This is a genomic window from Shewanella sp. SM74 (assembly GCF_025653725.1).
GTDB classification, from domain to species: Bacteria; Pseudomonadota; Gammaproteobacteria; order Enterobacterales; family Shewanellaceae; genus Shewanella; species Shewanella oncorhynchi.
Genome location: NZ_JAKKRZ010000014.1, coordinates 1 through 115,343 on the forward strand (window position 1 = coordinate 1; position 115,343 = coordinate 115,343).

At 46.6% G+C, this 115,343-nt stretch carries 98 protein-coding genes and 1 pseudogene (1 of these 99 running past the window's edge); 39 read left to right on the top strand and 60 right to left on the bottom strand.

Annotated elements, in window-relative coordinates:
* Positions 1–219, top strand: a pseudogene (locus tag L5M49_RS14835) (ISAs1 family transposase); the annotation flags it as partial.
* A gap of 245 nt (positions 220–464) precedes the next feature.
* Here L5M49_RS14835 and L5M49_RS14840 read toward each other — a convergent pair.
* From L5M49_RS14840 to L5M49_RS14920, 17 genes are all read right to left on the bottom strand, one after another.
* Positions 465–791 carry a DUF3325 domain-containing protein gene (locus L5M49_RS14840; protein ID WP_212599464.1) on the bottom strand — a complete coding sequence of 109 codons (327 nt, stop codon included), beginning with the start codon at positions 789–791 and terminating at the stop codon, positions 465–467.
* Positions 788–2,377 (bottom strand): PepSY-associated TM helix domain-containing protein, encoded by a 1,590-nt coding sequence (locus L5M49_RS14845; RefSeq protein WP_263208512.1) that lies wholly within the window; start codon positions 2,375–2,377, stop codon positions 788–790. Before L5M49_RS14845 ends, L5M49_RS14840 begins: the two co-directional genes overlap by 4 nt.
* Positions 2,374–2,742: a hypothetical protein gene (locus L5M49_RS14850; RefSeq protein ID WP_263208509.1), complete on the bottom strand. Its 369-nt coding sequence runs from the start codon at positions 2,740–2,742 to the stop codon at positions 2,374–2,376. The genes L5M49_RS14845 and L5M49_RS14850 overlap by 4 nt, the downstream gene beginning before the upstream one ends.
* Positions 2,735–5,902 carry an efflux RND transporter permease subunit gene (locus tag L5M49_RS14855; protein ID WP_263208507.1) on the bottom strand — a complete coding sequence of 1,056 codons (3,168 nt, stop codon included), beginning with the start codon at positions 5,900–5,902 and terminating at the stop codon, positions 2,735–2,737. The genes L5M49_RS14850 and L5M49_RS14855 overlap by 8 nt, the downstream gene beginning before the upstream one ends.
* 4 nt (positions 5,903–5,906) lie before the next feature.
* Positions 5,907–6,956: an efflux RND transporter periplasmic adaptor subunit gene (locus L5M49_RS14860; protein WP_263266351.1), complete on the bottom strand. Its 1,050-nt coding sequence runs from the start codon at positions 6,954–6,956 to the stop codon at positions 5,907–5,909.
* A gap of 27 nt (positions 6,957–6,983) precedes the next feature.
* Positions 6,984–7,625 carry a DUF4198 domain-containing protein gene (locus tag L5M49_RS14865; RefSeq protein ID WP_263208503.1) on the bottom strand — a complete coding sequence of 214 codons (642 nt, stop codon included), beginning with the start codon at positions 7,623–7,625 and terminating at the stop codon, positions 6,984–6,986.
* A gap of 39 nt (positions 7,626–7,664) precedes the next feature.
* The gene (locus L5M49_RS14870; protein WP_263208501.1) at positions 7,665–9,851 is read right to left on the bottom strand and encodes a TonB-dependent siderophore receptor; all 2,187 of its coding nucleotides are present in this window, start codon (positions 9,849–9,851) and stop codon (positions 7,665–7,667) included.
* A gap of 402 nt (positions 9,852–10,253) precedes the next feature.
* Positions 10,254–11,501 (bottom strand): glutamate-5-semialdehyde dehydrogenase, encoded by a 1,248-nt coding sequence (locus tag L5M49_RS14875; protein ID WP_263208498.1) that lies wholly within the window; start codon positions 11,499–11,501, stop codon positions 10,254–10,256.
* 48 nt (positions 11,502–11,549) lie between these two features.
* Positions 11,550–12,650 (bottom strand): glutamate 5-kinase, encoded by a 1,101-nt coding sequence (gene proB, locus L5M49_RS14880; RefSeq protein WP_105250714.1) that lies wholly within the window; start codon positions 12,648–12,650, stop codon positions 11,550–11,552.
* An 11-nt stretch (positions 12,651–12,661) separates the two neighbouring features.
* Positions 12,662–14,158, bottom strand: a complete 1,497-nt coding sequence (gene putP, locus L5M49_RS14885; protein ID WP_219251434.1) for a sodium/proline symporter PutP — start codon at positions 14,156–14,158, stop codon at positions 12,662–12,664.
* A 3-nt stretch (positions 14,159–14,161) separates the two neighbouring features.
* On the bottom strand, positions 14,162–14,338 hold the full coding sequence (locus L5M49_RS14890; RefSeq protein ID WP_168826181.1) for a hypothetical protein: 177 nt from the start codon (positions 14,336–14,338) through the stop codon (positions 14,162–14,164).
* A gap of 163 nt (positions 14,339–14,501) precedes the next feature.
* Positions 14,502–16,574, bottom strand: coding sequence for an FUSC family protein (locus L5M49_RS14895; protein ID WP_263212402.1), 2,073 nt, complete (start codon positions 16,572–16,574; stop codon positions 14,502–14,504).
* A gap of 5 nt (positions 16,575–16,579) precedes the next feature.
* Positions 16,580–17,443, bottom strand: coding sequence for an HlyD family secretion protein (locus tag L5M49_RS14900; RefSeq protein WP_263208493.1), 864 nt, complete (start codon positions 17,441–17,443; stop codon positions 16,580–16,582).
* A gap of 6 nt (positions 17,444–17,449) precedes the next feature.
* On the bottom strand, positions 17,450–17,650 hold the full coding sequence (locus tag L5M49_RS14905) for a DUF1656 domain-containing protein (protein ID WP_263208491.1): 201 nt from the start codon (positions 17,648–17,650) through the stop codon (positions 17,450–17,452).
* Positions 17,651–17,831: 181 nt separating this feature from the next.
* Positions 17,832–19,187, bottom strand: a complete 1,356-nt coding sequence (gene gorA / locus L5M49_RS14910) for a glutathione-disulfide reductase (RefSeq protein WP_113940197.1) — start codon at positions 19,185–19,187, stop codon at positions 17,832–17,834.
* Positions 19,188–19,333: 146 nt separating this feature from the next.
* Positions 19,334–19,900, bottom strand: coding sequence for a hypothetical protein (locus tag L5M49_RS14915; RefSeq protein ID WP_263208489.1), 567 nt, complete (start codon positions 19,898–19,900; stop codon positions 19,334–19,336).
* Positions 19,901–20,052: 152 nt separating this feature from the next.
* A complete protein-coding gene (locus L5M49_RS14920; RefSeq protein WP_263266352.1) occupies positions 20,053–20,844 on the bottom strand; it encodes a hypothetical protein in 792 nt (263 codons plus the stop codon).
* Positions 20,845–21,113: 269 nt separating this feature from the next.
* On the opposite strand from L5M49_RS14920, the gene prlC reads away from it, so the two are divergent.
* Together prlC and L5M49_RS14930 are read left to right on the top strand one after the other, a co-directional pair.
* On the top strand, positions 21,114–23,153 hold the full coding sequence (gene prlC, locus L5M49_RS14925; protein WP_263266353.1) for an oligopeptidase A: 2,040 nt from the start codon (positions 21,114–21,116) through the stop codon (positions 23,151–23,153).
* A gap of 175 nt (positions 23,154–23,328) precedes the next feature.
* Entirely contained in the window at positions 23,329–23,859 is a 531-nt protein-coding gene (locus L5M49_RS14930; protein WP_011791203.1) for a thioesterase family protein, read from the top strand.
* A gap of 24 nt (positions 23,860–23,883) precedes the next feature.
* Here the strand turns inward: L5M49_RS14930 and L5M49_RS14935 are convergent, their stop codons facing one another.
* On the bottom strand, positions 23,884–24,531 hold the full coding sequence (locus L5M49_RS14935; RefSeq protein ID WP_263162550.1) for a glutathione S-transferase family protein: 648 nt from the start codon (positions 24,529–24,531) through the stop codon (positions 23,884–23,886).
* A gap of 206 nt (positions 24,532–24,737) precedes the next feature.
* On the opposite strand from L5M49_RS14935, the gene L5M49_RS14940 reads away from it, so the two are divergent.
* The 5 genes from L5M49_RS14940 (at position 24,738) to L5M49_RS14960 (ending at position 31,305) form a co-directional block, all read left to right on the top strand.
* Positions 24,738–25,427 (top strand): DNA-3-methyladenine glycosylase I, encoded by a 690-nt coding sequence (locus L5M49_RS14940; RefSeq protein WP_173497830.1) that lies wholly within the window; start codon positions 24,738–24,740, stop codon positions 25,425–25,427.
* 814 nt (positions 25,428–26,241) lie between these two features.
* Positions 26,242–27,387 carry an efflux RND transporter periplasmic adaptor subunit gene (locus L5M49_RS14945; protein ID WP_105250703.1) on the top strand — a complete coding sequence of 382 codons (1,146 nt, stop codon included), beginning with the start codon at positions 26,242–26,244 and terminating at the stop codon, positions 27,385–27,387.
* A gap of 9 nt (positions 27,388–27,396) precedes the next feature.
* A complete protein-coding gene (locus L5M49_RS14950) occupies positions 27,397–30,531 on the top strand; it encodes an efflux RND transporter permease subunit (RefSeq protein WP_263266354.1) in 3,135 nt (1,044 codons plus the stop codon).
* Between the two features lie 149 nt (positions 30,532–30,680).
* Positions 30,681–30,944, top strand: coding sequence for a hypothetical protein (locus L5M49_RS14955; protein ID WP_198572451.1), 264 nt, complete (start codon positions 30,681–30,683; stop codon positions 30,942–30,944).
* Between the two features lie 37 nt (positions 30,945–30,981).
* Positions 30,982–31,305, top strand: a complete 324-nt coding sequence (locus L5M49_RS14960; RefSeq protein WP_113940205.1) for a hypothetical protein — start codon at positions 30,982–30,984, stop codon at positions 31,303–31,305.
* Between the two features lie 56 nt (positions 31,306–31,361).
* Here the strand turns inward: L5M49_RS14960 and L5M49_RS14965 are convergent, their stop codons facing one another.
* Positions 31,362–32,984 carry an AbgT family transporter gene (locus L5M49_RS14965; protein ID WP_263208480.1) on the bottom strand — a complete coding sequence of 541 codons (1,623 nt, stop codon included), beginning with the start codon at positions 32,982–32,984 and terminating at the stop codon, positions 31,362–31,364.
* A 559-nt stretch (positions 32,985–33,543) separates the two neighbouring features.
* On the opposite strand from L5M49_RS14965, the gene L5M49_RS14970 reads away from it, so the two are divergent.
* Genes L5M49_RS14970 through L5M49_RS14980 form a run of 3 tightly spaced genes read left to right on the top strand, consistent with a single transcriptional unit; the run spans position 33,544 to position 35,952 of the window.
* Complete coding sequence (locus L5M49_RS14970; RefSeq protein WP_173248363.1) at positions 33,544–34,110, top strand: LemA family protein; 567 nt, start codon at positions 33,544–33,546, stop codon at positions 34,108–34,110.
* Between the two features lie 49 nt (positions 34,111–34,159).
* Positions 34,160–35,197 carry a DUF3137 domain-containing protein gene (locus L5M49_RS14975; RefSeq protein WP_263208478.1) on the top strand — a complete coding sequence of 346 codons (1,038 nt, stop codon included), beginning with the start codon at positions 34,160–34,162 and terminating at the stop codon, positions 35,195–35,197.
* A complete protein-coding gene (locus L5M49_RS14980; protein ID WP_168826208.1) occupies positions 35,197–35,952 on the top strand; it encodes a lytic transglycosylase domain-containing protein in 756 nt (251 codons plus the stop codon). The genes L5M49_RS14975 and L5M49_RS14980 overlap by 1 nt, the downstream gene beginning before the upstream one ends.
* Positions 35,953–36,021: 69 nt before the next feature.
* Here the strand turns inward: L5M49_RS14980 and L5M49_RS14985 are convergent, their stop codons facing one another.
* On the bottom strand, positions 36,022–36,867 hold the full coding sequence (locus L5M49_RS14985; protein ID WP_105250694.1) for a 23S rRNA (adenine(2030)-N(6))-methyltransferase RlmJ: 846 nt from the start codon (positions 36,865–36,867) through the stop codon (positions 36,022–36,024).
* 92 nt (positions 36,868–36,959) lie between these two features.
* Positions 36,960–39,224, bottom strand: a complete 2,265-nt coding sequence (locus L5M49_RS14990) for a GGDEF domain-containing phosphodiesterase (RefSeq protein WP_263208475.1) — start codon at positions 39,222–39,224, stop codon at positions 36,960–36,962.
* A gap of 266 nt (positions 39,225–39,490) precedes the next feature.
* On the opposite strand from L5M49_RS14990, the gene L5M49_RS14995 reads away from it, so the two are divergent.
* Together L5M49_RS14995 and L5M49_RS15000 are read left to right on the top strand one after the other, a co-directional pair.
* Complete coding sequence (locus tag L5M49_RS14995; protein WP_107949945.1) at positions 39,491–40,237, top strand: class I SAM-dependent methyltransferase; 747 nt, start codon at positions 39,491–39,493, stop codon at positions 40,235–40,237.
* 228 nt (positions 40,238–40,465) lie between these two features.
* On the top strand, positions 40,466–41,113 hold the full coding sequence (locus L5M49_RS15000; protein WP_263209047.1) for a CatB-related O-acetyltransferase: 648 nt from the start codon (positions 40,466–40,468) through the stop codon (positions 41,111–41,113).
* A gap of 46 nt (positions 41,114–41,159) precedes the next feature.
* Here the strand turns inward: L5M49_RS15000 and L5M49_RS15005 are convergent, their stop codons facing one another.
* On the bottom strand, positions 41,160–42,080 hold the full coding sequence (locus L5M49_RS15005) for a LysR family transcriptional regulator (RefSeq protein WP_105253022.1): 921 nt from the start codon (positions 42,078–42,080) through the stop codon (positions 41,160–41,162).
* Between the two features lie 185 nt (positions 42,081–42,265).
* Between L5M49_RS15005 and L5M49_RS15010 the strand changes: the two genes are divergently transcribed.
* The 5 genes from L5M49_RS15010 (at position 42,266) to L5M49_RS15030 (ending at position 47,928) form a co-directional block, all read left to right on the top strand.
* Positions 42,266–43,015 carry a 3-oxoacyl-ACP reductase family protein gene (locus L5M49_RS15010; protein ID WP_263209045.1) on the top strand — a complete coding sequence of 250 codons (750 nt, stop codon included), beginning with the start codon at positions 42,266–42,268 and terminating at the stop codon, positions 43,013–43,015.
* Between the two features lie 403 nt (positions 43,016–43,418).
* Positions 43,419–43,847: a hypothetical protein gene (locus tag L5M49_RS15015; protein WP_105250689.1), complete on the top strand. Its 429-nt coding sequence runs from the start codon at positions 43,419–43,421 to the stop codon at positions 43,845–43,847.
* A gap of 399 nt (positions 43,848–44,246) precedes the next feature.
* Positions 44,247–46,358, top strand: a complete 2,112-nt coding sequence (locus tag L5M49_RS15020; protein ID WP_263266355.1) for a protein-disulfide reductase DsbD family protein — start codon at positions 44,247–44,249, stop codon at positions 46,356–46,358.
* A 135-nt stretch (positions 46,359–46,493) separates the two neighbouring features.
* Positions 46,494–47,378, top strand: coding sequence for a DsbA family protein (locus tag L5M49_RS15025; RefSeq protein WP_263266357.1), 885 nt, complete (start codon positions 46,494–46,496; stop codon positions 47,376–47,378).
* 25 nt (positions 47,379–47,403) lie between these two features.
* Positions 47,404–47,928 (top strand): protein disulfide oxidoreductase, encoded by a 525-nt coding sequence (locus L5M49_RS15030; RefSeq protein WP_263266369.1) that lies wholly within the window; start codon positions 47,404–47,406, stop codon positions 47,926–47,928.
* A 110-nt stretch (positions 47,929–48,038) separates the two neighbouring features.
* On the opposite strand, the gene cyoE (L5M49_RS15035) is transcribed toward L5M49_RS15030, so the two are convergent.
* The 6 genes from cyoE (L5M49_RS15035) to L5M49_RS15060 form a co-directional block, all read right to left on the bottom strand.
* Entirely contained in the window at positions 48,039–48,971 is a 933-nt protein-coding gene (cyoE, locus tag L5M49_RS15035) for a heme o synthase (RefSeq protein WP_263266358.1), read from the bottom strand.
* Between the two features lie 13 nt (positions 48,972–48,984).
* Complete coding sequence (cyoD, locus tag L5M49_RS15040) at positions 48,985–49,326, bottom strand: cytochrome o ubiquinol oxidase subunit IV (protein WP_259559978.1); 342 nt, start codon at positions 49,324–49,326, stop codon at positions 48,985–48,987.
* A complete protein-coding gene (gene cyoC / locus L5M49_RS15045; protein ID WP_006079490.1) occupies positions 49,326–49,946 on the bottom strand; it encodes a cytochrome o ubiquinol oxidase subunit III in 621 nt (206 codons plus the stop codon). Before cyoC ends, cyoD begins: the two co-directional genes overlap by 1 nt.
* Before the next feature lies 1 nt (position 49,947).
* Positions 49,948–51,927: a cytochrome o ubiquinol oxidase subunit I gene (gene cyoB, locus L5M49_RS15050; RefSeq protein WP_263266359.1), complete on the bottom strand. Its 1,980-nt coding sequence runs from the start codon at positions 51,925–51,927 to the stop codon at positions 49,948–49,950.
* Between the two features lie 2 nt (positions 51,928–51,929).
* Entirely contained in the window at positions 51,930–52,973 is a 1,044-nt protein-coding gene (gene cyoA, locus L5M49_RS15055) for a ubiquinol oxidase subunit II (RefSeq protein ID WP_263266360.1), read from the bottom strand.
* Between the two features lie 187 nt (positions 52,974–53,160).
* Complete coding sequence (locus L5M49_RS15060; RefSeq protein ID WP_006079495.1) at positions 53,161–53,550, bottom strand: hypothetical protein; 390 nt, start codon at positions 53,548–53,550, stop codon at positions 53,161–53,163.
* 624 nt (positions 53,551–54,174) lie between these two features.
* On the opposite strand from L5M49_RS15060, the gene L5M49_RS15065 reads away from it, so the two are divergent.
* Together L5M49_RS15065 and L5M49_RS15070 are read left to right on the top strand one after the other, a co-directional pair.
* Positions 54,175–57,798 (top strand): EAL domain-containing protein, encoded by a 3,624-nt coding sequence (locus tag L5M49_RS15065; RefSeq protein WP_263266370.1) that lies wholly within the window; start codon positions 54,175–54,177, stop codon positions 57,796–57,798.
* A 97-nt stretch (positions 57,799–57,895) separates the two neighbouring features.
* Positions 57,896–58,372, top strand: coding sequence for a cytoplasmic protein (locus L5M49_RS15070; RefSeq protein ID WP_113940220.1), 477 nt, complete (start codon positions 57,896–57,898; stop codon positions 58,370–58,372).
* A gap of 78 nt (positions 58,373–58,450) precedes the next feature.
* Here L5M49_RS15070 and L5M49_RS15075 read toward each other — a convergent pair whose 3' ends face one another.
* The 4 genes from L5M49_RS15075 to L5M49_RS15090 all read right to left on the bottom strand — a co-directional run bounded on the left by L5M49_RS15075 (position 58,451) and on the right by L5M49_RS15090 (position 62,455).
* The gene (locus L5M49_RS15075) at positions 58,451–59,953 is read right to left on the bottom strand and encodes a DUF3300 domain-containing protein (RefSeq protein WP_263209032.1); all 1,503 of its coding nucleotides are present in this window, start codon (positions 59,951–59,953) and stop codon (positions 58,451–58,453) included.
* Between the two features lie 144 nt (positions 59,954–60,097).
* The gene (locus L5M49_RS15080; RefSeq protein WP_263209030.1) at positions 60,098–61,462 is read right to left on the bottom strand and encodes an ATP-binding protein; all 1,365 of its coding nucleotides are present in this window, start codon (positions 61,460–61,462) and stop codon (positions 60,098–60,100) included.
* The gene (locus L5M49_RS15085) at positions 61,455–62,150 is read right to left on the bottom strand and encodes a response regulator transcription factor (protein WP_263209028.1); all 696 of its coding nucleotides are present in this window, start codon (positions 62,148–62,150) and stop codon (positions 61,455–61,457) included. The genes L5M49_RS15080 and L5M49_RS15085 overlap by 8 nt, the downstream gene beginning before the upstream one ends.
* A gap of 2 nt (positions 62,151–62,152) precedes the next feature.
* Positions 62,153–62,455, bottom strand: coding sequence for a PepSY domain-containing protein (locus L5M49_RS15090; RefSeq protein ID WP_263209026.1), 303 nt, complete (start codon positions 62,453–62,455; stop codon positions 62,153–62,155).
* Positions 62,456–62,822: 367 nt separating this feature from the next.
* Here L5M49_RS15090 and L5M49_RS15095 point away from each other — a divergent pair, with 367 nt between their 5' ends.
* Together L5M49_RS15095 and L5M49_RS15100 are read left to right on the top strand one after the other, a co-directional pair.
* Entirely contained in the window at positions 62,823–63,770 is a 948-nt protein-coding gene (locus tag L5M49_RS15095; RefSeq protein WP_263212407.1) for a choice-of-anchor H family protein, read from the top strand.
* A gap of 80 nt (positions 63,771–63,850) precedes the next feature.
* Positions 63,851–64,324 (top strand): peroxiredoxin, encoded by a 474-nt coding sequence (locus L5M49_RS15100; protein WP_113940228.1) that lies wholly within the window; start codon positions 63,851–63,853, stop codon positions 64,322–64,324.
* Positions 64,325–64,395: 71 nt separating this feature from the next.
* Here L5M49_RS15100 and L5M49_RS15105 read toward each other — a convergent pair whose 3' ends face one another.
* The 3 genes from L5M49_RS15105 to L5M49_RS15115 form a co-directional block, all read right to left on the bottom strand.
* Positions 64,396–64,785 carry a YgiW/YdeI family stress tolerance OB fold protein gene (locus L5M49_RS15105; protein WP_263209021.1) on the bottom strand — a complete coding sequence of 130 codons (390 nt, stop codon included), beginning with the start codon at positions 64,783–64,785 and terminating at the stop codon, positions 64,396–64,398.
* Between the two features lie 154 nt (positions 64,786–64,939).
* On the bottom strand, positions 64,940–66,205 hold the full coding sequence (locus L5M49_RS15110) for a sensor histidine kinase (protein ID WP_263266361.1): 1,266 nt from the start codon (positions 66,203–66,205) through the stop codon (positions 64,940–64,942).
* Entirely contained in the window at positions 66,177–66,845 is a 669-nt protein-coding gene (locus tag L5M49_RS15115; RefSeq protein ID WP_131525518.1) for a response regulator transcription factor, read from the bottom strand. Before L5M49_RS15115 ends, L5M49_RS15110 begins: the two co-directional genes overlap by 29 nt.
* An 86-nt stretch (positions 66,846–66,931) precedes the next feature.
* Between L5M49_RS15115 and L5M49_RS15120 the strand changes: the two genes are divergently transcribed.
* Positions 66,932–68,224: a DUF5666 domain-containing protein gene (locus tag L5M49_RS15120; protein WP_263209017.1), complete on the top strand. Its 1,293-nt coding sequence runs from the start codon at positions 66,932–66,934 to the stop codon at positions 68,222–68,224.
* 37 nt (positions 68,225–68,261) lie between these two features.
* On the opposite strand, the gene L5M49_RS15125 is transcribed toward L5M49_RS15120, so the two are convergent.
* The 3 genes from L5M49_RS15125 to ompR all read right to left on the bottom strand — a co-directional run bounded on the left by L5M49_RS15125 (position 68,262) and on the right by ompR (position 72,445).
* The gene (locus L5M49_RS15125) at positions 68,262–70,232 is read right to left on the bottom strand and encodes a methyl-accepting chemotaxis protein (protein ID WP_263209015.1); all 1,971 of its coding nucleotides are present in this window, start codon (positions 70,230–70,232) and stop codon (positions 68,262–68,264) included.
* Positions 70,233–70,360: 128 nt separating this feature from the next.
* The gene (gene envZ, locus L5M49_RS15130) at positions 70,361–71,677 is read right to left on the bottom strand and encodes a two-component system sensor histidine kinase EnvZ (protein ID WP_131525521.1); all 1,317 of its coding nucleotides are present in this window, start codon (positions 71,675–71,677) and stop codon (positions 70,361–70,363) included.
* 42 nt (positions 71,678–71,719) lie between these two features.
* Entirely contained in the window at positions 71,720–72,445 is a 726-nt protein-coding gene (ompR, locus tag L5M49_RS15135; protein WP_006079507.1) for a two-component system response regulator OmpR, read from the bottom strand.
* A 394-nt stretch (positions 72,446–72,839) separates the two neighbouring features.
* On the opposite strand from ompR, the gene greB reads away from it, so the two are divergent.
* From greB to L5M49_RS15150, 3 genes are all read left to right on the top strand, one after another.
* Positions 72,840–73,343 (top strand): transcription elongation factor GreB, encoded by a 504-nt coding sequence (greB, locus tag L5M49_RS15140; protein WP_263266362.1) that lies wholly within the window; start codon positions 72,840–72,842, stop codon positions 73,341–73,343.
* A gap of 162 nt (positions 73,344–73,505) precedes the next feature.
* On the top strand, positions 73,506–75,869 hold the full coding sequence (locus tag L5M49_RS15145) for a Tex family protein (protein WP_263208704.1): 2,364 nt from the start codon (positions 73,506–73,508) through the stop codon (positions 75,867–75,869).
* Positions 75,870–76,088: 219 nt separating this feature from the next.
* Positions 76,089–78,053: an LTA synthase family protein gene (locus L5M49_RS15150; protein ID WP_263208705.1), complete on the top strand. Its 1,965-nt coding sequence runs from the start codon at positions 76,089–76,091 to the stop codon at positions 78,051–78,053.
* Positions 78,054–78,152: 99 nt separating this feature from the next.
* Here L5M49_RS15150 and L5M49_RS15155 read toward each other — a convergent pair whose 3' ends face one another.
* Both L5M49_RS15155 and bioH read right to left on the bottom strand, forming a co-directional pair.
* Positions 78,153–78,710, bottom strand: a complete 558-nt coding sequence (locus L5M49_RS15155; RefSeq protein ID WP_263208706.1) for a hypothetical protein — start codon at positions 78,708–78,710, stop codon at positions 78,153–78,155.
* A gap of 61 nt (positions 78,711–78,771) precedes the next feature.
* Positions 78,772–79,566, bottom strand: a complete 795-nt coding sequence (gene bioH, locus L5M49_RS15160) for a pimeloyl-ACP methyl ester esterase BioH (RefSeq protein WP_263208707.1) — start codon at positions 79,564–79,566, stop codon at positions 78,772–78,774.
* Positions 79,567–79,598: 32 nt separating this feature from the next.
* On the opposite strand from bioH, the gene L5M49_RS15165 reads away from it, so the two are divergent.
* The 7 genes from L5M49_RS15165 to nfuA all read left to right on the top strand — a co-directional run bounded on the left by L5M49_RS15165 (position 79,599) and on the right by nfuA (position 86,814).
* Positions 79,599–80,381, top strand: a complete 783-nt coding sequence (locus L5M49_RS15165) for a ComF family protein (RefSeq protein ID WP_263208708.1) — start codon at positions 79,599–79,601, stop codon at positions 80,379–80,381.
* 177 nt (positions 80,382–80,558) lie between these two features.
* Positions 80,559–81,305, top strand: a complete 747-nt coding sequence (locus L5M49_RS15170; protein ID WP_263208709.1) for a helix-turn-helix transcriptional regulator — start codon at positions 80,559–80,561, stop codon at positions 81,303–81,305.
* Between the two features lie 2 nt (positions 81,306–81,307).
* A complete protein-coding gene (locus tag L5M49_RS15175; RefSeq protein WP_113940244.1) occupies positions 81,308–81,985 on the top strand; it encodes a response regulator transcription factor in 678 nt (225 codons plus the stop codon).
* Entirely contained in the window at positions 81,972–83,216 is a 1,245-nt protein-coding gene (locus L5M49_RS15180; protein WP_263204134.1) for a sensor histidine kinase, read from the top strand. Before L5M49_RS15175 ends, L5M49_RS15180 begins: the two co-directional genes overlap by 14 nt.
* Before the next feature lie 174 nt (positions 83,217–83,390).
* The gene (locus L5M49_RS15185) at positions 83,391–84,155 is read left to right on the top strand and encodes an outer membrane protein OmpK (protein ID WP_263204135.1); all 765 of its coding nucleotides are present in this window, start codon (positions 83,391–83,393) and stop codon (positions 84,153–84,155) included.
* Between the two features lie 92 nt (positions 84,156–84,247).
* Positions 84,248–85,996 (top strand): urocanate reductase, encoded by a 1,749-nt coding sequence (gene urdA / locus L5M49_RS15190; protein WP_263208710.1) that lies wholly within the window; start codon positions 84,248–84,250, stop codon positions 85,994–85,996.
* A gap of 239 nt (positions 85,997–86,235) precedes the next feature.
* The gene (gene nfuA / locus L5M49_RS15195; RefSeq protein WP_006079591.1) at positions 86,236–86,814 is read left to right on the top strand and encodes a Fe-S biogenesis protein NfuA; all 579 of its coding nucleotides are present in this window, start codon (positions 86,236–86,238) and stop codon (positions 86,812–86,814) included.
* 83 nt (positions 86,815–86,897) lie between these two features.
* Here nfuA and L5M49_RS15200 read toward each other — a convergent pair whose 3' ends face one another.
* Positions 86,898–88,835, bottom strand: coding sequence for an alpha/beta hydrolase family protein (locus tag L5M49_RS15200; protein ID WP_263266363.1), 1,938 nt, complete (start codon positions 88,833–88,835; stop codon positions 86,898–86,900).
* 80 nt (positions 88,836–88,915) lie between these two features.
* Positions 88,916–90,283: an MATE family efflux transporter gene (locus tag L5M49_RS15205; RefSeq protein ID WP_263208712.1), complete on the bottom strand. Its 1,368-nt coding sequence runs from the start codon at positions 90,281–90,283 to the stop codon at positions 88,916–88,918.
* A gap of 22 nt (positions 90,284–90,305) precedes the next feature.
* Between L5M49_RS15205 and L5M49_RS15210 the strand changes: the two genes are divergently transcribed.
* Positions 90,306–91,352, top strand: coding sequence for a polysaccharide deacetylase family protein (locus L5M49_RS15210; RefSeq protein WP_263208713.1), 1,047 nt, complete (start codon positions 90,306–90,308; stop codon positions 91,350–91,352).
* On the opposite strand, the gene L5M49_RS15215 is transcribed toward L5M49_RS15210, so the two are convergent.
* The 5 genes from L5M49_RS15215 to L5M49_RS15235 all read right to left on the bottom strand — a co-directional run bounded on the left by L5M49_RS15215 (position 91,353) and on the right by L5M49_RS15235 (position 95,330).
* The gene (locus L5M49_RS15215; protein ID WP_263196373.1) at positions 91,353–91,985 is read right to left on the bottom strand and encodes an SCO family protein; all 633 of its coding nucleotides are present in this window, start codon (positions 91,983–91,985) and stop codon (positions 91,353–91,355) included.
* Between the two features lie 47 nt (positions 91,986–92,032).
* Positions 92,033–92,938 (bottom strand): heme o synthase, encoded by a 906-nt coding sequence (gene cyoE, locus L5M49_RS15220; RefSeq protein WP_173248226.1) that lies wholly within the window; start codon positions 92,936–92,938, stop codon positions 92,033–92,035.
* Positions 92,939–92,952: 14 nt separating this feature from the next.
* Complete coding sequence (locus L5M49_RS15225; protein ID WP_263208714.1) at positions 92,953–93,930, bottom strand: COX15/CtaA family protein; 978 nt, start codon at positions 93,928–93,930, stop codon at positions 92,953–92,955.
* On the bottom strand, positions 93,930–94,475 hold the full coding sequence (locus tag L5M49_RS15230) for a hypothetical protein (RefSeq protein ID WP_263208716.1): 546 nt from the start codon (positions 94,473–94,475) through the stop codon (positions 93,930–93,932). Before L5M49_RS15230 ends, L5M49_RS15225 begins: the two co-directional genes overlap by 1 nt.
* Positions 94,476–94,565: 90 nt before the next feature.
* Entirely contained in the window at positions 94,566–95,330 is a 765-nt protein-coding gene (locus tag L5M49_RS15235) for an SURF1 family protein (RefSeq protein ID WP_263208776.1), read from the bottom strand.
* Here L5M49_RS15235 and L5M49_RS15240 point away from each other — a divergent pair.
* Positions 95,329–95,547: a DUF2909 family protein gene (locus tag L5M49_RS15240; RefSeq protein ID WP_105250645.1), complete on the top strand. Its 219-nt coding sequence runs from the start codon at positions 95,329–95,331 to the stop codon at positions 95,545–95,547. The genes L5M49_RS15235 and L5M49_RS15240 overlap by 2 nt on opposite strands.
* A 4-nt stretch (positions 95,548–95,551) precedes the next feature.
* Here the strand turns inward: L5M49_RS15240 and L5M49_RS15245 are convergent, their stop codons facing one another.
* The 6 genes from L5M49_RS15245 to lexA all read right to left on the bottom strand — a co-directional run bounded on the left by L5M49_RS15245 (position 95,552) and on the right by lexA (position 101,677).
* On the bottom strand, positions 95,552–96,427 hold the full coding sequence (locus L5M49_RS15245) for a cytochrome c oxidase subunit 3 (protein ID WP_105250644.1): 876 nt from the start codon (positions 96,425–96,427) through the stop codon (positions 95,552–95,554).
* Positions 96,424–97,005: a cytochrome c oxidase assembly protein gene (locus L5M49_RS15250; RefSeq protein ID WP_105250643.1), complete on the bottom strand. Its 582-nt coding sequence runs from the start codon at positions 97,003–97,005 to the stop codon at positions 96,424–96,426. Before L5M49_RS15250 ends, L5M49_RS15245 begins: the two co-directional genes overlap by 4 nt.
* 1 nt (position 97,006) lies before the next feature.
* Positions 97,007–98,599 (bottom strand): cytochrome c oxidase subunit I, encoded by a 1,593-nt coding sequence (ctaD, locus tag L5M49_RS15255; protein ID WP_105250642.1) that lies wholly within the window; start codon positions 98,597–98,599, stop codon positions 97,007–97,009.
* Positions 98,600–98,608: 9 nt separating this feature from the next.
* On the bottom strand, positions 98,609–100,144 hold the full coding sequence (gene coxB / locus L5M49_RS15260) for a cytochrome c oxidase subunit II (RefSeq protein WP_263208718.1): 1,536 nt from the start codon (positions 100,142–100,144) through the stop codon (positions 98,609–98,611).
* Between the two features lie 403 nt (positions 100,145–100,547).
* On the bottom strand, positions 100,548–101,060 hold the full coding sequence (locus L5M49_RS15265; RefSeq protein ID WP_131524817.1) for a cell division inhibitor SulA: 513 nt from the start codon (positions 101,058–101,060) through the stop codon (positions 100,548–100,550).
* Positions 101,057–101,677, bottom strand: coding sequence for a transcriptional repressor LexA (lexA, locus tag L5M49_RS15270; protein ID WP_105250639.1), 621 nt, complete (start codon positions 101,675–101,677; stop codon positions 101,057–101,059). Before lexA ends, L5M49_RS15265 begins: the two co-directional genes overlap by 4 nt.
* Before the next feature lie 160 nt (positions 101,678–101,837).
* Here lexA and plsB point away from each other — a divergent pair, with 160 nt between their 5' ends.
* The 3 genes from plsB (at position 101,838) to L5M49_RS15285 (ending at position 106,439) form a co-directional block, all read left to right on the top strand.
* Complete coding sequence (plsB, locus tag L5M49_RS15275) at positions 101,838–104,261, top strand: glycerol-3-phosphate 1-O-acyltransferase PlsB (protein ID WP_263208720.1); 2,424 nt, start codon at positions 101,838–101,840, stop codon at positions 104,259–104,261.
* Positions 104,261–105,517, top strand: coding sequence for a tryptophan permease (gene mtr / locus L5M49_RS15280; RefSeq protein ID WP_173497974.1), 1,257 nt, complete (start codon positions 104,261–104,263; stop codon positions 105,515–105,517). The genes plsB and mtr overlap by 1 nt, the downstream gene beginning before the upstream one ends.
* Before the next feature lie 148 nt (positions 105,518–105,665).
* A complete protein-coding gene (locus tag L5M49_RS15285; protein WP_219251875.1) occupies positions 105,666–106,439 on the top strand; it encodes a VOC family protein in 774 nt (257 codons plus the stop codon).
* Positions 106,440–106,515: 76 nt separating this feature from the next.
* Here L5M49_RS15285 and L5M49_RS15290 read toward each other — a convergent pair whose 3' ends face one another.
* From L5M49_RS15290 to L5M49_RS15320, 7 genes are all read right to left on the bottom strand, one after another.
* Entirely contained in the window at positions 106,516–107,682 is a 1,167-nt protein-coding gene (locus L5M49_RS15290; protein ID WP_263208723.1) for a ribonuclease T2, read from the bottom strand.
* A gap of 218 nt (positions 107,683–107,900) precedes the next feature.
* Complete coding sequence (locus L5M49_RS15295; RefSeq protein ID WP_113940262.1) at positions 107,901–111,041, bottom strand: efflux RND transporter permease subunit; 3,141 nt, start codon at positions 111,039–111,041, stop codon at positions 107,901–107,903.
* A gap of 9 nt (positions 111,042–111,050) precedes the next feature.
* Positions 111,051–112,592: an efflux RND transporter periplasmic adaptor subunit gene (locus tag L5M49_RS15300; RefSeq protein WP_263208725.1), complete on the bottom strand. Its 1,542-nt coding sequence runs from the start codon at positions 112,590–112,592 to the stop codon at positions 111,051–111,053.
* Between the two features lie 21 nt (positions 112,593–112,613).
* Complete coding sequence (locus tag L5M49_RS15305) at positions 112,614–112,874, bottom strand: heavy metal-binding domain-containing protein (RefSeq protein ID WP_198572393.1); 261 nt, start codon at positions 112,872–112,874, stop codon at positions 112,614–112,616.
* 278 nt (positions 112,875–113,152) lie between these two features.
* Positions 113,153–113,590, bottom strand: coding sequence for a hypothetical protein (locus L5M49_RS15310; RefSeq protein ID WP_263168558.1), 438 nt, complete (start codon positions 113,588–113,590; stop codon positions 113,153–113,155).
* A gap of 109 nt (positions 113,591–113,699) precedes the next feature.
* Positions 113,700–114,155 carry a DUF2057 family protein gene (locus L5M49_RS15315; RefSeq protein WP_198572391.1) on the bottom strand — a complete coding sequence of 152 codons (456 nt, stop codon included), beginning with the start codon at positions 114,153–114,155 and terminating at the stop codon, positions 113,700–113,702.
* 100 nt (positions 114,156–114,255) lie between these two features.
* Positions 114,256–114,618, bottom strand: a complete 363-nt coding sequence (locus L5M49_RS15320; protein ID WP_198572390.1) for a hypothetical protein — start codon at positions 114,616–114,618, stop codon at positions 114,256–114,258.
* 434 nt (positions 114,619–115,052) lie between these two features.
* Here L5M49_RS15320 and L5M49_RS15325 point away from each other — a divergent pair, with 434 nt between their 5' ends.
* On the top strand, positions 115,053–115,343 hold the 5' portion of the coding sequence (locus L5M49_RS15325) for a NapC/NirT family cytochrome c (RefSeq protein WP_105250630.1). Its footprint extends 273 nt past the window's final position; the window shows 291 of its 564 coding nt (coding positions 1–291); it begins with the start codon at positions 115,053–115,055; its stop codon lies off the right edge, out of view.

Genomic DNA, 115,343 nt, shown 5'->3' on the forward strand with positions numbered 1-115,343 from the left:
CATTGGCACATCGAGAACCTGCAACACTGGGTGCTTGACGTCACTTTTAGGGAAGACTGTTCAAGGATTGGTGACCGTGAAAACGCGAAGAAGATGGCGCTATTTCGTCGTATCGTGCTGAACCTTTTAGAGCAGCATCCGCTAAAAGCCAGCAAACCAACCAAGATAAGAAAAGCTGCATGGAATGGCGATTTTAGGAGCGATATTTTCTTTGGTTAAGAGATTTAACAAAGCTTAATCCCGCCCTGGCGTGTAAGTGACCGTTGGCGGCATGGATGCCGCCGTCGAGCCTATAGGGATATATTCACGGCGAGTCACTGGAATGAGAGTGCTTAATCATTAGTTATGTCGTCACTCATGTGTTTATCGCTTTAAGAAGAACTCATCTCACAATCCCTACTCTATGATTTTTTATCAATCAGCCTCGCTCATGGTTGACGTAATTTTGTTTTTAAAATCATTGGTTAATACAACAATCCGAGCAAACACACTACGGTGCTGGCGGGCAATATGGGCTGTAACCAGCGTGGTTTGTAACTGAGTAAAATCACTAGAATTATCGAACTTAAACACACCCAGCCGAGCAGTAATACGCTGGCGTACGCTGGGCCGTAATGACGACTGGCAAGCCAATAACACAGGACGAGCGTTGCAGTACCAGCGGTGCGAAATCCGCGTGCTTGTACATCGGTTAACGGGCGGTTACGCACGGCGCGGTGGTGGCTAAAATAAGATAAGGCCAACAGTCCCATGGCGATAAAACAGGTTAACAATTCGCCTGTGGCTGTCATGATTCAACTCCTAATTCTGCCGTCGCTTTGGTTACCCGTGTAGCCAGCACTTTTTTAGGGCTACGCAAGCGTTTGGCTGCCATGTAAAACAGCGCTGCAAGTGCGAGCATCATGAGATCAAATCCTGCGAGAACATAGGCTTGGCGCTGTAGATTGCTTATCAGCTGATACTGCGAAGTCATGGCATTGAGCAGGGGTAGCAGGCCATAAAGCAAGGATGTGAGTAAAAAAAGTCGTTGCCATGTTTGTTTATTTCGTTTGAAACAAGCGAGCAGTGCGACTAACGCCCAACTGATAAAGAAACAATGGATTTCCCAGTTTTCTCTATCTGCAAAGGTGACGGGTAAGAGTCGATTGGCATAAAAATAACAGGCTAGCGCAATGGGCAGGCCACCAAAGGTGGCGAGATTCAACATGTTCACTAGCGTGAGCCCGCTATGATTCTTATCTTTTTTAAGCTGCTTTTGTGCCAGTTTATCGGCCCACATAATCGCGCCGCTGGCGATCATCACGCAGCCTGTTAATCCCGCCAGTAAATACAGTAAACGTAGGCCTTGGCCTGCAAAGCGACCACTGTGCAGGGCTATCATGGCACTTTGGGTTTGATTCGCTCCCGAAGTCACAGCCGACTGCGCCAACACTGCACCTGTCACAGTAGACAAGTGATACCAAGGCGCTTGCTGATTTAAGCTGTGCTCAGGGGCGATTTTGACTGTTACGCTGGCATTGCTGTCGTTGAGATTATCAAACTGTAAGCCTTCAAGTGGCGACTCACCGACGACATTGTAAATCGCACTGAGCAAACTCTGACTATCGAGCATAGTGGCTGGCGTGCCAGTGGCGGCGGGAGTTTGGTAAATGGGTTTCCATTGCGAATAAAAGGCTTGAGTTTCATCACCATATTGTGTGTTAAGTCCCCATGGCATATACATAAACATCAAAGTCACTAGGCCGGTATAAGTGATCATTAGATGAAAGGGCAATGCGAGAACTGAGCTGGCGACATGGGCATCTAACCAAGAGCGCGGGCCTTTTCCGGGGCGAAAACTAAAAAAATCCTTAAAAATACGTTTGTGGATCACTATCCCGCTGATGATGGCGACCAGCATGAACATAGTGCAAAAACCGACGATCCAACGCGCCGTGAGTACACTCATGTAGTACAAGTCGAAATGCAGTCGATAGAGGAAATCGCCCCCTCGGCTTTCCCGTGCTTTAGGTAAGGCTTCACCTGTCGCAGGGTTAATAAAGCCTTGATGATAATCACCAAATCGCTGGCCTTCAGCGGCGGGATCGCTCCATGCATAGGTCAGTAATGGCACCCGTTGTGTGGGTAAGTAAATCCACCATGACTCAGCGTCAGGCGCTTGTTGTGCCAAGGACGTGAGGCCCTTGAGTATCAATTGTTGATTATCCGCATTGGCATCATATTGGCTGCCGTGGTTTTCGGGTTGCATCCACAGGTTGATTTCAGCACGGTAATAGGCCGCTGTTCCGGCGAAAAAAACCAGAAACAACACCCAGCAGGTGAGCAATCCAACCCAAGTGTGTAGCCAAGTCATTGAACGAAAAAAGGAGTCTTTCATAATCCACTCCCTTGAGCACTTGTAGCATCAAACGCTTTAGCGGCGAGGTAAGCTAAATACAGCAGACCGCTAAGCGCGAATAAATCCAGCCAGTATCGCCATGTTGATTTAACGCTGAACACCCAAATCACGGCGCAGGTGTACACAGTAAATGACAGCATCATGGCGGTTAACACCCGATCAACCTGAGATAACGGCAGGATTTGCGCGAGCAAAATAGTCGCGACTGCACTTAACAAATAGCCACCAAAGGTTGCTGCGAGACAGCGATTACCTATGTGCAGGCTATCGCTCCAGATGGCTGACGTTTTCCAGCGCATCAGTCTTTGTGTTAACGGCGGAGTCGTGTTGGTTTTTTCAGTCATGATGGTGTGCCACTTCTGCTGAATTTGTCTTGTGGGTGCGGGATAGCACAGAGATTAACAGGGCGGGTAAAAAGGTTAAGCTGAGTAGCGTTGCCACGATAAGGCCAGCCAACACCACTATGCCAACGCCGCGGTAGAGTTCGCTGCCAGCACCGGGGAATAACACCAACGGCAATAAGCCAAACAAGGTCGTCGCGGTAGACATTAGAATCGGTCGTAACCGACTGGCGACGGCAGATTTTACGGCATCAACGACACCAAACTGACCCGATTGCAGGTTTTTACGGCTCTGTTCCACGATCAAAATCGGGTTGTTAACGACTGTGCCTAATAGGATTAGAAATCCAAGCATAGTAATCATATCAAAGGGTTGGTGCCAACCTTGGCCGCCAAGATACGCAAATAAGCTGCCAATAGAATTAAGCGCTTGTAAGCCGACTAAACCGCCAGCGAGTCCGAGCGGGATAGTGATCAGCACAAATAACGGATAACCCCAGTGATTAAAAATCGCAACTAATAATAAGTAGATGATCAACACGGCGACCAGAAAATTGCTGGAGAGTGCCGCTTTCGTCGCTTCGAGCTGATCAGCTGCGCCCGAAATATCCAAACTGACATCTTTGCCGACCGCACCCTGTTGATAGAGGATGGGGACTAATTCTTCCCGCACCTTAGCCACCGCGGTTTCTAACGCAATGGAACGCGGCGGAATAATGTAAAGGGTCACGGTTCTGCGGCCATCGACGCGGCGTAAACTGTCGCTATCCATTTGCTCGCTAATGTCGGCCAAGGCTTGCAGTGGCAGTACATTGCCCTTAGGCGTCACTATTGGTGCGAGTGCCAATTGCGACAGACTCTGTTGATTGCCTGCCAGACTAAATAGAAAGATATCCACCTTGTTATCATTGAGGAAAAACTCGTCGACATAGGCGCCATCGCTCAGTGCCGAAACCGCATAGCCAAACTCGCTGCCGCTAAAATCTTGTTCTACAAGACGTTGCCAGCGAGGGGAAATCTGCCAAAGTGGTTGGTCTAGCGACAAGGTCGATGGGTCAGAATACAGCTGAGGTTCGGCAAATACTTTTTCCGCCGCTTGATACGCCGCTTCTGCAGCACGATAGAGGCTGGCTTGATTCGGGCCAGAAATATCCAAGGCGACAGCGCGGGTGCCACCATCGTTGCTGGAAATAATGGAACCCCGCGATGAATAGGCGCGCATGCCAGGATATTGCTCAAACAAGGCGGTGAGTGAGCTCATCATGGCATCCATATCTTGGCTGCGAACGGGTTCGCTCATCACCCAAATACTGCCGACACCTACACTGAGGGTATAGTATTTTAGCGGCGGGATTTTTTGCTTACCACGTTCAAAGGATGCCGCCTCGGCATTGACTCTCGCGGATAGCTGAGTCGTTAATTCTTCAGCAATTTTAGCCATTTCCGATAGGTTGTAACCCGGCGGTGCGACCATAGAAGTAAAGGTTTTTGGTTCTTCGCCTTCGGGTAAATATTCGGCCGGAGGCATAAGCCAAGCCGCAAGCCCAATCGTCGAGACGAGTGACAGCACAATCACAAAGGTGCGGCGTCTTGCCGACAGTACAAGTTGGCTGACTAAGCTCAATATGCGTGATGCTTTGGGGGGCTCACTTTGGTTTGTCTGCGCCGAGTGCATCTTACCGAAACCAAAACGGGCAATAGCGGCGGGTACGATGAACACCGCGACCAGCATAGAAGCGATAATGGATGAAGCGATGGCAATCGCGATATCCGAGTACAGTTGCCCCGCTTCTTGTTTGATAAATAGAATGGGTACAAACACTAGCACTGTGGTGAGCGTCGAGGCTAATACTGCGGGCCAGACATCGTAGATACCACTTATGGCTGCTTCGAGACGCTCTAATCCGCGTCTGCGCGCTTGTTCAATACTTTCGAGCACCACAATGCTGTTATCGACCGTCATGCCGATGGCAAAGGCAACACCCGCCAGTGAAATGACATTAATGGTGCGATTAAACACCAGCAGCCCGACGAAGGCGGCTAAGGTACACAGCGGAATACCGATAACACCAATCAGGGTGGCTCGATTCGAGCGTAAAAAGAGATACATGACCAAGGTTGCCAGTAAGGCACCTAGACCTAAATTGACCCACACATTTGCAACCGAATCTTGCACATAGCGCACATCATCACTGAATAACTCTAACTGCATGGCGTGCTGGGCGAGTTGATTTTGATTGATCTGCGCTATCACGGGCATCATGGCATCTTTGATGGCGATAACGTTAGAACCGACATCCCGTTTGACCGCTAAGCTGAGGGTGCGTTCTTGTTCGGCAAAGGATAGTTCTCGGAGCTCAGCGTGGTCGAGTTTTATCTCGGCAACGTCTTGCAGCAGAATATTCGTATTACCTTGGCGTTTTAAAATCAGTTGCTTAAGTTGATTTAAATCCTCAAAACGGCCAATTACCCGCAGTAAATAACGTTTTTTACCACTGTCGATATCGCCCGCAGAAGTGTCTTTGTTGCGATCTCGAATGGCTTGGCGCACGTCCATAATGCTGATGCCGCGTTGGGCGAGTTTGGCGGGATCGAGCCGTATTTGAATTTGCCGTTCAGCGCCGCCTTGAATAGTGACGGAGGAAACGCCTTTGACGCGCTCCATTTGTGGGCGAATGAAATCGTTAGCAAAATCGCGCATCATGTCTATATCTAGATTCAGCGGGTTCCCCGCGACAGGCACGAGGCGGAAATACATGAAAGCGTTGTCTGAATATGAACTGCTGTAAAGCCGTGGTTGATCGACGTTTTCAGGGTAGGACGATACTTGGCTGAGCGCATTGCTAACACGAATAAGCGCGTCGCTGATCTCAGTGCTCTGGGGGAATTCGAGTTCTATCCATGCCGAACCCGTATCAGCCCAAGATGTCATGCGTTGTAAGTTGGGCAGGGTGCGCAGGTAGCGTTCCTGTTCAAGCAGAATTTCTTTCTCGACGTCTTGCGGCGTTGCCCCCGGCCAACCTGTGGCCACGCTGATGGTGCGCACATCTAAGTCGGGGATCATTTGGATTGGGATACGCAGTGCGGCAGCCGTGCCCAATACGCAAAATATCAAGACGATGACCGACAGTAAGGTGCCATGTTTAATTCCAAACTTCAGCATCCCACTAACCTCCTACTGCAGAGTTGAGTACAGAGACTGGCTGTTGGTCTTGTAGGCTCTCGTTACCGCGGATCACCACGGGCGCGTCTTTGGGTAATGGACTAAGGATTTCAATCCCGATGGCGCTCGTATGGCCCACTTGAACGGTATGCCGTTGGGCTATGTTGTTTTGCACGGTAAAGACACTGAACTGGCCGTCGGGGTGACGGACTAGCGCATCTTGCGGCACGACAACACTGTGTTGTGCCCGCTGTAAGTGGAAGGTCGCAGTGGCCGATGTGCCGGGCATCAAAAGTCCACTCGCATCAGGAATGGTTAAGCGCACCAAGAAGCTGCGAGCATTGTGGTCGCTCACGGGGACGAGTGCATTCACATGGCCGATAAACTGCTGTTCAGGCAGCATATCTGCGGCAATATCGACTTGAGTTGCAGTGGCTATGTTTTGAAACATTTCCTGTGGGACTTGAATATCGAGCCAGAGCTGTTCTTGGGATACTAAGGTGAAGATTTCAGTGCCGACATTGACCCATTCACCGGTTTCAGTTTGTTTGCTTGAAATCACTCCCGCAAAAGGCGCGATCAGTTGGTGGCGGGCGACCACCTCTTTTTGGTGTGCTAATGCTGCCGTTAAACTCTGCAGATTAGCTTCGGCTTCGGTTAACGCCGCTTGACGAATCGCGCGCTCAGTTTCGGGGAATAATTGCTGAGAACTGAGCGTTTGCGCCTCGGTGAGGAGCCGCTGTTTTTCTAGCAGCATGGTCTTAGCGGCCATTAAATCGGCCTGACGCTGTGCTAATTGGTGTACGGCTAAGGTGTCATCGAGTGCGAGTAGAGGCTGGCCAGCGCGGACTTGCGAGCCCGCATCGACCAACACTTTGGCGACTAGGCCATCGGTGCGAGCCGATAAGCGGGCCACCCGTGCGGATTTAATGGAGCCACTGAGTGGCAAAAGTTCATTGGTATTGCCTGTTTGGGGCAAGGCAACTGTTACTGGTACTGCGTTTGCGTGGACTGCAAAACACAGTAGGTATAAACCTATCATTAAATACCGCACGTTAACTCCATCTCACTATTAAGATCATTACTGAGTGATAAAACTCGTGGTGGTGATGTGTAAAACACTATCAACTTCGTTGCCAGCCAGTGTTTGTTTGCCTTCTGTGGTGTGGTTACTGACGAGCAAGTAGCGGCCTGCATCTGGGGTATCGAGGGCGAACTTACCTTGGGCATCGGTAGTGAAAGACTTGCTCCAAAAACCGGGGCGATAAACTTGTACTGGATGATTCACCAGTGGTGCGCCTTTATAGCTAAGCACAAACTCGGGAGCGCCTGATTTTACTGGCGTAAATTCAAAATCTTGCAGCGCTTTGGTGTGTTCTTGTCCCGTGCGGGCATAGAGTATTGCGGCTTGTAGTCCTGTCTCAGTTTTCCATGGCTGCCACGCGGTATCGGCATAGAAGCTGACATCACTCTTGCCATCTTGGGTTTTAACCAACAAATGATCGGCTTTCGCTGTGGCGGTCAGCGGCGCTTTGGCATTGGCGTCGAAAATTCGTGCTGCGCTTAACGACGCTAACTCTTCGGCTGTGGCGTACTCTGAACCCGGTTCACCAAATTGCACTTTGACCGAACCATCGCTGCTGCGCTCAAGCCATACTTCATGTGCTTGAGCCGAAAAGGTGATACCGCCGAGTAAAGTGAGTAGTACAAGTGCTTGTTTCATTTGATCATCCTTAATGTTATTTCTGGTTAGGGCTATGTTTTAGAGCGTCCAACGTAGTGACAGTGTGGCATTACGTGGCTCGCCAAAGTCGGCGTAACCCCAGAGTGAACGGTTGTAGTTCTTGTCGAAAATATTGTTAATGTTCAATTGCATAGAAATAGATGGTGTGATTTGGTAGCCAAACATTAAGTCAACGAGTGAGTAGGCGGATTGTGTTTGGCGGTAAGCCACATTCGGCGCGCCATCGACACCCCAAATAGTGCCTTGATAGAAGGTGCTGCTCTGCCAGCGCCAGCTCGCACCTGCAGTAATGCCCGGCAGAATATCTTCAAAGTTATATTTTGTGGTGAGTTTGAAGATATCTTCGGGCAGATAAGTTTGACGACGTAGGCCATCTTTATCTTCTGCATTGTTGTGGGTATAACCACCGCTGATATCCCATAAGTCGGTAAGACGTCCGGCAATTTCTAACTCATAGCCCTTGGTGGTAATCCCATCCACACTTTCGTAGATAGAGTCACCGGAAGGTAGCTGACCTTTCCCTGCATATTCGGGTTCGTTGTCTTTATTGGTTTCGTAGATGGCGGCTGACATGTTTAGCGTGTCATCGAACAGCGCGACCTTGACGCCGCCTTCGACGTTGGTGCCTTCTGCAGGTTCGAGCAGTTGGCCATCCTCACCAAAATAGGTGCCAGGTTTGAAGATTTCAGTACGGCTAGCGTAGACAGCGATCTGCTCGGTCACATCGTAGACTAGGCCGTAGTAGGGGATGAAAATACCGGTTTTTTCCATGGTCGCATCTGTGCTGTTACCCACGAGATCATGCTTTTCATAGGACCAGTTACTTACGCGTCCACCGACCATTAATTTCAGTGAATCCAATACATTGACACGGACAGTGCCGTAAACACCCGATTGGCTTTGCTCATTGGTTTGGCCATTGGTGGGTGAATTAGGAATATTAGGCTTGGGGTAATTGCCCTGATCCGCGACGTTATAGCGACGTTGGCGTCCAGATTCAGTGTTGATGTTATCGAACTCGTTGTCACCGTAGTTAAAACCGATCACAGCGCTATGTTCACGGCCGAGTAAGTCGAAGTTACCCGTTGCATACAGGTTGAAACTGTTGGTATCTGATTCTCTATCATGCTGGGCGGCATAGGTATCACCCCAAGGGCCGACAAACTCGCCGGTTGATTTCACTATGTTGTCGCCAGGGTAAAAGGCCAATGCATCTATGGTGGCGTTAGCAATACGATAGGCACTGACGAGTGACCAGTCGTTATCGAATCTATGTTTAAATTCGGCCATGAGACTCTTTTGGGTCACGTCCCAATGGGTCCAGTCCTGTGAGCTAGAGTAGTTGCGGCCAAAATCGACAGCTGTGCCATCGGTATAAAATGCGGGATTAGAGTTCCAGTTATACACACCGTCGGTTTGTGATTTTTGATAGTCCGCAAATAGCGACAAGCTAGTATCTGTGCCGAGACTCGTTTCAACTACGCCATAGAGCACTGTGGTATCGCGCTGATAGCGATCGATAAAAGAGTCGCCTTTCTTCACCGCACTCACGAATCGACCTTTCACATTGCCCGAATCCGTTAGCCAGCCAGAAACATCGGCCTCAAGTCTATAGGTATTCCATGAGCCATAACTTGCACTTGCCGTGGCACGGGTGTCATCCGTTGGACGTTTACGAATAAAATTAACCGTGGCAGAAGGTTCACCTAAACCACTTAAAATCCCTGCCGCACCTTTTAATACTTCAACCCGTTCGGCAATCACAGGGTCTAAACCTTGATCAATTGAGCCGCTGTAAACATGGGATGAAGAGGTTGTGATTAAGCCGTCAATTTGAACACCGCTGTCTAGTGCATAACCGCGCACGAATATCTGACTATTTTCAGAGGCATCGCCCACCATAGTCACGCCAGGAGTGTGATTTAACACTGACTCCATAGTGACCAAACCTTTGTCGCTAATCATCTCTTCGGTAATCAAAGTGACGCTTTGTGGGGTTTCTTTGAGTGACATAGACAAACCCGTGGCGCTATTCATTGCCGCGCGGGTGTATGTTCCTACCACGTTCAATCTTTCTATCTGTTCTGTATCTTTTTTCTCATCTTGCTTAGGGTCAGTATTGGCTTGAACCGTCAGAGTAAGTGTGCTGAGAAGTACAGGGATCAATGGCGAGCGCCAAGACGTTAAAACAGATAGGGGAGGCATGGTATTTCAATCCTTTCAGGCGATTTCAGATTAAATAATGATTGGTGATCCTGAGTGCAAATAAAGCACATAGTTGCAAATGAGAATCGATCGCATGATAGGTTTGTTGAAAATAAATGCAATATGCCCAATGTGTAAATTGTTGAAGCGGGGTTGTAACTTATTGGCGAATAGTTTGTCAGCGAGCTGTGATAAGCGGTCGCGGTGAGTGCTGCACTTTTAGCGCATGCCTTACTATAACTCGGTTTCGAGGCATCGACTTTGAACAAAAGCTATTGTGGCTCGAGTCAATTTAGCCAACAAAAAGGCCACAGTCGTTACCGACTGTGGCCTTTAATCTTTACAATCGAATCGAAATCCAACGGACTTGTTAAGCCTAAAAGTGTGATTTACACCTTAGGTTTACGCCCGCACTTGGCCTGTGCCTGAGACTAAATACTTCTCAGCGGTCAAGGATTCGAGTCCCATTGGGCCATAGGCATGAAGCTTAGATGTCGCGATGCCGATTTCTGCTCCAAGGCCGAGTTCGCTGCCGTCGGAGAAGCGCGAAGAGGCATTGACCATTACCACAGAAGCATCGACCGCACGTTGGAAGTGTGCGGCAGTGACTTCGTTTTCGGTGCAAATCACTTCGGTGTGCTGGCTACCAAAACGGGCAATATGTTGGATAGCATGGTCAAAGTGATCGACTTGGCGAATGGCAATTTCGAGATCTAAATACTCTTGGCCGAAATCGTCTTCTTCCATGTAAGTACAGTTTTCAAAATAACCACCGGCTTGAGTACAAGCATTGATTTTAACCTTATGCTCGGCCAGCGCTTTGGCTACTTTAGGCAGGAATTGCGAGGCAATTTCTTGGTGTACTAATAGGGCTTCGAGGGCATTACATACGCCAGTGCGCTGGGTTTTACCATTGAGCAGTAAGTCCATAGCAATATCCAGATCGGCATCTTTATCGACGTATAAATGACACACGCCTTTAAAATGTTGGATCACTGGGATTTTACTGTTGTCAGTCACAAAGTTTATCAAGCCTTCGCCGCCGCGGGGAATGATCACATCGATATAATCTCGTTGCTGCAGCAGTTCTAGCATGAGGGCGCGATCTGGGTCTGGCACCACTGTGATTAACGCCTCGGGCAAGCCGTATTGTTTCAATACGCTTTGCAAAATAGTGGCGATAATTTTACTGCTGTGCAGCGCCTCTTTACCACCGCGCAGGATCACGGCATTGCCGGATTTAAAGCACAGGGCACCCGCATCGGCGGTGACATTGGGGCGCGCTTCATAAATCATACAAACCACGCCCAATGGAACGCGCATCTTACTGATGGATAAACCAGTAGGTCGTTGACCAATATAGCGTTCGTTGCCAATGGGATCGGGTAAGGCGGCGATGGTTTCAATGCCTACCGCCATAGCTTCTATACGCTCTGGCGTTAGCGTTAATCGGTCGAGCATGGCTGGGCCGACGTTATCGGCTGTTGCTCTGTGTAGGTCAATTAAGTTAGCGCTTTGGATTTCATAGGACTTTTCGCGTAATGAGCGTGCCATATCGAGGAGTACAGTATTTTTAAGCTGTTCGTCAACTTGGGCGAGGATCAGAGCCGCTTTGGCAGCTTCTTGAGATAAGTTTTTGATTAAATTCATATTTACTCCGCTTAGATGTTTACTCGCTTAGTTTTATTCGGCTGATGCTTATTCGAGAATGGCGATGTTTTTCTCGGAAATAATCGGTCCAGTCTTTTGCTGAAATTCACTGGCAAACTCGCGATCGTCTTGGTCCGTAATAAAGCTAAGCAAACAACTGCTGTAATTGGATTTGGCCTTGGCCAATTTAGTGCCATCGTCTTTGCGTACTAAAATGGTGTCACCGACAGAAAAGTCCCCATTGATGGCAACGACATCGTCACTGGTCAATTGCTCGCTATGGATATCAAGGGCGATATTAAAGTCATTTTCAACAATGACTTCGCCTTGAGCCTGCGAGGTATGTGTCATCCAGTGCAAGTGATCCTGCATTGGCTTCTCATCGGGGGTAAATAAGGTTCCTGGGTTTTGGCCCTTCAACAATTGGTTGAATGAGTCGGCATCAAAACCATTGATAATAAAGGTTTCGATCCCGTGGGAAATCGCCTTCTTGGCGGCTTGTATCTTAGTCCGCATTCCCCCTGTACCGACGGCACTGCTGGCGCCGCCCGCCATGGCGTAGATCTCGGCATTAATCTCGGTCACCTGCTTGATAAGCTGTGCATCGGGATATTCATGGGGGTTTTGCGTGTAAAGCCCATTCACATCCGAACAGATAATCAGCGTATCGGCATCGGCCGCAGCGGCGACCATGGCCGAGAGATTATCGTTATCGCCAACTTTGAGCTTGTCGGCGGTAACGGCATCGTTCTCGTTGATGATAGGCAATAGCCCATGTTCGAGTAGGCTGAAAATCGTGTCTTTAATACTGATGTAACGATCTCGATTGCGTAAATCACCGTGGGTTAACAGTAGCTGTGCGGTTGGGAAATCAAATAACTTGTTCCATGTGGCCATCATATCGGCCTGACCTGCTGCTGCCATGGCTTTCTTCACTGTGACGCTCGGTTTATCAACCTCGCCAAAGTGATGCCATCCTGCGGCGACTGAGCCCGAAGAGACCAAGACAACTTGGATCCCTTGGGCACGACAATAAGTAATAAATTGGGCAATGCCGAGTAAGTAGTGGCTGCTGCAACCTTGTTTGTGGGGTGCAATCAGGGCACTACCTACCTTAACGACAATGCGTTTCCAGGGTAAGTCAGTCATACCTGCGCGCCTCATCTGTCTTCGGCTAAAACACGGCCAGCCTTATGGAATAATTTAGTGGTTTTGGCACAGGGATCAGTATCGAGTAACGAGACTATCCAAATCACCACACTGCTCATGGCAAAGCCGGGGATCATCTCATACACCACTGTGGTTAAAGCTTTACCGTCAGCAAGTACTGGTGCATAAATCCAAAACAGCACTGTAGCTGCGCCTGACACTATGCCGGCAATCGCGGCTTTGTGGGTTAGGTTAGCTTTATACAAGCTAAACAAGACTAACGGACCGAAGGCGGCACCGAATCCTGCCCATGCATTACTCACCAGTGACAGCACACTGCTAGAGCGGTCAAGCGCCAGTAGACTTGCGACAATTGCCACGCCTGCTACGCCAAAACGTCCCATTTTCACCATGTCTTTTTCGCTAGATTCTTTCTTCGACATCACGCGATAGATATCTTCCGTTAGCGAGCTTGATGACACTAATAGTTGCGATGAAATGGTGCTCATGATCGCGGCCAGAATTGCGGCTAATAAGAAGCCACTAATGATCGGATGGAACAACAACTCAGAAAACACGATAAAGATGGTTTCAGGATCGGTCAGCTTCATGCCAAATTTATTGGCGTAAGCGATACCGACAAGACCTGTTGCCAGTGCACCCACAATGGTCACTGTCATCCAGCCCATACCTATGTGTCTGGCGGTTTTAATGTCAGCGACTGAACGAATTGCCATAAAGCGCACAATAATATGCGGTTGGCCAAAGTAACCGAGTCCCCAAGATAAGCTTGAGATAAGCCCTAACATAGTGACGTTTTGCATGGCATCGGTGAAGTGTGGAATCGATTGATACGCAAAGTTCAGCATAGTGTCAGCGCTGGTAAACTCTTGATATGCCACCACAGGCACTAAGATTAAAGCGACAAACATGATACAGCCTTGGACAAAGTCAGTGAGGCTCACTGCTAAGAATCCGCCCAACAAGGTATAAGAAACCACTACGCCGAGGGTGACGACTAAACCTATGTCGTAGTTCAGGCCGAATGCTGACTCAAATAACTTACCGCCAGCCACTAAACCCGCTGAGGTATACAAGGTAAAGAAGATCACAATGATCACGGCCGAGATAATTCGGATACTGCTGTTGGCATTGCCGAAGCGTTTAGCAAAAAACTCCGGGATAGTGAGGGCGTTATCCGCGACTTCGGTATAGACCCTTAATTTGGGTGCAACGACCAAGTAATTAATTAGAGCACCAATTAATAGTCCAAGTGCGATGTAAATGGTTTCGAAACCAACCAAAAACATTGCGCCGGGAAGACCCATTAGCATCCAGCCACTCATGTCAGATGCACCCGCTGAGAGTGCGGTGACCTGTGGGCTCACCTTGCGGCCGCCCAAAATATAGCCGGATACATCGCTGGTGGATTTTTTATAGGCGAATAAGCCAATAGCAAGCATGGCGATAAAGTAAATCGCTAAGGAAACGTAAGCCAGGTAATTCATGGGTTATTTGTCTCCTAACGCTTTGTTATTTTGAATAATACTCGGTTTCAAAATGACAAAGAGATAGGTGCTTAATATTGCGCATAAACACATAAACTGCATGGTTTCCTTGGCGTGTAATCGGGTAAAGCTTGCTACTTGCGAGATAAGATTTTCCTCTGGTGGGTTCTCCGTAGACATAATTGCTCCTTGGTTGATAATTGAATTTATATCACCAATATAGTTAGTGATCTAATTATATTAAGGCATTTTATCGGCCAAATATCAAGCTTCTATTGGATTTAAATGGTTGTGGCGGCGGTACGAGAGTAGCTTTTGGGGCGGAAAATAGTTTGAGAACTGACTATTTTGCTGAGGTGTTTTTCTGCTCGGCGATACTGTGGGCAGTGCGTTCGAAGGTTAATGTGATGCGTTCAAACATCCCAGTAATCAGAGTGAATTGTTCGTGGGGTAACGGGCATTGCGCCATCGCTTGTAATAAGGCTTCGCTGCTGGTGTTAAACTCTTTTGCGACTTGGCCGTGGGCGCAGGCGATAAATGCCTGACCTAAATTGTGTTGCCAGAGGTTGAGTGCATTTTCTAAGCCTAAGTCTGAGTGCGTATCTGAAATCCCCTGCAACATGCGCCGCATTCGAATCGACACATGGCCTAGATTCAGTGCAGTGAACACCAGATCGGTAAATACCCTCGAACTCTTGCCCGAGCCTTTTTCGTAACTGGCTATCCGCAGCAGTCGATCGCCCATGCGGGCGTTAAACCAAGGCTCAGGATCGTCATGCTGCGCGATATGCACCAGATCTTTTTGGATAGATTGCAGCAGACGATATTGCATCAGCCGCTGGCTAGGTTCGGTGATCAATTTAAATAGCCAATACAGCACAGTAACGCCAACAAAAATTGCTAAGGCATTGCTGACGGTGTTTTCTATCGCAAATGAAATGGTATTACTGGGCTGTACTAATACCGCAAACGGCACGCAAATCCCGAGACCATAGGGCAAGGTCGGTCGATTCGCTAAGGCGAGTAGCCCAATAAAAAAGGGGCCTGCGAGCACTAAAATGAGTATTTCGAAATCGCCGCTACTCTCTGCCAGCAAAGGTAAAGCGTAAAACACTGTGAGGGGCACTGCGATAGTGATGCCGACAAGAATACGGCGCAAAATCGTGGTTAGCATTGGCAGTGGCTGGCGCGCCATCATGATGGAAAAGACCACTGGCATCAGGATCATCATGAGTACCGCACTCGACCCTGTGCCGATCCACAGCGAAGCCCCAATGACAAATACCGCCATGCTGCGTAGACCGGTCGTAAACCCTATCAGTGGATCTCGGTGAAATTCCATTGGCGGCGCGTTGAGTTGTACCGCAGAATTGCTTGTCAGTACGTTATAACTCTTGAGCACCATGATCAGATCGGCGCTTAACTCCATCGCAACTTTGAGTAAGCGAGTCTCTAATGGGGTTCGGTCGCGGTATTGCATCAGGTTTTGTTGGAGTTGATACCTTAAAGTACGCGCCATTTTGTAGCATTCTTGGTCATCAGTGGATTGCGCCATCAGGGTAAAACTGCTGCGCATATTGGCTAAGGTTTTCGCGAGCGGTTCGCTGACCAGATGGGAATGATTACGTTGTAGTCGGCCAAATATTTGGATTGCCGCCAACAGCGAAAGGGTTTTATTGCAGAGAAAGTTCGCCGCATGGCTCTGCCCGCGTCCTTCGGGGCCTTCATAAATCACTGCGCTGGAGTCGTCACTCAGCGCCGATACTGATTCCATAATAGTGTCGATATGTTCATGGCGACTCGCATGTTCCCCCTGTAAATCGAGTTCTAATGCAAGATAGTTAAGTGTTTGATTAATTGTGTTTTTAGCATGCAGTTGCAGACCATGTTTTACCTTAGTCGGCCACAGTAGCGAACTGACCAAGACGGCACAAATTGCGCCGACGATAATTTCGCTGATCCTCGACTGTGCCACATCGAATATTTTTGCACTATCGGCCGTGCTTGGGCTCGCCATCACAATGAGCACTATCAAGCAGGCTGTCATGCCCGCCATGGCAAAGGCATAGACAAAGTTTTGCTGGCGAACCATGGCCGACAACCCAGAATTTAGCCCTATCCAGCAGGCGAGTAATCCTAAGGCGAGTTCGGGATAGGGCGTAAACCCGTTGAGTATGGCAATCCCCGCGAGCGCGCCGACTAAGGTGCCGCCGATTTGGCATAAGCCCTTTTCGATCACGAGCCCGCTTTCGGGGCGGATTTGCAGAAATACCGCCGACACCAGCGCCCAATATGGCCGTTCTAAATTTAAGAACATGGCCACATATAAGGCGAGCGCCATCGAGATCACGCCTTTAATCGCGAAGATGATGGTTCGTCGGTCAGGAAAAAATAAACTCTTAAGTAACAGCGTCATAATGACTATTTGTCAGTCTGTAGCTGGATGGAAACTGTCATGCCGACGCTCAGCTCTATGTCCTTAGGAATGCTGTCTAGCTGGATATCGACCGGAATACGTTGTGACAATCTCACCCAATTAAAGGTTTGGCCGATTTGCGGCAATAACTGCCCATTAGTGGTGACATTGGTATTGGCAATCGCCTTACCTATGCTGACCACTTTGCCGTGCAAGAAATGGCCGCCACTCATTAGGCTGACATCGGCGTTTTGACCTATGTGAACCAAGGGGATTTTGGTTTCTTCAAAATAGCCTGTGATATAGAGAGAGTCTTGTTTGACCAGCGAAAATACTGAGTTGCCTTTGCTGACATAGTTGCCATTACGCAGGCTTAAATTGATCAGGGTGCCATTTTCGGGAGCGTGAATTTGCGTCCGCGCTAAGTCAATTTTGGCGGTATTTAATTGTGCCTGTGCGAGTTCATAACTGGTTCTTGCCAGTTCGGTATTGATAAAGGCTTCGTCGAAGGTTTCTTTGCTGACTAAGTTGGCGTTGGTCAAACCGATACGGCGTTTGTATTTATGTTTTGCCAGTTCCCATGCCAATTTTTGGCTTTCTGCTTTGGCATTCAATTCGGCAATGGTGGCTTTGTAGCGGGTATCGTCCACTGTGAACAATACATCACCTTTATTAACGACTTGATTGTCTTTTACATTCAGTTGGTTTACCCAACCTGATACATCTGGCGCTATGGTAATGATTTCGGCGCGAACTCGGCCGTCGCGGGTCCAAGGAGAATAAAGGTAGTGCGACCATATCCAATGTCCGGCGATACCTGCAACCGCGACCACAATGAGGGTGAGGCTGATACGAAAGATTTTTCCCATGAACAATCAACTCCCAAGCAAGTAAATGACCAAAGCCAGATAGCAGATAAACAGCCCAACTTCGAACCAAGCTGCGCGCCACAGCTTGTGATAGAGCCCAGTTTGATAGAGTACCAAGCGAGTGATGCAGGAAAGCAGAAAAGCTAAGGGGATAAAGATAATTAATGGACTAAATAACAAACCATCGAACGCGAGTTCTTTAAGCATTACGCTATTCATCCCGATGACAGTAGCGCAGCGATAACCGCGCTAGGTGTTTAAAATGCAAAGTACTCAGTCGAGATTATAGGAAAGTCGCGTGAGAGTTAATGGTTTTATGTTATCTGTGATCAATTAGGGCCAGCATTAGCTGGCCCTAAATATGATGAAATCAAAGCGAAAATCGCTTCTACCTCATAGTAACAAACTCTTCCGCGCCCGTTGGGTGGATAGCCACCACAGCATCGAAATCGGCCTTAGTCGCGCCCATTTTCATGGCGACGCCGAAACCTTGAAGGATTTCGTCCATACCAAAACCAATACCATGAATACCGACGACTTTTTCGTCCTTGCCAGCGCAGACTAACTTCATCTTACAGGCTTGGCGATGGGCCGTAACGGCTGTGTACATGGAGGTAAACGTCGAGGTATACACTTTGACGTTATCGTCGCCGTATTGAGTACGGGCTTCTGGTTCGGTCAAGCCCATAGTGCCGATAGGTGGATGGCTGAATACAACGGTTGGGATCAGGTTGTAATCCATTTTGGCATCTGTCATACCGTTAAATAAACGCTCGGACAACAAACGGCCCGCTTTAACCGCAACAGGAGTGAGCTCTACGCCCCCCGCCATAATGTCGCCGACACAGTAAATCCCTTTGTGAGTCGTATTTTGCTGCTCATCAGTGATGACATAGCCTTTGCTATCTAATTGCACTTCGGTATTTTCTAGGCCGATATTGCCTGTTGCAGGTGAGCGGCCAATTGCCCAAATCAAGCAATCGACTGTAATGCTTTCACCGTTTTCTAAGTTTAATGTCAGGCTGTCATCGGCATTTTTAACCACGGCTTTTGGCACGCTATGGGTGTGCAATGTTGGGCCTTCGGTTGCCATCGCATCGACGAGAGCATCGACTAATATAGGGTCAAAGTTACGCAGCGGCGCATGTTTACGCACTAATAAGTGAGTTTCACTGCCCAGAGCGTGTAACACGCCAGCGACTTCAACAGCGATATAACCCGCGCCAACAACGGCAACGCGCTTAGGTTGCTCGCGTAGGGCGAAGAAACCATCGGAGTCGATACCGTATTGCGCGCCAGGAATGTTCGGAATCGTCGGTGCGCCGCCAGTGGCGATAAGGATATGATCGGCGGTGTAATGTTCGCCGTCCACTTCGATGGTGTTGCCATCCACAAAACGGCCGTAGCCATTTAACAGCGTCACTTTGTTGTTGGCAAAACCACGGCCATAGGCATCGTGAATACGACCAATGTAGGCTTCGCGGTTTTCGACCAAAGTGTTCCAATCGAATTTATTAACAGTGACGTCGAAACCATAATCTTTGGCGTAAAGGTTCATCGCTTCGGCAACATGGGCGCCATACCACATGACTTTTTTGGGCACACAACCTACGTTTACACAGGTGCCACCCACGTGTTTGGCTTCGATGAGTAGAACCTTAGCACCACGCATTGCCGCTCGGTTTGCTGAGGCGATACCGCCGCTGCCTGCGCCTAGGCAGATATAGTCAAAATGTTGAGCCATGAGTTTCTCCGTCTTACTTCAAGGATGAGATGCTTTACAGCAGAATGTCATTGTAGGGGGCTTTGCGGTAACAGACCAGCCTATTGCATCATTAACGTATAAGGCATTGCTTTTAATGAAAATACTCCTAAAGTTGCTTTCAGTTGTTATCGCGTGGCTGTTTCGCGGCGATATTGGCATTTAGAGTGATCGTTATGAGCTGGGCCTTCTGCACCACATTTCAAACATTGCCACTCCTTTTGGCGGGCGCTGAGTTCATCGGCTTGATGCTTAGCTGCGTTATCTTGTTTGTCGCCGAGTAGGGACTCTAGCTGATCCATACGTTTATCGAGCCAACGGCAGTTAGGATCATTGGCGACATGTGCACGACTGGCGAGCTGTTGCTTGCGACTGAGTTTTTTACTCTTAGCGGCTTTGTTCGATTGAGTGGCTTTAGTTGATTTAGTGGTTTTGGATGGCTCTGCGGGTGTGACAGTGGGGGGCGAATACTCGAATGCACTTTGCACTTGGTTAGGCACATTAATCGGCTTGCCCTCATTGTCGAGCAAAGTGCCTAGGGGCAAAGGCGCCGTTTGTGCCGGTTGAGCTAAGGATTCTAGACTCGGTTCAGGCTCAGATACCTGCTGCGCATTAGTCGAGCTTGTCACTGGGATAAAAAGCAGGAGCAAGGTAATGACAGCGGTTCGGATAAGATAGAAATGATGCGTTAACATTCCCTGTTCCTCGGCAAAATCGATGTGAATAGTGAGTCGCTCCGTCGACATTTTGAGTTTAGTTAGTGAGCTTTGTTTTTGCCAAATGTCGCGGGATAAATTGACAGAGGAAGGTTGCAATACGGCGCTAGAAACACAGAGCTAAAACGACGTTAAAACGTTATCGCAAAGTGAATGCCGGCATAGGTTTGATCCTGTGAACTCATATCGCCATTGGCTGAGGCTTCTTGCTCAATATCACTCTGGGCAATGCTGTGGCTAATGTGTCCGCTAATACTCATGCTTGGGGTCAGTTGATAATTCGCTTCGAGGCCAAACTGCAGGTTATTACTGCCATCGTGTTCTTCTGTGCGGTATTTAAAATCAAACCCTTGAGTGATATAGGGCGTGAGGCTGAACTGGTCTGTGATATTCCAATAACTGTGCAAACTCACTTCAACAAAGTAGCCTGCCGCCTCTGTGGAATAGACATAACTCACCGATGGTACCAACCAAGCTGTGGCGTTGTAGGCGAGTTCTGCAAATAGCTCGTTATCTTGGCAGCGGCTATTGCTATAGCCTTCAATGCGCTGATATCCCAGATTAGCCTCTAGGTTTTCGGCTAAGTTGAACCCATATTCAAGGCTGATATTCCACTCTGTATAGGCTTGGTTATCACCGCGTCCGACTAAGGCATAAGTGGTTAAGTTGCCGTGTTGAACGGCCGCATTGAGCCAATAAATACCCCCATTTTGCAAGTTATTGCGACCCTGTGAGACATATTTGCTGTCCCAACCTAAATCCAGCGTCACCGCCAAAGGTTCTGTCATCTGGCGGGGTAATATGGTGTTTGAAATACTATCGACTTGTTCTAGGCCCTCATTAGCAACTGCGTTGTGACTAAGGCAGTTGATCCCTAATGTGCAGAGGACGCTGGCGATAAGTTTCACTGAGTGTGTTGCCATATTTTTGCTGATTTTGGTCGAGGTACGTTAGTTATGCAGATAATACCTTGCCCACATACAAACATTAATGCGAATTGATTCGATTTGCGATCGAGATTGCAACAATGTGTAGGTAAATAAAACGTAAATCCTAAATGCGAACTAGTTCACTTTTTTTCAGGGGAAATAGGGTTAAGTAAGGCGTTCGAAGGGGACAATCGGTTTTCTCGCCTTGATAAATAGGCCATTAGCCCTTATTTATAACAGATACAGATTGTTGAGGAGTCAATATGAGCAACCCTTTGCTTAGCGGCGCAAAATTACCGCTTTTTTCACAGATTAAACCGGAACATATTCAAGTCGCCGTTGAGCATGCCATTGCTCAGTGCCGCACTAAGATTGATGAAGTGCTGCAGAACCAAGGTCCTTTTACGTGGGACAACTTGGTCGCGCCATTAGAACAGGTTGACGATGAGCTAAGCCAAATTTGGTCGCCCGTTTCTCATATGAATTCAGTGACTAGCACAGATGAGTGGCGTGCCGCCCATGATGCTTGTTTACCTCTTTTATCGGAATACGGTACTTACGTTGGCCAACACCAAGGTTTGTATCAAGCCTATAAAGCGCTGCGAGCATCCAATGAATTTGCACAATTGAGCCAAGCCCAGCAGATGGTGATAGAGCACAGCCTGCGCGACTTTGAACTATCGGGTATTGGTTTAGATGACGCGCAAAAAGTGCGTTATGGCGAGATTGTAAAACGTCTTTCTGAACTCACCAGTGGTTTTTCGAATCAATTACTGGATGCGACGCAAGCTTGGACTAAGTTGATCACTGATGAAGCTGAGCTTGCTGGTTTGCCCGAGTCTGCCAAAGCCGCCGCTAAAGCGATGGCGCAGTCGCGTGAGCTAGAAGGTTGGTTATTTACCTTAGATTTCCCCTCTTATCTACCCGTCATGACCTACAGCGAAAACCGCAGTCTTCGGGAAGAATGCTACCGTGCGTTTGTCACTCGCGCTTCAGATCAAGGTCCCAATGCCGGAGAGTTTGATAACAGCCCGCTGATGGACGAAATTCTTGCTTTGCGCCACGAACTCGCATTGTTACTCGGTTTTGACAGTTTTGCTGACAAATCTCTGGCGACGAAAATGGCTGAAACGCCGGCGCAGGTGATGGCATTTTTAAATGAGTTAGCGCTGCGCTCAAAGGATCAAGCTAAGGCAGAACTGGCTGAGCTGAGAGCGTTTGCCGAGGCCGAATATGGCGTGACTGAAATGGCCTCTTGGGACTTAAGTTTCTATGCTGAGAAGTTGCAGCAGCATAAGTATGAGATTTCACAGGAAATCCTGCGTCCGTATTTCCCCGAAGATAAAGTGCTCTCGGGGTTGTTCTACACAGTATCACGTTTGTTCGGCCTTAAAATCCTTGAGCAAAAGGATTTTGACCGATGGCATAAGGACGTACGTTTCTTCGATATTTTCGACGAAACTGACGAACACAGAGGTAGTTTCTACCTCGATTTATATGCCCGCACAGGTAAACGTGGTGGTGCTTGGATGGATGACTGCCGTGTGCGCCGTCAAACCGCCAATGGATTACAAAAGCCAGTGGCTTATTTGACCTGTAACTTTAATGGTCCGGTCGATGGCAAACCTGCGCTGTTTACCCATGATGAAGTGACAACCTTGTTCCACGAATTTGGCCATGGTATCCACCACATGCTGACCAAAATCGATGTTGCAGGCGTGTCGGGTATCAATGGCGTGCCTTGGGATGCGGTCGAGTTACCAAGTCAATTTATGGAAAATTGGTGCTGGCAGGAAGAAGCCTTAGCCGAAATTTCTGGCCATTTCGAAACCGGCGAACCATTACCTAAAGCCTTGTTAGATAAAATGTTGGCGGCGAAAAACTTCCAGTCTGGCATGATGATGCTGCGCCAACTCGAGTTCTCATTGTTCGATTTTAGAATGCACCACGAATACGACCCAGCTAAAGGCGCGCGCATTCAAGAAACCTTAGACGAAGTGCGTCGTCAGGTGGCCGTATTAACGCCGCCGGATTTTAACCGTTTCCAACATGGATTTGCCCATATTTTTGCGGGCGGTTATGCCGCAGGTTATTACAGCTATAAATGGGCTGAAGTGCTCTCGGCGGATGCGTTTTCCCGCTTCGAAGAGGAAGGTATTTTCACCCCTGAAACGGGTCGTCGTTTCCTGCACAATATCCTCGAAATGGGTGGTTCAGCCGAGCCGATGGACTTGTTCAAACAGTTTATGGGACGCGAGCCGAATATCGATGCCCTGTTAAGACATTCAGGCATTGCTGCATAAGCAATTGTGCGTTTTGATAAATCAGCCCCTTTTAATGGACTGATTATCTGAGGGTATTTAGCTTAATCGAACGATAAAAAGACGCCTTAGGGCGTCTTTTTTGTGAGCTATATCCCGCTTGCCCTGTGGTATGACCTCTGTTAGCCTGTGGCTCTTATTTCAAGGGCGGCGCGTTATGAATCTGTATTTTCGTTTGTTTTGGTTGTTATTCTGGCGCACGCGCCATTGTCGTAAGATCGATTTTCTAGGGACAAGCCGTATCACTTATCGTGCTTTACCGAGCGATTGCGACATCAATTTCCATCTCACTAATTCTCGCTATCCCGCGTTTATGGATCTGGCGCGGACTTATATGTTGGCTGAGATGGGTCTACTGAAACGTTTCTTAAAGTTGAAGTGGATGCCGATAGTTAACGCCGCCGAATTTACCTATATTCGCGATATTAAGCCGCTGAAAACTTTTGAGATTGAAACCAAAGTCGTCGGTTGGGATGAAAAATATTTCTATATTGAACAACGCTTTGTGAGCGAACGTGGCCTACATTGTATCGTGCATGTGCGCGGTGTGTTTGTGTGCAAAGGTAAGCAAGTGCCGCTAGATGTCCTCGTGAAAGAAGCGGGTTATACCGATCCTGCACCTGAGTTGCCGCCAGAAGTCGTGAAGTGGAAAGCGTTTTTGCAGTTGAAGAAAGAACGTAATATGTGATTGTGTTGAGGCATGACTTACTCGCTAAGGTATGCCTCTTATTCCCGTCGTTTCCTCCATCTCAGCCAGTAACACCTCTTCTTGTACTAACATCCAAGCGCCACGCAGTTGTGCCTGTTGCCAATAGCGCACGATTTCATCTAAATCCAACAGGTTTAGATGTTGGAAGCTATAGCTTAAACAAGGGATTAGTGCACAGTCGGCTAAGGTAAAACTGTCGCCACAGACCCAATGATGTTGTGTGAGTTGCGCGTCTAAGCGTTGAAACTGTGTCAGTAGTTGCTTCTCTAATTGTTTGATTTCGAATTCATTGCTGTTTTCTATATGCTTTAACTTTTCTAATTGAAATAATGGGTTGTTAATATCATTGTCTATGATGCGATCGAACAAACGTACCTGTAAGTTGCGTTGTGGTTCTTGTGGCAGCAGCTGGGTACTGTTTTCAAAATGCCTATCTAAGTACTCGATAATAATGCTGGATTCGGGTATCAGCTGTTCATTTTGGGCTTTAAGCAGAGGGATTCGCGCTTGCGGATAACGTTGGTGAAATTCCTTGCGGGACAAAGGGTCGCGTAGATCTATGATTCTGGGGTAGAAGTTGGCCTGCTTTTCATAAAGTGCGATGAGCACTTTCTGTGAATAGCGTGATAACGGGTGATAAAAAAGCTCCATAGGCACTCACTCCAAACCCAGTCTTTTACGGACTTTACGTTTTAACTTTAGTCGTAATTGAAGCGCTTGCTGTAAGAGTTTTCTTAAAAAATGCTGGAATAAACACAATTTTTCTTGGCAAAGCCAAGTGATCCATCAGGGATAAAAATCGGTATTATGAGTCCATATAGGAAGTGTCGGGATTTAATCATTTTAAAGGTAATAATATGAGCCAGTTAGAGCGTTTTTCATCTATTTATGCCAGAGCCAGTGAGCGCAAAGGCGGACCTGCTGGACTCGAAGCCTTATTGTCTGGTTGCCTGTCTGATGATGAAATTCGCCAATATCGGGATGCTGAATTATTGTCGGCGATGAGCCGTCAGGTGTTTCAAAGTGGTTTTGTATGGCGGGTGGTTGTGAACAAATGGCCCGAGTATGAGAAGTCTTTCTTTGGGTTCGAACCGCATAAAGTATTAATGTTATCGCCTGAGCAAATTCAAGCGCGGGCAAGTGATGCGACCTTGATTCGCCATCTTAAAAAGACTCAAGCCATTTATGATAATGCTCTGATGATCCACGATGTTGCTCGCGAACATGGCAGCTTGGCGCAGCTGATCGCCGCTTGGCCGACGCAGGATATTATCGGGTTGTGGGCATTTTTAAAGAAACGAGGTACTCGATTGGGCGGGAATACGGGTCCCTATTTTCTGCGCGGTATTGGCAAAGATACTTTTTTGTTAACCGATGATGTACAAGGTTATTTTAAAGCACATAAGTTAGTCGATGCGGGCTTTTCATCACAAACGGCGCTTAAGCAAGTGCAAGCCGTATTTAATCAGTGGCAACAGGAGTCGGGTCGTTGTTTGGCTGATATCAGCCGTATTTTGGCTTGCAGCGTGGGCGATAATCGAATTTAGTCCTGTTAAGTTGTGATTGAAGATGAACAAATTAGTTTTAATAGACAAATATTGCTTTGCTAGCAATATTTGTCATTACAGAAGCATTATTTGTGGGAGTCTGAGTTTCATTTAATGGGGTATTAATCTGAATTTCGGGTTTGCTCCGTTTTGGGGTAACCACTAAAATAGCCCGCTAGCTATTATTTGTGACTGTTTAATTGTGTGGCGTTACCTCATAACGCTGGCGCTGCCTTTTAGCCGTGCACAAATAGTAGATGTAATAAACTGCACAGCAATCCGCTATCGGATGTATTCATGTTTTTACGCACAAGCAGTCTGAAGCCAGCTCTTTGCTTACTCTCTTTCGGTATTGTCAGTCTTGATAGGGTCGTTTTTAACGACTTGATGCTGAGAGTGGCCTGAGTAAAAACAAGCGCGCTGCGTTTTCGTCTCTATGTACAAATTATTGCAACAAGTGACGGTTAAGCTAACGTCATTGAGCTGTGGGCCTTGGCCTGCCGCAAGTCTAGAATATGAACAGATTTGCAACATATTCAATATGGAGTAGGCTTATTGGGTGTTTTACGGCATATCTCCCTAACAATGCCACTCAAAGTTAACCGATTTTTTAAATCGAATAACAATTCGATGAATATAGTAATGCTAAATGAGTGAAAATTTTCATTAGTTTACAATTTAGTTTCGTTATCTTCCTTGTTGATTCATATAGGCTATGAGATAAATAACGGATTTGATTTTAGTTACAATTACGGCTCGTGTCAGCGCAATAAGTGTACTGGTATGTGGGCAGTTAATATTTGAAGGAGTTCTCATGCGGCAGACAATTAAACTTGCCTCAGTTATAAGCGTGGCGTTATGGATGGCAGCTTGCAGCCCTCAAGAAGAGAGCGCTCAGGCGGGTGCTGGTCCACGTAGTATGGAAGTGGGAATCCTTAATGTTGTTGCCCAGCCACAAGTGATTCAGGTGGAATTACCAGGACGCAGTAAAGCTTTCCTCGAGGCTGAAGTTCGTCCACAGGTTAACGGTATTATCACTAAGCGTAGTTTTGTTGAAGGTGGCAATGTGAAACAGGGTGAATCCTTGTATCAGATTGACTCTTCAACTTATAAAGCTGCTTTAGTGAGTGCCAATGCTGATTTAGCCAGAGCGAATGCGGGCTTAGCCTCAGCAAAAGCTAAGGCGGCACGTTATCAGCAATTGGTAAAAACCAACGCCATCAGTAAGCAAGAGTTCGATGAAGCTGAAGCGGCTTATAAAGAAGCATTGGCAAATGTTACCGTGGCTGAAGCTGCGATTAACACCGCTAAAATCAACCTGCAATATACTGAAGTATTAGCACCTATCTCTGGTCGTATCGGTAAATCGAGTGTGACTGCGGGTGCGTTAGTCACTGCCAACCAGAGCCAAACGCTGGCGACGATTCAACAACTTGATCCTATCAATGTGGATATCGCGCAATCGAGTGCTCAGTTGTTACGTCTTAAAGCTAAGTTGCAGCAAGGTAAACTACAAGCTTCAGAAAATGCAGACGTGAAATTATTGCTTGAAGATGGTACTCAATATAGTCATCCGGGTAAGTTGCAGTTCGCTGAAGTGAGCGTGGATCCAAACACTGGCTCCGTTATTCTGCGCGCAGAATTCCCTAACCCTGAAGGTATCTTGTTACCTGGCATGTATGTTCGCGCTATGTTAAATGCGGGCACTGATCCACAGGCTATCTTGGTTCCACAAAAAGCGATTACGCGTAACTCTAAGGGTGAAGCTGTGGCTATGGTGGTGAATGACCAAGGTTTAGTCGAAGCGAAAACAGTGACGACCGCAGAAGTGATTAACAACCAATGGCGAGTCACTTCTGGTTTAACTGTGGGCGACAAGTTGATTGTGGAAGGATTACAGAAAGTTCGTCCCGGCGCTCCAGTAACCACCAAAGTTATTTCTGAAACGCAAGCACAATAGGGCATAGCTATGGCACGTTTTTTTATTGATCGCCCCATCTTTGCGTGGGTGATCTCCTTGATTATTATGCTGGCGGGGATCCTCTCGATCCGCTCGCTGCCAGTGTCCCAATATCCTAACATTGCACCACCGACCGTGGTGATCAGTGCTAACTATCCTGGCGCTTCCGCTAAGATTGTTGAAGATTCTGTGACTCAGGTGATTGAGCAACGTATGACGGGTATCGATCACCTCCGTTATATCGCCTCAGCCAGTGACAGTTTTGGTAATGCTGAGATCACTTTAACCTTTAACGCTGAAGCCGATCCGGATATTGCACAGGTTCAAGTACAGAACAAGTTACAGGGCGCTATGACCCTGTTACCGCAAGAGGTGCAGGCACAAGGGGTTAACGTTAACAAGTCGAGTTCAGGCTTCTTAATGGTATTAGGCTTCGTATCGACCGATGGTTCGTTAGATAAAGGCGATATCGCCGACTATGTTGGTGCGAACATTCAAGATCCTATGAGTCGCGTACCTGGCGTAGGTGAAATTCAGTTGTTTGGTGCCCAATATGCGATGCGTATATGGCTAGAACCGTTGAAATTGACTCAATACAACTTGACCAGTTTAGACGTTATCGCAGCGATTCGTTCTCAAAACGCTCAAGTTTCAGCTGGACAGTTAGGTGGCGCGCCCTCTGTGGCAGGCCAAGAGTTGAACGCAACGGTATCGGCTCAAAGCCGCTTACAAACGGCAGAAGAGTTCCGTAAAATTATCCTTAAATCGGATATTTCAGGCGCAAACGTCTTCCTAAGCGATGTGGCACGGGTTGAATTAGGTTCTGAAAGTTATGCTGTGGTGTCACTGTATAACGGTCAACCTGCGACAGGGTTAGCGATTAAGCTGGCAACGGGTGCTAACGCGCTTGATACTGCTGAAGCTGTTCGTGAAAAAATTGCTGAGATGAAACCTTTCTTCCCGCAAGGGCTAGAAGTTGTTTATCCATACGATACAACGCCTTTCGTTGAAAAATCGATAGAAGGTGTAGTGCATACCCTGCTTGAAGCTATTGTACTAGTGTTCATCATCATGTACCTCTTCTTGCAAAATTTCCGTGCAACTTTGATCCCGACTATTGCGGTACCAGTGGTATTGCTGGGAACCTTTGCGATTCTGTCGTTAGCGGGTTTCTCGATTAACACTTTAACCATGTTTGCTATGGTGCTCGCCATTGGTTTGCTGGTGGACGATGCGATTGTGGTGGTGGAAAACGTCGAGCGGGTAATGGCCGAGGAGGGCTTAAGTCCACTGGAAGCGACGCGTAAGTCGATGGATCAAATTACCGGTGCTTTAGTCGGTATCGGTCTGACCCTCTCTGCAGTGTTTGTCCCTATGGCATTTATGTCAGGTTCAACGGGGGTTATTTATCGTCAGTTCTCTATCACTATCGTATCTGCGATGGCGTTGTCTGTTCTAGTTGCTTTGATTTTAACACCTGCACTTTGTGCGACTATGCTCAAACCGATTAAGAAGGGCCATGCTCATATCGAAACTGGCTTCTTTGGTTGGTTTAACCGTAGTTTCGATAAACTGACTAATCGTTATGAGTCGAGCGTTGCTGGGATCATCAAGCGCGGCTTTAGAGTGATGGCGATTTACGTTGTGCTGGTTATTGCAGTGGGTTGGATCTTTATCCGTATGCCTACGGCGTTCTTACCAGATGAAGACCAAGGTATTTTGTTCACGCAAGCCATTTTGCCGACTAACTCAACTCAAGAAAGTACCTTAAAAGTATTGGAGAAAGTGTCTGATCACTTTATGGCTGAGGAGGGCGTGAGGTCGGTGTTTAGCGTGGCGGGCTTCAGTTTTGCGGGTCAAGGGCAAAACATGGGTATCGCCTTCGTTGGTTTGAAGGATTGGTCTGAACGTGAAGCGCCTGGTATGGATGTGAAGTCTATTGCTGGTCGCGCTATGGGTGTGTTCGGTCAGATGAAAGATGCCTTAGTATTCGCCTTCGTACCGCCTGCGGTAATCGAGTTGGGGACGGCGAACGGTTTCGACATGTACCTGCAGGATAAGAACGGCCAAGGCCACGAGAAGTTAGTGGCGGCACGTAATCAACTGCTTGGTATGGCGGCACAGAATCCAAATCTGGTGGGTGTGCGTCCAAACGGTCAAGAAGATGCGCCAATTTATCAATTACATGTAGATCACGCTAAGTTGAGCGCGTTAGGCATTGAAATCACTAATGTAAACAATGTGCTTGCAACGGCTTGGGGTGGTTCTTATGTGAATGACTTTATTGACCGCGGCCGCGTGAAGAAAGTATATGTGCAAGGTGATGCCCAGTATCGTATGCAACCGGGAGATTTAGATTCTTGGTACGTGCGCAATAACAAGGGTGACATGGTGCCATTCTCTGCGTTTGCCACTGGTGCATGGGAATACGGTTCTCCACGTTTAGAACGCTTTAACGGCTTACCATCGATGAACATTCAGGGTGCCACGGCTCCTGGTTTCAGTACCGGTGCAGCTATGACAATTATGGAAGACTTAGCCAAGCAGCTTCCTCCTGGTTTTGGTGTCGCGTGGAACGGTCTATCGTATGAAGAACGTTTATCGGGTAACCAAGCGCCAGCGCTGTATGCTCTGTCGATCTTAGTGGTCTTCTTAGTATTGGCAGCACTCTATGAAAGCTGGTCGGTACCCTTTGCAGTTGTGCTCGTGGTTCCGCTCGGGATCATCGGTGCTTTGATTGCAATGAATGGTCGCGGCTTGCCAAACGACGTGTTCTTCCAAGTGGGGCTGTTAACCACAGTAGGGTTAGCGACTAAGAACGCCATCTTGATTGTGGAATTCGCCAAAGAGTTCTATGAGAAAGGTTCAGGCTTAGTCGAGGCGACCTTGCATGCGGTGCGTGTGCGTCTTCGCCCCATCTTAATGACGTCTCTAGCCTTTGGTCTGGGTGTTGTGCCGTTAGCTATCAGTACCGGTGTCGGCTCTGGTAGTCAAAACGCCATTGGTACAGGTGTACTCGGCGGTATGATGAGCTCGACTTTCCTAGGGATCTTCTTCGTACCATTATTCTTCGTGATAGTGGAGCGTCTCTTCAGTAAGCGCGAGAAGAAAGGTAAAGAACAGAAGCCAAACTCAGCTGAATAAGCTCGATCGTTTCTAAACTTCTAAACTTCTAAACTAAAGCCCTGCAATTGCAGGGCTTTTTGTTATTTTAATGCTGTTAGTTATAAAGATGGATAGGCACTGTGCGCGAGTTCTGGCATATTGCGCTGAGGCAGTTAAGAGGACGAAACATGGATGATGCTGCGTTGGAATTGCAAAAACTAGATGCACTCATTGCTAAAGGTAAGATGTACGTCATTTTGGTCTTTGGCGTATTTTTCTGGGGTATGCTGACGTCCCTCGTGGTCGCCTTAATACATTATTTTATCTCGGGCGATCCATTCTGGGCGGAACTGCAAAGAGCGCTCTATATTTATCCCATTGGCGGTATTTTATTTGGTTGGTTTGTGTGGGTGCAGATTAATCGTAAGCGAGATAAACTTCGCTCCCAATAGTATCAATAGTTCTGGTTAAGCTGAGTGTAGGAGTGACATGGTGTTTTCGTGGGGTAATCTTGCCACTAAGCAACTTATCGTGGGAATGATATGCCATGGCATAGCGCTGGCATTTTTGGCCTATGGCGTTTATGCATTTTACTTGCAGGAGCTTGTACTACCAGAGTTAACTCGCTGTGTCGGTGCTGCTGTGTTATTTGTGGGCATGGGGCTAGCCCCTCAATTATTTTTTATGTCAGTGAGCCAGATAGTATCGCAAGCTGAGGACTCGACATTAAAATCTACCCTACAGACCTATGTGTTTAATCTAGGTATTTTTTTGATGATCTGCAGTCTGTTAATGGAATGGCTATACGACTAAAGCTATTGAATAAAGAAAGGGCGTCGACTTCATCATCGACGCCCTTTTTATTGCGGTTAAGGCGTGTAGTAAGTCGCGGCTCCCGGCCCAACGGGCAGACCAAAGCCAAATACCCACAGGAAGAAGAACGCTGTCCAACCCACGAAAAACACGAGCGAGTACGGCAGCATAGTGGCGATCAGCGTACCTATCCCTAGGTTTTTCTGGTAACGACAGGCAACCGCTAAAATCAAACCAAAGTAGCTCATCATAGGTGTGATTAAGTTAGTCACCGAATCCCCAATACGGTACGCCGCTTGAATCGTTTCGGGCGCATAACCAACCAGCATCAGCATAGGCACAAAAATAGGAGCGGTAATGGCCCACTGGGCCGAGGCACTGCCAAGCATCAAGTTGATAATGCCGCAGAGCATAATAAAGAACAAAAATACGATCGGGCCCGTCAAGCCAATGGATTGCAGAGCATCGGCACCTAACACCGCCAATACTGCACCTAAATTACTCCAGTTGAAGAAGGCGACAAACTGCGCGGCGAAAAAGACGAGGACGATATACATGCCCATAGTGCTCATGCTGTGGGACATGGCATTGATGACATCTTTATCATTTTTGATGCTGCCCACGACTTTGCCGTAAATAAAGCCAGGTATGGCAAAACAGATAAAGATAAAGGCGACTATGCCCTTGAGGAATGGCGAACCTGAGATGAGACCGGTTTCAGTATGGCGCAGCGGTGCGCCTTCTGGTACGACTGAAATCGCTAAAATAACCGCGAGCACTAACATAGATAACCCAGCCCATTTTAAGCCGCGTTTCTCAATAGCACTGATGCTCTCCATTGATTGCAGTACGGTTTCGTCTGCATCATCATCTTGGTATTGACCTAACTTAGGTTCGACGATTTTTTCGGTGACAAAGGCGCCAAGGAAAGTGATCACAAAGGTGGAGACAAACATGAAGTACCAGTTTACTTCTGGGCCGACGTTGTATTGAGGATCTATCATGCGCGCCGCAGCTTCGGTAATGCCCGATAGCAAGGGATCGACAGTACCAAGCAATAAGTTAGCGCTATAACCTCCTGAAACCCCGGCAAAAGCGGCAGCTAAACCTGCAAGTGGATGGCGGCCAAGGGAGTGGAAAATCATCGCCGCCATAGGGATAAGTACCACATAGCCAAGCTCGGCAGCGGTGTTGGACATTATGCCGGCAAATACTATGGTCACAGTGACTAATCGTTTAGAGGCACCCATGACTAAGGCGCGCATAGCCGCAGATAATAAGCCAGAGCGTTCGGCAATCCCGACGCCGAGTAGCGCCACGAGCACAGTGCCGAGCGGTGTAAAGCCAGTAAAGTTGGTCACCAGATGCGAGACTATCATCCGCAAACCTTCGGCGTTCATTAGGCTCACCACATGGATTAAACCGTCTGCACTGCGGCCGTGTGAGCCAATAGGTCTAGGATCGACCACGGTTAACCCAAAGTAGCCCGCAATACCTGAAATAATGACCACGGCAACACAGAACAGTGCGAATAAGGTGATTGGATGGGGCAGCAGATTGCCTAAGCGTTCAACAATATTGAGAAAACGTACAAACCAACCACTAGAGCTGATATCGCCCTGTTGTGGATTGGGTTCAGAAGCTTTTTTTGGGGGAATATCGCCGGAATTAAAACTCATCGTCCTTCCTTTATGTCGACCTTTACGCAGCGCAATATTTGGATCCTATAACAGACTCGAGACATTGCCGACGGCCGATTGTGGATGACGTGGCTGAGGGGATAACCCTAGGTGCCAGACTCGGAGTGAAAGCTAAGGTAAAAGTTAAAAAATTAGCGGCAAAGTATGATTGTTAAGTTTTAATTGAAACTTAAATGTTGCTATTGACTGCGTTGAGGCGAGGAGGGCTAAAATTAGGATAAAAAAATGGACTCTCGAGGAGTCCAGTATTCACGAGCAAAATTGGATGCTCTAATGTTGTGCCATATCACTATAGACCTTGTTTGCTGTATCGGAGCTGAATATCGATAAATTTATAGGTTAAATACTGTTTTTTATGCAGATGATCACTTTTCATCGCTGAATATGGCCAGTTTCGTTGATGATTGCTCGTTAGATGACATCGCCAGCTCTGACCAGCGAGTAATTTCATTGTCTTAATCAGCCCGCAGGTGAAATTTTCACTCATTTATGGTTAGCTGTATCCTATTAACAAGAATAAGAAACCTAAGGATGGAAGATGGAAAAATTGTTATTGGGATTAACGCTGATTTTTATCGTGACCTATCTTTGGTACGTCAGCCTAGTCAAAAAGCGCAATACCGCGCTCGAAGCCTTGTCGGGTATCGATGTACAGCTGACCAAGCGTGCCGACCTTGTGCCTAATATTCTAAAAATTGCTAAACGATTTATGGAGCATGAAAAGTCACTGCTCACTGAAATCACCGAATTACGCACTCAGCTCAGCCATAATTACAACAAGGCCGATCCGAGTGCCGTTAAAGAGCATTTAGTTCAGGCCGAGCGGTTGAACGACAAAATGAGCACCTTGATGGTGAATGTGGAGAACTATCCCGAGCTCAAATCTGACAACACTATGTTGCAGGCGATGCAGACCTATAACGAGGTCGAAGCGCATATCTCAGCTGCGAGGCGTTTTTATAACTCGGCAGTTTCCGAGCTTAATACTGCGGTAGAAATCTTCCCCGGCTCGATTATCGCTTCTATGGCGAGTATTAAAGTGATGCCATTCTATGAGGTAAGCGAAGCGGCAAAAGCGCCCGTAGATGCGGCCGAATACTTGTAAGCTTAGCTGTGCAGGGTGAGTTATCACCCTGCAATACTATGACATCAATATGAATATCATCACTTTTATTTTAGGTAGCCCGATTCGGACTTATCGGGGGCCTGTTGGTTTGTCTGCGGATTTTGACGAACTACCTCAACTCGAAGCGTATTACGAAGAACATATCGCGCCCATCAGTCGCAAATATGAAACTAAGCGTGTGGCTTGCCTTAAGGCGGCGCGTAAACGTTTGTATTTGAGTTTGATGATAGTGCTTGGGCTGAGCTTGCTCACCGTTATTGGCTACTACAGCGGTGGCGCTTATTTCCCGCCTTTGCCATTGCTTGCTTTAGTCGGATTAAGCTGGTGGAGCTTTGCTCCGACTCGTGAGTTTAAGCATTTGGTTCAAAATGATATTTATCCGCTGATGTTTAAATATTTCGGCGATGATTTTATTTATAGCCGCGAAATGCGCCTCGACATGAATCGACTCGTTGCGGCTAAAGTATTACCGCGATACGACAAAGTCAGCTTCGGTGACTATATACAAGGCTGCTATAAGGGCGTTGAGTTGGCGGTCAATGAGCTTACCCTGACCAAGAATGTGCAAGTCGAAGAGCTGGATGTCAGTACCAGCAGGCGCAGAACTGTGACCCGCACGGAAACCCAGTTTCGTGGCTTAGTGGTTGAGCTGAGTAGCCATAAAGCTTTTATGGGTCATACTGTTGTGCTGAGGGATCGCGGTGGTTTAGCGAATTTCCTGTCCGACAGCCATGCGGGACTGGTACGAGTCAAACTTGAAGATCCGCAATTTGAAAAAGAGTTCGACGTGTTTTCAACGGATCAAATCGAGTCACGTTATTTGCTCAATACGGCATTTATGGAGCGCTTACAGGAGCTTGCCAAACATTTTGATGGCAATATTCAATGTGCATTTTTCCGCAATAAATTGACTTTGTTCCTGCCGAATCGCAGAACGCATTTTCAAATGCAGTCCATTTTTTATGGCGCAACCTTTTCAGTAGAATTTAGTCAGATAAACCGAGAAATGAAGCAACTCTTTGCTATTATTGAAGTACTTAAACTTAATCAGTACACGGGACTTTGATGTTGCTTACTCGCTTAGCGCTTGCTCGTACACTGACTTTTGCAGCCTTTTCATTGCCCTGCAGATTTGAGGCGCTAGGCCTGTGCTTATTATTGATATCGAGTTTGATGATAAATGCAAATGCTGAGGAGGCGCGCGAAAAAGCTAAGCCGCGTATTGTGGCGCGGTACTCACAGAGCGGCATAGTGAGTAGTGAAGGTCTAGAAAAGCTCAAAATTTATCAATACCAACAAGCTAATGGTGTCACCGTATTTACCGACAAAGCCCCCGCAAATAACCAGTATCAAATTTTGTTATATGACTGTTTTGCCTGTCGTCCCGATTCGACCATAGACTGGAATGGTATTCGGTTATTTACCGCTAATTATGATGCCTTGATCTCCCATGCAGCCCATAAGCATCAACTTGATCCCGCCTTAATCCGCGCTGTGATCCACGCGGAATCAGCCTTTAATGCGCGTGCACTTTCGCGAACTGGCGCCATGGGATTAATGCAATTGATGCCAGAAACAGCAAAAGAAATGGGTGTGGCAAATGCATTTTTACCCGAAGAGAATATCTTAGGTGGCAGTAAGTATTTGGCACAAATGCTAAAACAGTTCAATGGTGATATCGCATTGGCCTGCGCGGCTTACAATGCGGGGCCGACGACCGTGGTTCAGTACAATGGCATTCCGCCCTATCCTGAAACCCAAGCCTATGTTGAGCGTGTGAAAATTTTATTGAAGCGTTACCGCGAGCAGAAGGACGTTTAGTTGCCGCATTGATAAGCTAAAATGAAGTGGCGAAAATCCGGAGATCATCGCCGCCATTTGAATCGAAGGTTACTCGCCGACTTCCCATTTTACGGTAATGTCACCGTCCACTTGTCCAAGTGTTTTACCCAAGTAATCCATTAATTCAGTTGCGATTTCGTCTAACTGCCAAGGTGGATTGATGATCCATAATCCTGCCGCTGTCATGCCAAATTCATCTGAATCGGGCTTAATGGCTTGTTCAATTCTCAGCTGACGTTTAATGCCACTGCTGGCTAGGCGCGATAACATACCTTCGGTCTGAGCACGATTTACGACTGGATACCACAGGATAAACACACCCGTAGCAAAACGCTTGTGCGCTTTTATCAGGGTTTCGGCCACATCTTGGTAGTCGGTTTTCATCTCGTAGCTAGGATCGACTAGCACCAGAGCACGACGCTCTAATGGTGGTACTGCGGCGATAAGGCCTTTTAAGCCATCACCTTTGATCACTTTAACTTGTCTGTCTTCGCAGAAATAATCATCCAATAACACATAATCAGTGCTGTGCAGCTCGTGCAAGACCATGCGATCTTTAGGCCCTAGCTCCATGTCGATAATGGCGGGTGAACCTGGGTAGAAGTTGAGTTCGTCTGGATTTTCTTCATTAAAATGGCGCACGGCGGCGACATAGTCCTGCAGCGACTGCGGCAGATCAGTTTTATCCCAAAGCTTAGCTACACCTTCGAGGTATTCACCTGTTTTCTGTGCAAATTCATCGCTTAAAGCATAACCACCCGCACCTGCGTGGGTATCGATATACACGAGTGGTTTGTCTTTTTTGTGCATCAGCTGCAAGGTTTGTAGCAAGATGGCGTGTTTCAACACATCGGCATAATTGCCAGCGTGATAACCATGGCGGTAACTTAACATGGGGGATCCTAGTAATTTGCAAACATAGCAAAGAGAGGCAAATGCCAGTCGGCAATTATACCTGCGATGCTTCTAGGCGTAAATTTAATGCCTCAGTTGGCGCTCTTTTTATTGGCAAACCAATGTGTGGGGGTTTGCATTTGAAAGGTTTTCAGCCAGAGATTCGCTGGTGCGGGTTTACCGAATAAATAACCTTGAAATTGTTCGCATCCTAGCGCAGTGAGTTGCAATAACTGGGCTTCGGTTTCGATACCTTCGGCAATGACGTTGAGTTTTAAGCTCTTGGCTAACAGGATGGCGGCGTTAACAATTTGGGTATGGCGTTCACTAATGCCCATTTGACTGACAAAGTAACGGTCGATTTTAATTGTGTCGGCACTGATATCAATGAGCTGGCTTAATGAGGCATGGCCAGTACCAAAATCGTCAATGGCGATAGACACTCCCATACGAGCCAAGGTGTTTAAGCGTCGGCCTGTTTCTTTATGGGTTGAAAATACAGAGGTTTCAGTAATTTCAATTTCCAACAATGGGATGAGTTCAGGATGATTCATATAGGTTTGGATTAACACTTTAAAGAAGCGATCCGACAGAATATCTTGCCCAGATAAATTAAAGGCAATCCTGACCAGAGGTACATTTTTAGGCCAAGAACGGATCAGTTGTAGTAATTGCCTGAAGACTTTTATCGCAAAAATCGCCTGCAATTGAGATGACTCTATAATGGGGATAAAAGTGTTCGGCATGATCATAGTGCCGTCTTCGTCAAACATTCTGGCTAGCGCTTCAAAGCTAGTAATGTGGCCATTGGCCATCACTTTAGGTTGCAGCCACATTTCAAGGCGGTTGTGTTTCAGCGCGTCACGGATTCTGGCTTTTTGCGATGAAGCTTCGAGCAGATTGTTAATCAAACCAATGTAATACACCATCACTGGGCTAGCTTGGGTGGTTTGTTTTATGGCAATTAAACATTGCTCCGCGGCTTGCTGCGGTGAGGCTTTATTACCTGAGCTGCAACCGACTCTGCACTCGAGATGATATTCAGTCTGTTGTTCTTGCTTAAGTTGTAGGTTTGTTGGAATACGCTCGCGCAATTGTAGCGCTAGGTTTTCAGGGGAGATAAGCGGCAGGCTAGTAAACTCGAGTGCAAACGATGCTCCTCTAAATCGGTATATTTTTGTGATATGACCAAAGCGATTTTTGAGTTCAATAGCAAAGGCTTTTAGGATGGCATCTCCGACGCTGATACCGAAAGCAGCATTAATTTGGCTAAGATTATCAATTTTGATTAAGGCTACGGTCATTTCCTGATGGATCAAGCTTGGCGCTGGGTTATACCAGTGATTTTCGTTGGGTAATCCTGTCACTAAATCATAGAAATGTGTGCTGATGTGGTGTTTTTTAAGGCGACTCAGCTCAATCGCATGGTTTGCCTGTTCTGTGACATCGTGGCAGTGAAATAACAAAGTATCATGGTGCTGTAATGAGGCTTTTTGCAGCAGATATTTAGTGCTGTTATTGTTTTTTAAATGGGTTGGAAACGAGGCCGCCAGTAAATTTGTGCTGGTATCTTCGGTAAGTTCAAAAATGCCACATAGGCGAGTGCTGTTTAGTGTGACTTTTCCAGCGATTTCCCTCGCGGCATTATTCAGGTTGAGAATGACTCCATCCTCATTGCAGAAGAAAGAGGCTGTACCATTATTTTCAAAGATTTCAGCATATTGATCTAATGTATGTTGCAGTGCATTTTGATGCTGGATCATTTGCTGCGCATGGATTTTCTGGGTTTTTAGCAGGCGCATTGCCGACAACGGGATACAGATATTAAAAAACATAAACAGCAAACCGTTTAGATAAGCGTGGGTCGCAGGTAGGCTGATATCAATATCGATAATGGGAGGCAGGTTTTGGTTACGCAGTAGCAGTAAAAAAGGCAATACGTTGAAACACATCATAATAAAAGCGACTTTTCTGCCAAACAGGAAAAGCGCCATCAAGGGCAAGGTATATAAGAAAGTAATACCTACCTGCGATAAGTTGAAGTCAGGGATAAACAACAGCATAGATAAACAGGCTGCAATAACCATCGCCAGCAGGCTGATAGAGCTGACGAGTAAATATTTGCGCGTAAACCATAAAGACAGGAATAGTACGGTTAAAAAACTGACCGTAATGCTGATAATGAAAGTGAGGTTTAACTCATACGCAATTAAAGAGCTATGCAGCACTATGCTAGTGGTCAAGATGGCGCCACTAAGCAGAATAATCCGCAATAAGCTGGTTTTTAATATCGTTTTGTCAGGATTTAAAAAATCTTGCTCCCTGATAAACAAAAAACCTTTTAGCCATTGAAGCAAAAAAAGTCCTTATCCCGTACGGAAGTCACGCAGGTTGGCTGGGGACATAACATATAACATAAATCACTAAACTGTTATACAAATAGATTGCTGCCTTTATAAATCAGTATATTACAGTGTGATGCTTGTTTGAATTTTTAAGGGCGTACTGAGACAAATTGGCTAAGACAGTGATGAGCTTGGTGATGTGTTTTGCTTACTAGCATGTTCATAAACGAGATTTTTAGGCATAATGGCCATCATTTTCGTTGGTTAGAAGACAGCCTGTGACCCCGATTTTTTTCAATCAGCAATACCCAACACTTGTGGATATTTGTGCACGTTGGCAACTCGTCTACGATGCGAATGCGACCTTCGAATTGCGTTTTGAATCAGATACTTTATCACTGCATAAACGCGATGAGCCTAAGCTCGATGGCATAGTGGTGGATTTTGTGACTGGCGCCGTCGCCCATAGACGTAAGTTCGGTGGCGGTCGTGGTCAATCTATCGCTAAAGCGGTGGGATTAAAGCAAGGGGTAACACCGAGTGTTGTCGATGGCACTGCGGGTTTAGGGCGCGATGCATTTGTGCTCGCAAGCCTTGGTTGTACAGTAACTATGGTTGAACGTCATCCTGTGGTTGCCGCATTGCTTGAAGACGGCCTGCGCCGCGCCTATCAAGATGCTGAAATCGGCGATTGGATGCGTGAGCGGATGCGCCTATTTCATGGTTCTAGCCTAGAAGCATTATCGAAATTGGCACAAGAGGTGGATGTGGTTTACCTCGATCCTATGTACCCCCACCGTGATAAATCGGCCCTTGTTAAAAAAGAAATGCGTGTATTCCAATCCTTAGTCGGTGCCGATTTAGATGCCGATGGCTTACTCGCCCCAGCTTTAGCTTTAGCAACTAAACGTGTCGTCGTTAAGCGCCCAGACTATGCCGAAGATTTGGATGGGGTTAAGCCTAATACGGTTATTGAAACCAAGAAAAACCGTTTCGATGTCTATGTAAAAGCCGCGATGAAATAGGGAATATTTTTCTCATCGCGAACATAGTATGCTTTCAGTGACAACGGCTTAGCTCATGTCGATTTTTCAGTTTTATGGGCTATTTTCTTTTTTATACCCACTTGTGATTTTTTATATGAAACTCATTCCTCTGCTAAAACAGCCGCGTATTCACTGACTATTCTAATGTAAAACTTCTCATAACATTATGTTTCGTATTAACAATTTTGTTTATAAAGAGGATTTGCAATGCAGAAAAAGCATTGGTCAAAAGTTCAGTTATTGCACGAGGTGGTCACCAATCCCAATATCATAGTCAAAGGCCAACATAGCTATTACAGTGATTGCTGGGATGCAGGCTTTGAGGGATCTGTGGTGAGATATCTTCATGGCGATGAAGTGAGCCGTGAGTGGGAGCCTAAGTGGCCTATCGATAAACTTTATATCGGTAACTATGTGTGTATCGCTGCCGAAGTTGTGATCTTAATGGGCGGAAATCATACGCATAGAGCAGATTGGTTTTGTTTATACCCCTTTATGGATTTCATCGAGGATGCCTATGTAGGCAAAGGTGATACTCATATTGGTGATGGGGCTTGGTTAGGCATGAGATGTATGTTGATGCCAGGGGTGACGATAGGTGAAGGTGCGGTTGTTGCCGCAAATAGTGTTGTCACCCAAAATATCGAACCCTACAGTATTGTGGCGGGATCACCCGCGAAATTAATCAAGTATCGGTTCGATAAAGACGTTATTTCTGAGTTACTGGCGTTAAAAATCTACGATTGGCCTGCCGAAAAGTTTGAAAGCTTAAAGCGGTATTTGTGTTCGGCGGATTTTGACGCGCTCAGCAAAGCGATCACTCTCTATGACCAATCCGTACATCAAAGCAAGTAACCGTTAGTCCCAAAGTGAAAGGTCGCGCTCAGTCGAGGCCTTTCACTTATTCTGCCTTAAATCTGCTTTTTGGCGTTTTGGCTAGTTCCACCAGTTCTTCGATGATCACCCGTAGCTTGGGTTGGAGGTAAGGGGTTTTAAGCCAAATCAGGTGGATAGGTGTGTCGTCACTGGCGAGTTCGTCTAGTACCGAGATAAGTTCACCAGTTTTAAGATAGTCCTCAACTAACCATATCGGCACTTGCGCTAAACCCACTCCCGCCAGTGTGGCCGCTAAAATGGCTTCGCAATCAGCGATTTCGTGGCGTACTGGAATGTCATAGGCCTCAGTGACCCCATCCTCATTTTTAAGTAACCAGCGATGTTGCTGCCCAAGCGGCCAGCCGACAATGCATTGGTGCTGGCTGAGATCTTCTTTGCCTTGTGGCGTGCCAAGTCGAGCGAAATAGGCGGGAGATGCGCAGATCACTCGGCGTTGTTCTCCTAATCTACGGGCGACTAAATCCACAGTGTCGCCGAGTTGTCCGACACGCACCGCCAAATCAATGCCGTCACTGAACAAGTCGGTCACTCTATCGTTAAAGGTAATAGATAACTCGAGCTTGGGATATTTTTGCGACAGTGATAATAGGGTTGGCAGTATATATCGCCGCCCAAACGTCACAGGTAAATCCACTCGCACTCGACCTGAGGGAATTTGCTGTTCGCTGCCGAGTCGGCTCTGTGCATTGTCTAGGATTGCCATGGCATTTTGGCAATCTGTGAGATACGAATCGCCATCATTGGTTAAGCTCACACGCCTTGTGGTGCGGTGCAGCAGCTTAGTGCCTAAGCGGGTTTCTAATCGCACTATGCTTTTACTGAGCGCCGAACCAGTCATGCCTAACGCCTGCGCCGCTAAGGTAAAACTGCCTAGCTGGGCAACTGTGACGAAATGGCGTATCTCAACAAATTGATTATTTATCACGGCAATTAATTCCTTATAGGACTTAGTGAAGGTCATTTTAGTGACCTAATCATGGCAAGTGAATCGCGTAAGCTACTACCACAGTATGAAAATGAGCGTTAACGTACAAGCGAACGTCATTTTGTAATTGATTAAAAAGGTTTTTCTATACAATAAACCTTAACCTCCTATTGAGTGAGCTAACTATGAAATCGTCGAATAATCTGCAAGGTAAAGTGGCTTTTGTACAAGGTGGTAGCCGTGGTATCGGCGCTGCCATTGTTAAAAGATTGGCGAGTGACGGCGCAGCGGTTGCCTTTACCTATGTGTCATCTGAGGCCCAATCACAATTGCTGGTTGACGACGTTATCACCCATGGCGGTCAAGCTATTGCCATTAAGGCCGACAGCACAGAGCCGGAGGCGATTCGTCGTGCCATCCGCGAGACCAAAGCGCATTTCGGTGGCTTAGATATAGTGGTCAATAATGCGGGCACGTTGATTTGGGATAGCATCGAGAACCTGACGTTAGAGGACTGGGAGCGAACCATTAACACTAATGTGCGCAGTGTGTTTGTGGCGAGCCAAGAAGCCGCGCTGCACATGAATGACGGCGGCCGGATCATCAATATCGGTAGCACTAACGCTGAGCGTATTCCGTTTGTAGGTGGTGCGATTTACGGCATGAGTAAATCGGCCTTAGTCGGTTTGGCCAAAGGACTCGCGCGGGATTTAGGCCCTCGAGCTATTACGGTGAACAATATTCAGCCTGGACCTGTGGATACCGATATGAACCCTGATAACGGTGATTCATCTGAGCCCGTTAAAGCGATGGGCGCCCTAGGGCGTTTTGGTAAAGCCGAAGAGATCGCCAGCTTTGTCGCCTTTATCGCGGGTCCAGAAGCGGGCTATATCACTGGTGCGAGTTTGATGATTGATGGTGGGTTTTCTGCATAAGCTTTGTCTGTATTTATCTTTTAGGCAAAAAGTTTGATTCCAGTCATTAATAAGCCTGCACAAGAGTCACTCTGGCGGGCTTTGCTTAAGTTGTGGCTAGTTATTCAGAATCAATATGTTAGAGCATAAAAACTCGTTGAGTATGATGGTAAGAACTTAGGTCGTTGTTACTCAAATTATCTGTCAGCAAAGCGAGGTTTTATTGAAATGGTGGACTATGGCTTGAGTCAGGCAAGGCAAAATAATTTGCTTGTTGATGAACTATTGTTACAATCCGCCGGTCTTATCTTCAGCTATCTGTTGAAAGACACTCATTTTTTATCTTTATTATCAAAGAATAAGACGAAGGGAAATCCAAATTTCTAAGTTATCGACTAAGCAAACAGGCAACCTATGGGGCGTGATGGTATTTACCATTCTGACCTTGTTCTGTTTGACTCAAAATAGTGGAATACTTAACTTGTTGCTCAAGGAGTTGAGCGCGCAAGCGATGTCGGCTACGTCTTTTTCTGGTGCTGGTTTTAGCGCCAACTCAGCTTTAAACTCAAGTTCTGCTTTAAACAGCAGTTCAGCTTCAAACAATATGGCTAGCCACGCCGATGCTCAAGCGGCGAGTACTGAGCTGGTCAAAAGTGAACCTAAAAAATGTGAATTGTCTGAAAAATCGATCCGAACCTGTATCGACACTCCGAGTACCATCCCATTTCTTATCCTGCTGTTCCTACTGCCGTTACTTCCCCGCGCCTCCCGCGTGATAACACTGTTACCCATACAAGGTTATCAAGCTAAACCTAGGCGAATACATCTCACACATTGTCGCTTTCAAGAATAAAAACTTATTTATCAATTTGATAGGTGGGTTTGTTTAGGCATGTTTTCTCTCAGTCAATATTTGACTTTTCTCGCCAGTTTGCCGGTAGAAAAGAAAGTTAAGCGGCTGCAGAACATCCGATTTTACACATCACACCTCCCTATCTGACTGCTTGAACTTAAGCCTTCTATCACGCTGATGTTTCTTAAGCCATAACGATATTGGTAACCAGAACATAGCGTTAGCCAATATTTATATGGCCTAGAAGCAAGGTAAGCATGCACGCAGCATCACAGAGTCTTGTTTAACTTAGCTTGGTCTAACAGCGCTTAAGTATTGCAATGGCAAATGCTGACGATATATCGAAGAGATTAATATGCAATTTAATAACAAACAGTTAGTGCATATTTGGGGGACAAAATGAGTACATTAAAATCTATGTTAACCAGATTCTGGATACTCGCCTTGATAGTGACGAGCCCGTCGCTCATGGCGGCATCGACAGGATGGTTAGTTAACGATAATCACCCGCCAGCCAAAGTACGTTTTATGCTGACGGGCGAAGTTGATCCCGCAACGAATACTTTGCCCGCTGTACTTGAAGTACAACTTGAGGGTGATTGGAAAACCTATTGGCGCAGTCCTGGGGAAGGCGGTATTGCGCCTACCATCAAGTGGGATGGCTCTAGCAATCTACAGCAAGTGGATTGGAGATGGCCTGCGCCAGAGGAATTCTCATTATTGGGATTACAAACCTTTGGTTACAAAGGTAATACCACCTTTCCCTTAACCTTGAAAGTCGATGATATCGCTGCTCGTACTCAGCTGCGCGGCAAAGTGACCTTGTCGACCTGTACCACCATCTGTGTATTGACGGATTATCAGATTAGTCTCGACTTCACGCCCAATGCGCTGCAAGCAGATACCGATGCCATGTTGGCTTACAACAAGGCTGTGTCACTTGTGCCACAAAAAGTGTTGTCCCAAGAGGGCCAGAATCCTGCCATGACAATGGGTTGGGATGCAGCCAAAGGTCAACTTGAAGTCAGACTCAATGATGCCAACTGGCAGAGTCCAACCGTGATTATCGATGGCGAGCCAGATACCACATTCAAGCTAGTGAGCTTAAAACCAATCGAAAGTGATGCTAACGGCAAGCAATTGGTCGGTATTTTCAGCGGTAAAAGTTGGCTGGGCGAGCCTGAAGTTTTGGGTAAATCGCTGAACATGACTGTCGCCGATAGCGAGCGGGCGTTGGAATACAGCGCCGAGGTTAAGCCTGTGGTGATTACTCAAGCAAGTACCTCGATATTTGGCATGATTTTGTTAGCGCTTATCGGTGGTTTGATCTTAAACGTCATGCCCTGCGTGTTACCCGTTCTCGGCATGAAGCTCAGTTCAGTGGTTGCTGCGCCTGATCTTAAACGTAATCAAATCCGCCAACAGTTCATCGCATCAGCGCTGGGGATATTGGCCTCATTCTGGTTACTGGCTGGCTTTATCTTAATGCTTAAGCTCACGGGTCAAGCGATTGGTTGGGGTGTGCAGTTCCAAAACCCTTGGTTTATCGGCTTTATGGCGCTGGTGACCACAGTGTTTGCCTTCAATATGTTAGGTGTGTTTGAGATCAACTTACCCTCTAACGTGCAAACCAAGTTGGCGACAACGGGCGGCAATAATAACAGCGGCCACTTTTTACAGGGCATGTTCGCCACACTGCTAGCTACGCCCTGTAGTGCGCCTTTCTTGGGGACTGCGGTCGCCTTCGCCTTGGGCGCCGATGTACTGAGCCTGTTTGCCATCTTTACCGCTTTGGCCGTGGGTATGGCGTTCCCTTGGTTAATCGTGGCGGCATTCCCGCAAGTGGCGGGTTATTTCCCTAAACCCGGTCGCTGGATGAACACAGTTAAAGTGTTTTTCTCCGGCATGTTGCTCATCACCAGTTTGTGGCTGATTAGCCTGTTGGCCAGCTTCATTGATACTAGCTACCTGTGGCCATTAGCGGGTGTAATTACACTGATATTTATGGTGTTTATGGCTAAGAAATATGGCGCGATTGCTATTGTGAGCTGCTTAGGTATCGGCATCTTACTGTCGGCGGTTATCGCATTTATGACTACGAATCAATGGGCTAAGCCTTTACCTGCGGATCTTGCTTGGACGCCATTGGATCAAGCATTGATTAATCAGCAGGTGGCCCAAGGCAAAACTGTGTTTGTCGATGTCACTGCCGATTGGTGTATCACCTGTAAGGCCAATAAAGTTGGCGTGATCTTGCAAGATCCTGTCTATAGCCTGTTGCAACAGCCGCATATTTTGCCAATGAAGGGCGATTGGACCACGCCTTCTGAGCCCATTACTCACTACCTGCAAAGCCATAATCGTTTTGGAGTGCCATTCAACGTGGTTTACGGCCCGGGTGCGCCGCAAGGGATTGAGTTACCGGAAATTCTATCGACTGACCTTGTGCTTGCTGCGATTGAGCAGGCCTCAGCGTCCCCTGAAAAGTCATCCGTAGCGGCAGGGAAATAACGCTAACGACTAGCCGTTCACTCGGATATGTCACTCGGCAATATCACTGGCGAGTTTCATTCAATAGCGAGTCGAGTGGCACTCAACAAATACTCAGGTCAGGAAGCTCCTGACCTGAAACAATGGAAATCGATTATGAAACAGACAATTGAAGCACAAAACATCACTGAATCAATGCGGAATACTCAAGTCATCGGAGGCACTAAAATGTCGAAATTTAGCTCTTTATTCAAACATCGCAAGTTGCAGATGTTTGCTGTCTCGGGTGTCGCCATGGCAATGCTGGTGGTTTCCTTGCCTTCGGTGAGCACTATGGCCTATGCCAAGGACAGCAGTTTATCGGCGGCGCAGCAACAAGAGGTGCGAGCGATTCTTAAAGATGCCTTGATCAATGATCCTGACCTAATGAGAGAGGCGATTATTGCGTGGCAAGCAAGGGAGCAAGAGGGGGCAAATACAGCCATGCAAACCAATCTTGTGACCCATCATAAAGCCATGTATGAGACCAAAAGCGATCCGTGGAAGGGCGCTGCGACACCCGAGATTGAAATGGTGTACTTTACCGATTTTAACTGCCCATACTGCAAGAAAATCGAGCCTTCGCTGAACCAGCTGATTGAAGAATTTCCTCAGTTAAAAATCATAGTCAAAATGGTGCCGCTGCAGGGCGAAGGCTCCAAAATGGCGGTCGATTTCGCCCAAACGGTTTGGTTAAACGAGCCTGAAAAGTATCTCAAGGTGAAGGATATGTTGATGTCGAGCCCACGTGGACTCGATGCCGCCGCCATCGCTAAGGTCGCTAAACTGACGGCAACCGAGCGCTGGGTGGGCAACACAGATGAGCGCGTCGCTAAAATGGTCGATGATAATGTGAAATTAATGAATGAGTTAGGCATAGGTGGCACGCCAAGTATGATAGTGGCCGATACGCTTATTCCCGGATTAGTGCCTTACGAAGTGTTAAAAGAGCAGCTTGAAGTCGCGATTGCCGCTAAAGATAAGACACAGAAGAGCAGTTAAGATGCAGTCAAAGGAAACTGAAAATATGAGCGCCGAACAAGTTTCGATATCTTTACCTAAACGCATATTGGGCTGGATTAAGCAGCTGGCACTTTTGCTGCTCATTGTCATTATCGTGACCAGCGTGATGGACATCTGGCGCGGCAAAGATATTCCGCGGGATAATTTGCCGCAGCTACAAGGGACGACGTTGGCTGGGGAGACGCTTGATATTGCCACGCTCAGCCAAGATCAGGCGGTATTGGTGTACTTCTGGGGCACTTGGTGCCCTGTGTGTAATTTTGTCAGCCCGGCGGTCAATCAAATGTCGGCCTATTATCCCGTGGTGACGGTTGCCATGAGTTCGGGTGAGGATGAGAAACTGAGAAAATATCTTCAGCATCAGGATTATGGCTTTGACACTATTAATGATAGTGACAGCAAGATTGCCCGTGATTGGTCATTGCAGGCGACGCCAACCATTATGATCTTTAAAGATGGTGAGTTAAAACACTACACGACTGGTTTTACTAGCCTGCCTGGTATGTGGTGGCGAATGCTATTCACCTAAAGGTGATACATCAGGGGCTGTTTTAAGGTAGAAAAAAAGCGCTAATCTAGGTTAGCGCTTTTTATTATCAACTTATTTCAGGACTAGACAACTAGCTGAAAGCTTAGGATTTACTTCACTAAGGTGAGCAGTGGCGCCTGACTCACGACTTGGAAGTCGAGCGCCATAGTCACGCTGAGCGCCGTAATAGTGATGATTGAAAACCCAAACACTTGGCGAGCCCAGCGGTGCATGTCGACGCCGTGGCGATAACCTTTTAATGCCATGGCAAGCCACCACAGGCTGGTGGCGCAGGTGACCGCCATAAAGGCGATACCTGTGTAACCCGCGAGTGGTAACAGCGCACTGACTAAGGCGAACACGGCAATATAAAGCACGATATGCAGTTTTGCTTTGGTCATGCCTTCTGCAACCGGCAGCACAGGAATATTAGCGGCCGCATAGTCATTAAAACGGAAAATCGCGATGGCGTAAGAATGTGGCATCTGCCATAGACTAAACATCAACAGCAAAATAGCTGCACCTATGTCCATTTGCCCTGTCACACTGCAATAGCCCACCACGGGCGGTACTGCGCCCGAGAAGCTGCCAACTAAAGTGCCATACACTGAGTTACGTTTCATGTAGAGGCTATAAACCCCCACATAAACGATGTAACCAATAACGGCAAATAGCAGGGCTAATGCATTGGTAAACAAGGCTAAGATGCTAAAGCCCAACACGCCTAAGGCGAGTCCAAACGCGAGGACGTTACCCACGGCTATTTCGCCCGTGACGGTTACGCGTTTGCAGGTTCGCTGCATCTTGGCGTCGATATCACGGTCAATACAGTTATTGATTGCGCAACCAGAGGCTACGACCAAGGACAATCCCACTAAGCTCGCCAACATCAAGACCAGATTTACGTCGCCTTTGGCGGCTAATAAAAAACCGCCAGCAACGGAAATCAGATTCCCGAAAATGATGCCAGGCTTAGTAACTTGCACATACCCTTTGAAGCGTGCTTTCCATTGCGGTGACATAAATCTGTCTTGTATTTGCATAGACTGTTTCTCGTTACATCATCAAAGCGTTGGCTTCGAGTATGATCCACACCGACAAGCCGACTACCATGACAATAATCAGGGCGGTAAACAGGAAGGAGAAGGTGTTTACTTTGCCTTCTTTCGAGAAATCTAAGTGCAAGAAGTACTTAAGATGTACCACTATCTGCACTATCGCCATCACTAGCACTAAGCTAAGGGTGGTCGCTTTCTCGAAGTGATGGGTCATTACGGCCCAAAACGGAATGGCGGTTAATACCACTGACAGCACAAAGCCCATTAGATATGACTTAATGCTCGCGGCCAGATCGTCAGTGCCATGGCTAGACTTATGAGTATGACTATGTGCGCTCATTAAAGTGCTCCCAATAAATACACGACCGTGAATACACAAATCCACACTATGTCGAGGAAATGCCAGAACAAGCTTAAGCAGCTCAGGCGGGTGATGCTGCGATTACCTAAACCGGTTTTCGCCACTTCAATCATCATGATCGCCATCCAAATCAGACCTGCGGTCACGTGCAAGCCGTGCATACCGACAAGGGTGAAGAAGGACGACAGGAAAGCGCTACGCTGTGGGCCATTGCCGTGTTCAATCAGGTGATGGAATTCATAGACTTCCATCCCGATAAACACACAACCGAGGGCGAAGGTGACGAGTAACCAAGCCAAGGTCGCGGCTTTGTTGTGGCGCTTAGCAAAAATCAACGCCATGCCATAGGTAATACTACTAACGAGCAGGGCGGCAGTTTCAATCAGCACAAAGTCCAATTCGAAAATGTCTTTACCCGAAACGCCACCGTCCGTGTTCATGTAGAGCACAGCATAGGTTGCGAAAACCGAGGCAAACAAAATGCAGTCGGTCATCAGGTAAATCCAAAAACCAAACAGAGTGTTGCCACTGGTGTCATGGTGTTCGTGGTGATCTTCTGCGTGAGCTACTTCTAAATCTGCTGGGATTGCAATACTCATATCAGCCCCTTACTACATTGTTTAAGTGGGCATTTTCAATGCGAGCCACTTCATCGGGTTGCACGTAATAGTCGACGTCATTGTTATAAGCACGGAACAGGAACACCACGAAAGCGCCCACTAAGCCCACAATGGCTAACCACAGGATGTGCCAAATAGCGGCAAAACCCGCGGCAGTGATCCCCAGCGCCATTAAGATACCGCTTGAGGTATTTTTCGGCATATGGATAGCTTGGTAGTGTTTTTGACGTTGATAAGCCACGCCTTTTTCTTTCGCATCGGTAAAGGCATCGATATCAGCAACCTGTGGCAGCTTAGCGAAGTTATAGAACTGCGGTGGAGAAGCGGTTGACCACTCTAAAGTATGGCCATTCCATGGATCGCCCGTGGTGTCGCGGTTTTGGTCGCGGTCACGGATACTCACATACAGTTGTATAAACTGCAGAATGATACCGACCATGATGATGCAAGCACCCACGGCGGCTAAGTAGATCCACACGTTCCACGCTGGGTTATCAATGTGGTTGATACGTCGTGTCATACCCATAAAGCCCAGTACGTACAGCGGCATAAAGGCCACATAGAAACCGATTTGCCAGCACCAGAATGACGCTTTACCTAAACGCTCATTCAAGTGGAAACCTGTCGCTTTCGGGAACCAGTAAGCAAAACCTGCTAAGTAACCAAATACCGCACCACCAATAATAGTGTTATGGAAATGCGCGATTAAAAACAAACTGTTATGTAAGACGTAGTCGGCACCCGGTAAGGCTAATAACACCCCTGTCATACCGCCTATGGTGAAAGTCACCATAAAGCCTAACGTCCACAACACAGGTACAGTTAACCTTAGGCGGCCACGGTAGATAGTGAACAACCAGTTAAACAGTTTTACCCCGGTTGGAACCGCGATCACCATAGTCATCACCCCGAAGAAGGCGTTGACGTTGGCACTTGAGCCCATGGTGAAGAAGTGGTGTAACCAAACGATGAAACCTAGAATTGAAATCGCACCACTCGCCCACACCATAGAGGTGTAACCGAACAGACGCTTAGCCGTAAAGGTTGAGATTACATCGGAGAAAATACCAAAAGCAGGCAAAATCAGGATGTAAACTTCAGGATGTCCCCACGCCCAAAACAGGTTGATATACATCATGGCGTTACCGCCACCGTCATTGGTGAAGAAGTGGAAATCCATGTAACGGTCGAGTGTCAGCAGAGCTAACACAGCGGTTAAGATAGGAAATGACGCAACGATCAAAATGTTCGCCCACGTACAAGTCCAAGTGAAGATTGGCATTTGCATCAGCTTCATGCCTGGGGCACGCATCTTCAGCACGGTGGCGATAAAGTTCACCCCGGTTAAGGTCGTCCCTATGCCCGAAATCTGCAGTGCCCAGATATAGTAATCGACCCCAACTCCCGGACTGTAAGCCAGCTCAGACAAGGGCGGGTAAGCCACCCAGCCTGTCTTAGCAAATTCACCTAAACCCAATGAAATATTGATCAGCACAGCGCCCGAGGCGGTAAGCCAGAAGCTGAGGTTGTTCAAGAAGGGGAAGGCAACGTCGCGGGCACCAATTTGCAGCGGCAACACTAAGTTCATTAGACCTATCATAAATGGCATCGCCATAAAGATAATCATGATCACGCCATGGGCGGTAAAGATTTGGTCGTAATGTTCAGGCGGCAGATAACCTGCGGCGCCGTTGGTGGCAAGTGCTTGCTGGGTACGCATCATAATGGCATCGGAGAAGCCACGAATAAGCATCACCAAAGCCAACACTATGTACATGATACCGAGGCGTTTATGGTCAACAGAGGTTAACCAGTCGTGCCAGAGTACGCTCCATTTTTTGTGTTTAGTGATCAAGGCTGCGATATACAAACCCACCACTGCGACGACCGCTAAGGTCACCATGATGATAGGCTCGTGATACGGAATCGCATCTAAGCTTAATTTACCGAGAAATGACATGATTACTCCGCCTCCACTTTTTGGGTGGATGAGTGTTCTGTAGATGAAGTGTCAGAATGGGTTGAGCTTTCCGTGTCGGCCATTTTCTGTGCGTTTGGCATAGCCTGTTCGCTTGCCATATGCGCCATATCGTGGTGCATACCAGCCATGTTGTGGTCGGCACCCATGTGTTGCATTCCTTCGTGACCTTTCATGCCGTCATGTGAGTCCATGTGCATGTATTGCATCACGATTTGGTCAAACATCCCTTTGCTCACTGAGCCAAAGTATTCAACCGGATTGTATTCACTCGGTTTAGCCAGTGTGGCATAGGCCGCTGAGTCCAATGTCTTGCCCTGTTGTTTTAACTTGGCCACCCATGCATCGAAGTCGGCAGGTGTCTGAGTAGCAATCGCTTTAAACTTCATGCCCGCAAATCCGGCGCCGCTGTAGTTAGCCGAGATACCATCGAAGGTGCCTGGCTCGTTAGCGATCAAATGCAATTTAGTGGTCATGCCCGCCATAGAATAAATCTGGCTGCCTAACTGAGGGATGAAGAAGGAGTTCATCGCAGTGTCAGAGGTGATCTTAAAGTTCACCGGCACATTGGCTGGGAACGCCAACTCATTGACCGATGCCACGCCTTGTTCTGGGTAAATGAATAACCATTTCCAGTCCAGCGACACCACTTCAACCGTGACGGGTTTAGCTTCGTGATCTAAAGGTTTGTATGGATCAAGATCATGGGTCGAACCCCAAGTGATCACACCTAGCACTATTACGATCACAATCGGCACTATCCACACGACGGTTTCAATCGCTGTTGAGTGTGCCCATTTAGGCGCATAGATTTCTTGATCACGGCCATCGCGGTATTTCCACGCGAAGTACAATGTCATGGCAATCACAGGGATAACAACAATGAGCATGAGTAGGGTGGCGACGATAATCAGGTGTTTTTCATCGATACCGATTTGGCCCTTAGGGTCCAACACACCGCCATCACAACCCGCGAGCATGAGTGCTACTGCCGCGATTGCCGCTTTACTTAATTTTCGAATTAACAAAGGAAGATTCCTCTAACCCTAAGGTTTACAACTCTGCCAAGCGTGAACCGGCAGTCGCACTAAGCGGCGTTATCTGAGCGCAAATCCTGAAACCCAAGAGGCATGACACAAAATGTGCCGCCATCCCGACGAAATCGAAGATCAGTTTTCAGCGCTTAATGCTTAATTTGAATTTAAAAACAGAGGGTTAAAATGGTGGGGCGCGACAACCGTGGGCGGTATGTTCGAGGGATTTTAGCCTTGGGGGTGCTAAAAAAAGTGAAGCGTTGGTTAAATCGAGATTATTGAAAAATTTGAAGCAGCAGTCGATTAAATGCCATAACTGCAGAATAACGAGGGGGTTGAGCAATAACAGGCTGAGCAGACTGGCGCCGATAAACTCGACTAAAAAGCCATTGCTGAGGCTGATGAGTTCACTAATATCGACACAACCGCCGATCAATACGTACAAAACGTCAGCTACAGGCAGCACAAACAATAACCCGAAAAACAGGGTTAGGTTTGTCATGCTAAAGGTTGAAAACCGAATAATCAGGTTCAATCTTTCAGCAATGAATTGGCTAAGAGCTAATTTCAATTAACGGGTCCGGTTGAACGGGAAAGGGAGTCAGTTGGCAGAACAAAAAATATTCAGCATGCAACTTTTTTATGCGGCAGGAGGATACCAAGAAGCGGCTATTGAATGAAAGCGGATCCCCGCGGTAAAAGGGCTTAAGCGTTAAAAAAACCTTAATTAAAACCAAAAAAAATCAATAAATTTACAAAATTAACCTAAATTTAACTGATTTGGTTCTCATAAAATAAAAATGTGTGAGGCGCTTCATTTATTCGTTTTGGCTAAAGTTGATGTATTGGCGACGGTATGGCGTGGATTAATGCCATCATAAGCATGTGGGTTTTAGCCAACAGTCGCTTTTATCGCATACGAATAACACTGCTGTTTACCCTTGCTCGCCGCACATTTTTGCATGCAGATTTTTGATGCGAGTTAAGTTTGGTTAAGCGGATTTGAGATGGGCATCTCAAATAAAAACATCAAGTTAAAACAATGGTTGTGTCAGTCATTTACGCTATTTACATTAGGTAAAACGATTATTAGACTGTGATTTTATCACTGCCCAGATATCTACTTGAGATTGCGTTAACGAGTAGGGCATTATGATTCTGAATATTGTAACTATGGCAGTTTAAAGGATTACACATAAAGTCAATTACCCCATACCTTAAGGTAAACATTTTCATCGCTTTAGCTTACATCATTGTAGGTAAATTAGGCTTGATGATTGCGTTGCCACCAGGATATTCAGCTGCCATTTGGCCTGCCGCAGGGATTGCCATTGCTGCCTGTATCCTGTGGAAAGAGTATGTCCCTTGGGTTGGCGTGTTTATTGGTTCCCTGCTGATCAACATCAATATTGGCGGGCATATCCATTGGGGCTGGTTACCCTTTGCTATCTCGATTGGGTCTTGCATACAGGCGGTGCTTTCTGCCCATGTTCTTGGGCGAGTCGATCATTTATTCACCTTAGATAATCCTAATACCGTTATTAAATCCTGCTTGAGCTTAGCCTTAACTTGTATTGTGGCGACCGTTTTTGGCAACAGTGCCTTAGTGATCAACGGTACGATTCCACCATCTGATTTACTGGGAAGTTTAATAAATTGGTGGACGGGGGATTTGCTCGGCGCTGTGATCTTTATCCCTTTGACTATGTTGTTATTTGATAAGCGAGCTATCTGGCGTGCTCGCCGCATTCAGACGGGTGTTCCCCTGCTGGTGGGCTTTTTATTCTGCGTGGGGATTTATTACTACTCGGATATGAACCAGCGCCAACAGTTGCAGGATAAGTTTCAGATCCAATCCAATGCAGTGATTAGCAATATTGAAAGTTTTCAAGAGGCTAATCTGCAGCAAATCATCGCCTTAGCGAGCTTATTCGATAATAGCGATCAGGTTTCTGAGGATGAGTTTGTGCAGTTTGGCAAACGTAACATGCTGCAGCAAGATGGCTTTAGAGCTTGGTCTTGGTCGCCGTTAGTGGCGGCCGCCGATCTACCCAGTTTTGAGGCATCGACCCGCTCAGCTATTGGCGCTCCCTACAAAGTCACCCGGCCTCAAGGTTGGCAAGCTAATGCCGATGGCTGGTTAGTGCCAGTGATGTATATTCAGCCACTCATAGGTAATGAAGCGGCATTGGGATTAGATCTCAATAGTGAACCAATACGAGCCGCTGCCATTGCTAAAGTGCGCGCGACCTTAGCGCCTGTGATGACGGCTAAGATCCAATTAGCACAGGATCCCAATGGCCCAGGTGGCACCTTACTTCTAGCGCCCTCGTTCGATCGGCTGGGTAAAATCTCAGGATTTTGTTCAGCTGTGATTGATTTGCAAAGCATTATTAATGATGTTGAGAGCGTAAAGGGATTGCAGTGGAAACTCTCCGACATGAGTGCGGGCGGTGCATTGCTTTACAGCAATACCCAGAAGTCATTTCCCGCATTTAGCAGCAAGCTATTTAGCGATAAAACCGGGCAGTATTTTCAAGCAAACCTGCTGCTTGCAGATCGGCATTGGCACATAGTGATTTATCAATCCTATGCAGTGCTGATGGGCGATACTTTTAGCTTATCGTTACTTATGTTGCTCCTCGCCTTTATCACCTGTGCTGTTGTGGGCGGTATGACACTGGTTTCCTCCGGCGAGCGCCAACGTATTGCCGAGAAAGTGACTGAAAAAACCATGGCCTTATCGAAGGAAATTGCCCGCCGTCAGGCTTTTCAGGCCACCTTGGTACAAAGCGAGCAAAGATATCGTAATTTGTTTGATAAGGCGCCTGTAGGGCATGTGCTTAAACGTTTAGATGATGGTCAGTTTGTGGCGATTAACCCCGCATTCGAAGCCATGACGGGTTACTCTCTCGCTGAGTTAAATCAGCTCGACCCTTGGGATCTCACGCCAAAGCGTTATCAATTAAGTGAAACTGAGCAATTAGAACGCCTAAAGCAAACCCGTCGTTATGGCCCCTATCAGAAGCATTATGTTCATAAGAATGGCCAGTTAGTGGCGGTGCGCCTCAACGGTGCGTTAGTCACAGGCGCCGATGGTGAGCAGCTTATTCTCTTTATCGTTGAAGATATTACCGAGCAGGAGCGCACCGTTGCGCGGGTAAATCTATTGGCGCAGGTGTTCCAGCAGAGTGGTGAAGGCATCACTATCATGGATGCCAACGACATTATTGTGGATGTGAATAGTGCGTTTTCTCAGATAACTGGTTATTCCCGAGAAGAAATCATTGGTAAAAACTGCCGCTTTTTAGAGGCCGAGCGTACCGACAAAGGTATCGATCCTCAAGTGCGTGCTGCTCTAGAACAAACAGGTTTCTGGCAAGGTGAAGTTTGGGACAGGCATAAGCATGGTTACGATTTCCCTAAATGGTTGATGATGTCTGTGGTGCGCGATGACGCAGGTGCCGTGAGCCATTACATCGGCAGCTTTACCGATATCAGCGAGCGTAAAGTCAGTGAGGAACGGATTCATTTCCTCGCCCACCATGATTCTTTGACGCTACTGCCTAATCGACTCAGCTTGCAGTCGCGCCTCGAAGTGGTATTTAGGGAGGCGCTGGTATCCGACAGCCAAATTGCGGTGATGTTTATCGACATGGACCACTTTAAAAATATCAACGACACCTTGGGCCATCATGTGGGCGATCAACTGTTGTTAGAAGTGGCTCGCCGTTTGAAAAACATCGTTGGTGATACTGACACTGTGGCGCGTCTGGGTGGCGATGAGTTTGTGGTTGCCTTATCTGATACGAACCATGATGAGGTGGCCAGTCTAGCCGAGGCGCTGCGCAGTGGTTTGAGTCAAACCTATATCATTAATAATCAAGCATTACATTCATCGCCGAGTATCGGCATCAGTTTGTTCCCGACCGATGGTGACAGTGTTGAAGCCCTGATGAAAAACGCCGATATGGCCATGTACCGCGCCAAATCGGCGGGGCGTAATAACTATCAATTCTTTACTGCGGCGATGAATACCTTGATCACCGAGCGCCAGCAAATTGAAACGGGCCTGAGGCAAGTGCTCGCTAACGATGAATTACGACTGCATTATCAGCCACAAATTGATATCCGCACTGGGCAAGTGGTCAGTGTCGAAGCGCTTGTGCGCTGGCAGCATCCCGAATTTGGCATGATAGCGCCTGACCGCTTTATTCCCATTGCCGAAGAGATCGACATGATCATCCCAATTGACCAATGGGTGTTAGAAACGGCGATGGCGCAGCTTGCTGTCTGGCGCGCTGCGGGTGCCACTGAGTTGCGAATGGCAGTGAATCTGTCAGCGCATCAACTCCGTAAGGATACGATAGTCGCCGATATTACCAATGTGCTGGTGAAGCATAAGTTGGGCAAAGGCGCACTGGAGCTGGAGATTACCGAGAGTGTGGCGATGCAATATCCTGGGCAGAATGCGCGCCTATTAGCGGAATTGCGCCAACATGGTATCGAGCTCGCTATCGATGATTTTGGTACAGGATATTCCTCTTTATCCTATTTGAAACTCTTGCCCTTAGACAGGTTAAAGCTCGACCGATCCTTTGTGAAGGATATTGAGACCGACTCAAACGATGCAGCCATTAGCGCTGCAACTATTTCTATGTCCCATGAATTGGGGTTAACTGTGGTCGCTGAAGGGGTTGAAAACGAGGCGCAATTGGTATTATTGTCGAGCATGGGGTGCGACTTAGTGCAAGGGTTTTACTTTAGTAAACCCTTAGCGGCAGAAGAGTGTTTCCGCTTTATCCAGCGTAATTTATAACGGCAGAGTGTTGTTGTTTTTCTAATGCTGGCGCAGAGTTGGACTATACTTGAGTTCGCATTATGCATGCGTTAATCAAAATACTAAGGATGGTTTTATGCAAGTCATCTTCACTAAAGGTACTCAGCGTTATGGCCAGTTGCGCTGTGTGCGCATGGACGGTAGTGCGACCCAAACCCAAATGCCAGAACAAGGTATAGCACCTCACGATATGATCCACTATGTGGTTGAAAAACGCCTGCATATTCAAGGCGCTTTCTTCTCGCAGATCAGAGCTGGCGCCGATATCAGCTTTACCTTAGAGCATAATGAAACCTCCCGCGCCATCGCTGATAAAACGGAGGTGTGGCAAACCGAATCCATAGTTGAGACCCTGCAGTCGCTACTGTGGTCGGGTGAAACGCCAACCTATGACGGCTTTATTTATCTGTTAGAGCAAGCCTGCAGCAGTCGAGACTTAGCCGTTCCTACTGTTAACCAAACAGATTTTGATCATATTCTCAATGAGATTATGGATTTGAGTGTTGAGTGGCAGGGAATGGGAGAAGGTCAGTCCTTGACCTTGAAGTTCTAAGCGATTTAAAAATAAGTGACTTAAAAAACAAAGAGCGCAGATAACTGCGCTCTTTGTTTTACTGCGGCCATAGCGGGATCATTCCCTATGACGGCGTTCTTGGCTTTGAGTTGATCGACCTTGGTTATGTTCTACCGAGCGAGCGGTTTGCGCATTTTGGCGTGGCTCACTTTGTCTCACTCTCACTTCTTCGTGTTGTCTAGGCGCCGCTTGTCTTGGTTGTTCAATCCGTTGTGGCTCTGTACGTCTTGTTTCAGGTCGTGGCGTTTCAACTCTTGGGGTCATAGTTCTTGGTTTTTCTTGCCTTTGTGACTGTGCCCTTTGTTGATCGATATTACGCGGCTGTGACTCCCGAGTTTGGTATTGCCTTTGCTGAGGCTCCTTTGATGACATTGGTTTTGACTGCACGGGTCTTGATTGCATGTCATTACGCTCCTTGTGGGTTGGTGTTTGTACCATAGTCGCTGCGCGACGCTCCTTTAACTCGGCTTGTGTTTTCTGATAACTCGGCGTGCGGTTATCACGTTCACGGCTGACGTTGTGATAGTCTTTATTATCACGACTTTTATTGCCCTGATTACTCATATTACCCAGATTACTATGGGTATCTTGGCGTTCTTTAGACTTCGAATATTGGCTATTGAAGTGCTGTTTACTGCCGCTTGAGTGTGAATCTCTGCCGCGATATTTATCATCATGGTAATAGCGTTGTTTCACCACTGGATTGTGATAACTCACACCGCGTCTATGTTCGGGTTTATGTTTCCAAGGTTGTGCGCCATGGCTAACACTGTATCTTTCCCGTGGGCGATATCGGTGTGAATGGCGATAGTCGATCACCACCACTTTATGGTTGTGCCAGTGGAACGAACTGAAGAAGTAGTTAAAGGAAATATGGATGCCCGGTGACCAGTAGAAATGGTTATGACTCGGACGATAGGGATAGCCAGCATAGCCGCCAAATTCCCAATATACAGGAGGATAAGCCACACCCCAACGCCATGTGCCGTAAACCACGCGTGGATCGTAATAGGGGACGTAGACGATTTCTCGCTTAGCGGGTTCTATGATGATCTGATTGTTGGCGCGTGTAATTGCCATGTTATCCATGTCTGCTAAGCTATTCGCTTTATCAGCCTGTTGTCTTAGGGACTGAATGCTGTTCATCACTTGGCCTTCATCTTCTAAGAAGGCTTCACCGAGTCTTTGAGTCCATTCGAGATCTTCACTCATTTTTTGCAGCAGCGTCGGGAAGGCCAGCAAGGCTTTGACGCTCGGGTCCCAGTCCTGATCTTCGGCTTGCGACATAATTTGGTCGATCGATGATTTGGGGCGCTGGGTTAACCAACGCTGTGCCTGCACTATTTCGAGTGGATAAGTTGAGGCAATAAGTATGTGGGTCAATAAGCTATCGGGATACAGGGCAATAGGCGCCAGCATTTGTTCGAGTTCGGCTTGGCTTGCCGCTGTGCTCGATCCTTGGCTCGCAGATATGCCTGCAGCCTGTGCTGTGGTAGTGAAAGGCAAGGCCACTAATGCCGCCGTTAACACTAGCCAATTCCATCGATGTAGTCTGTTCATGGTTTGCTCCAATAATCCTGTTCGAGGATGTTATGGGCATATTAGGCGTGTGAATATGAACATAAGCTGAAAGTGTTTTGCGGTTAAATATTTATAGCCAAGTTTTAAGAGAAGTAATAAATCTATCACATTGAAAATAAAGACTTAAACTGAGTGTGCAAAGCTGATGCTAAATTTGGCACCACCTAAGGTTTCTGAGCGAGAGATAGAAATTCTGCCGTTATAGCTGTCGACTAAATCGCGCACGATAGCAAGCCCAATACCATTACCTTGAAGGTAGGAGTCTGCGCGAATACCACGTTCAAAGATTTGATTTTGCAGGGCTTCACTGATCCCTGGGCCATCATCTTCGATACAGATTAGCAGTTGATAGGCATCGCCTGTGACCGTTAATGTCACCGTAGACTTCGCGGCTTTACAGGCGTTGTCGAGTAAATTGCCTAGAATTTCAGTCAGATCTGCTTCATCCCCCTTGAATACTGCGTGTTCTACCATCTCGCCGCTGAGATTGATTTGTGGCTCTCGATAAATTTTAGCTAATGTGCGTAATAACTTAGCGGCGACTTCATCGACACGAATACCTAAATGCCACGAGGCCGCCGCTGCGGTTTGGGCGCGTTTTAGCTGGTGGCCAATGATCCTGCTGATCACTGATACTTGCTCACTGGAGGATTCGCTTAAGTCGGCCTGACTCTTGATCACCGCCAGTGGTGTTTTGAGGCTATGGGCTAGGTCGGCCAAGGCATTACGATAGCGTTTTCGTTGGGTTTGTTCGGTATTGAGCAAAATATTAAGCTGCCGAGCAACCGCTTGTAATTCAGTGGGGTACTGGCTACTTAGCTGCATCGACTTACCTTGCTCGACGGAATGTAGCTCTTGGGTAAAGCGTGCTAAAGGCCGCAACGTCCACAGTAACCAACTCAATTGAAACACTAACATGACTAACATTAAGATCAGCAGCCAAGTCCAAAGCTGTTGATTAAACTGATCAATTTGCTGCTGAAATTCTCGCTCATCTTTAATGATGTGGATTGTCACTGGCACGTTTTGATTTTGGCTGGCAAAACTGACACTAAAGCTATAAATCAAATGGAGTTGATCGGCGAGCTCAATTTGCTCAAATGCGCTTTGACCCGTGGCTGGGATGGTAAAATGTGGCGGTGGCGTAATCCCCATAAAAGATTGCGAATGCCACACGATCGTTTTTTTGCCGCTGGCATCTTCAGTGGTCGCAATGGCATACAGCCCTGATTGAATGAGGTTAAAACGATTTTCGAGTACTAATTCTGGGATAGAGATTTGTTTATTCTCGACTTCAGTCACCGCGAGTATCGAATAGACATAGGCACTGAGTTCATTCTTGGTTGCGCTTTTAACTTGTTCAGTAAAGGCATCGTTTAAGGCAACGCCGATCAAGGGTAATAACACTAAGATAAATAATAGCGCGCTGGCAACTAAGCGTGCTTTTAGGGAGTTCAACACTTGCCACGCCATGGCGCGTTTACTCATCGGCTGCTTGCCCGGACGTTAACGCTTTTAGGCGATAACCTTGGCCGCGCAGAGTTTCAATTAAGTTGTATTGATTATCTGGGTCGAGTTTTTTGCGTAACCGGCGGATAAAGACTTCGATAACGTTAGAATCTAAATCAAAATCCTGATCGTAAATATGCTCTGTGAGTACAGTTTTTGATTTGACTTCGCCTTGATGCAACATAAAAAATTCGAATAACTTGTATTCAGAACCACTGAGATTAACCAGTTCTTCGCCTTTATGTACTTCTAGACTGCTGGTGTTAAGGCTAAAGGGGCCGTTGTAGATCAGGGGGCTGGCCTTACCGGCGGAGCGACGGATCAGGGCTTTTAGTCGTGCGATGAGTTCTTGGGGATGGAAAGGTTTCGTCAGATAGTCGTCGGCACCGGCATCGAGTCCTTCAACCTTATCTTGCCAACTGTCCCTTGCGGTTAAAATCAGGATAGGAAAGTCGCGTTTTTGTTCACGCACGCTACGGATCAAGGCGATACCATCGAGTTTAGGTAAACCTACATCGATAATTGCTGCATCATAGTTGTATTCGAGCGCTTGAAATAAGCCTTCTTCACCATCACTCGCCACATCGATACTGTAATGGGCATCGAGGAGATGTTGCTTTAAGTTAGTCTGTAGTTCTATATCATCTTCAACTAGTAACAATCGCATCGTTAGTTCCTCGAGACTCGGCCCGTTGCGGCATCTACTGAAACAGAAAATACTTGGCCATCATTATTGAGGATTTTAATACGATATCCCGATCCGCTGGATTGTACGCTCAATACTTTGCCTTGAAATTGTCGTTGCGCCATTGCCACCGCTTGATCAGGGCTATTGACCGCTAGACGGCGCTGCTCATTCTTCGCACCTTGGTTACGAGGCTGATTGCGATCATCATGTCTATCATTACTTGCTATGCAACCAAAGGAGGCTGATAAGCAAGTGATTAGGGCCAAGGTCAAACCAAGTTTCATATCGGGTACCCGCAATGTTCAGCGATCTTAAGTTAATGAGTGAGATGGATAACTTATCGAGTCGACTAAGAATACCTCATCACCTTAACAAACACATAGAGATCAGCCAATTGGTTGGCACAATTCCTTCAAAATTAACTCTGGCAGTTATTTTGTTATTCGTGACAGAACTGAAGTTCTGTTGGCGAGTCTATCTCTATGCTCGCGCTTGTATCGTTTAAGTTTTGTGAGTGTTACCCATTCCAGATGAACTCGGGCTGAACGTATCTTCTGGCTGAGAACAGTGGGCGTTGATGTTCAGCTTATGTTCACCTTCATTGCACTTTAATAGCTCCAATTTGAACGGGTTATCCATAGGATATTCAAGATGAACATACTCAATAAGCAAGATATGGCAGCCAAAGTTAATATTAAGCTGTTTATGGCAACGGCTATTGCTGCGCTGTTTTTAGCGTCATCTGTCGCTAGCGCTCAGCCCCGCGAACTGGAGTCATCGCAAAGCTTAACGCCATTTACTGCAGCCAGCGTTGGTATTGCCAAAAAAGCAGAAAATAGCGAGCAAGCTGCTGAGCAGGAACAACAAGCTTTAGCTTTGTTACAACAAGCCGCGCCCGCAAAAAATGTCACTGAAGTCGCCGCTGCGGCCGTGAAATCCTTGGCGCCAGCAGCCTTATCATCCAAAGCGCCGACGACAAACCGAGTGCAACTTATGGGCGCCTCGCCTATGACGCGTGAGCAAGTAACTGCGAAACATGCGAGCCAAGGGATTCCGAGTTCGAGCGCGACCAGTGAAGATCCCTACCGCGCACCTGTGTATCACAGCTTTTCGATTTTTGATGCCAGCAGTCGTTTGTTTGAAGACTTTGACTACGATGGTTTTTATCAAACGTTTAGCGTGACCTTCGACGTTGATGTCAATGGTGCATATCTTAATGAAAGAGCTGATTTATTTGCCGAGCTTTATCTCAGTCGTGATGGTGGCCCTTGGGTGCATTACTACACCACAGACGTATTTACCATTTACGGCGATTCGACACAGGACGATTACGAAGTGTTGACCACGCTCTACACGGGTTATGCGACGGATCACTATGATGTGTTGATTGATGTGTATGAAGTGGGTTACAGCGATATTGTTGCGACCATTAGCGCCGATGAGACCGATAGTTTGTATGCGCTGCCATTGGAGAGTAGCGATCGAGACAGAGAGCCCGACATTATCGTTGTTGAGGAAAGTGGCGGCGCCTTCTCAGTATTAGGTTTGTTATGTCTTAGTTTGTGTGCGGGGCTGCGGTTGAATCGAACTCGAGCCTAATCGCCCTTATTTCTCTCGGTGTTTATCTGCGGTAAATAGGGCTAGTATGGATGAGTTATTTTAACTAAATGGAGAAAGACATGATTGCTCAAGGTCAAACATTACCTGCTGCCACATTAGGTCAACTGACTAAAGATGGCATGGTGAATCACCAAGTTACCGAATTGTTCGCGGGTAAAAAAGTCGTATTGTTTGCAGTGCCAGGTGCTTTTACTCCAACGTGTTCTGAAGCGCATTTACCTGGCTATGTGGTATTAGCCGATCAATTTAAAGCGAAAGGCGTGGATTTGATTGCCTGTGTTGCTGTGAACGATGCCTTTGTGATGAAAGCGTGGGGCGAAGCACAAAATGCCTCTGAATTAATGATGTTAGCCGATGGCGATGCCAGCTTTACTAAAGCCTTAGGTTTAGAGATGGATACTGCCGGTTTTGGTGGCGTGCGTTCACAACGTTATGCCATGATCATCGATAATGGTGTAGTGACTCTACTGAATGTAGAAGAGCCAAAGGCTTTTGAAGCCAGTAAAGCTGAAGTTGTTTTGGCTGCTATCTAAGCGTATTTAAGACATGAAGTTTGGATGTGACCAAAGCCAGCCATTCATTGGCTGGCTTTAACAAAATCAATTTATTGTATGATTTGAATGTTGTCTGCATCTATGGTCACTTCAGACCAATCTTTATCCACTTCACCACGAATAATGACCTGAGTCTCAGGTGTTACTGTGTTGCCGCGCCATAAATCATCATCAATTTCGACCTTAATATCACCCGTAGCGTCACGGAAAATATAATCATCATGTCCAATGGAAGAAATGATATGGCCCGTTAACTCAATTTGGGCGTCATCACTGGCATTGAGCGCGCTCACCACATCATGAATCACTTGTCTTGCGCTCGGCCCTTGGAAGCCACCCTGTATTTGAGGTTCACCCGTTGTAGGTTGAAAGCCTGCTTGGCTGGCCATAGTCGTGAATGAAAGTGCCATTGCGAAAACGGTAAGAGTCATTTTATTCATCTGTTTGTCCTTTCTATGGTTTTATGTAACTCAGCCTCAATGGCTATTACAGTGTTGCGAGCATAGTGCCAAGACAAGCGTGAAGCGGTTGTGAAGATTGGGTTTGCAACTCAGAATTTGCTAAAACGAGGTTATTTATTCAAGCTAACTTCAGTTAATGGGTATTATCTATAAACTGAACATAAGCCTGATAGCTAGCACCATCGTTTTGGGTTGAAAATGCCCAGCCCATTCGCTCGCAAATACTTTCAATAATAATTAATCCGCAGCCATAGCCTGAAGTATCAGTACTTTGAGTGCTTAGTGGATTCAGTATCCATAATTGGTTGCTTTGCATCGTAATTTCAATGTTTCCGGCACTGTAATTGAAAGCATTTTTAATTAAATTACCTATCACTATGTCAATAAAGCTCAGTGGCGCCTTGATGCTCAAGCAATCTTTAAGCGTTAAGCTGTAGGTGATTTCTTGCTTGGCAAAGTGCTGCGCCATTTCAGCTAAAATGTGTTCAAGGCGTGGTGCTAAATCAATTTGGCTGTAGTGCTGGGATTCAATGTCTTCTTTTCCGAGAAGTAAAAAGGCCTCGGTGAGCGTTTTCATTTGATGCCCTGCGTAATCAATACGTGTAATGGCTTTTTTGACCATTAACTGTTGAGCCTCGGTTGTCGCATTGGGGATTTTTTTGAGCAATTCGACCGAACCTTGGATCACCATAATGGGCGTGCGTAGTTCATGGGAGGCAAAACGGCTAAATTCTTGTTCCCGAGTGAAGTAGGCGGCAATTTTAGCTTTGTTGCTTAATAGGGTTTGCTCAATCTGGCGGGTTTCACGGTATGAAGTACTCGGTGTTGATGTCGGTCTTTTTGGTGATAGTTGATTGATTTTATTTTCAATCTCAGCAAGTGGACTGGATAGCAGACGTACAAAATACAATCCATATGCCATGATAAACAGGAGCAAACCGATCCCCATAATAGAGATCAAAATGTGCATTCTATCTTCATAGCTATCAAGGAAATCGTCCGCGTCATCCTTATAAACCACATACAACAGCCCTTGCCCAGAAGGATGAGCGGATATCAAAAAGTGTTTATCTTCGTCACCCAGTTGATGTTCGTAAAATCCGGTATTTTGATAAGGTTGCAGCCAAGCTGGTACAAACTCTTTGCTCCAATATGTTTTCAATTCATTGATATCGGGGAGCTGTGCTTTATCACCAAACCTTTGATAATTCTTTAGATATTCGCGAGTCTCTGTGGCCAGCGTTTGCTCGAGGCTAATCTTCTCAATTTGTTCTTCGGCGATATAAATGAGGCTCCAAAAAATGGCAAACATCAAGCTAGTTAATACTAAAAAAGTGAGGCGGATTTTTTTATATAAACTCGGAAAATGCTCAGGGGATAAGTCGGTAACCTTGGCCATGGATAGTCTCTAATTTTGAGTCTGAAAAACCTTTATCGAGTGCACTGCGTAAGCTGTATATGTGGCTGCGAAGTGAATCACTCGAAGGTGCATCATCTCCCCATACTGTATCTACCAATTGCTCTTTACTCACGATAGCGGGCGCATGTTTTAGTAACAGTGAAAGAATGGTGCGCTGAATTTTACTGAGCTTAATTTCTTTACCAGCACGGGTAACTTGATGGGTTTGCAAATTTAAACTGATATCACTGAAGCGCAAAATACCCACATCTAAACGTGGGCCACGATTATGCAGTGAATGTAGTCGTAAGCATAATTCTTCCATCGCGAAAGGTTTATTTAAAAAATCATCCCCACCTGATGTAAAAGAATCAATTTTATCCTGCAGACTATCTTTGGCGGTTAAAAATATAATCGGTGTATTACAATAAATTTCTTCACGCAGTTTTTTGACCGTATTAATACCGTCTAATTTAGGCATCATAATATCCATTATGATGACATCGTAATGGTTTTGTTGAATTAAATTGATTGCACTTTCCCCGTGATATGCACAGTCGGCAATAATACCCTCTAGGGTTAAATAATCCATGATTGTCTCAATAACATCATGATTATCATCAACAATTAATACTTTCATCGGTTAATTCATTTCTTCACATTTGCTTGACGATCTTCATACTAAGATGCCCAGCACTGATTTAACAAGACATAATAGGGAAGAAAATGAATAAACTCTTAGTCTGTATTACGGCCATTTTGCTGGCAGGTTGCGGTGGTAATGATTCATCAACAGATACCTCTAAACCCGATCCTATCGTTCCACAACCTACGTTACCCGCAAAAATTAACGGCACAGTAACAAATATTGCTTCTGACAATAATTCGATTACGGTCAACGGATATAATGTCAATATTGCTAATGCTAAGATTCACTATGGTCAACAGCCGTTAGAGGTAAATGCCATTCAAATGGGGATGAGGGTCAAAATTGATAATGAAGGCCAACAGGCTAAAAATGTCATATTAGATCCAAGCCTAGTGGGTGAAATCAGTTCCGTTAATCAAAATACTATTGCCGTTAATGGGATTAATTTAGTCGTTAAACCAGCGGACGCGACTCAGTATAAAGTAGGCGATTGGGTGGCGGTAAATGGTTATCCAACGGTAATGGGAGAATGGCAGGTTAATTCTATAAACCTTATCCCCAATTTTGCGTTTGCTGAAATCGAGGGACGTGTCTCTGGATTAAACAAGGCTGCGCAACAATTCAATATCGGTTCGGCAGTGATTAATTATGCCACCGCACGTTTAGAAGGCAGCTTACAGGAAGGCGCATGGGTTGAAGTGGAAGGCCAGCAAAGTGGTGCTTCATTTTTGGCCTCTGAAGTCGAGGTGGAAGATACGGCGTCTTTTAATGATATGGAGCTAGAAGGGACTATTACTTGGGTCAACCAAGATAAAACGCAGTTTGAGCTTAATGCCCGTACTCGACTCTATGTCACTACAAATACTCAATTTGAAGATGGCAAGCAAGCTAACTTGGTTGAAGGCAAGCTAGTCGATGTAGATATTCAATCTATGCCGCAGGGTTTATGGGCCAGAGAAGTTGAATTTGAAACATCACATGATAATGGTGGAATACCTCCAACCTTAGGTAAAAAGTTCGAGCTAGAAGGTCTGGCGACACTGACTACCAATAATCAGCTACAAATTAATGGATTTACATTTGATATTGATGCCAGAACTCAATTCGATGACGGTTTAACTTTAGCGACACTTGACCAAAAATGGATTCAAATAGAAGGAGTTGAACTCGCAGACAACCAGTGGTTAGTGAAAGAAGTTGACCTTGAAGTGCGAAGCAATGAGCTTGATTTGTCGGGTTTAGTGATGCAAAAGACCTTGTGGGGCTATCAAGCGACTGATGCTTCATTAACGCCATTTGAAGGCAAATGGGTTGATGTCGAATGTCAGTTCGATGGCTCTAATATCCACAATTGTCGAATCGACGATTAAACACAAATAGAGAAATTAAGTGAATAAACGTGCGGTTTTAGGCCGCACGGTTTATTTGGCTTTGCCCAATCCCCAAGCTGGTTTCAATATCTTCTACACTCTGCTGTACTTCTTGGGCGATGACCTCACTCTGCAGTGAACTGGTTTGCGCTTGTTCTTTTAAACTATCCATAGTGCGAACAAATTCATCGAGATAATCGACTTGCTCTTTGGCATTGAGCGAGCCTTGTTTGGCGGTATTAGCCATTTCACTTGCTTGGTTTTGCACCGTTTGCGCCACTTGCCACAGACTCTGAGCACGCAGTTTCTGGCTGCTGGTGGCCTGTGCTATGCCATCGACACTCTCACTGAGGGCATGATTTGATTGGGTCAGTTGTTGCAGAATTTTCACGATCTCATTCAAAGACACTTGGGTGCGTTGGCTTAAATTACGTACTTCATCGGCCACCACGGCAAAGCCGCGACCTTGCTCGCCAGCCCGCGCAGCTTCGATGGCAGCATTAAGGGCGAGTAAGTTAGTTTGTTCGGCAATATTGCCAATCACATCAATGATTTTCGATACATCCGTCACTGAGTTATTTAGGCTTTCAAGGGACGAATGGCACAGACCGACCGCGGTTTGTGTTTGCTCGGTTGCGCTCAATACTGCCTCTGCTTGTGCTTGACTCGACTGCATTTGGCGCATGGTTTCGGCTGCGCTGTCTTCCACAAGTGCCGAAGTGTGGCTCACCTCATTGGCGAGGCTGCGGATATGCTCGGTCTGTGTTTGCGTATCGGCCACAATCGTTTGGGTGTGCTCTGTGTGTTGTGATAGCTGAGTAATGCGCGCCACCAGTTGGCTTAATGATTGAGAAACCTTAGTGATTTGCTGGCGCTGTGCCTCGTCTTCCTGTTCAAACCTGTGCAGTAACTGGTTGAAATGACCTGCGATTTGGCCCGTCTCGCAGCGACGATTAATATCTAAACGCTCGCGGCTGTTCGATTCGCTTAATTTCATAAAAGCTTGGTTGAGACGTTTTAGCGGTTTGACGACGCGATTTTGCTGCAGGATTAAATAACCAATCGCAAACAAGGCCATGATGGAAACCATAGTGTAGAGGATTAGCTGTAACTCATATTTCAGCTGCTGGTTCTTTGCTGCCTGAGCCTCACCTAAGCCAATAAGCTGTTGTTCCACATTGCTAATTGCTTGAATGAGTTGATCTTGCATCTCTTGGTTGGTTTGCTGTAATTGGTGGGTATTGGCGACTTCTTTGTTATATCGATTGGCGAGACTCAGCAGTTCACTGCGGTCACTCTCGCCTATTTCAATTTGTTCCGGTTCGCTGGCACCGAGTGCAAATTCATCGGCTTCTTGCTGTTCATATACGCCGATTAACGGCAGTGCGCTGAGGGAGTCGTGCCACGTATTTAGCTCTTTGCTGGTGCTGTCTAAAATACCCTTGAGCTGCTGATTTTTACCGATCAGATAGCCATCGGTCAGCTGGGAAAGTTGGTAGACGATAGAAGGTAAATCGCGGCTCAATTGCAGATATTGTTCGGCGACCACTGCATTTGTGGCTAAGCCTTTATCGGCATAACTGCCCAGACGACGGTTATAGTCGAGCATTTCAGATTCGGCGTGGGCGAGCAGTTGCCTAGGGTTGCCAGCGAGTTTACCCGCGGCGCGGTACTTGGTATCTAAATCTTGAATGAAGCTACTTAGGCTGGCTTGCAAGTCATTGTCGGTAGCGCCCATGGCTGCGAGGTTAAGCTGCGTGAGCTGGTTTTTAATGGCGCTGAGTTTGGTTTTCGCTTGTTCAAGTTGGCTAGCGTTGCCACTGGCTAAATAGCCATCGAGATCGCGGCGTACACCGACGAGAAAATCCTGCTGAATAGCTTGTAATGTAAGTGTTTGCTGCTCAATTTGTTGCCGCTGATCACTGCTCCACAGCACTACGGCTGCTAGCAATCCCGCGAGCAATAACAACAGGGCAGAAGCAGAAAGCGACAGCGTTGAAATTTTCATTTTGCAATCTTCATAATGGTCAGAGCCAGTAACTGTGCTGAGTTTATGAATTTAAGGTGACATTAATATGACAAGTGCTCACTTGGATGTCAGCGTTGTCATTTGATTTGTAAATATGTGATCTCGCGTTATTCCAGCGGCAGCCACACTTGGGCTTTTAAACCGCCTTCGGCGCGGTTGGAGAGGGTAATTTGCCCTTGGTGTCTGTCGATAATCCGTTTGATAATGGCGAGGCCTAGGCCCGAACCAACACTACCACGGGCGATATCACCTTGGGTAAAAGGTTGAAATAGTTTGGTAATTTGCGACTCATCGATCCCTGGTCCATTATCTTCAACACTAAAACCGATACGCTTGCCATCGAACTGTGAGCTAATGCGGATCCAGCCAGAACCATAGCGAAAGGCATTTTCGACTAAATTACTCAGTACCCGTTTAATGGCAATCGCTTGAAATTGTGCTTCTGGGCAGTCAGTTAACACCACTTCAATTTCGCCGGCGCGATTGGCCTCTGCTTGAGCGACATCTTGAATAAGTTTATTGATTTGGCCTAGCTCACGGCTAGTTTCCTGATCTTGGCGAATATACGCAATAAATTGGCTGATGATGGCGTCCATATCTTCGATATCATTGACTATGCCATCTTTAAGATATTGATCTTCCTCAACCATCATCTCAGAGGCGAGGCGAATACGGGTGAGCGGTGTGCGCAAGTCGTGGGAGATCCCCGCCATCAATAGCGCTCTATCCTGCTCCAGTTGCTTCATGCTGTGTGCCATCTGGTTGAAAGCATTGGTAACTTCGACAATTTCACTCGAACCTTTTAGCGGCAAGGGATCGGGAAATTCACCGCGGGAGACTGAAATCGCAGCTTTTTGTAGTCGCCTAAGTGGGCGGTTTTGCTGGCGAGCAAACCACCATCCCCCAGCGACACTGAGTGCGCCAATCACCATTAAATAAAGGGTGAGTGGCGAAAGATCTGAAACATTTTGGCCGATAAGTGGCACTTTTATCCAAATTGAGGGCGCCTGTGGCGGACGGATCCAAATCTGTAATACGCTGCCATGGGTGACGCGGACTTCGGCATCGCCACCAAGATATTCCGACATCTGCGATGACCAGAAACCATAGTAAGTGGCTTGCTCAATCCCCGCTTCATGGGCTTGCTGTTGATTGTAGATTTTCATGCCATCGTCGTGGACTTTGGCATTAAGGGCATCGACTATGGTTAAGTGTTCGCGGCCAATATCTATGCCATCGACAAACAGCAATTTGACTTGGCGAGCGATTAACTGATTGATTTGTTGGTAACTTGGCTTAAGTACATAGACGGCGACCGTGACGTAAGATACCAGCTGATTGATCAGTAATAGGCAACCAATCAGCATCACGGTTTGACTAAATGCGCTGCGAGGAACAAACCGCCACCAAAACTTAGGTTTCATCGTGGGCTCAATAACCGCAGTAGATTAAGATGGCAACGCGGCTCATCGACGCGCGGCGCCATCGGGCACAAACACATAACCTAATCCCCACACCGTTTGAATGTAGCGAGGATTCGCGGGATCTTTCTCGATTAAGCGGCGCAGACGTGACACTTGCACGTCGATGGAGCGTTCTAGCGCCGAATAATCGCGGCCACGGGCGAGGTTCATCAACTTATCCCGAGACAAGGGTTCGCGTGGATGGGTGACGAGCACTTTAAGTACGGCAAACTCACCGCTAGTGAGCGCAATCGATTCGTCGCCGTGGTACATCTCACGGGTCGCTAAATCCAGCGAGAACTCACCGAAGCTAATCTGTGCTTCCTGCTGAGCGGGCGCACCGGGCACATCTTGGGTTTGGCGACGCATCACGGCTTTGATCCGCGCAAGTAATTCCCGTGGATTGAAAGGTTTTGGCAGATAATCGTCAGCGCCCAACTCTAAACCAATAATGCGGTCGACTTCATCGCCCTTGGCCGTCAGCATCACGATCGGAATGGGGTTACCTTGCTGGCGCAGCCTACGACAGATAGACAGGCCATCTTCACCGGGCAACATCAAGTCGAGCACGAGTAAATGGAAGTTTTCACGTTCTAATAGGCGGTCCATCTGCTCGGCATTGGCCGCGCTGCGCACCTGATAACCTTGCTCCATCAGGTAACGCTCGAGTAACGCTCGCAGGCGCATATCATCATCGACGACGAGGATTTTCGAGGTTTCTTGTCCCATGGGATGTCCTTTAATTGCTCAGATTGGTGCTTATTCTACTGACGAGAAACAGTTAAGATTAACCAACTGGCTGAAATTGAAAACGAATCTGCCTAATATAGCCGCATTCAACCAAGGCGACTAGCTCACCTTAGTAACTTGAATGCGATAAATGCTGACATTGATTGCCCAATGTTAATACTAAGCAAATGAAATTGCATGGGAATACTCGCGTTTATTCACGCTATAGCTGAAATTGTAACTAAATTGGCATCAGCAAAAGAGGTGATTTAAAAGCCATTATGCACAGAGATGATTTAGTGAGTTAACTTTAGCGTCCAGTCTGAGTATCATCAGTCCAATATATTATCCCGCATCAATTGTGGTCGTTTAATCCAACGATTGAGTAAAGAGTATGAAAGCGCATTTGATCACCCGTCAGGGTTGGCAAACTTTAGATAAAGAATTGAAGTATTTGTGGAAAGAATATCGGCCGCAAATCACCCTTAAAGTCCAAGAAGCGGCGGCGCAGGGCGACCGTAGTGAAAACGCGGATTACACCTACAACAAGCGTTTGTTAAGACAAATTGATGGCCGAGTCAGATACTTAGTTAAGCGGCTTGAAGAATTAAAAATCGTCGATTATTCGCCGCAGCAGGAAGGCAAAATATTCTTTGGCGCTTGGTTTGAGCTTGAAAATGAAGCCGGTGATCGAGTGCGTTATCGGATCGTCGGTAAAGATGAGCTCGATACAAAATTAGGCTATATCACCATCGACTCGCCCATGGCGCGTGCCTTAATCGGCAAGCAAGTGGATGATGAGGTGCTAGTGCAAACGCCATCGGGTCCAAAAGAGTGGTATATCAATCAGATCCGTTATACCCCTTTTGAAACTACTTTCGCCAGCGAGGCGAATTAACCACAGAGTTGCCGCTGTTAAAATAGCGGCGGTAGTCACGGGATTGCGGGAAAGATCAAACTCTCTGATTTGACCTAGGCTTTAGCATGAAACATACGGGGCGCCTGTGGTATCTTTGGCGCAATAACGACTTACTTTACAGTTAGGCACGACACTTTATTTATGCAAACTAATGCACATAACATCGCTCTGATTATCGCTCAAGAACTGAATGTTCGTGAGCAACAAGTTGCCGCAACCATCACTCTGCTCGACGATGGTGCGACAGTTCCCTTCGTTGCCCGCTACCGTAAAGAAGCCACGGGCGGTTTAGACGATACACAACTGCGTACCTTGTACACGCGTTTAGGTTACCTGCGTGAGCTGAACGACAGACGCCAAGTGATCCTGTCTAGCATCCAAGCTCAGGGTAAGTTAACGCCAGAATTACAATGGGCGATTGACGAGGCAGACAGTAAGACACGTCTCGAAGATTTATACCTGCCCTTCAAACCTAAGCGTCGTACTAAGGGCCAAATCGCTATCGAAGCTGGGCTTGAGCCATTAGCCGATGTATTACTGGCTGATCGTAGCGTAGATGTCGAGACTACAGCGGCAGGCTATATCAATAGCGAAGCGGGTTTTGCTGATGTTAAAGCTGTGCTCGAGGGCGCGCGTTATATCCTGATGGAGCGCTATGCCGAAGACGCTGAATTACTGCGTAAAGTGCGTGAGCATTTAAGCCAAAACAGTGTGTTAGAAAGCCGTTTAATTGCAGGCAAAGAGAAAGACGGCGCGAAGTTCCGCGATTATTTTGAGCATACAGAGCAGTTAGCTAAGATCCCATCACACCGTGCGCTGGCTATGCTGCGTGGGCGTAATGAAGGTTTCTTAACCTTATCTATGAATGCCGACCCAGCCGCTGAAGCGGGCCAAGGTAGTTACTGCGAAGTGATTATCTGTGATCATTTAGGGCTGAAATTAGGCGATAGCAGCGTTGATCAATGGTTGAAAACTGTGGTGACGGCGACATGGCGTATTAAGATTGCCCTGCAGATGGAAACCGAGTTTATTTCGCAAATGCGCGAACGCGCTGAAGCCGAAGCGATTAAAGTTTTCGCCCGTAATCTAGGTGATTTATTGATGGCCGCTCCTGCGGGCGCGAAAGCCACCATGGGACTCGATCCTGGTTTACGTACCGGTGTTAAAGTAGCAGTGGTCGATAACACAGGTAAGTTGTTGTGCCATGCGACTATTTTCCCACATGCACCGCAAAATCTGTGGGAAAAGTCGATCCGTACTTTGGCTAACTTAGTCAAAATGCATAAGGTTGAGCTGATTGCGATTGGTAACGGCACTGCATCAAGGGAAACTGACAAGCTGGCCGCTGAGCTGATTGCCGAAGTGAAAGATACCCATCCACATTTGACCAAAGTGATGGTCAGTGAGGCGGGCGCGTCTGTGTATTCTGCATCGGAATTGGCGGCGTTGGAGTTTCCTGATCTTGATGTGTCGATTCGTGGCGCTGTGTCTATCGCCCGCCGCTTGCAAGATCCATTAGCCGAATTGGTGAAGATTGAGCCTAAGTCTATCGGTGTCGGTCAATACCAACACGACGTGAGTCAAAGCCAATTATCGGGTTCGCTGGAAGCCGTGGTGGAAGACTGTGTAAACGGCGTGGGTGTGGATCTCAACATGGCCTCAGTGCCGTTATTGTCACAAGTGGCAGGTTTAAATAAGACGTTAGCGAAAAACGTGGTCGATTATCGCGATGCCAATGGTCAGTTTAAGAATCGTAAAGAGCTGCTGAAAGTACCGCGTTTAGGGCCTAAAGCCTACGAGCAAGCAGCGGGCTTTTTGCGTATTCGAGAAGGGGACAATCCACTCGATGCCTCGTCTGTGCATCCAGAGGCTTATTCGCTAGTGGAAACTATCGCTAAGACTAAGCAAGTAGAGTTGGCGAGCCTGATGGGTAACTCTGATTTGCTGCGCAGCATCAAGGCAGAAGAGTTTATTACGGCGGAATTTGGTTTGCCGACGGTGACGGATATTTTAGCCGAACTGGATAAACCAGGACGCGATCCCCGCGGTGAGTTCAAAACCGCTAAGTTTAAAGATGGTGTTGAAGAACTTAAACATCTGAAACCCGAAATGGTACTCGAAGGCGTAGTGACCAACGTGACTAATTTTGGTGCCTTCGTCGATATTGGCGTACATCAAGATGGGCTCGTGCATATTTCTTCTCTAACCGACAAGTTCATCAGCGACCCGCACACTGTGGTGAAAGCGGGAGATGTGGTGAAAGTCAAAGTAATGGAAGTTGACGTTGAGCGCCGCCGCATCGGTTTGAGCATGCGTTTGGATGAAGCTATCGACCAAAGCAAGCCGCAGCAAAGACCGCACAATCCTGCCAGAACTAATCATGGTAAAACACCGCAGTCAGCGAAACCGGCTGCGCGTCCTGCGCAAAAGCAAGCACCTAAAGCGCCAGCAAACGCGGCCATGGGCAATGCCTTTGCCGATGCCTTCGCTAAGCTGAAAAAGTAGACGTTGTAATGTAAATACTCGGACATACGTCATGTCCGAGTCGACTTTTTAACCTGTTACTCACAAAATTGTTGCATAAATGTCGTCTTAGGGAATATAAAGTCGGCATTTAATGCAACGTTAAGCAAAATCGGTTGTCATAGCACAGCTTATTCACCGATTTTTTCAAATTGACACTCCAAAGCAGAGTGGCTCTTTTTATACGTTTTGGGGTAACACATGCAATCTGGTTTATCACCTCGCGGGCGAAACAATGCCCATGGGCCTTTTCGCGCTATCTTTATTTTCTCGCTATTAGTGCTTTTCATTGTCACCGCGAGCCGTATCGCTTTAGGGTTGTGGCAAGCCGATCGCGTGGCCGCTGTTGATGGTTGGTCGCATCTCTTAATCCAAGGTTTACGCGTCGATATCGCAACTCTGTGTTGGTTATGGGGTATTGCCGCCTTAGGGACTGCATTATTTTCAGGTGATCATTTTATTGGCCGTCTGTGGCAGCCGATTTTGCGGGTGTGGTTAACTGTCGGTCTGTGGATCATGCTGTTTTTAGAAGCATCGACCCCCGCCTTTATTGAAGAATACGGTTTTCGTCCGAATCGTTTGTATGTGGAATATCTGATCTACCCGAAAGAAGTGCTTTCTATGCTGTGGGCGGGTCGTAAGCTTGAGCTTATTTTCTCAATATTATTAACCATAGGTACACTCTGGGGCGGTTGGGTTCTCAGCGGTAAACTGACGAGAAACCTGCGCTTTCCGCGCTGGTATTGGCGTCCAGTATTAGCGTTAATTGTTATCGCAATTACGATATTAGGTGCCCGTTCAACCTTGGGTCATCGTCCGCTTAACCCCGCTCTGGTGGCCTTTGCTGACGATCCATTAGTGAACTCTTTAGTGATTAACTCTGCTTATTCCTTGGTGTTTGCCATTAAGCAGATGGATAGTGAAGAAGACGCTTCTAAAGTGTATGGCAAGCTAGATAACACGGAGATTATTGCAACGATTCGGCAGGAAAGTGGTCGCCCTGAAAGTGCCTTTACTTCAACGGATATCCCATCACTGAGCTTTAACCAAGCCAGTTATACTGGTAAGCCAAAGAACTTAGTGATCCTACTGCAAGAGAGCTTAGGCGCCCGTTTTGTCGGCAGTTTAGGTGGGTTACCCCTGACACCGAATATCGATGCCTTGTCTAAAGAAGGTTGGTATTTCGATAACTTGTACGCTACTGGTACACGATCTGTGCGCGGAATCGAAGCCGTGACAACAGGCTTTACGCCAACGCCAGCTCGTGCTGTGGTGAAGCTAGGTAAGAGCCAAGTTGGCTTTTTCAGTATTGCTGAATTACTTAAAAATCATGGTTATACAACGCAGTTTATTTATGGTGGTGAGAGCCATTTCGACAATATGCGTAGCTTCTTCTTGGGCAACGGCTTTAGTGACATCATAGATCAGAAAGATTACAAATCTCCGGCCTTCGTGGGCTCGTGGGGCGCGTCAGACGAAGATTTAATGCGCAAGGCCAACAGTGAGTTTGAGCGTCTGCATAGCGAAGGTAAGCCTTTCTTTAGTTTAGTTTTTAGTTCGAGCAACCATGATCCATTTGAATTCCCAGATGATCGTATCGAACTTTATGAACAACCTAAGCAAACTCGCAACAATGCGGCGAAATATGCTGATTATGCGGTTGGTGAGTTTTTCAAATTGGCGAAAAACGCGGACTATTGGAAAGATACGATTTTTATCGTGGTTGCCGACCATGACAGTCGAGTGGGTGGTGCGGATCTGGTGCCAGTATCGCGTTTCCGTATTCCGGGATTAATTCTTGGGGATAATGTTGCGCCAAAACGCGATCATCGTATCGTGAGTCAAATTGACTTGCCGCCGACTTTGTTATCCTTAATTGGAATATCTGACTCTTACCCTATGCTGGGCCGAGATTTGACCCAAGTCAGCGATGATTGGCCAGGGCGTGCTCTGATGCAATACGATAAAAACTTTGCGCTGATGGAAGGTAAAGATGTGGTCATTCTGCAACCAGAGAAAGAGGCACAGGGTTTCGAATATAATGAAAAAAACGAGCAGTTAACACCTCATCCACCCGCTGCTGCCGCGCTAGAGAAGAAAGCCTTAAGTTGGGCATTGTGGGGCAGTTTGGCCTACCAGCAAGAGCTGTATCGTTTGCCTAAATAAGCGTTAAACAGAATGGAAAATGCCGCTATTTTTAGCGGCATTTTTGTTTATCACTCATGCTAATTTTGTGCGCAAACGGATTCATACGATTGGAATAGGTTAAATCCACGTCGACATAATAGATTCTTGCTCTGGCTGAGTCTGCTGCTGATAAAACTGACCAATACGCTGCCCAAGTTGTTGATAAAATTGACTCGATTCGCCTTGAAGCGATTGCCTTGCCGTACTGCTGGTATTCGCTTTAGCGCTACTAGTGGCATAACTTGTCGCACCTTGACTGACCTTTAAGCGTATATCCTTACGTTGCAGCGCCGCTTGGCCTCTTGCTGCAATTTTTAGCGTTTTAGGTAAAACACGCTCGGCCACTACAAGGGGCGCTTTTTTCTCTTGCTGTTGTTGGTTCTGTTGCTGTGAGGATTGCTGTTGCTGCTGTTTTTCTTGAACTTGTTGCTGATTATGCTCGAGCGTTTTCGCCTGTTGTTGAGCTTGATCCGCAGTGCGTTCATTCTGTGGATTAAAGGCGCGTTCTTCGTGACCTTTAGTTGCCGCTTGTGGTGGGATGACTACAGGTTTCAGTTGGTTGTCGACCCGAGCCGAGTCCGTCGCGATATTACTGGTCGCTAGCGGGACTTGGGGGTAGTTACTGACAACTAACATGGAAAATTCCTTGGCACATTAATGGTTAAATACTAGTCATTAATCGCTCAAAGATAAAGCGTTAACGTGTCTGTAACGCTAACCAAGGCATAAATACCTGCAAAAACTCCTGTTGATGGGAAATAAAGGGCGCGTGAGAAGCTTTGGCGAGCATCACATCTTCACTTTGAGCTGTGATGGGCATTTTAGGTGGTACGCGTTTGGGCACTAGCCCGTCGAGTCGGCCCCAGATCCTTAGCCAAGGTTGTTGCAACTCTATCAGTTGCTGCCTTAAGTCGACGTCGGTCAGCATATTTAGGCCTTGAGTTAAGGCTCTGGTATTGGGTAAAGGACGTGCGAGGACAAGATCGCGTAGTTGTTTGATGTCTTCCTTGGCGGTTTCGCTACCCATGGCTTGAATCGCCAGAAATCTCTCTATAGTTTTAGGTAAATTTTGGCCGAGTTGTTCTCTAAATTGATGAAGGACTTGTGGCGGAATGCCCGGCCATGCTTCGTCTTCCCTTGCCATAAAGCAAGGGGATGATGCAATAGTAATCAAGCCTTTGATTTTTTGTGGATAACTTAACGCTGCCTGAGTCGCAACGAGTCCACCGAGTGACCAGCCGGCCCAAATAGCGTGTTCAGGCAATGCAGCGACTAAGGTATCTACCCAGGTTGATAGGCCACCTTCAACCATTTGGCTATGGCCAAAGCCCGGCAAGTCTACATAGTGCACCCTATACTGAGACAGTGACTCATGTAATGGCGTAAACACAGCGCTATTCACTCCCCAACCGTGAAGCATCACCAGATCTGGCCCTTGGCCGCTGATTTCAATATGCAAATTTGCTTGGTTTGTGGATGTCACTTGGCTCACTTGAGTGCCTCAAAAATGGATTAGGTGAATGTATGCCGCACTTTGTCAAAAGGATTTGGCCGCAATCTGCTTTGCGGATAATGCGTTTAGGCTATCAACTCGGTACAAGGTGGTTGGCGGGCAGTTTACCTAACCGTTGCCTGCTGTGCCACCAATCTATATTACTTCCCGAGACTGGCATTTGCGCCGTTTGTCTTCAATCTGGCTTATATCATGGGCCTATTTGCTTAGGTTGCGGTAAGTCGATGCAAATAGAAGTCGATTATTGCGGTGAATGCCAAAAGCGCCAGCCACGTAAAGTCATTGCACCTTGTAGTTATCATCAAGGTTTGGGGGCTTGGGTTGGTGCGATTAAATATCAAGGTCAACTTGCCGCTTTGCCCGTGCTGTGTCGCGCCTTAGTGGCACGACTTAAGGTATTAGAACAGCAAGGATTAATCTTGCTGCCTCAAGCGATAGTGCCAGTCCCATTGCATCCAAAACGCTTACAACAACGGGGATTTAATCAGGCGTGGTTAATTGCCCATGAGTTATCACAGCTCTTGCAACTGCCGTTAGCGAGCGAAGGGTTAACGCGCCAACGAGACACTCGATCGCAGGCGGGGCTTTCGGGTGCACAGCGACGACGCAACTTACATGATGCCTTTATGTTAGCGGATGATTTTGCGTTCCAGCGTGTTGCATTGGTGGATGATGTGGTGACCACCGGCACTACAGTCTCTGAAATTGCTCGCTTATTCGAAGCGCGTTATGTGCATGTTCAAGTATGGTGTTTGGCAAGGGCAGAGGCGCCAGGCTTGTTGGATGATATTTAAAAAGGTTAAAAGCATTGCTCCATTATATCTTTGTGTATGTCAAAATTATGTCAAAAATACTGCGTAAAAATGAATAAGTTTTAATTTTGCGACAAGATGTAAGTATCTGTATCAATGGGTTTTGTTTATTTTTTGTATTGAGATACCTTTCTATGTTATTTCGTTTGGAGGGTATTTATGGACGCTAAACTGGCGCGATCAAATGCAGATACGGCATCAACGCTGAAGGACATTATTCAGGCGATAAACTACTCTTTGAAGCTACATGGTTTTTGTGGTTTCTGGTTTCAAGGAGTTCCACATTGTGCGTATGAAAATTATCACTTTCCAAAAGATACCAATCTGTTCTCTCCTACGGCACTAAGAAAACCTATCGCCAGCATAGCTTCTTCCCCTGTTATGGCTGAATTACAGCGTTTTTATTTAAATCAGATAGCCTCCCATGATTTCAATTTTGGTTTTTCATTGGATACTTCAAAATCTTATATGTATAGATTCACGAGTGAAAAAAATGATAAGACCAGCCTATTGTTTAGTAAGCATAATATTCAAAGTGTTTTGAGCTGGCCCATCTCATGCCACTCTAATCGTCATTGGACAGGCCGGTTTATACTACTTAGCCATCTTAGTGCTTCGGAGGTGGTGTTAGAGGGATTGGCAGACACTTTAAAGGAAGCTCAAAACAAGCTTTTTGAATGTAATAAACAATTGTTCAATCCATTTCTACAAAGCTCTCTGCTTAAAGATAATGCGAGAGATATCCTGCTTATGGTCGCAAACGGTCTTCAAAACGACGAAATTTCAACTCAGCTCCCGATAAGTGTCAGAGGAGTTGAATATCATATGGAATCCATGCGTAAGAAATTTGGGGCTACAAATAGAGCAAATTTAATCCATTTAGCCCATCAATATGAGTTGATTTAAAAATGTTGATATTACTGGTTGAAGATAATCGACTTCTTTCTAACAACATCATTCAATATCTTGAATTGAGTGGTATAGAGTGTGATTACGCTTTCAACCTGGCACAAGCGGATATGCTCATTAGTCAGCAGCAGTTCGACGCTATTATTCTCGATCTAAATTTGCCGGATGGTGATGGGATTGAAGCGTGTGAACGCTGGAAAGCACAGTGCATTACTTCACCAGTAATCATGTTAACTGCACGTAGTAGTCTGAATGATCGCTTGAGTGGGTTTGCTGTGGGCGCGGACGATTATTTAGTAAAACCATTTGCAATGGAGGAACTGGTCGCGCGATTGAAGGTGGTTGCTCAGCGTCGTCCCGCGCCCCAAAGGTTGACTATTGGCGACCTAGAAATCGATTTTGCAAACCACATGGTGTATCGGCAAGGGCAACAGCTGGCTTTGTCTAAAACCGGATGGCAGATCCTGGCTTTATTAGCTAGGCGTAGTCCAGAAACGGTGAGTAGAGAAGAGATTGAGCGAATGCTTTGGCCCGACAGCGTACCTGATAGTGACAGCTTGCGCAGCCATATTCATCTTTTACGTCGAGTGATCGATCGCCCCTTTGAACGGCAAATATTACATACGATTCGTGGCGTTGGTTTAAGCCTTAGAGATGATATCAATGCAAGCGCCTAAACTTAGCCTCAAGCGTAGCTATCAAGTGTGGGGAGTTATTTTTCTATTAATAACCTTAGGCGTGAATAGTTTTATCCCGCTTTGCATGATGTGTGCAGGTATGATTTCTATGCATGAGGTCACAATGCACAATGCAGGGCAAGCGGCCGAAGCATTACTGAAGCTGGCGGAGCCAACTCAGCAATCATTACTTCATCAACCACTTCTAAAAACCGATAACTTAACTGTCTATCCTCATTGGCGAGATATTCCGCTGCAAATTCGTGAGTTAAGTAACAATGAAGTCTTAACTGATGCGAGCACAATTCACTATGAGCATGCAGAAGGTCCCATTGTTAACGCGTTAAGTGTGTACTACACCCAAACTGGCCAGCCGCTATACGTTTGGCTGCAGTTTAGTGTTACCCATGATTTGCAATTTGCCCCTAAAAATATGACGGCGATCTTGCTGCTTGTCTTGATAACCTTTTGTGCCAGTGCAAGCTTAGCGTTTTATATGCAAAGTAAAGTGATTACGCCTGTTCATCAAATTAGTCATGCGATTAAACAACATGATTGGGAAGGAGGAGGAAAACTGAGTTTACCAGAACAAGAATATGCTGAATTAAAGGCAATTGTTGATGCTTTAGATAACTCGATTTTACAACTTCAGGAGGCTCAGCAGCGAGAACTCAATTTTTTACGCTTTGCTAGCCATGAGTTACGTACGCCAGTCGCCATATGCCAATCTTCATTTGAAATCCTCGCATTACAACAAGGTGAGCTTACGGGGGCAACTCTGTATGCTTCCCAAGCGACCAATCAAATGAAGTCACTCATTGAAACCCTACTATGGTTAACTAATAAAGAGTGTTCAAACCTAGAAAAGGAAAACGTAGCATTATCGCCTTTACTTGCCAGTATTATCGAGGAGCAGCAACGGGCACATGGTTATGAGCAAAAAATTCAATTATTGTGTGACGATACTTGCTTGCCAGTTCAGCTTCATCCGCTAAAAATAATATTAAGCAATTTATTAAGGAATAGTATTGAGCATGGTGGGATGGATATTCGCATTACTCAAGATGCTTGTTGTATAGAAATAACCAATTCCTACAATAGTAAGGGCCGTCATGGATTTGGTTTAGGGCTTTTACTGGTGAAACGTCTCGCTAATCAACTGGGTTGGACTTTTACTAGCTCATCTGCAAATAATTTATTTACAGCTAGGCTGGTAATATCTAATAACTAAAGAATGAGAACTATAGATTTACTGCATTAAACCACACACTTTTAAAATGCAAAAGCGCCGTTGGGCTTAGATCACATAGTCATCATGCTATTCGTAGTAACTTTATTATATAAAGTTTACTGGTCGATAAGTATTTTAAAATACTTCCTAGAATACATGGTTGAGAGGGACTCTATGTGTAAAAAAAGTGTGGCATCTATTTTAGTCAGTGCAATTATTTTTAGTGGTTCAGTATATGCTGATGTGAATAAAACGAGCGTGGATTTAGGTTATAAGTTTTATACTAGTGACGCAAAAAATGATAACCCAGGTGTTTTTAATCAACCTTTTGTAAAGTTGAATCATTTAGGAATTGCAGATTGGGGTACTTACTTTGCTAATCTTAAGCTCGAAAACCCTGCTGAAATCGCGGAAAATCAGAAGAACCTTGATGGTAAAACTACCATTAAGTCATTATTGATAATTGAAAATAAGCTGGGAGAGTCGCAGTTCAACTTCTGGACTCAGAACTTTATCTCTGCGAGTGAAACGCTAGTTGAAGATAATCTTTACTTAGGTATTACCCATAATGCAAAAATTCAAAATTTATCACTAAACTATGGTGTCGGTTTAAATTATACCATTGGTAGCTTTTCCCCCACATCAGAGAAGTTTAATGATCTGTCAGGTTATGCCGTGGTTTTAAATGCAAAGTACCCATTTGAGTTGCTAGGGTTAAAACATAGTTTAAGTTTGAATTATGAAGCACAAATTGATAGGGATGCAGCGCATCAAGCATTATTTTCATATGACAGCTATGGCCATCAGATAATTACAACATTACAAACAAGCCTCACAGATTCAATATTTTCAAAGTTATATATCACCCATTATGATAGCTGGGGTTCGCAATATAATGATGGGATTGAATACGGTATATCTGTTGGTTATCAGTTTTAACGGTTTATCAAATAGGTTGAAATTTTGATAAGTAGAATCACATTTAATTTGGTGCTGTTCTAAATTTTATCAAAAATAATAAGGGAATTGTAATGCATTATAAAAAATCCATTATTGGTATTGCTGCAACGGCAACAGCAATTATTGTCGGTTGCCAAGTTACCCATCAAATAGTAAAAAGCCAGGGAACCGCTCAAGGCAAGCATGGCGAAGTGCAGGTCGAAACCACATTCAAAGACGGACACATTGTGGCGATTGATGTACTAAAGCAAAAGGAAAATAAAGTCCTTGCTGGTGCCGTATTTAAAGATGTTAAACAGGCGATTATTGATAATAACTCTATCGAGGTTGACGGTATTGCAGGCGCAACCGTAACGTCTAAAGCGCTTAAAGAAGCCGTGGGTAAAAGTATTGAAGCCGCAGGTGTTACGTTAGTTGCTGTCGCTTCAGCTAAAAAAAATGAAGCATTAACACCAGCAGAATATACCTATGATGTGGTGATTATTGGCTCGGGTGGTGCAGGTTTCAGTGCTGGTTTAGAGGCTATGACTGCGGGACGAAGTGCAGTGATTATTGAAAAGATGCCTATTATCGGCGGTAATTCTTTGATTTCTGGCGCTGAGATGAATGTGGCCGGTAGTTGGGTACAAAAAAATATGGGTGTTACCGATAGCAAAGACCTGTTTATTAGCGACACGCTAAAAGGCGGCGATTTCAAAGGTGACCCTGAAATGGTTAAGACCATGGTCGATAATGCGGTTGATGCAGCTGAGTGGTTAAGGGATTACGTCAAAGTAGAATTTTACCCAGATCAATTATTTCAGTTTGGTGGACACAGCGTGAAACGAGCGCTAATCCCTAAAGGTCATACCGGAGCAGAGGTGATCAGCAAGTTTTCTATTAAAGCTGAAGAAGTGGGCTTACCAATTCATACCAACACTAAGGCTGAAAAGTTAATTCAAGATCAAACGGGCCGAATTGTGGGTGTAGAAGCGACTCATAATGGCAAAACGGTAACCTACTATGCAAAACGCGGTGTTGTGATTGCCACGGGTGGCTTCTCGTCTAACATGGAAATGCGTAAAAAATATAACCCAGAGTTAGATGAACGATATGGCAGCACTGGTCATTCAGGTGGTACTGGTGACGGTATTGTGATGGCAGAAAAAATACATGCAGCAGCTAAAAATATGGGATATATCCAGTCATATCCCATTTGTAGCCCAACCTCGGGTGCGATTGCCTTGATTGCTGACTCTCGCTTCTTTGGTGCGGTGTTAATCAACCAGAAGGGTGAGCGCTTTGTTGAGGAATTGGAACGCCGAGATGTGATTTCACAGGCCATTCTAGCCCAACCAGGCCGTTATACTTATGTTCTCTGGAACCAAGCTATTGAAGATGTTGCCCATACTGTTGAAATGCATCAAGGTGAACTGAAGGAATTCACAAAAGACGGGCTAATGTATAAGGTCGACACCCTAGAAGAAGCCGCTAAAGTCTTTAATATTCCTGAAGATAAGCTGTTATCAACGATTAAAGACGTTAATCGTTATGCCGCAACAGGAAAGGATGAAGCCTTTAATCATCGCTCAGGATTGGTTGATTTAAGTAAAGGACCTTATTGGATTTTAAAAGCGACACCTTCTGTGCACCATACTATGGGTGGACTAGCGGTTGATACACGTACTCGTGTACTTGATGAACAAGGAAAGGTGATTCCGGGCTTGTTTGCTGCGGGTGAAGTGACTGGTTTAACCCATGGAACCAATCGACTCGGTGGTAATGCTTACACTGATATCATTGTCTTTGGTCGTATCGCGGGACAAGAAGCGGCTAAATAGTTTGTATTTTATGTCTGGCTTAAAGCGACCCAATTGGGTCGCTTTTGTTTGTAAATGATGCTGTTAACTCGCGTACAACACATTCGTTTAAAGCTTGTTTATGATGAATAAATCGTGATCGCTATGGCAAAAATCCATAAACTTGCTATCCAAAGGACTACAAAGCGAAGGTGAGTCGGAGTATCATACGGCTAATTCTTACTAAAACACTCAGGTATCCCCTGACGGAGCAGGTTTTCATGATTACCATTTCCGATGCGGCTCAAGCCCATTTTGTTAAGTTGTTAGCAGATCAACCTGAAGGCACTCATATTCGCGTATTTGTGATCAGTCCAGGAACCTCGCAAGCCGAGTGTGGTGTGTCTTATTGTCCACCGGATGCAGTAGAAAGTGATGATATTGAAATCGAGTTCACTGGCTTCAATGCTATGGTCGATGAGAAGAGTGCACCTTTCCTTGAAGATGCCACTATCGATTTTGTGACTGACCAATTAGGTTCACAACTCACGCTCAAAGCACCTAACGCAAAAATGCGTAAAGTGTCTGGTGATGCACCTTTAGTCGAGCGTATCGAATACGTGATCCAATCTGAAATCAACCCTCAGTTAGCTGGCCATGGTGGTAATATCATGCTGGTTGAAATTACCAAAGAGGGCGTAGCCGTACTGCAGTTCGGCGGTGGATGTAATGGTTGTTCTCAAGTTGATATCACCCTGAAGGATGGTATCGAAAAACAATTGCTAGACATGTTCCCCGGTGAGTTGACTGGCGTACGTGACGTGACAGATCACCAACACGGTGAACATTCTTACGCTTAATCTTGTTTGTTAAGCTGAATGAAAAACGCGACCTTGAGTCGCGTTTTTTATATTTGGCTTTCGCTTTAAGTGCAGTTGTTAAGTTATAACTTAGGGTTGAGATTATCAGCTAAGAACTTATCTAAGGCTTTAAAAGTCGCGAGTCTGTTGTCGTTATTGCTCAGGTAATGATCACCATTTTCCAACTCAATATACTCCACTGGTTTATTCAGTGATTTGAGCTCGTCATACATTTCTCGGCTATGTTGAACCTTAACGACTCTGTCTTTATCGCCATGTAGCAGTAATACTGGGATGTTAATTTTATCTGCTTTACTGATAGGTGAGCGCTCATAGAGGGCATCGAGATCATCTCCTATTTGCTCTTTAACTACTTCATAGTTGGTATGTCTGCGGCTTGATTTTACTAGGTAGGCCACATCGGTCACACCAGCCACACTGATGGCGCAACGGTAAAGATCGGGAGTCATGGCAGCCCCCATTAAGGCCGCGTAACCACCATAACTCGCACCGGCAATACAAATGCGTTTAGGATCGCTAATCCCTTGAGCTATTAGGTAACGAGTCCCGTCTTCAACATCGTTTTGCATTTCGAGTCCCCAGCTTTTTAGGCCAGCCTTCATAAACTCATAGCCGTAACCTGCCGACCCCCTGAAATTCATTCGAAATACCGCATAACCACGATTAGCGAAGAACTGTGCCCAGTAGTCGAAGTCGTTGCTGTCGTAACTGATGGGGCCGCCATGGGGGAAAATAATCGTCGGCAGTTGCTTGGCTTCAAGCCCTTTTGGCACCGTTAGGTAAGCATCGATTTTGAGCTTATCCCTTGCTTCATATGTTAAATATTGGGTATCGGCGAGGAGTTCACTCTTGAGTCTGCCGTATCGGTTAGCGATGGGATAAAGCGTTTTTTCGTCCCTATCGCCAAAATAGTAAGTGCCGGGCTCGGTCGAGCTAGTGGAATACACTATGTAGCGGCGTTCATCGGCACTGAACTGAGTAATATAGTTGTGTGCGTTGGGTAACACGGCTTTTAGGCCATTTTGTAGGCCCACATATTCTTTTTCCCAAAAGGTGTATTCTTCGCCGTCACCTTCACTGATACCAATGACTTTTTTCTTCAGTTTCGAATAGAGTAAATTACCTTCAACGTCAGTATTTTCATTGGCGTAGACCAATTCTTTTGTGAGCTTAGGATCGGTCAGATTGACTTTAAATATGGCTTCGAAACCTTGGTGATAGGTGCGAACGTAAAGAATATTGGGGTCAGCATCAAAACCTAATGGCCAAACACTGTCTTCTGAAAAGGCTTTAAAGGTCCAAAGTAAACGTGAATCTCTCTTTTGCTCGGCCTGTTCATAAATGCGGTACTCAGTATCATCGTTATAGATAGAAATACGGGCCCTGTGTTGTCTATCGGTAATCCAGCCTATGATATTTTTTTTGGCTATTTGGATTGGCTTATATATTTCCTGTTCTAGATTCACTTTAAGTATACTGTATTGACCTACCTTATCGCCCAAACCATCTATGGAAAGTAAGATGCTCTCTGGGTCATCTTGCATAATATCAATGATTTGTGCTTGATTTTGAGGTATCCAATTAAACTTATTAAAGACTCTAGGATCAAGTACGCTAGTAGTCTTTTTCATCGTCAAATTATACTTAACAAGACGGGTTTCGAGTGTAGGTGTACCGTAACGACTGCCCGGAAACTTGACTTTGATCAGTAAGATATTATCGTTTGCCCACTGCAGAGACAGGATGACAAATTTTTGATTATCCGTGTGCAGCGGAATGCTTTTTTCGCCTGTTTCTATATCTTGGATACTAACGACAGTACCTTTGAGTTTGGCTTGATCGACCCGTACAACCGATGCGAGTTTTTTGCCGTTAGGCGAGAGCTGTACAGAGCTCACATCTGGGATGCTGGCAAAGGCTTCAACGGGTAATTGTGGCGCTGTGTCGGCAACGGCATGGTTGCATAGCCACAGGAAAAGCAGCGGTAAAATCCTTTTCATTATAGAATCACATCTTTGTTACAATTGTAAAATCAACATCATAGTGATTTTGAGATTTGTAAACTACTGTCTTTACAGATTTATTTATTCAAAAAGCTTTTGCTGAAATAATAGTGCCCCGCAAGTGTTAGGCTTCTGGCGATCATAAAGACACTCATGGCGGCCCAAAGGGCGTGGTTACCTTGCTCAGGCAATAACAGTTGCTGCAGCAAATACCATGTCGGGAAAAATGCACCGAAGGTGGCGAGTATCATGCTATTGCGCATCACTTTGCCTTTAGCGGCACCTATGTAGACTCCGTCGAATAAATACGAGCTAAAAGACCATAAAGGCAAAAATATCAGCCAAATAAGATAGGTCTGTGCTGTGGTTCTGACCTCATTAATGCTGGTCAATAACGCGATAATATTACTGCCCAAAAGACTGAATACAGCGCAGAACCCTAACGCAGTAATGGCCGACCAGCTCCAGGCTAAGATCACTGCTTCCCGTAATTGCTCCGCCTGTTTTTGGCCATAGGCACGGCCGACTTCTGCCTCGGCATAATAGGCTATACCATCTAGAGCGTAGGAGATTAATAGCAGTAAATTCAATAACACGGCATTGGCCGCAACGGTATTATCACCTAGACCTGCACCATGGAATGTCATAAAGGCAAAAGCTGCCTGCAAGCAGAGGCTACGGACAAAAATATCTGTGTTGAGCCTCAGTAATTTGCCATAACCAGTCAGGGTGACATGGGGGAATAGGTGGGATAAGTGAAACTCGGGTGCACGCTTGAGTTGTTGTAACACCATAGTGAGTGCGACTGAGAAAGCAGTGATATCGGCAAAGACTGAGGCGAGGGCAGCACCTTTAACGCCCCAGCCCAAGCCGAGGACAAACACCACATCGAGAATAATATTGGCAAGGTTCGCTAAAATCAGCTGCCACATGGCGGCTTTAGGTTGTTGTCGCCCTAAGAGCCAACCTAACATCACTAAATTGAGCAGGGCGAAGGGCGTTGACCAAATCCGTACCTGAAAATACTCGCGGCAATAACGTTCGACCTCGCTACTCGCTTTGGATAATCCTAACGCTAAATTCAATATCGGGACTTGCAGTGCGATAACGCCTGCGCCCAATAACATCGCTAGCATAGCGCCTTGGACTAAGAGCTTGTGCTGGGCGTGAAGATCGTCAGCACCAAAGGCTTGCGCGACTAAACCTGTCGTCGCCATACGCAAAAATCCCAATAACCAAATGATTAATGTGATAATCGTTGACCCGACAGCGACTCCCCCTAAATAATAGGCCTCACTCAGATGACCTATAACAGCCGTATCGACTAAGCCCAAAAGCGGGATAGTGATATTGGAGAGTATCATCGGCAGGGCGAGCGCTAGTAACTGGCGATTTTTCGCGCCGTTGAGCATGAGGTCGAGCCAAGTTGATTTAGCAGTATTCATTAATTTCAGAGGTGTTCACATTATGGTTAAACGTGTGCTGTTGGCACTCATAGGGCTAATGACGTTTTCTGCCCATGCCGTGGTCATTCTGCAATATCACCATGTGTCAGAAACCACTCCGGCGGCAACCAGCGTTACGCCCGCGCAATTTCGTGAGCAAATGCAGTTTCTCGTCGATGACGGCTTTAAGGTGATCCCGCTTTCTAAAGTGGTTGAAGCGATCAAGCAAAAACAAGATTTACCCGCTAAAACAATCGCAATTACCTTCGATGATGGTTATCGCAGTATAGCGACGACGGCGCATCCTATCCTAAAGGAATTTGGATTCCCCTACACCTTGTTTGTGGCAATTGAGCCGATTAAACAAAAGTTTACCGAGATGATGACTTGGGATGAACTCATCACATTATCCAAGGAAGGCGCCGATATTGCTAATCACAGTTGGGCGCACGAACATTTGATCCGCGCCTTAGAAAACGAATCACAGGCGCAGTGGTTAGCGCGGATAAAAGCCAATATCTTAGATACAGAAACAGCGATTGCAGATGCCACAGGGCACAATTTTAAAATGTTGGCGTATCCCTACGGTGAGTACAATCAAGCGTTGCAGGATATGTTAACTGAGAACGGCTTTGTCGCTTTTGGGCAACAGTCCGGTGCCGCGGGGCCCTATTCGCCATTAACGGCACTGCCGCGTTTCCCCGTTGCTGGACAATATGCTGACCTAAAAAGCCTTAAGGCAAAGTTATACAGCTTAAATATGCCTGTGATTGCACAAACCCCAAGTGATCCTGAGTTAAAGGGTGGCCATTGGCGTCCTGAGCTTAAAGTGACCCTCGATATGAGTGATATCTCTGCTAAGCAAGTGATGTGTTACATCCAAGGTCAAGGCTCAAAACAGCCGACTTGGCTCAATGAAAACGAGTTTAGTGTTCAAGCGGATTTAGCTTTGCCTGCGGGGCGCTCGCGTTATAACTGCACAGCGCCGAGTAAGGCGCGCAATGGCTACTATTGGTTTTCTCAGCCTTGGGTGAGGCCAAAGGACGATGGCTCTTGGGTTAAAGAGTGATCAGCGGCTAGGTTTGTATTGCGCCACTATTTTTTCAAAATCGCTAATTAATTTATCATTTAATACCTGCGGCGGTTTGCCTAACGCAGCCGTAGGTTTAAATACCGCAACTCGCGTTCCCTGCGGCGACACCAATACATAACCCGCACTATGGTCGACTTGGTAATTCTCTCCTTCACCTACCATGGCATAGGTCAGCCCTAAGCTGCGGGTGAGGGGAAATATCTGCGTTTGTTCACCCGTTACCGCTTTAAATTCTGGATTGAAAAAATTAACATAGGTCAGGAGTTTATCCGGAGTGTCCCGTTTGGGGTCGACGGATAAAAACACCACCTGCAATGGCGCTATTTTGTTTAGATCGGGATAAGCCGCCGCGAGTTTATTTAAGGTCGTAGGGCAAATGTCGGGACAAAAGGTAAAACCGATAAAGAATAAGCTCCATTTTCCCTGCAAACTGGCATTGGTAAAAGCTTGCTTGTGTTGATCGACCAATTCAAAGGGCGCTAATTCATAGGCCTGTGGAAACAGAAAACCGCTCTCTAACTCGATAGGTTTTGGGGGATTAAATTTCACCGCAAATAGGCCGCCAAGACCGAACAACAAAATGGCGATGACTAAAATTCTTTTCTGCATTATTCGCTCCATAAATACAGGTTAGCGCGACAAACTCATTCCATACACTAGTTCCACAAATAGTGGTCTAGCAGTAATGCCATAAATAACAACATTAAATGGTAGATAGAGAAGCGGAACACTTGCATCGCTAAGCCATCATGATCCCGATATTTAAGTTGCCATGCTTTATAGATAAATCCCGTACTGAGTAAACTCGAGCTGACGAAATACACAGGCCCACACATACCAACCAGCACAGGTAACAGGCAAGCAATCGCCAGCAATACTGTGTAGAGCAAGATGCAGGTTTTCGTAAATTCGACACCGTGGGTGACTGGTAGCATGGGAATATCTACTTTGGCATATTCGGCGCGTCTGTGAATGGCCAGTGCCCAAAAATGTGGCGGCGTCCACGTAAAAATGATGATCACTAGCAATAACGCATGGCCGTGAAATTCGTTCGTCACTGCCGTCCATCCCAGCAGGGGTGGCATGGCTCCCGCAAGGCCGCCGATCACAATATTTTGTGATGTTGCGCGTTTCAAATAGGCAGTATAAACCAAGGCATAGCCAATCAGGCTGGCAAAGGTCAGCCAAGCTGTGAGTGGATTGACTAAGGAATATAAGACGATAAAGCCAAAACTACCTAAGCTAGCGGCGAAAATTAACGCGCGCGTGGCCGAAATGCGTCCCTTAGGCAGCGGGCGATTGTAGGTGCGTGCCATTAAGCCATCGATACGGCGATCGATCAGATGATTCAACGCCGCCGCTGAACCTGCCATCATAGCAATACCCAGCATACCGGCGATTAAAGGTTGAACGGGGACCGCATGGGGCACAGCAAGACACATGCCTACTAAGACAGTGAGCAGCATCAGTGCGACGACTTTAGGTTTGGTCATTTCAAAATAGGCGCGCCATGTTACGCTGAAAGTGGGCAGGCTACTGGTGATTGAGAGTGGTTTTGCCATCTTGGATCCCTCGCTTATGCTTTGCGCCATAAAAAATAGTTGATTGTGACTAAGGTCATTAGCAGTAGTGCCGCACCACCGTTGTGAGACACGGCAATACCGAGTGGTAAATACATCACTACGTTAGAAATACCTAAGCTCACTTGTAGTATGACTAGCCCCACTAATAAAAGGCTTAAAGCCTTAAGTCCCGTAGCGCCCACAAATAATCGGTAGGCGAGCACGAGTAACAAGCTGGCAGTGACGATAGCGCCAATTCTGTGGGCTACGTGGATAGTCATTCGTGCAGGGTAATCGAGTACCCCAAATTCGAAGCTAGGGTGTTGGCCTTGGAACGGTGAAAATGCCTCGGCTATTGCTAAGTTATCTACCCAATTTCCCTCACAGATGGGTAAAGAGGTGCAGGCGAGCGCCGCGTAATTCGATGATGTCCAAGCGCCCAACATAATCTGACACACAAGGACGAATAGGCTCACCAACGCTAACGGTGCGAGATGTCGAGGATGGGTTTCGCTATTAAATATACGCCGAGGTCGGGTTCGCAGGTAAAGGAGTAACAGCAGCGAGATTAGGCTAAAGCCACCAATAAGATGCGACATCACAATTATTGGCATGAGTTTCATGGTCACAGTCCACATGCCTAGCGCTCCTTGAAAGAGGATCAGCAGCACTATGATGACCGGCAACTTTTTGGGTGCTTCCGGTGTTTTTAAGCACAAAATTAAGATGAACAATACCAGTAAGCCAAGTCCGCCTGCGATATATCTGTGGATCATTTCCAGCCAAGCTTTCTCTGGATTGATATCGTGATCTGGGAATATAGTTTGCGCATGGGCGATTTCATGGTCTTGGGTGGGCACTTTAATATGGCCGTAGCAGCCTGGCCAATCGGGGCAGCCGAGTCCTGCATCCGATAGGCGGGTATAAGCGCCCATTAAAATCACCAATAGGGTAAAGACTAATGTTAAGCGTAGGATCCAAGTTAACTGCATCAATCTACCCTCGACAGTTTTAACAACTTACGCAGATCCGCAATCAGCGCCTTGCCTTGAGCTAAATGCGCTTCTTTGCCCTGCACTTGAGGGTAGCGCAGGACTAAGCTGCCTAAGGGATCGACTATGATTAGCTGCTGTTCATCTAACCATTTGCTTAAGTCTGCATTGGCGGGGCGAGTGTTGAAGTGAAAGGCGCTTAAGGCGTTAAGATCGCTGTCGGGATGGGTGAGGATGAGCGGTTCTACTCGCGCCTGATCTGGCCCTAACGCTGTGTGGCTTTGGCGCAAAATATACAGGCGTTCGCGGCAAGTATCGTTGCATTTGGCGGGCAATAAATACAGTAGTTGCCATTCTTTGGGATTAGAATTTTCAACCCCAAGGCTGGCATAACTGGTTTCGGGACTGATCAGCTCGCCATGATTGGTGGCACCGCCATGGTATAAATTCAGGCTCAGCACTAGCTTAGCAATCACTACGGGGGCAATAAACGCCAGCAGTAATAGCCCTAATGCTTTGTGTTTAGATTTGCTCTGGGAGTTCATGCTTGCTCCTCTCATTCAAATTATCCCTAATTTATTGTTTTATATTTATTTAGTTTTATTAGTGTCTTGCTAAGTATGGTACGAATTTCCCTATTTGCTCCTTGAGTTTGCGACTGTTTGGGCGCTATGGCGTTTTACATATTTAATCCCTTGCCACAGCATTAGTCCTGCAAATACGGCTGCCATCGAAAACCACTGCAACGCATAGCCCCAATGTTTTTGTGCTGACAGTGGGAAAGGTTGCCAAGGATGGGGCAATGTGAGGGAAGGTAATTGCTCTGGTTGCAACACGACAGGTAACACTGGGTGCCCTAATACCTTAGCCATTTCGGGCATATTTAAATTTTGAAAGCGAATACTTGCCCCTGTTTCTGCCATTAAAGCTTGGCTCAAGGGATTGATTTGCTTTTGATAAAGCCTGCCTTCGATATTTAATGCCCCGCTTAGGGGAGTGATGTGGGGTAACTCATCCCGATGGGAGCCTGCGGCAACAAAGCCTAACTCGACCAGCAACCAAGGTTTTTCAACTTCTACTTGCAGAGGTTGAAAGGCTAAATATCCCACTTGACCTTGATAGATTTGATTATCCAGCAGCCAGATTTGTGAGCTTGCGGGAGTGGCGCGTACTTGCAGTCGATAACCAGTCACACCTTCTTTGCCGACCTTGAGTTGGAGCTGCTCAAAACTTAATGGCAGCAAAGCTTGCCTTGCTTCCATCTGGGCTAAAAGCGTCGTTTTATCTTCACCACGGGCTAACTGCCATAAACCCAACTTGACCAATATAGTTAATACAGCCACAGTCAATATCAGTAGAAAAACCGTTAATTTATTCAGCAGAACATGAGGATATTGTATGAATAGCCTGTTCATTTTTAAGTTGGTCTTAGTTCTGCTGTTGCTATTCATCATTTTTAATCTAGGTCGCGCCTTGTTTATTATGGTGAAAGGTGATGAAAAAGTGCCTATGAGCCGTTATCTTGGTCGGCGAGTGATTTTCTCCGTGCTCGTTATCCTGTTATTGCTGGTGGCCTTAGGGACTGGGCTGATTAGCCCCAATCCCACGCCTTACTAAAGCACTAGAGAACGTAAACGAAAATAAACAAACACAGCCAGACCACATCCACAAAGTGCCAATACCAACTCCCCGCTTGGAACGCAAAATGTTTATCTGCGCTAAAGTGCCCCTTCAACACTCTGAAAAACAACACGAATAAAAAGAGCGTCCCCAGTGTGACATGCATGCCGTGAAAGCCAGTTAACAGGAAGAAGGTGTTGCCATAAATCCCAGAGGTCAGGGTGAGTCCCATTTCCCGGTAGGCATGCATATATTCTTCTGCCTGTAAGGCAAGGAAACCCATACCCAAGAGTATGGTGATACCAAGCCAGAGAGTAATGGCAGAACGTTTACCTTTTTCTAGGCTGACATGGGCGAAATGTAAGGTAACTGAGGAGGTTAGCAGTACGATAGTGTTGATTAATGGCAGTCCAGTCCATGGCATAGCTTGGGTTTTAGTGCCATCTGGCGTAGTAATGAGCGGCCAAATAGCTTCAAACTGAGGCCAGAGTACTTCGTGGGTCATGGCATTATTCGATGCGCCACCGAGCCAAGGCACTGCGAACATGCGGGCATAAAATAGTGCCCCGAAAAAAGCGCCGAAAAACATGACTTCCGAAAAAATAAACCAGCTCATACCTTGGCGAAACGATCGATCCATTTGGCTAGAATAGAGCCCTGCCATCGACTCTTGGATCACGGTTCTAAACCAACCTACCAGCATGAATAGGATCACAGCTATTCCAACCAGCAGCACATAACCGCCACCGGATGCACCTGATTTTAACTGTTGCACGAAAAGGCCTGCACCAGAGGCGATTAAGAACAAGCCAATGGCACCTACAATAGGCCAGACACTTTGGGATGGAACGTAGTAAGACTGATGTTTCGTTGTCATTTTGCAGCTCCTTGCTCTATGGCAGACGCTAACTGCTTGTCGGTAATGTCGTAGAGAGTGTAAGAGAGGGTCAGAGTATGGATAGACTCAGGTAACTGAGGATCCACATAGAAAATGAGCGGCAGCTCAGCGCTAGTGTCCGCCGCTAAGGGTTGTTGATTAAAGCAAAAGCATTCTGTTTTATTAAAATAAGCGGCACCTTGGCCGGGCGAAACTGAAGGTATCGCTTGGCCAATAGTTGCTTTAGCGGACATATTGCGCGCCAAAAATGCCGTATGGATTAGCTCGCCAGGGTGAACTTCGAGCCGTTTGGTTTGTGGCGCAAATGTCCATGGCATGCCTGTTTGTACCTGAGAAATAAATTCTACAGTCACTATTCGGCTTGTATCTACTGTGATTGCTTGATAACTACTCGCGGTATTGGAGGGTTTTCCATTGATACCGAGTTGCTCGCACAACACATCGTAGAGCGGCACCAGCGCGAATCCAAAGCCAAACATTCCAATACAGCCGATAACTAACATGCTGATAAGTTTACGATTTGACTTAGGTTTATCTTGCTGGTGTTGGGTTGCCATTTCATTTCACCTCAGGTGGTGTCGTGAAGGAGTGGTAAGGTGCAGGGCTTGGCAATGTCCACTCTAAACCCTCGGAACCTTCCCAAGGTTTAGCGGGGGCTTTTTCGCCGCCACGGATGCACTTAATTACTAATACTAAGAAAATCAATTGCGATAAGCCGAAGGCGAACCCACCAATCGAGACGATTTGATTAACATCGGCAAATTGAATCGAGTAGTCAGGGATACGCCTTGGCATTCCTGCCAGCCCAAGGAAATGCATCGGGAAAAATAGCACATTGACTGAAATCACCGAGCACCAGAAATGCCATTGTCCCAGTCGTTCGTTGTACATGTGTCCCGTCCACTTAGGTAGCCAGTAATAGGCCGCTGCCATGATGGAGAAAATCGCACCAGTCACGAGCACATAATGGAAATGTGCCACAACAAAATAAGTATCGTGGTACTGGAAGTCGGCGGGTGTAATGGCGAGCATTAATCCCGAAAAACCGCCAATAGTGAAGAGTATGATAAAGGCTACAGCAAACAGCATGGGCGTTTCGAAACTGAGTGAGCCGCGCCACATAGTGGCAACCCAGTTAAACACTTTCACTCCAGTTGGCACTGCAATCAACATAGTGCAATACATGAAGAACAGCTCGGCAAACACAGGCATACCTGTGGTGAACATATGGTGCGCCCACACGAGGAACGACAGAATTGCAATACTAGCCGTAGCATAAACCATGGATGCATAGCCAAATAAGGGTTTACGACTGAAGGCTGGGACTATGGCAGAGATGATGCCAAAGGACGGCAAGATCATGATGTAGACTTCAGGGTGGCCGAAGAACCAGAAAATATGCTGGAACATCACAGGATCGCCGCCGCCAGCCGCATCGAAGAAACTCGTGCCGAAAAACTTATCTGTCAGCACCATAGTCACTGCGCCAGCGAGTACGGGCATAACCGCGATCAGTAGGAATGCCGTGATAAGCCAAGTCCACACAAACAATGGTAACTTCATCCATGTCATGCCTGGCGCGCGTAAATTCACTATGGTCACAATCACGTTGATTGCGCCCATGATCGAACTTATCCCCATGATGTGAATAGAAAATACAAAGAGCGCCGTGCTATCTGGACTATAAGTTGTTGATAGTGGTGCGTAGAAGGTCCAACCAAAGTTAGGTCCGCCACCTTCCATAAATAGCGAACTGAGAAGGATAGTGAAGGCGAAGGGGAGTATCCAAAAACTCCAGTTATTCATCCGTGGCAGCGCCATATCGGGCGCCCCTATCATCATAGGGATCAGCCAGTTAGCGAGCCCTGTAAAGGCTGGCATTACCGCACCGAATACCATGATCAGCCCATGAACAGTTGTCATTTGGTTGAAAAAGTTGGGCTCGACCAATTGTAATCCAGGTTGAAAGAGTTCAGCGCGGATCACCATGGCCATAGCGCCACCGGTTAAGAACATAATGAAGCTGAACCATAAATACAAAGTACCTATGTCTTTATGGTTGGTGGTTAGCAGCCAGCGCATGATGCCCTTTGGCGCACCATGATGATGGTCATCATGGGCTGCGGTTTGATCTTGAGTCGTTGTGCTCATCATTATCCCCTACTGTCCATGACTTGCGATATCAGCAGGTTGCACTGTATCGCCGGTATTGTTGCCCCAAGCATTGCGTTCATAGGTAATGACTGCTGCAAGTTGTTGTGGGCTAAGCTGTTTGCCAAATGCCTGCATAGCCGTGCCTGTTTTACCGTGCATCACAATATCGATGTGATTGGCGACTGGTCCAATGGCGATAGCGCTACCCACTAGCGCGGGGAAGGCGGGTGGTATTCCTGCACCTGTCACTTGATGGCAGGCAGCACAGAAGGTCGCGTAGACAGTTTCACCTTCGGCCATGAGGGCGTCATGGCTGAGTGTGGGGAGGCTTGCGGGATCGACTGCAGCTGAGACGTCTGTTGCAGACGCGGGTGTCGGGGTTATACTGCTTGGTACCGCGGCGGATGTTTGTGCAGAATTGCCGTTCATGTACTCGTTGACGTCTTTGGCTTGCACTGCATCGCCAGTATTATTGCCCCAAGCATTACGCTCGTAGGTAGTCACTGCCGCGATTTCTTGTGCGGTCAATTGCTTACTAAACGCTTGCATGGCAGTACCCGTTTTACCGTTGAGCACAATTTCAAGGTGACCGCTGAGTGGTCCCGTTGCAATCGGGCTACCTTTAAGGTGCGGAAATACGCCTTGCAACCCTTCGCCATTGGGCTGGTGGCAGGCTGCGCAGTGCCCGAGGTAAACTTGTTCACCTTGAGTCATCAACTCTTCTTTACTTAGGGTTTGTGATAAAGCGGCTTGAGCGGCTTCAGCCGCAGCACCTGCGGCTTGTTTCTGCTCTGTGACCCAAGCCTCAAACTCGGCTTCGGGTAACGCTTGTACTACGATAGGCATAAAACCATGGTCTTTACCGCAGAGCTCGGCGCATTGACCACGGTAAATGCCGGGTTTGTCGATGCGAGTCCAGGCCTCATTGATAAATCCTGGATTGGCATCTTTCTTAATTGCAAAGGCGGGCACCCACCAAGAATGGATGACATCCTCTGAAGTCATCAGAAAGCGGATTTTGCGGTTTATCGGTAGAACGAGCGGTTTATCGACTTCCAATAGATAGTTTTCACCCTTGGTTTCGGTGCCTTCGATTTGTGCTCTGGGTGTTGTCAGTATGCTATAAAAATCAATATCTTGATCGAAATAGCTGTAATGCCATTTCCATTGGGAACCCGTGACTTTTACGGTGAGATCGGCGTTGCTGGGATCTTCCATTGCGATTAAAGTTTTTGTCGCTGGAATCGCCATTAAGATCAAAATGATAAATGGCAGAATCGTCCAAGCGATTTCAACTTTAGTGCTTTCGTGAAAGTGGGACGCGACAGCGCCTTTGGATTTTCTGTGGTTGATCATGGCGTAAATCATGACGCCAAAGACCACTAGGCCTATTGCGCAGCAGATATACAAGATGGTCATGTGCAAGTGATAAACCTTGCCACTGATCTCGGTCACGCCAGGGGTCATGTTGAACCGCATGTCTGCGGCGGTCAACGGTGGTGCGAAAAGCACCACGAGTAAACAATACAACAATTGCTTCACAAGACTTCTCCTCTGCCAATTGCGAATAGCAACTACAAAGAAGAGCAACACAGTAAGTCTCAACTCTATGCAAACTCTTCAGTTCCCAAAAAAGCTTTTTTGACTTCAACGTGCGTTGGCGGCTGTTACTTTTAATCAAGTATTGTTACTGCTGGTAATTAGCCACGCTGGCACATACTGCTGAAATAAATCTGTTCTCTATTTTTAGTGGCGCTTCGAGTTCGATAAATACTCGATTCATTGACCACGGAAGGTGATATATCATCACCGACTTAACCAACCATACTTGCTGTTTAAATATTGATCAAGATCACTTATTTATCTAATTATCTGAAAAATTGCCAAAAAAAAGCCTCACATTCATAGGTGAGGCGGCTTTCAAGGTAAAAAATTAAATGAATATTTAGTGTACAGCGCTAAAAAAAGATTGCTGACCGAAGAGATTGCCTTGCTCAATGCGTACGTCGGCATGTAAGTGACTGTTTACGTCTTCAAGCACTATGCCCATAGCTCGGGCACTTTTAGCCACGATTTGTAGGCGTCGATTATCCCGCGCATCTAATGATTGAGTCCAAGTAATGACTGCACTGGACGTACCACTTGTCAGGGCTTTTTCCATCGCCCACAGGGTTTCGACTTCATCTTTAGCATGAACCAGTAAGACTCTATCCATACGCACACCTGCGCTGGCAAGCATTTGCTTGTAGCCAATACTTGGTGGGTTGATGAGCACTAACCAACGGCCCTGTTGGCTTAACTGAGCGAGTTGTGCACTCAGATGAATTAATTCTTGGCGACCTTGAGTCTTAGTTGGCATACAGGCGATAGGCGCATGGTGCCAGTCATAGTCGGCATCACGGACTTCATCGAGCCACAAGCCCGGATGGCGGGGGGCATTGCCAAGTAGTTTATTCATAGCCAATCTCCATTACGGATCACACCGACGGCGAGTCCTTCAATTGTTAAACTTTGGAAGCCTAAATCCACTTTAATCGGGGAGTAATCTTCATTTTCGGCATGTAGATAGACCACATTACCTTTTTTTTCGAAACGTTTAACAGTGACATCGTCATCGACTCTAGCGACAACCACTTGACCATTTCTAGCTTGTTCTACTTTATGAACTGCCAGCAAATCACCTTCGAGAATGCCGATATTCTTCATGCTGTCACCCTTTACTCGCAGTAAAAAATCGGCGGCGGGATGGAACATGCTTGGGTCGACTTGGTAGTACTGTTCAACATGTTCTTGGGCGAGGATAGGTTCACCTGCGGCCACTTGGCCGATGAGCGGTAAACCTGTTTCAGTCAAATCTTCGATTTCCGCAGGCAGACGAATGCCTCGAGATGTGCCTGGCATGATCTCAATGCAGCCCTTTTTTGCCAACGCTTTAAGATGTTCTTCAGCCGCATTGGCGCTCTTAAAACCTAAACGGGTTGCGATTTCTGCCCGAGTGGGTGGCATGCCAGTATCGGCAATATTTCGTTTAATTAGCTCTAATATTTCAGCTTGGCGTGGCGTCAAAGGTCTCATGGTGTTTCCTGTTTTTCTATACAGTTACTGTTAGTATATACAGTATTATTTGCAGCGCAAGTATTAACCACTTTTTAGCTATGTTGGAGAGAATTAGCGAATATTGCCCATAGTCTGGTATTCTATCGGGCTAGTAAACGCACTTAATTGCATAAGAATAATGCCTAAACACGACTCTCTTTGGTTGAAATCATTACGTTGGATCCAAAAACACTTAGTGCACACTATTGTGGTGCCTCAGGATCCCTTTGCCGATCTGAATCTGGATGCTTCCAGACCCCTTGTTTATGTGATGAAAACAGAATCCCTTAGTGACATAGCTGCTTTGAGCGAAATAACGGCTAAGTTAGGTTTACCAAGCCCTTATGAGCCTCTAGTGGCTAATGGTGTGACTGCGCCTCGGGTTGTCTGTCTTCAAGGACGTAAGCCACTGTTTGGCGAGCGTGCTGGTAATGAGCCTTTCCTCGAATGCTTTATGCGTTTGTTAGCCGTGCATAAGGAACGTCCTGAATTGGATATTCAACTTGTGCCTGTGAGCTTGTATTGGGGTCGAACGCCAGGGAAAGAAGACGACACTATGAAGGCGGCCGTATTTGAGCGGGAAAACCCGACTTGGTTGCGCAAGTGCTTGATGATTCTGTTCTTAGGTCGACATAACTTCGTGCAGTTTTCGAATGCCGTATCCCTGCGTTACATGGCTGACGAACATGGCACCGACATGGGGATTGCCCATAAGTTAGCACGGGTTGCGCGCGTGCATTTCCGTCGTCAACGTAAGGTAATGACAGGGCCTGTGCTGCCAAACCGCCAAGCACTGTTTCATTCGTTGCTCAAATCTGAGTCGCTGCGCAAAGCGATTCAAGAAGAAGCCGCCAGTAAAAAGATTTCTGAGACCCAAGCGCGCGAGACGGCTATTGAGTACCTCGATGAAATCGCAGCAGATTACTCAGATAGTTTAGTGCGTATTGCCGAGCGTTTTTTAACTTGGTTGTGGAACAAGCTTTACAGCGGGATCAACATTAAAGGCGCCGAGCAAGTTCGCCAGCTGCACCATGATGGTCACGAGATCGTTTATGTGCCTTGCCATCGCAGCCACATGGATTACCTGCTGTTATCGTATATTTTGTATTATCAAGGCATGGTTCCGCCGCACATTGCTGCTGGCATCAACCTCAATTTCTGGCCCGCGGGACCTATGTTCCGTCGCGGTGGTGCCTTCTTCATCCGCCGTAGTTTTAATGGTAACAAGCTGTACACCGCAGTATTTCGTGAGTATTTAGATCAGCTGTTTGCTAAAGGTTATTCGGTGGAATACTTCTCCGAAGGTGGCCGTTCACGTACTGGCCGTCTGTTGGCGCCGAAAACTGGCATGATCGCCATGACGATGAACAGCGTACTGCGCGGTATTGAACGTCCTGTCACACTTGTGCCAGTGTATTTAGGCTATGACCATGTGATGGAAGTAGCGACTTACCATAAAGAGTTAAGCGGTAAGAAAAAGAAAAAAGAATCTGTGTGGCAGGTGTTCGGTGCCATTCGTAAATTAGGTAATTTCGGCCAAGGTTATGTGAATTTTGGCGAGCCTATTACCCTGCAAAATTTCTTAAATGAGCGTGCGCCAAACTGGCGTGCTGAGTTGGCCGATGATCCCGAGCAGAAACCAAGTTGGTTAACGCCAGCGGTAAACGTGCTGGCTAATCGGGTGATGACGCGTATCAATGATGCCGCAGCGGCGAGTTCGGTGACTTTGACCAGCTTAGTTTTACTGGCGACAGATCAAAACGCCTTAGAACGTAGTCTGCTGGAGCGTCAGCTTGATTTGTATCTGACCCTACTCAAAAAAGTGCCTTACACTTCTTATACATCTGTTGCCGAAGGTGATGGTAAGCATTTAGTGCAGCAAGGTTTAGAGCTGAACAAGTTTGTTGTTAGTGCCGACCCTTTAGGGGAAATAGTGTCTATCGAAGCGAGTCAGGCTGTGTCTATGACTTACTATCGTAACAATATCATTCACTTATTTATTGTTCCTTCATTAATTGCGAGTTGTTTAACCCATAATGAACAGATCCTGCGCCAGCAAGTGGTTTCAATCGTTGCCGATTTTTATCCACTGCTGAAAGCCGAACTCTTCATGGGAATTAAAGACTTACCAGCCTATGTTGAGCAAGTACTGGATTTCCTGATTGGGCTAGGTTTAGTGGTTGAGACAGATACTTTAGCTGTCGTGCCTGAGCACTCAAGCCAATTATTGTTGTTAGCCAGTTCAGTGAGCGAGACTCTGCAACGCTACGCTATTATTTTCAATCTGTTAGCGAACAGACCTAAGATGGAGCGCTCAGAACTTGAGTCTGAGAGCCATTTACTCGCTCAGCGTTTAGGGGCTTTACATGGTATTACCGCGCCTGAGTTCTACGATAAAAAACTCTACGGTACTTTGAGCGTGAAGCTCAAAGAATTGGGATATCTGGCGGATAGTGAAGATAAGTCCAATATCAATCGCATACGAGATCAGGCCAATAGCTTATTACGTCCGTCAGTGAGACAAACGATAGTGGCGAGTGTCACCGCGGAGCACACAGTTTAATGGCAAATCATATGAATGCGGCTAAGCATAAGCCCGCAGGTAAGTCCTTGCTCGGTGGTGCCATGATTATTGCTGGCACGACCGTAGGTGCTGGGATGTTTTCTCTGCCCGTGGTCGGTGCAGGTATGTGGTTTGGCTATTCGATTTTGATGTTATTGGGCATTTGGTTTTGCATGTTGATGTCGGGTTTATTGTTGCTCGAAACCAATTTACATTTCGAACCCGGTGCTAGCTTCGATACCTTAAGCAAGCAAACTCTTGGGCAGTTTTGGCGGATAGTGAACGGCGTTTCTATCGCTTTCGTGTTGTATATTTTGACCTATGCCTATATCAGCGGCGGTGGTTCGATTGTGAATCACAGCTTGCAGGGCATGGGAATTGAGTTACCGCAAAGTGTGGCAGGGCTAGTATTTGCCATAGTATTGGCGAGCATAGTGTTGATCAGTACTAAAGCCGTGGATCGGATTACCACGATTATGCTCGGCGGTATGATCATTACCTTCTTCCTCGCTATCGGCAATTTATTGATCGAAATTGATGTGACTAAGTTGCTCGAACCCGATGGTAATAACAGCTTTTCACCTTATCTGTGGGCGGCGCTGCCCTTTGGTCTCGCCAGTTTTGGTTACCATGGTAACGTTCCCAGCTTAGTGAAGTATTACGGCAAAGATTCCTCCACCATTATCAAGGCGATTTTCGTCGGCACCTTTATCGCACTGGTGATTTATGCCTGTTGGTTAGTGGCGACTATGGGCAATATTCCCCGCAGCCAGTTTATCGACATTATTGCCCAAGGCGGCAATATGGGTGTGTTGGTGGGCGCTTTGTCTGAGGTGATGGCGAGTAGCTGGTTAAACAGTATGTTGACCCTGTTTGCTAACTTAGCCGTGGCTTCATCTTTCTTAGGGGTGACCTTAGGCCTGTTCGATTATCTTGCCGATTTGTTTGGTTTTGATGATTCACGCTCTGGCCGGATGAAAACCGCGTTAGTGACCTTTGTGCCGCCGACGATTTTAGGATTACTGTTTCCCGATGGCTTCTTAGTAGCGATTGGCTTTGCGGCATTAGCGGCGACAGTGTGGGCGGTAATCGTCCCGGCGCTGATGGCCTATAAATCGCGACAGTTGTTCCCCGATAGCACAGGTTTTAGAGTGATAGGCGGTACACCGCTGATTATTCTTGTGGTGTTATTTGGCATAGTCACAGGTGCATGTCATCTGCTCGCGATGGCAAATTTACTGCCGCAATATTCCTAATTTGTTGTGATGATTTAAGCCCTCCATGTGAGGGCTTTTTTGTCTTTAGCGGTTGAGTTTTGTCTTACAGATCTTTTTAACCTGAATACTGGACAGAAATACAAACTCAGGCTTAACTCGAATAATTGTTAAAACAAAGGAGCCGATAATGAAAATGACTCAGTACGCACAAGGACATGCATGTTGGGTTGAACTTGCAAGCCATGATTGGCAGGGAGCTACAGCATTTTACCAAGCGTTATTTGGTTGGAACTCGGTCGAAATGCCGATCCCTGAAGGTCACTTTTCGCTATTTAATTTAGCGGGAGATGACTTAGGCGCCATGTATCAAATCCCTGAGTCAGAAGCACATATCCCCAGCCACTGGCGTATCTACTTTGCCGTCGATGATATGGATGCCAGCATTGTAGCGATTCAAGCGGCGGGCGGCCAAGTGCACATGGGGCCGCATATTGTGGGTGATGCGGGCGTGATGGCGCAGGTCAGCGATCCTGAAGGCGCACGCTTTGCTTTATGGCAAGCGAAGAACCACATAGGTGCTCGCCGTCAGGGTGAACTCAATACCCTTTGCTGGGTTGAGCTGGCTTGCAAAGAGCCGCGTGCTGAAGAAGCCTTTTACTGCAAAATCTTCCCTTGGACCAACATGCCAAGTGGCATGCCTGACATTGAATACTCAGAATGGCAGCTTGATGGTCAATCCATCGGCGGTATGATGACGATAATGCCTGAATGGGGCGATATTTCTCCCCACTGGCAGCTCTATTTTGTGGTGGCGGATTGCGATGCGTTTGCTGAGAAAGCCCAAAGCTTAGGCGCGCAAGTGTGCATTCCGCCTAGTGATATCCCTGATGTGGGACGATTTTCTGTCATTGCTGACGCCCAAGGCGCTACCTTTGCGGTGATCAAGCTTAATCAGATGTGACAGCCATATTAAGGACTGTCATTAAGGTTAAAAACGGCGACGCTAAATCGCCGTTTTTATTTGTCTAACTATTTGTTTAATTAGCGTTATCAATCATGATTGTTTCAGGGCAGGAGCCTTTTGAGGCCTTATTAGCTTTGGCGAGTAGGCTAGGTAAGGAGTCAGAAGTTTTAATGACTTCGGGTAAGTTAATGCGGATTTCACTCAGTAATCCCTTGCCACATTCAAGACTCATTTTAGTGTGAGCGCCTTGACCGAAGCTGCTATCAAAACTTTGGTTTAACTCACTTTTACTGACACTCTTACCTATGTTGTCATGAATAAATTTTTGTACCCATGCCGAGGCATTGACCGCTTGGGTCAGCTGGGTTGCCAATAAAAAGTACTCGTTAGGGTCTTGGCTACGGCAAGTGCCGTGTTTCCACCATTCGTGGCGTTCTAAACAGGTGCCATATTGGGCGCTAGGCATGACTTCTTCTAAATTTTTGCGCACCGATGGATTCAGTTCAAACTCTGGATAAGTACAGAAATCATTCGGTTGCAGTTTGACTGTGCTGCAATAGCCATATCGCGTGCCGCATTGTTGTTTATTCGGCCACAGTCCGTGCAGGCTGAAGTGTTGCCATTGGCTCGATTCTGGCGTTTGGCTGAGGGCGCGGCATTCGGCTTTACGGCGGCCATAGAGTTCACAAAAGGTGCTTTGCCAGCTTAATGCCAGCACGTTGGCGTCAAATTCACCGCCGATTCGGCATTGATCTCTTTGACGTTTTTCTGGTGTGCCATGCTCTTTAAGGCCGTCTCGGCTTTTGGCTTTGATATCCGATGCCGTGGTGGTTTGCGCGGGTTCTACCGCTGTTGCAGGTGTCGATACATTACTGCCTGCAACATTGGAAAGATACTGACCACAAGCGCCACTGATCCACCGCATGGGAGACTTCACTGCGTTGGTGCGCACTCGCAGCCAATCAGGTTTGGCGCTGTTGCCGAGGATTTCGAGTACCGGATAGCGCTCACCAATATTGCTCTGCCATTGGTCTGGATTCGTCTGCTTATTTTTCGATTGAAATAGCTCACAGCGTTTGTCGGCAACGAATTCACCAGTTGCGGGTGCGGCAAAGGCGGGTGCTGTAATGATGAGCGCAGAGCATAAACCGAATGCAGCAAGTAACGCACGTGATGGGGTTTTAAGGGAAAGTGCTTGCGGCCATATCCGTCTGATGGTTAAACAAAATGACTTGGTCATGTGATGGGATCCTTCCTACGGCAGTGAATTGAGTCAATTCTGTGTGGCACTGAGTCAATGGTACACATAAGCGTTATAAACTTAGAGGCTTATTTTACTCAGAGTTGTGTATGGCACTGTTGTAAAATTAGATTTTTAATCTGATTGAATGAGAAAATCCCCTCAAACTTTAATGGTTTGAGGGGATTTTTATCGGTGTTCTAGCGCCGTAAACTCAATTACGCTGCATCTTTCTTTAATTTACGCGAGTAAATCAGTAGATAAAGCGCGGGTAGTACAAACAGTGACAGTAATGGGGCTGTAACCATGCCGCCGACCATAGGTGCGGCAATTTTCTGCATCACATCGTTACCCGATCCTGCACCCCACATAATGGGGAGTAGACCGAAGAAGATGGTCGCTACTGTCATGGCTTTGGGGCGGATCCGCATAACGGCACCTTCCATTAACGCTTCTTTTAAGTCGCTGACGCTGTGGTAATTATCTTTCTCTTGTCTGTGCTTAATGGCGTTATTGAGATACACCAGCATTACTACCCCAAACTCGGCGGCTACACCCGCTAAGGCAATCATACCAACGGCGACAGCCACTGAGATGTTGTAATCCAGTAGGTATAACAGCCAAGTGCTGCCGACCAACGCGAAGGGGAGGCTGAGCATGATAATACTGGCCTGAATGGTGGAGCCAAAGGTCATCATCAGTAAGATGAAGATGACGGCTAATGCCATAGGGATCACTTGCTTAAGTTTTGCATCTACCCGCTGCATATATTCGTACTGCCCTGCAAAAGTGTAGCTGTAGCGCGGGGGCACCTTGAGTTCGGCATTTAAAGCTTGCTTGGCGGTCGTAATATATTCGCCGATAGACGTGCCTTCAATATCGATAAACACCCAAGAGATTAAGCGACCGTTTTCACTGGTGAGCATAGGTGCGCCATCGGTGATTTCTATATCCGCTAAATTTCGCAGTGGTAGATAATTTCCCGATTTAGTGATCACAGGGAGTTCGCGCAGCTTTTCGATATTATCGCGTAGCTCACGGGGATAACGTAGGTTGATGGGATAGCGCTCGGCCCCTTGTACCGACTCGCCAATATCCATACCGCCAATGGCGTAACGCACGACATCTTGAATATCTTGTAGTGACATACCGTAACGTGCGGCGACATCCAGTTTGGGGGTGATATCGATATAACGCCCGCCACCACTGCGTTCAGCATAGGCTGATTTTGTGTGTGGCACTTTGCTGAGAATGGCTTCTATCTTAGCTCCTATGCTTTGCAGTTCGTTGACATCGGCACCAGTGATCTTAATGCCGACGGGGGTTTTTATTCCAGTAGAGAGCATATCGATACGGGTTTTGATAGGTTGTACCCAAGCATTGGTGAGTCCTGGTACTTTGACGGTTTGCTGTAGTTGGGCAATGATGCCATCTAAGGTCATGCCTTCACGCCATTCCTCATGGGGTTTGAGCATGATAGTGGTTTCAAGCATGGTCAGCGGCGCGGGATCGGTCGCGGTTTCGGCGCGGCCTACCTTACCAAACACGCGGGCCACTTCGGGCACGGTTTTGATTAAACGGTCGGTTTGCTGCAAGACTTCGGCGGCTTTACTGGCACTGATACCGGGCAATGCCGTTGGCATGTAGAGCAAATCGCCTTCTTCAAGTGCGGGCATAAACTCGCTGCCCATGCGGGTCATGGGATACCAAGCACTGGCCAGCGCGACTAACGCTAACATCAGGGTGACTTTAGGAAATTTAAGCACCAGTTTGAGCGAAGGTTGGTAAAGCGCGATCAAGAAGCGACTGAGGGGATTGCTGCGTTCGCTGGGAATTTTGCCGCGAATAAAGTAACCCATCAAAATCGGCACTAAGGTGATCGATAAAAAGGCCGCCGCTGCCATGGCGAAGGTTTTAGTGTAGGCCAGTGGCGCGAATAATCGACCTTCCTGCGCTTCGAGTGCGAACACAGGCACAAAGCTTAAGGTGATAATAATCAATGAGAAAAATAACGCAGGGCCGACTTCAATCGACGCTTCGGTGACGATGCGCCAATGCTCCTTAGTATCGGGTTCGCGATCATGTTCGGCTTTGAAATGTTCTAAATGTTTGTGCAGGTTTTCGATCATCACAATCGCGCCATCCACCACGGCGCCGATAGCAATGGCGATGCCGCCAAGGCTCATGATATTGGCGTTCACACCCATCTTATTCATCACGATAAAAGCGATAAGGATGGATAGCGGCAGGGTTATCACGGCCACGAGTGTGGAGCGCGCATGCAGCAAAAACAGTAAGCAGACTAAGCCAACCACCAACATTTCTTCGACGACCTTGCTAAACAAGTTGTCGACGGACTTAAGAATCAAGTGGGATCTGTCATAGGTTGGGATAATCTCAACCCCATCGGGCAGGCCCGCTTTGAGTTCTTCGAGTTTAGCTTTCACCGCATCTATCGTCGCTAAGGCGTTTTCGCCGTAACGCATCACCACAATTCCGCCAACTACTTCACCTTCACCGTCGAGTTCGGCTATGCCGCGGCGTGAGGCTGGGCCTTTGCGCACAGTGGCGACATCTTTGAGTAATAAACCTGTACCAGAAGGGCTGGTGATACCAAGGGGAATTTCACGAAAATCCTCTAGCGTCTGGCGATAGCCTTTGGCGCGCACCATGTATTCGGCTTCGGCCATTTCGATCACTGAGCCGCCAGCTTCGCTATTAGCTTTATCGATCGCTTGTTTAATGCTGGCGATATCGAGTTTATAGATCGCCATTTTATCGGGCTCAAGCACTATCTGATAGGTTTGCTCCATGCCGCCGACGGTGGCAACTTCAGACACGCCTGCCACGCTTTGCAGCTCTAGCTTGAGATACCAATCCTGCAGACTTTTGAGTTGCGATAAATCTAAATTGCCAGAACGATCGACCAGCGCATATTCATACACCCAACCGACACCGGATGCATCGGGACCGAGTGAAGGTTGTACGCCCTGGGGTAAACGGCTGCTAATTTGACTCAGGTACTCGAGCACTCGCGAGCGTGCCCAGTAGATGTCGGTGCCATCTTCAAAAATCACATACACATAGGAGTCGCCGAACATGGAATAACCACGTACGGTTTTGGCGCCAGGTACAGCTAACATGGCGGTCGACAAGGGATAAGTCACTTGTTCCTCAACCAATTTTGGCGCTTGGCCCGGGTAAGGGGTTTTAATGATCACTTGTACGTCGGATAAATCCGGCAGCGCATCAAGCGGCGTTTTGCGCAGCTCCTGTACGCCCCAAACAGTGATCATGATGGCGATAATCAGCACCATCAATCGCTGCCTGATTGACGCCTCGATAATATATTTCAACATAACGCGCTCCTAGTGCTGATGACCGCTGCTTAAACGCATTAAGCTGCCCTTGAGACTGGCTTCGGAGTCGAGTAAGAATTGCCCCGAAATCACCACCCGTTCACCTTCATTCAGGCCTGAAATAATCTCGGCTTTACCTTGGCTCATCATGCCGACTGTGACGGCCTTGGCGGTAAAGCTGTCATCGGTTTGTTTGACGATCACGCGGTTTTCTTTACCCGTCTGAATTAAAGCTTCCTGCGGGATCACGAGCACATCTTTATTCGGGCCACCGAATAGCGAGACTTTCGCGAGGGTTTTAGGTCTTAAATCTACGTCGGCATTGTTGAGAACCACTCGAACTCGCAGGCTGCGAGTGACTGGGTCAAGCTCAGGGTAGATGTAATCGATCGTGCCTTCGATGCCACTGATATTCATGGCGGGAACGGCAATTTCGGCCTTTTGACCTTTAGCAATCCAGCTTTGCTCATTCTCGAATACATCGGCAATCACCCATACCTTAGAGAGATCCACTAGGGACATGACTTCGGTCGAAGGCTGAATGTACATGCCATCACGAACGTCGAGGGCTTTAACTATGCCATCCTCTTTGGCGTAGAAAGGTACGCGATACTGGGTTTGATGTGACTCTGCTAATTGTTTGATTTGCCTGTCGTTAAAACCAAGGAAAGATAAGCGTAAACCCGCATTGCGCACCAAATCTTTGTAGCGGCCTTGGCCGTTTGCTTTGGCGGTGTCCATGGCGAGCAGGTAGTCATCTTGGGCGTTAATTAAATCGGGGGAATAGATCTCGTAGATAAGCTGGTCTTTCTTAACGGTATCGCCCACGGATTTGATCATCAGTTTTTCAATCCAGCCAGTGACGCGGGCATGGATATGGGTGATCTGGCTTTCGTCGTAATCGATTTGACCGACGGTTTCGACAAATTTCCACAGTGTGTCGCGTTCAACCTTGGCGACTTTGAGTGCCAGCGCTTGCTGCATACTGCCGGAAACATTGATATTGATTTCTTGGGTATTGCCGCCCGTTTCGACTTTTTCTAAGTTCATGCCGCAGATAGGGCAAGTGCCGGGTACGTCACTGATAATGTGGGCATGCATAGGGCAAACGTACTTGATTGTTGTCACGTGGTTTTGAGCTTTGACTAAACTGTCGGCCTTAGGTGTTGGGGTGTCGAATACCTGACTCGAAGCTTTCGCTGCCAAGGTTTGCCCATGCTCAGAGGTTTGGTGATCTGCGGCTTGATGCTGCGCATGCTCGGCCGCAGCGTTTGCGGTATCTTGTTTCTCAACTAAAAACATATTGCACTTAGGGCAGCGACCAGGCTCATGGCTGAGCACTTCGGGATGCATAGGGCAAGTGTAGGTTTTTACTTGATTTAACGAATTATTTTTAGGCGCTGTTGCAGAATTTACTGCAGCTTCGGTCGCCACGGGCTCTTGTGTGCTCGCCAGTTGGGCATGGCTCAACCAAGGCGTACCTAAGAGTAAGCTACTCAAGATCAGTACGGCTTTAGGGGTCTGCTTTTTTACGGTTTTAAATGAATTCATATGCCTCATCTCCAGCCTAGCTTAGTGGTGTTTGTGGGCGTTTTTTGCCGCACCTTCAGCCGGTTTTGCTTCTATTGCCTTTGGCTCTAAGTTCATACCACATTGAGGGCAAGTATCCTCTTTGCTGCCAGTCACTTCAGGGTGCATAGGGCAAACATGGGTATGTGCTTGTTCCTGTGGATTTGCATTGTCGTGTTGATGTGCGTGCGGCGCGGCCGTCGCAAACACGCTTGTGCTGGTCAGCAAGAATGTGATTAAGGCGAGATTAGTTAGTGTTTTCATATTATTCACTCCATCGGATTAACGGCCGAATACGAGCGCATAAACGTCAGTGAGCACAGTGGATCAAAGCGGTTCGCTTCGATAGACGAATTGATGCCACAATTTGGCATTCGGCTCAGTAATCAACGTTTTGCTAGACTCGGGTGCACGATTTAATGATAAGGCACCACAATAAACGGCTAAATAGGGCGTTAGCTTAGGGCTAACAGCATTGTCGTTTTAGCTTGGTCGTTTGGCTTTTTTTAAGGGTTTATTTGCCCAATAAGCACAAAGTAGAGCTAGGCTATCGGTGGTTTAAAGGCCGAAGACAAAGAGATAGAGTGGAAATGAGGCATAGGAGTGGCCATTGCAGTATCGCTCATGCTCACACTTGGCCAGAGGTGTGGGCTGAATAGAGTGCCAGCGACTGAAATCGTCAAACAATGACCACAATCATTTGAACATGATGTGGTGCCATCACAGCAATGCTGTTTCGCGCCGGGAAGCATTTTATCGTTGCAGCAATCCGTGTTGGCCATTGAATGTGAGTCAGAACTGTTCTCCGTGTCCATCTGCATCATTGTAGCGTGGTGCATTTGGGAGGAAACCTCATGATTCATCGCACTCATATCCATAGTGTGTGGCACCATGGCGTGACCATTAGACACGACACTTTGCCCGACGAGTGCGAGTAGAGTGAATATGACTAAAAAATAACGACTGAGTGTGTGATGCATAAGTATTCCAAATGATGAACGGCTCGAGTCTAGCATAGAGGCATTATGCTGTAATGATTTAACTCACATTTCAGCACATGCCTCAGATTAAATATTTAACTCGTCTAAATTAGAAAGCGGGATTGCTGACTAACATTTTCGCCATCAGTTGGCTGTGGCTTTGCAGTGGATATTCGCCCGCTTTGTCACCATTAATACTGAGTTGAATCGTTGGATATTTAATAAATTGACGCGCTTCAGCTTCAGTCATTATTTTGGGCTGGGTGATTTGGTAGCTATCACTCGCCTTCACATCCAGCACTAAGTAAAGCGGCGCTGATTTAACCCAGTTGCCACTATCATCGGCGCGATAATCAAATATATCCTGATATTTTAGCTCGAGCAGTACTTTCCCTGCGGAGAGTTGGATGGGTTTAAAGGGCGTGGTTGGCACACCATTGATACTGATAACACTGAGCGCATCTGTGCTATTTAAGCTGGCGGCTGTAACTGTGGTGCTACTTAATAAGGCACCGATAACGAAAGTAAGGCCTAGTAAGCTTTTGTTCAATAAAGTGGTTTTCATAATAAACTCCAAAAATTCTCTGTACCTCGTTGCGGTGCGAATATGCAGCGGCGCAATCAAAGGTGTTTAGTCGGTTTTACGTTGTAAAAAACGAAAGACGTTACAGTGAATTGGAGTTAGGAGGCGGTGTGGTGAGCCCGAGGTCGGCAGTTTGCATCGCCCAGCCTTGTATGGCAATACGCTTGCTTGCTGGGTTGGCGAAGGCCAGTTCTAGCACTGCAGGCTCAAGGTAAAGTGATGATAGGCAATGGGTTTGACAATGACTTGTCATACTATCTTGGCAGTGTTGCAAGCAATCGGATGCAGAACAATCTGGCATGGTGCAGTTCATTTCTGCATCCATCATCAGCATGGTTTGACTGCTGTGGCCATTGGTGTTGGCTGAAGTTGGCATAGCACTCACTATCGCCGATTGGGCGATTAGCGAAAATAACACTGCTATGGTGATCCAAAATTTAGCCATGATAACTCTGAAAATTGATTGCTTACCCTTAGAGACCTTAGTTAGCCCAATAAAGTTTCATATACGATTCAAATTTTAATTTTTAATGATTTATTTCTCCGCCTACTTCAATAATTAAACAAAACATCGACTGGATCACATTTCTATTTTCTAGAAATGATTTCAATAGTGATTGATTCTCAAAGGGGAAATCTCATCGCGATAATCGGTAACTTGCGATTATCGGGTGATTGCATTAGCTTTAGTTAAAGTGCATCACAGTTCAGCTAGCGGTTTTTACCAAATGACGTCCAAATAGTTAGAGCTAAGTCTCATTTTGCGCTTTTAAGGTTAATTTAATCAGCAAATTTCGGCTTAAAATCAAATTTCTAATAAATGAAAGAGCATAAACTAGTCTTATAAAAACTAATTTTGACAATTTTGGAGATAGAGTGATGAACTGGCGTGCACTATTTAAACCTAGCGCGAAATATTCAATCCTGGCGCTACTGGTCGTCGGTATTGTAGTGGGTGTTGTGGGATACTTTACCACTCAACAAACATTACACGCGACCAGTACAGATGAGTTCTGTATGTCTTGCCATAGCAATCATTCGCTGAAGGATGAAGTGTTGGCTTCTGCCCATGGCGGCGGCAAAGCGGGGATTACGGTTCAGTGTCAAGACTGTCACTTACCCCATGGTCCAGTCGATTATTTGATCAAAAAAATCATCGTATCTAAAGAT

Excerpts from the sequence above, each read along its gene's own strand:
- L5M49_RS14840 (WP_212599464.1), bottom strand. The coding sequence starts at position 791 with ATGACAGCCACAGGCGAATTGTTAACCTGTTTTATCGCCATGGGACTG.
- L5M49_RS14845 (WP_263208512.1), bottom strand. The coding sequence starts at position 2,377 with ATGAAAGACTCCTTTTTTCGTTCAATGACTTGGCTACACACTTGGGTT.
- L5M49_RS14850 (WP_263208509.1), bottom strand. The coding sequence starts at position 2,742 with ATGACTGAAAAAACCAACACGACTCCGCCGTTAACACAAAGACTGATG.
- L5M49_RS14855 (WP_263208507.1), bottom strand. The coding sequence starts at position 5,902 with ATGCTGAAGTTTGGAATTAAACATGGCACCTTACTGTCGGTCATCGTC.
- L5M49_RS14865 (WP_263208503.1), bottom strand. The coding sequence starts at position 7,625 with ATGAAACAAGCACTTGTACTACTCACTTTACTCGGCGGTATCACCTTT.
- L5M49_RS14870 (WP_263208501.1), bottom strand. The coding sequence starts at position 9,851 with ATGCCTCCCCTATCTGTTTTAACGTCTTGGCGCTCGCCATTGATCCCT.
- L5M49_RS14875 (WP_263208498.1), bottom strand. The coding sequence starts at position 11,501 with ATGAATTTAATCAAAAACTTATCTCAAGAAGCTGCCAAAGCGGCTCTG.
- proB (WP_105250714.1), bottom strand. The coding sequence starts at position 12,650 with ATGACTGACTTACCCTGGAAACGCATTGTCGTTAAGGTAGGTAGTGCC.
- putP (WP_219251434.1), bottom strand. The coding sequence starts at position 14,158 with ATGAATTACCTGGCTTACGTTTCCTTAGCGATTTACTTTATCGCCATG.
- L5M49_RS14890 (WP_168826181.1), bottom strand. The coding sequence starts at position 14,338 with ATGTCTACGGAGAACCCACCAGAGGAAAATCTTATCTCGCAAGTAGCA.
- L5M49_RS14895 (WP_263212402.1), bottom strand. The coding sequence starts at position 16,574 with ATGACGCTGTTACTTAAGAGTTTATTTTTTCCTGACCGACGAACCATC.
- L5M49_RS14900 (WP_263208493.1), bottom strand. The coding sequence starts at position 17,443 with ATGGGAAAAATCTTTCGTATCAGCCTCACCCTCATTGTGGTCGCGGTT.
- L5M49_RS14905 (WP_263208491.1), bottom strand. The coding sequence starts at position 17,650 with ATGCTTAAAGAACTCGCGTTCGATGGTTTGTTATTTAGTCCATTAATT.
- gorA (WP_113940197.1), bottom strand. The coding sequence starts at position 19,187 with ATGGCTCAACATTTTGACTATATCTGCCTAGGCGCAGGCAGCGGCGGT.
- L5M49_RS14915 (WP_263208489.1), bottom strand. The coding sequence starts at position 19,900 with ATGTTAACGCATCATTTCTATCTTATCCGAACCGCTGTCATTACCTTG.
- L5M49_RS14920 (WP_263266352.1), bottom strand. The coding sequence starts at position 20,844 with ATGGCAACACACTCAGTGAAACTTATCGCCAGCGTCCTCTGCACATTA.
- prlC (WP_263266353.1), top strand. The coding sequence starts at position 21,114 with ATGAGCAACCCTTTGCTTAGCGGCGCAAAATTACCGCTTTTTTCACAG.
- L5M49_RS14930 (WP_011791203.1), top strand. The coding sequence starts at position 23,329 with ATGAATCTGTATTTTCGTTTGTTTTGGTTGTTATTCTGGCGCACGCGC.
- L5M49_RS14935 (WP_263162550.1), bottom strand. The coding sequence starts at position 24,531 with ATGGAGCTTTTTTATCACCCGTTATCACGCTATTCACAGAAAGTGCTC.
- L5M49_RS14940 (WP_173497830.1), top strand. The coding sequence starts at position 24,738 with ATGAGCCAGTTAGAGCGTTTTTCATCTATTTATGCCAGAGCCAGTGAG.
- L5M49_RS14945 (WP_105250703.1), top strand. The coding sequence starts at position 26,242 with ATGCGGCAGACAATTAAACTTGCCTCAGTTATAAGCGTGGCGTTATGG.
- L5M49_RS14950 (WP_263266354.1), top strand. The coding sequence starts at position 27,397 with ATGGCACGTTTTTTTATTGATCGCCCCATCTTTGCGTGGGTGATCTCC.
- L5M49_RS14955 (WP_198572451.1), top strand. The coding sequence starts at position 30,681 with ATGGATGATGCTGCGTTGGAATTGCAAAAACTAGATGCACTCATTGCT.
- L5M49_RS14960 (WP_113940205.1), top strand. The coding sequence starts at position 30,982 with ATGGTGTTTTCGTGGGGTAATCTTGCCACTAAGCAACTTATCGTGGGA.
- L5M49_RS14965 (WP_263208480.1), bottom strand. The coding sequence starts at position 32,984 with ATGAGTTTTAATTCCGGCGATATTCCCCCAAAAAAAGCTTCTGAACCC.
- L5M49_RS14970 (WP_173248363.1), top strand. The coding sequence starts at position 33,544 with ATGGAAAAATTGTTATTGGGATTAACGCTGATTTTTATCGTGACCTAT.
- L5M49_RS14975 (WP_263208478.1), top strand. The coding sequence starts at position 34,160 with ATGAATATCATCACTTTTATTTTAGGTAGCCCGATTCGGACTTATCGG.
- L5M49_RS14980 (WP_168826208.1), top strand. The coding sequence starts at position 35,197 with ATGTTGCTTACTCGCTTAGCGCTTGCTCGTACACTGACTTTTGCAGCC.
- L5M49_RS14985 (WP_105250694.1), bottom strand. The coding sequence starts at position 36,867 with ATGTTAAGTTACCGCCATGGTTATCACGCTGGCAATTATGCCGATGTG.
- L5M49_RS15000 (WP_263209047.1), top strand. The coding sequence starts at position 40,466 with ATGCAGAAAAAGCATTGGTCAAAAGTTCAGTTATTGCACGAGGTGGTC.
- L5M49_RS15010 (WP_263209045.1), top strand. The coding sequence starts at position 42,266 with ATGAAATCGTCGAATAATCTGCAAGGTAAAGTGGCTTTTGTACAAGGT.
- L5M49_RS15015 (WP_105250689.1), top strand. The coding sequence starts at position 43,419 with ATGGTATTTACCATTCTGACCTTGTTCTGTTTGACTCAAAATAGTGGA.
- L5M49_RS15020 (WP_263266355.1), top strand. The coding sequence starts at position 44,247 with ATGAGTACATTAAAATCTATGTTAACCAGATTCTGGATACTCGCCTTG.
- L5M49_RS15025 (WP_263266357.1), top strand. The coding sequence starts at position 46,494 with ATGAAACAGACAATTGAAGCACAAAACATCACTGAATCAATGCGGAAT.
- L5M49_RS15030 (WP_263266369.1), top strand. The coding sequence starts at position 47,404 with ATGAGCGCCGAACAAGTTTCGATATCTTTACCTAAACGCATATTGGGC.
- cyoE (WP_263266358.1), bottom strand. The coding sequence starts at position 48,971 with ATGCAAATACAAGACAGATTTATGTCACCGCAATGGAAAGCACGCTTC.
- cyoD (WP_259559978.1), bottom strand. The coding sequence starts at position 49,326 with ATGAGCGCACATAGTCATACTCATAAGTCTAGCCATGGCACTGACGAT.
- cyoC (WP_006079490.1), bottom strand. The coding sequence starts at position 49,946 with ATGAGTATTGCAATCCCAGCAGATTTAGAAGTAGCTCACGCAGAAGAT.
- cyoB (WP_263266359.1), bottom strand. The coding sequence starts at position 51,927 with ATGTCATTTCTCGGTAAATTAAGCTTAGATGCGATTCCGTATCACGAG.
- L5M49_RS15070 (WP_113940220.1), top strand. The coding sequence starts at position 57,896 with ATGCAAGTCATCTTCACTAAAGGTACTCAGCGTTATGGCCAGTTGCGC.
- L5M49_RS15075 (WP_263209032.1), bottom strand. The coding sequence starts at position 59,953 with ATGAACAGACTACATCGATGGAATTGGCTAGTGTTAACGGCGGCATTA.
- L5M49_RS15080 (WP_263209030.1), bottom strand. The coding sequence starts at position 61,462 with ATGAGTAAACGCGCCATGGCGTGGCAAGTGTTGAACTCCCTAAAAGCA.
- L5M49_RS15085 (WP_263209028.1), bottom strand. The coding sequence starts at position 62,150 with ATGCGATTGTTACTAGTTGAAGATGATATAGAACTACAGACTAACTTA.
- L5M49_RS15090 (WP_263209026.1), bottom strand. The coding sequence starts at position 62,455 with ATGAAACTTGGTTTGACCTTGGCCCTAATCACTTGCTTATCAGCCTCC.
- L5M49_RS15095 (WP_263212407.1), top strand. The coding sequence starts at position 62,823 with ATGAACATACTCAATAAGCAAGATATGGCAGCCAAAGTTAATATTAAG.
- L5M49_RS15100 (WP_113940228.1), top strand. The coding sequence starts at position 63,851 with ATGATTGCTCAAGGTCAAACATTACCTGCTGCCACATTAGGTCAACTG.
- L5M49_RS15105 (WP_263209021.1), bottom strand. The coding sequence starts at position 64,785 with ATGAATAAAATGACTCTTACCGTTTTCGCAATGGCACTTTCATTCACG.
- L5M49_RS15110 (WP_263266361.1), bottom strand. The coding sequence starts at position 66,205 with ATGGCCAAGGTTACCGACTTATCCCCTGAGCATTTTCCGAGTTTATAT.
- L5M49_RS15115 (WP_131525518.1), bottom strand. The coding sequence starts at position 66,845 with ATGAAAGTATTAATTGTTGATGATAATCATGATGTTATTGAGACAATC.
- L5M49_RS15120 (WP_263209017.1), top strand. The coding sequence starts at position 66,932 with ATGAATAAACTCTTAGTCTGTATTACGGCCATTTTGCTGGCAGGTTGC.
- L5M49_RS15125 (WP_263209015.1), bottom strand. The coding sequence starts at position 70,232 with ATGAAAATTTCAACGCTGTCGCTTTCTGCTTCTGCCCTGTTGTTATTG.
- envZ (WP_131525521.1), bottom strand. The coding sequence starts at position 71,677 with ATGAAACCTAAGTTTTGGTGGCGGTTTGTTCCTCGCAGCGCATTTAGT.
- ompR (WP_006079507.1), bottom strand. The coding sequence starts at position 72,445 with ATGGGACAAGAAACCTCGAAAATCCTCGTCGTCGATGATGATATGCGC.
- greB (WP_263266362.1), top strand. The coding sequence starts at position 72,840 with ATGAAAGCGCATTTGATCACCCGTCAGGGTTGGCAAACTTTAGATAAA.
- L5M49_RS15145 (WP_263208704.1), top strand. The coding sequence starts at position 73,506 with ATGCAAACTAATGCACATAACATCGCTCTGATTATCGCTCAAGAACTG.
- L5M49_RS15150 (WP_263208705.1), top strand. The coding sequence starts at position 76,089 with ATGCAATCTGGTTTATCACCTCGCGGGCGAAACAATGCCCATGGGCCT.
- L5M49_RS15155 (WP_263208706.1), bottom strand. The coding sequence starts at position 78,710 with ATGTTAGTTGTCAGTAACTACCCCCAAGTCCCGCTAGCGACCAGTAAT.
- L5M49_RS15165 (WP_263208708.1), top strand. The coding sequence starts at position 79,599 with ATGCCGCACTTTGTCAAAAGGATTTGGCCGCAATCTGCTTTGCGGATA.
- L5M49_RS15170 (WP_263208709.1), top strand. The coding sequence starts at position 80,559 with ATGGACGCTAAACTGGCGCGATCAAATGCAGATACGGCATCAACGCTG.
- L5M49_RS15175 (WP_113940244.1), top strand. The coding sequence starts at position 81,308 with ATGTTGATATTACTGGTTGAAGATAATCGACTTCTTTCTAACAACATC.
- L5M49_RS15180 (WP_263204134.1), top strand. The coding sequence starts at position 81,972 with ATGCAAGCGCCTAAACTTAGCCTCAAGCGTAGCTATCAAGTGTGGGGA.
- L5M49_RS15185 (WP_263204135.1), top strand. The coding sequence starts at position 83,391 with ATGTGTAAAAAAAGTGTGGCATCTATTTTAGTCAGTGCAATTATTTTT.
- urdA (WP_263208710.1), top strand. The coding sequence starts at position 84,248 with ATGCATTATAAAAAATCCATTATTGGTATTGCTGCAACGGCAACAGCA.
- nfuA (WP_006079591.1), top strand. The coding sequence starts at position 86,236 with ATGATTACCATTTCCGATGCGGCTCAAGCCCATTTTGTTAAGTTGTTA.
- L5M49_RS15200 (WP_263266363.1), bottom strand. The coding sequence starts at position 88,835 with ATGAAAAGGATTTTACCGCTGCTTTTCCTGTGGCTATGCAACCATGCC.
- L5M49_RS15205 (WP_263208712.1), bottom strand. The coding sequence starts at position 90,283 with ATGAATACTGCTAAATCAACTTGGCTCGACCTCATGCTCAACGGCGCG.
- L5M49_RS15210 (WP_263208713.1), top strand. The coding sequence starts at position 90,306 with ATGGTTAAACGTGTGCTGTTGGCACTCATAGGGCTAATGACGTTTTCT.
- L5M49_RS15215 (WP_263196373.1), bottom strand. The coding sequence starts at position 91,985 with ATGCAGAAAAGAATTTTAGTCATCGCCATTTTGTTGTTCGGTCTTGGC.
- cyoE (WP_173248226.1), bottom strand. The coding sequence starts at position 92,938 with ATGGCAAAACCACTCTCAATCACCAGTAGCCTGCCCACTTTCAGCGTA.
- L5M49_RS15225 (WP_263208714.1), bottom strand. The coding sequence starts at position 93,930 with ATGCAGTTAACTTGGATCCTACGCTTAACATTAGTCTTTACCCTATTG.
- L5M49_RS15230 (WP_263208716.1), bottom strand. The coding sequence starts at position 94,475 with ATGAACTCCCAGAGCAAATCTAAACACAAAGCATTAGGGCTATTACTG.
- L5M49_RS15240 (WP_105250645.1), top strand. The coding sequence starts at position 95,329 with ATGAATAGCCTGTTCATTTTTAAGTTGGTCTTAGTTCTGCTGTTGCTA.
- L5M49_RS15245 (WP_105250644.1), bottom strand. The coding sequence starts at position 96,427 with ATGACAACGAAACATCAGTCTTACTACGTTCCATCCCAAAGTGTCTGG.
- L5M49_RS15250 (WP_105250643.1), bottom strand. The coding sequence starts at position 97,005 with ATGGCAACCCAACACCAGCAAGATAAACCTAAGTCAAATCGTAAACTT.
- ctaD (WP_105250642.1), bottom strand. The coding sequence starts at position 98,599 with ATGAGCACAACGACTCAAGATCAAACCGCAGCCCATGATGACCATCAT.
- L5M49_RS15265 (WP_131524817.1), bottom strand. The coding sequence starts at position 101,060 with ATGAATAAACTACTTGGCAATGCCCCCCGCCATCCGGGCTTGTGGCTC.
- lexA (WP_105250639.1), bottom strand. The coding sequence starts at position 101,677 with ATGAGACCTTTGACGCCACGCCAAGCTGAAATATTAGAGCTAATTAAA.
- plsB (WP_263208720.1), top strand. The coding sequence starts at position 101,838 with ATGCCTAAACACGACTCTCTTTGGTTGAAATCATTACGTTGGATCCAA.
- mtr (WP_173497974.1), top strand. The coding sequence starts at position 104,261 with ATGGCAAATCATATGAATGCGGCTAAGCATAAGCCCGCAGGTAAGTCC.
- L5M49_RS15285 (WP_219251875.1), top strand. The coding sequence starts at position 105,666 with ATGAAAATGACTCAGTACGCACAAGGACATGCATGTTGGGTTGAACTT.
- L5M49_RS15290 (WP_263208723.1), bottom strand. The coding sequence starts at position 107,682 with ATGACCAAGTCATTTTGTTTAACCATCAGACGGATATGGCCGCAAGCA.
- L5M49_RS15295 (WP_113940262.1), bottom strand. The coding sequence starts at position 111,041 with ATGTTGAAATATATTATCGAGGCGTCAATCAGGCAGCGATTGATGGTG.
- L5M49_RS15300 (WP_263208725.1), bottom strand. The coding sequence starts at position 112,592 with ATGAATTCATTTAAAACCGTAAAAAAGCAGACCCCTAAAGCCGTACTG.
- L5M49_RS15305 (WP_198572393.1), bottom strand. The coding sequence starts at position 112,874 with ATGAAAACACTAACTAATCTCGCCTTAATCACATTCTTGCTGACCAGC.
- L5M49_RS15310 (WP_263168558.1), bottom strand. The coding sequence starts at position 113,590 with ATGCATCACACACTCAGTCGTTATTTTTTAGTCATATTCACTCTACTC.
- L5M49_RS15315 (WP_198572391.1), bottom strand. The coding sequence starts at position 114,155 with ATGAAAACCACTTTATTGAACAAAAGCTTACTAGGCCTTACTTTCGTT.
- L5M49_RS15320 (WP_198572390.1), bottom strand. The coding sequence starts at position 114,618 with ATGGCTAAATTTTGGATCACCATAGCAGTGTTATTTTCGCTAATCGCC.